The organism is Acinetobacter sp. 8I-beige (genome assembly GCF_902505955.1).
GTDB lineage: Bacteria > Pseudomonadota > Gammaproteobacteria > Pseudomonadales > Moraxellaceae > Acinetobacter > Acinetobacter johnsonii.
In genome coordinates this window covers 576,717-692,059 of sequence record NZ_LR732790.1, presented here as the reverse complement: position 1 = coordinate 692,059, position 115,343 = coordinate 576,717, and the positions used below count along the sequence as shown (strand labels likewise).

The window sequence follows — 115,343 nt, the reverse complement described above, 5'->3', positions numbered from 1 at the left end:
ATGCACATAATCTGCACGTAACCCAAGGGTATGTTTAATGGCACCTGTATTGAATTTAGTTTCAATACCCGTATTACCACTTAGGTTATTTTCTTTAGATGCGACTCGATAGTACTGCGAAGTTGCATCACCTGTACTGTTCTGCAAGATCATACGCGTACCAAAAATATGCCCCGAATAACCTTTTTCAACATAACCCACACCTGCAAAAACTTTGGTATCAGGGGTGAGTTTATATTCACCATTTAAGCCCGCATAACGGCTATAGGTTTCCCCATGAATTTGATCAAAGTAATTATTATCACCCTTTGGTGCAGCAACTACGCCTGTTTTTTGCATAGAGACCATTGCAGGTGAACCATTATCACGGTTTTCACGAATGGCATAAGCATCAAAGTTTAGTTTTAATTTATCGGTCGTATAGTCCGCTGCAATCGAACCCAGTGCTAAACGGTCATCCATACCTTCAATAAGATGCTCACCGTCTCCATATGTGCCGTTTACACGAACGCCAAATTGTTTTTGGTCACCAAAACGACGAGAAACATCTACATTGGTTTTATAATAACTCTCATCTTCTAATGACGTCGAAATACGTGTTAGATCTTGGTCGGCACGTTTAGAATTCGCAATCACTACTCCGCCAACGCTTCCTGCTGGTGCCATACCTGCAACCAAAGCATTCGGTCCTTTCAATACTGTCACCGATTCTAGTAAATCTGTTGGTACACGTCCCATAGGAGCTACAGCGTATAACCCGTTATAAGCCATATCATCATAGCCGACACTAAAACCACGAATTTGGAAGTTTTCGTTTAAATGACCTTGATTGGTCGTCGCACGAATACTGGCATCATTTTCTAAAACCTCCCCCACTGTCGATGCTTGTTGATCACGAATCAGTTGCTCTGTATAAGTAGAAACCGTAAATGGTGTATCAATCGCTGACTTATTCCCTAAAGCACCCAAGTTAGCCGTCTTCGCCAATTTACCATCGGCATAGCCTTGTTGTGATTGCGCTTCTGATTTTAAGGCAGGTAAAACTGAAACCTCCTCTGCAAAAGCAAGCTGTAAACAGCCTCCACCCATCATCAAAAGCCCAACAGAGCTTGCAAGAATTTTCTTAGAGAAGGATTTCATTTTAAACAACACTTATTTTTTAATGAGAATCATTATTATATGTAAAATAATTATCATTATTTATTGTATTTTATCATTTGACTTATCTATCTGATCTAAAATACAAATTTAAGCTTACTGCGAAAAAATACGTTTTACTCGCTCATTTTCAATACAGTGTGGTGCAATATTATAAAATGACGCATAAGTCAGACACCTGTTCACCCCATAAGCAAAGACTTTCATGGCATTCACGTTTACACTAAGCCAATACTTAAAACAACAATGGGTAATCTATGACAAACTTAGCAACACAAGCACCGGTACTGGTTACAGGTGCATCGGGTTATATTGCCAGTTGGGTGATTCAAAAATTATTAACCCAAGGGTATACCGTTCATGCCACTGTACGTGACTTGAACAAAACCCAAAGCTTCGCGCATTTATCTAAAATTGCAGACAGCAGTGCTGGAACACTGAAACTCTTTAAAGCCAATTTGCTCGAGCCCAACTCCTTTAAAGAAGCGATGCAAGGTTGTGAAATTGTCTTTCATATGGCCTCTCCTTTCGTCGTTACTAACTATAAAGATGCGGTGAAAGACATCATTGAACCTGCTGTTTTGGGTACAGAAAATGTCTTAAACACCGTCAATGAAACCGAGTCTGTTAAACGCGTTATTGTCACTTCGAGTATTGCGTCGACCTATGGCGATGCCATTGATATTTTAAAAACGGACCACAATACTTTTGATGAAAGTCACTGGAACACCAGCAGTTCTGAGACCCATCAGCCTTATCCATATTCTAAAGTAATGGCTGAGCGTAAAGCTTGGGAAATGGCTGAGGCACAAGATCGTTGGCAGTTGGTATGCATTAACCCTGCGTTGGTCTTTGGTCGTTCATTGACACCAAATACACAGTCAGGCTCAATTGAGGTCTTACAACAGTTTACCAATGGTTTGACTTTAGCTGGTGTCCCACCTATGTGGAATGGTGTGGTCGATGTTCAAGATGTTGCTGAAGCACACTTACAAGCAGCATTCAACCTAGAAGCAACGGGTCGTTACATCGTAAGTGGTGGAACTTTAAGTCTGCTTGAAATCGGTCAATTGCTTAAAGCACATTTTGGTTGGAAGTTTCCATTTCCACGAAATGAACTGCCCAAAGCAGCCTTTAAGGTGATTGGTCCATTCATTGGTTTTAGCCGCGAGTTTGTTGAGCTGAATATGGGTTATCCAATTTATTTTGATGCGAACAAGAGCCAAAAAGAATTGGGTTTAGAGTACCGAGATGTCAAAGAAAGCCTCGTTGAGCACTTCCAACAATTGCTCGATGACGGTGTCATTAAGCAATATATTCCCTGAAATAAACAACCTAAGTTTGACTTAAATATTCCTCCAGCTCATTGAAAAGCAATGATCTTGGCGGAGTCTTATCAAGTTCTCACCCCATTTCATCATTAGCCTGCAGCTGGCCCTACTTTTGTTTCGGCAAAAGTAGGCAAAACCATTGTCATCTGCAAAACCTGTTCTCTTTTTGATGTATCAGAAATATGTCGCAGAAACATTATCTTACTTACACCACGCAGGTTGCAGATGACGTGCCCAAGTATCATATTTCTGATTTAACCTGAGTCAACAATCTAAACGTCTAATTGACCATAATCTTTCATCAGTTGAATAAACTCAGCTTCATTGATCACAGCAATACCAAGCTTCTCCGCTTTATCCAGCTTTGAGCCTGCTTTTTCACCTGCAACAACACACTTGGTTTTACTCGACACACTACCACTCACACGTGCGCCCAATGCTTGTAGGAGCTGTGTTGCTTCATCACGCCCCATCGTACTGAGTGTGCCAGTCACGACCCAACTTTCGCCATTTAGAGGTTGACGACTTGGTGCCACAGGTGCGTCCCAGTGAATACCTGCCGCCAATAATCGGTCTAAAACTTCAAGATTATGCGGCGCTTGGAAAAAGTCGACAATCCACTCCGCCGTGATATCCCCCACATCTGGAGTTTTCTTTAAAGCTTCAATGTCTGCGACACGTAGCGCATCTAAAGTTTGGAAAGTATTGGCCAACATACGTGCTGTGGTTTCACCCACTCCACGAATCCCCAGTGCATAAATAAATGCAGCCAAAGTGGTTTTCTTACTATTTTCAATCGAATCAATCAAGTTATGAACGGACTTCTCACCCATTTTTTCAATGGTTAATAGCTTTTCTCGGTGCTCATGTAGATGATAAATATCAGCCACATCTTTAAGCAAATCAAGATGTAACAGTGATTCGACCCAACGATCCCCCAAACCTTCAATATCAAGAGCTTTACGTGACACGAAGTGGCGAATTGCTTCAATACGCTGTGCGGCACAATACAAACCACCTGAGCAACGTGCTAAAGCTTCACCTTCGGGCATCACCACTGGCGATTCACACACGGGACATTGGCTCGGGAGTTCAACTTCAGTCGCATCCACAGGACGGAACTCAGGCCATACTTTTTCCACTTTTGGAATTACATCACCACTACGGTAAACACTGACAGTATCGCCAATTCGCACATCTAGGCGGTGAATTTCCCCAATATTATGCAAGGTCACATTTGAAACAGTCACGCCGCCCACAGCAACAGGATTCAAACGCGCCACAGGTGTGAGTGTACCTGTACGCCCCACTTGCCAGTCAATATTTTCAACCGTGGTAAGCGCAGCCACTGCAGGGAATTTATAAGCCGTTGCCCAACGTGGTTCTCGGCTTAAAAAGCCGAGCTGTTGCTGTTGTTTGAGGCTGTTGACCTTAATCACCATGCCGTCAATTTCCACACTCAATTGTGGTCGTTCCGCATTGATTTGCTCATAAACGGCTTGAACTTCTTGAATACTATCGCAGACAAAATGACGCTCTCCAACCGCAAAACCAAACTGTTGCAACCACTCTAGACTTTCCGACATGGTGCTTTGACCATGGTTCGGTTCACACTGTGCAATACCATAAGCATAAAATGCGAGTGGACGCGAAGCCGCAATATTCGGGTCTAACTGACGTAAACTTCCCGCTGCGGCATTACGTGGGTTGGCAAAAGTCTTCTCACCTTTGGCTTCATTTTCTGCATTGAGCTTTTCAAAACCTGCTTTAGGCATCAAAACTTCGCCACGAACTTCCAGTAGCGTAGGTACTTCACCCTGATCTGTACTCAACACCTTCGGCAAGTTCCGAATGGTTTTGACGTTTTGAGTAATGTCTTCCCCTGTCTCACCATCACCACGCGTCACCCCACGCACCAGCACACCTTGTTCATACCACAGTGAGATGGCAAGACCATCAAACTTCAGTTCGACATCATATTGAATCGTTTGATTCGGCAAACGTTCTTCTGCTCGGCGTGCAAAGGCAAACAGTTCGTCTTGATTAAACACATTGCCTAAAGACAGCATCGGTACCACATGGGTCACGCTCGTAAACTTCGCCAAAGGTTTAGCACCGACTTTATTGATCGGGCTATCTGGCTGAATACACTCAGGGTATTGTTCTTCTAAAGCTTTCAACTGATGAAAAAGCTGATCATATTCACTGTCTAAAATGGTCGGCTGATCCATCACATAATAAGCATGATTATGCTGTGCCAAAATTTGGATCAGTTGACGCATTTGCGCAACGACAGTCGAAGGTTGAGTCATAATTTCACCATAAAAAAGGGCGGTCTTTGTTCCGCCCTAAAAATTGTATTTCTACTGTCTATTATAGAAATCGTTACCGCTGCTTTCAATCAGATTAAGCATCGATTGCTTGTCCAGCACGGTAATCAATCGCCAAGTGGCGCCAATGCTCACGCAGTTGTGGCGTGAACTCTTGGTTATTTTGATCATAAACCGTTCCATCGATTTCACGGGCAATTAAACGTGAAATACTGTCCATGGTGTCAAAGGCATTTTGCACGTCACGGTGTGGTAAGGCCAAGAAAAATGCCAAGCCTTTAATTGGATCGGTTGACAGATTTTCCAAGTCAAAACCATCCATACCTGTATCGGTAATTTGCAACACAGAGAACAGTAACTTGGTTCCATCTTCGTTATAGCGATGGAAACAAGACATTTCACCAAAACGTAAACCATACTTCATTAAAACTTTTAAAGTTTTCTCACCAGACAACGCGCGACGCTCAGGATAAACATTCAAGGCAATAAACGACTCTGCTGTGGCTAAGGCACTTTCATCATCGACAATTTTCTGCTCATACAAATGTGCATCTAAAATGCTGCTTTCATCGTCAAACTCTGAAATTTCAGCTTTTTCGACGTTGGCATTTAAACTAAATTCAGCTTTATCCGCTTTTGCTTGGTCATCAACAAGCGAGGAGCTTGCACTTTCAGTCGTTAATTCCGTTGCATCTGCTACAGCATTTTCAGGAGCGACTAAGTCTACTGCTTTATTTTCTACCTCAGCTGACGCATCCAAACTTGGTTCAGTACTGCTGCTTTCGAGCACACTGTCTGCATCCAAAGCTTTCGGTTCGGCTTTTTCAGACAGTGTCTCTTCTACAGAGTTTTCGTTTAAAGTCGGCTCTTTACGTTCAGCCTCTTCAACTGATGCCGTTTGCAGTTGATCACGTACGTGACGCGGGATAATCGGTTTTTGACTGTCCGCATCGATATGCAATGCGGACTCAAGTGAAGGCGCTGCATCTGCCGGCTTTCGAAAAATCATTCGAACCCCAAACAGCATAATGATCACTGCTATGACGATACCAATAATTGTTGTGTATTCCATCTTATTAGGCCTCCGCGACTAAACCGTATTCTTTTGCCTGTTCTAAATTTACAGTCACTAATTTTGATGTTCCCGGTTCAGGCATCGTAACACCTAACAAGTCGGTCGCCATCGTCATTGCGAGTTTATTATGGGTAATGTAAATGAATTGCACCTGTTCAGAAAGCTCTTTTACAAGATTACAAAATCTTCCCACGTTCGCATCATCCAAAGGCGCATCAACTTCATCCAAAACACAAAATGGTGATGGATTGAGACGGAAAATCGCAAACACCAAGGCCAATGCCGTCAGGGCTTTTTCTCCCCCTGAAAGTAGCGCCAATGAACTATTGCGTTTGCCTGGCGGACGGGCCATGAGTTTAACTCCAGATTGCCAGTCATCTTCCAAAGTCAGACTCGCTTCACCGCCATTGAAAACTTTCGGGAACAGATCTTGTAGTTCGGTATTGACCCGATCAAAAGTGCTCATGAACAGTTTACGGGTCTCTTGATCAATACTTTTCATTGCAGCACGCAACTGCTCAACGGTATTTTCCAAATCTTGAATTTGATGACTCAACTCTTCAAAACGTTTTGATACTTCTTCATATTCTTCTGAAGCCGCCAAATTGACGGCGCCCAATTTCTCAAACTGCTGCTGCGCTTTTTCCAGAGTCTGTTGATGACTGCTGATCTCAATGCTCAAACCCTCAACAGGTTCAACATTCATTTCTTTCAGCTGTTCAGAATAATGTTGTAAGTCTGACTTTGCGGCTTGCCACGCCAAACGTTTCTCTTCTAACTGGGTTCTCAGCTTTTCATCTTGTTGTTGCTGTTGATGACGGTGTTCGGTCAAACTTTGCTGACGTTCTTGCACCGCATTCAGCTCAACTTGCCATTCAGACCATGTTTTTTGCAGCTTTTCAGTGATCTGTGCTTGTTCGCTGAACTGGCTTTCTAAGGCAGGCAGCTCAAGTTGTACAGGATCAATAAACTTTTTGGCCTGCTCCATCTGCGACAAAATTTGCTGATACTGCGCTTTTAAGAAAGTACTGTCTTTTTCTAACAGTTCAATCTGCTGTGTGGTTTGCACCGCCTGACGACGCACCATTTCAAGTGCTTGCCAAACCTGCTGCGCCTGCTGCTGGCTATCATCCAGTTGCTCAGTCAAAGACTCCACTTGGAACTGCATGGTTTTGTAGTTCGGTAAGTTTTGCTCTAGCTTAATATTCAATGCATGCAGATCAATCTCCAGATCATCTTTTTGCATGGCATCTTCTTCAAGCTGACTGTCTAGCTGCGCCAGTTGATTGGCCAATTGTTGCTTTTGCACTTCAAAGGCTTGGTTGGTACTTTGCACTTTGGCAATATTCAAATCAATCTGCTGCGTTGCTTGAACTTCTTTTTTCAACAGTTGTTGATCCGCTTTTAACTGCTCATCCACCGCTTGGACTTGAGTACGAAGCTCTGTGGTTTTCGTTTCAAGCTGAGTCAGAAGTCCTATTTTTTCAGCAAGACTCTGCTCAATTTCATCTAAACGAATTCGATGACTTAGCGCACCCTGTCCAGCTTGGCTCGCTTCGTCATAATCCAAACCAATCACCCAGTCCACGCCGACATGGTAACCGTCTAAACTCAGAAGAGACTGACCATCTTTCAATTGCTTTTGCAGCGCTAAGGCTTGTTTTAAGTTGGTGGTCACACCCACCTGCTGCCACAAAGAAGATTGCGGTGATTCAATCCAACTGGCTAGGCTATCGCAACCTGCAATTTCGATCAGTTCAACATGCGGCTGAGGCGTTAACTGACGTGCAACGGCATCGGTGAATGCGTCGCTGTTGTCCAAACAATGCGCTGAAAGCCATTTGGCTAAGAATTTTTCGACCAGCGCGGCATGGGTTTTAGCCGCATCTTTAAGCTTCAGCACATGCATCAACTGTGGATGATCACTATTTTTTAAGGCACTCACTTTGACCAAAAGCTGCTTAAGATGCTTCTGTTCGGCACTTAAGACCTGTATATCTGCTTTGTGCTGATTCAGCTCAGTTTGAGCAGCTTGGTGTTGGATACGCAAATCATCCAGCTGCAACTGCACCTCAATGATACTTTGCTCACGTTGTAACTGCTGTGTCTCGGCGTCTTGCTTGGCATGTAACAGTTGATCTATCATATCCAACTGGCTTTGGTTTTGAATTTGCGCTGCTTGCTGCTCTAAAATCTGCTTTTGTTGTTCAAAGCGTAAAATGTTTTTGGCCAACTGTTCACTTTGTGCCAACATTTGCGTTTTTTGTTGCTGCTGTTTTTCAACCAAACTTTTGACTTGTTCAAACTGTTGAAGCAACTGTTGCTGCTGTGCTTTTAAGTCCGTTAAACCTTGGCTTTGCTGTTGGTTTTGACTTTCTTGCTGTTGTAACTGTTCGGTATGAAGCTCATTTTGTTCGTGCAAACTTTCCAGTTGCAGTTCGATCAGTTGCATACGCTCTTTGGTTTGCGCCTTCTGCTGTTCAAGCTGTACCAAAGTGGTCGTGTTTTGCTGGAACAGTGTCTGCTTTTGTTCCAAAGTCATTTTCAGCTCAGCCAGCTTTTTCTCTGCCTGTTGCCACTCACTCTGTAATGGCGTGGACTGCTGAATCAGGCGTTGAAATAGTTCACTGGTCGAAGTCAAATCATGCTCTAAAGTGGTTAACTCTGAACGCACCAACTTGAACTGATCGCCCAAATCATTCATGTGCAGCGTATATTCTTGCTGTAAACGGCTGCTTTGTTCACATTGAAAAGACAAGACTTCGACTTTAATGGTGCGAATTTGGCTTTCCAGTGTTTTGTATTGAATCGCGGTTTCAGCCTGACGTTTTAAAGTTTTTAACTGTGATCTTAATTCAGAGGCAATATCTTCTAAACGCGATAAATTTTGCGTGGTGTGATCCAAATGCAATAAAGTTTCACGGCGACGTGCTTGATAACGCGAAACCCCTGCGGCTTCCTCAATAAAAACCCGCATTTCTTCAGGTTTTGCATCGACCAAACGGTTGATCATGCCCTGTTCAATAATCGAATAAGAACGAGGACCTAAACCTGTGCCCAAGAATATATCGGTAATGTCCCGACGACGGCATTTGGTGCCATTTAAAAAGTATTCAGACTTACCATCTCGGTTAACCTGACGTTTGACCGCCAGTTCGGTATAGGCATTATAGCTACCGCCTAACTTGCCATAAGTGTTGTCAAAACGCAGTTCTACACTGGCGACACTGACGGGTTTGCGCTTTGCCGTACCTGTAAAAATGACATCCTGCATACTACCACCACGCAGTTGGCGAGCACTGGATTCGCCCATGACCCAGCGAATAGCATCGATCACATTGGATTTACCACAACCGTTCGGCCCAACGACTGCTGTGCGGTTATCTTTAAAGTGTAATGTAGTACTGTCGGCAAAAGATTTGAAGCCGGAAAGTTTTAAACTGCTTAAACGCATAATGTCCTGACTAACGTCGTGAGCGTCTCGCCCACGCAAGTTCAATTTGTTTCATTCGGGTCAGAGATTCCAACACCAAGTTACGTAAGTGTCGACAAAAATCTTCCATAAATAAAGTAGCTTGTTGTGATTTTCTGATTAAAACAGCATCAGTCACCAGTTTAAATAAATCATAAGATTCTTGTAACTCTCTACGCGAAGTATTTAAGGTTAAAAAATAGCTCCGACGTATCGAGGGCAACAGTTCTTGGTAAAACTTCATCAAATAAGCATTGCCCACCATTTCATGCTGACGTGCCAATCCTTCAAAAATCAAATCATAAAATTTTTCGATACTGCCCTGTTTCAGCTGATTCCCCAACTCATCCAATAACAGCTGTAAACGTTCCGCTTCATAGCTACGCCATGTTTCCGCAATGCGTTGCACAATTTGCCCCAACAGCAGACTGCTGGTGTCAAACAAGGCGCGCACTTGTTGAGCCGACATTTCAGAAACGATAGCACCACGGCGCGGGTAGATTTCAATCAGATGTGTGCGTTCAAGAAGTAACAAAGCCTCACGCACCGAGCCGCGACTCACATCCAGTTCAGCGGCAATACGTAATTCTTGTATGCGCTCACCTTCGACCAACTCACCACGAATGATTTGTTCACTGATGTGCTTGGCAATTTGTTCGGACAAACTCTCTGTATCATGTGCTTGCATACTGTTCCTAACTTGTTTTTATAAGATGCAATCCATGGTCTTTAGTGACCTATTTTTAGGTTTTACCCGATCTTAAATGCTAAACACTATGTCATTGTCTAACAATTTTACCGTCTATAATGCCAATCAACAGCAACGCACACAATATTATCAAAGAAATTAAGAACTAAAACCTTGATAAATAAAATATAAACCAACAACCACCAACAAACCTGCAAAACACTTTTTCAACATCGCAGGCGATAAAAGATGCGCCACTTTCGCACCAAACTTCGCGGTAATAAAACTCATGACCGCAATCCCGAAAAAGGCATAGACATGAATATAACCAATGGTATTCGGTACATTTACTTCAGCTTGGTGCCCAAACCACATAAAACCTAAAGCTCCAGCCACTGCAATTGGTAAGCCACAAGCCGCAGACGTCGCTACTGCTTTTTGCATAACCACACCATGACGGTTTAAGTACGGCACCGTCAAACTTCCCCCACCAATACCAAAGATCGTAGAAGCGACACCAATGCCTGCACCGACAAATAACTGTTTGCCTGTAGACGGCAACTGACGCGATGGATCGACCTTAACATGTGCGCCACTAAACATTTTGTACGCCACCCACACCGCAAAAAAACCGATCAGCAGTTGTAAACAATGTCCCGACATATAGTCTGCAATGCACGCACCTAAAAAAGCACCCATAACTAGACCTGGGGCCAAATTGCGAAACACAGACCACAACACGGCTCCACGTTTATGATGCGCACTCACGGAACTCATTGAAGTGACAATAATGGTCGCCAGTGATGTGCCAACCGCCATGTGCATAATGACACTCGGGTCATAGTTCAGGTGAGTAAACACCACATATAAAATCGGGATGATAATGAGTCCACCACCGACCCCAAATAGCCCCGCAGCAAAACCAGCGATTGCGCCAATCAGTAAATATATGATTAACTCCATGATCATTTTTCACTTTTCTCAGATTCATATGGATTTAGAGACACGCCAATTACAACAGCTTCTCGCTGAAGCACAGCAACTTCCTGAAGTTTTATTGCTTAAGCCAGTTACCACATCCACCAATGATGATGTGCGTGAAATTGCGCAAAAAGGGATTCAGAGCGTTTTGGTCTGCAGTACACGACAAACTCAAGGTCGTGGACAGCGTCAACGACAATGGGTTTCTCCTGAAGGAAACATCTATTTAAGCACATTGCTACAAACCAAAACACCTATAGATGGGCGCTTGGCTTTAGAAATTGCATTAAATATCTTGCAAATGCCGAGTTTGCAAGGCCTTGTTCTGCAAGTGAAATGGCCGAATGACCTGTATAGTGTCCAAGGTAAATGGGGCGGAATTTTAGTTGAACCACTGTCAAGCCACCAAGCTATTATTGGGGTGGGCATCAATATCAACCAAGTCGAAGATACCCAACTTGACCAAGCCACCAGCTCACTTGAACAGCTAGGTTTAGCCCAAGCAGATCGAATTCGCTTAATGGCGGAACTGTATCTGGCGATTCAACAGGCAGGCCTATGGTTCACCCATAACAGTGCGAATTTGGCTTCTCGTTTCAATCATTACGCAGCATTTATGCGGCAACAGGTCGAATTTGAACATATGAAAGGCCTGTCTCAAGGCATCTTCTTAGGGATTCAAGATGATGGTGCGGTACAAATTCAGACCGTCAATGGTGTGGAAAGCTTTTATCAAGGCCGTTTACGCCCAATGATTCCTGTTTAAATGATTGAGCATCATCATGAAAAATTTATGGTTAGATATTGGTAATACTCGTCTGAAGTATTGGATTACGCAGGAAGATCAAATTTTGGAACAAGGGGCTGAGTTACATTTACAGTCCCCTGCCGATTTACTTTTAGGTCTAATTCAGCATTTTAAAAACTTAAACATCCAACAGATTGGCGTTTCTTCGGTTCAGGACAAAAAAAATAATGACCGAATCCGTAGACTTTTAAAAAGTTTAAATGTACCGATCACCTTTGCCCAAGTACAGGCCAACTATGCAGGCCTACAGTGTGGTTATGAACAGCCTGAACAACTCGGAATTGACCGTTGGTTGCAAGTGTTGGCTGTCGCACGTAATCCAGAGCAGAACTATTGTGTGATTAGCTGTGGCACGGCGCTGACCATCGACTTGGCAGATGGTTTACAGCATTTGGGCGGCTATATTTTACCAAATCTCTACTTACAACGAGACTCGCTGATCCAAAACACCAAAGGCATTAAAATTCCAGATGCTGCTTTTGATGAACTTGGGCCTGGTCGAAATACCATCGACGCAGTGCATCATGGGATTTTGCTCGGTTTGGTCAGTACCATTGAAAAAGTCTTGCAACAGTCTCCACGCCAACTGATTTTAACTGGCGGTGATGCGCCTGTATTTGCGCGTTATTTGGCAGAGTATGCACCATGCATTGAAAATGATTTATTACTTAAAGGGCTACAATATTATATTCAGCATCAACCCTGAGCCACCGCCTGCTGTTGTAAAAGGGGTTTTAAGGTATTGAGCAGTAGCTCAAATTCAGCATAGCCATTTTCACGCATAAAATGCCCTGCACGTTTCACCTCCAGTACCTCTGCACTCAAGAAGTGCCCAAAGGTAAGGGCCAAAGGCGGTGGAACATAAGGGTCATTATTGGAAAACATCACCACACGTGAAGCGATGTGAGAGTGGAGTATACCGCTGTCCAACTTCGCTTGCGCAATAAAGCCACTTAACTCAGGTAAGCTTTTTAAAGCCGCTTTAAAGCCCGCAATACAAAAGATCGCTTTGATTCGACGTTCACGCAGTTTACTACTGAGATAATGTAAAGTCGCCAGACACCCCAAACTATGCGCAATGATGATGGTATGTTCATCCAAAGCGGTCATTTGCAGGGCTAAAGCCTGCTGCCACTCTTCGAAATGTGGTGCATCGCTGTGCGGGAGCACTAAGCGTTTTACTTCAGCATGCGGATCCATCTGACTGAGTTTTTGACTTAGCCACGGAAACCAATGGTCATTGGGCGATGCTTGATAGCCATGCACAATATAGATATGTTGTTTTGATCCATTCATTTTCAACTTCTTATTATAATGTTTGAAAAGAATAAATTTTACGCAACTTTCAAGCCATAAATAGTGCGTTTTTGTTATTAAGCGACGGTATTGAAAACGCACACAATAATTTCCATGACTCACAAAACAACATAAAAAAAGGCGCTCAACGCGCCTTTTTCTGAAATGGTTAGAAGCAGATTACTTCTTATCGTTCCCACCGAACAATGGTCCCATACCGCCACCACCGCCGAATTGTTTTTGCATACCACTGAGCGATTTCATCATTTTTGCCATACCTGACGGATTGGCAAATTTCTTCATCATTTTCGCCATTTGCGCATGTTGTTTAATCAATTTATTGACTTCAACCACATCCATACCACAGCCTGCTGCAATGCGCTTTTTACGGCTTGGGTTCATCAGGTCCGGATTACGACGCTCTTTGATGGTCATCGATTGAATAATCGCTTCCATCTTTTTCACTTGCTTTTCAGGGTTCGCTTGCGCCAACGCATCTTGAATCCCTGCATTGCTCATGCCAGGCAACTTATCCAAGAAGCCCATCATGCCGCCCATTTTATTCATTTGCTCAAACTGCATTAGCATATCTTCAAAGTTGAAGCTGCCGCCTTTTTGCAGTTTTTTCGCCATTTTTTCGGCTTTTTCTTTGTCGACTTTACGTTCAAGCTCTTCGACCAAAGAAAGTACGTCACCCATACCCAAAATACGTTGTGCAACACGTTCAGGATGGAATGGCTCTAAGGCATCCAGCTTTTCGCCCATACCTAAGAATTTGATTGGCTTACCTGTGATTGCACGTACTGAAAGCGCCGCACCACCACGTGCATCACCATCAGTTTTGGTCAGAATCACACCCGTTAATGGCAGTGCATCATTGAAGGCTTTGGCTGTATTTGCCGCATCCTGTCCGGTCATTGCATCGACCACGAACAAAGTTTCAGTTGGCTTAATGGCCGCATGAAGTTCTTTGATCTCGGCCATCATTTCATCGTCTACGTGTAGACGACCTGCAGTATCGACAATCAAGACATCCGCAAACTGAATTTTGGCTTGTTCAATTGCACGCGTTGCAATAGTAATCGGTTTTTCGTCAGCACTCGATTCAAAGAAAATCGCGCCAACTTCACCTGCAACGGTTTGTAGCTGTTTAATTGCTGCTGGACGGTATACGTCGGCAGATACCATCGCTACTTTTTTCTTTTGGCGTTCTTGTAAGAAGCGAGCAAGTTTTGCAGCCGTTGTTGTTTTACCTGCACCTTGTAAGCCCGCGAGTAGGACTACAACAGGAGGTTTTGCTGCAAGATCAAGGCTTTCATTTGCCTCGCCCATCATTTTTGTTAATTCGTCATGCACGATTTTAACAAATGCTTGGCCCGGCGATAATTGAGTCATGACTTCTTGACCCAACGCCTCTTCCTTAACTTTCGCGATAAATTCACGAGTTACAGGAAGTGCAACATCGGCTTCAAGAAGTGCCATACGTACTTCACGTAGGGTATCTTTAATATTGTCTTCGGTTAGCTGCCCAGAGCCAGTAACATTTCTTAAACTCTGCGTGAGTCGTTCCGTTAAGGTATCAAACATTGCAAAATCCGCTTAAAATTGCTAGTTGCAAAAAAATCTTTCTTAAAATAGAAAATTTATGCATAGAATGCTATAGGATACTGTAGTTCGCACCGAATTTATATAAATGAATATTCATCATCCTGAAAAAGGTTTGACATGATTAGCCTGCCCTTGGTTTACACCATCTTAGCATTAGTCGCTTATACCACTTCTTTTTGGTATTTGTTTCTCAAGTTAATGGCTAAACGTGATCCAAACCATTGGTTTATTGGCATTATTTTAGGCTTAGGCTTATTACTGCATGCAACTGTTTTGTACCATGACATGCTCACGCCAATGGGGGTGAATTATGACGTTTTTGTCTTAATGTCATTTACATCGGGGCTCATGCTATTACTCAGTCTACTCTATAGCACTTATCGTCCAATTCTTGCTTTGAACCTGATTGGCATTCCTGTGGCAGCTACAGGACTCATTTTAGGTTTTGCCTTTAGCCAGTCCACTCAATTTATTGAACAGCGCTCATTGGGCCTAGATATTCATATCATTTTATCACTGTCGGCCTATGCGGTGCTACTCATGGCGACCATACAAGCCGTGATTTTATGGTTCCAAGATCGTGAGTTAAAGAACAAACAGAAGAAACGCTTTTGGGTCAACTTACTGCCTTCTTTTCAAGCCATGGAATCTTTACTGTTTGACTTGATTAAAACGGGTTTTATTTTACTGACCGTGGCGTTGGTGTTTGGTTTCTTTACCATCGATAACTTTTTTGCCCAACATCTGGCACATAAAACCGCTTTTAGTATTATTTCTTGGTTTGTGTATGGGGCTTTACTCATCGGACATTACCGTTTTGGTTGGCGGGGTCAAAAAGCGATTCGTTTTACCTTAATTGGATTCTTCTTGTTGGCGGTCGGTTTTATCGGATCTAAGTTTGTATTGGAAATGATTTTAGGTCGATAAAGTCTTTTGTTTAGTTCGCTTTATTAAAGATACAGAGCTCTACTCACAAAGTAGATGTGCAACTTGATAACCCAATAGAAAAGCCCAGCTTGACCAAGCTGGGCTTTTTAGTAAACCTCAATATTTTGATTTAGAATAAATTATCGAGTGCATTTCGTATTATGTAAATTTTAGAAAAACTTAAATACTTTTTACTGTGTTGAATACGTTGTATGCCGCTTTTATCCGTTCTTCGTTTGGGATTCTTTTATTCATTAACATGACTAGCCCAAAGCCTTTTTCAGGAATAAAAAGAACGTAAGTTCCAAAACCATTAGTAGAACCAGTTTTATGAAAAACTTTGGATTTTGACTGACTAATATCCTTTATAACTGGATTTGATTGCATAACAACGCTTTCAGCATTGCTCTCTTGCAAAATTTCTAAGGTAGTCGGATAAGAGAATGTCTCCCACCCAAGCGCCTGCGTCATATTTCCAAGCTTGAAATAGCCTTTGTGCGTTTCTAAAATGGCTGTCTTTATCTTTGAACTATTTTTTTCTACATTCAAATTTGAGTTTAAAAAATTCAGCATATCTGGAAGTGTAGATTTAACCCCATATGCTTGAGCATCTAATGCACCAGGATTAACTCGAATAAGATTATTCTTTTGATCATGCCCAAAAGCGTAATGTTCTATCTGTTCCTCTGGAACGTTCACATAAGTGTGTTTTAAATGAAGACTTGGAAAAATCACCTGTTCGAGTAATGATGGGAAAGGGACTTTCATTGATCTTGCTGTTAACTCGCCAAACAATCCAATACTTGGGTTTGAATATTGACGATATTTACCAGAAGGTTTTTTTATATGCCAATTTTGAAAATAGTCTAAAATTTGCTCATCTGTTTTGACATAATCAGGAAATTGTAAAGGTAAATTGCCGCTAGTATAGGTAGCTAATTCCAGCAAACTCACCCTATCAATTTCTGAATTCTTTAAAGCTGGCCAATATTGACTTGGATGATCTTTAAAAGATAATTTTCCTTGAGCCTTAGCATAAGCACCCGCGGTTGCAGTAAAAAGCTTGCTGACAGACCCCAACTCAAAGATAGTCCGACTATCTACTTTTTTATTATCGTTATTAGATTGAAGACCATAATAGTGTTCGTAGTTTTCTCCCTTATAAATGACGCCTATCGCCATTCCTGCCACACCATACTGTTCCATAAGTGGTTTAAATGACTGGTTAACAGCAGTTTCAATATCTTTTTGATTTTCCTCGACTTCATATGCATTTGAATGGATACTACATCCCACAGCTAAGGTAAAGAGACTAGTTTTAAATAGTTTTTGGGTTTTAGATAACATTCCTGCTATTAGCCTCAATAATACAAATAACAATGTTCTCACTTATCTAATATATTTTCTGTAATAAATCCTTACCCCTTCTATTTAATGAAGTGGGCATTATGCGAAATAAGTTTAAAACTCATCCACACACTCACAAAAGCCTCACTTAACCAATCATGCGGGTTGTACTTACATCTACAGAAAGCTTCGACTAGTGTATGATAAACTCCCTAACCAATAGCATTGATCGACAAACCTTAAGTACATAAGAAAGACAATGAAATGGATCATTTTTTATCCACCTGTTATACTAGCTAAATATTTACCCCCCTTCTTCCAATTTAGAGTAACGCCAATGAAGTAAGTTTTATTTTCCGTCAAATCTAATTTATGTGTTTTCTGACGTGCAAAATAAACTTATTTACTACTCTATATCTCTATAAAAATTTATTTTGTATGTCCTGTATAAAGGAGTCTTTAATGACCCAACAGGCCTGTACCGTAAAAAATCTCAGTGTTCAACTTACTCATGAACCACTTTTCCAGCATTTAAACTTTGAATTGCCTGCTGCCCAATGTTCAGCTCTGATTGGACGCAATGGTCAAGGCAAATCAATATTAATGTCGCTACTCACTCAGACGCATATGCCCAATTATGCGAGTGGCGAAGTGATTTGGCGTATGCCATTTTCCTACTTAAGCCAGCTTGAGCGTTTAAGCAACTGTACGCTTGCGGAGGCGCTTGGCGTTTCAGACCTCTATGACAGTTTTCAGCGTATTGAACAATCGACTGCGAGCTTTGAAGACTATGACCGCGTCGAACATGCATGGCACCAACCCACTGAATGGTTGAAATTGCTAGATAGTGCAAACTTACCTACAGATCTATCTAGCTCAGTTTCTCAACTGAGTGAAGGTCAGAAAACCAAACTGGCACTGTGTCGCCTTTTTTTACAAACTGAGCATTATTTACTTCTTGATGAGCCCAGTAATCACTTAGACTATGCAAGTCGTACGTGGTTAAGTCAAAAAATCCTTCAGCATCCTGCGGGCTGTTTAGTCATTAGCCACGACCGCACATTGTTAAATCAAATCTCCAATACCTATGTTTTAAATGATTTTGGTTTGCAACACTTCCGTTGCAACTATGCCGAGTATCAGTCACACACAGAGCAACACCAGCAGGCACTACAACACAATATCTCGCAAGAGAAACGCGAACTAAAACAATTACAAGTCCAACAGCATGAGCAGCGCATGAAAGCTCAGAAAAGGCAAAAGTCTGGGCAGAAATTACGAAGCTCTGTTTCTCAAGCCAAAATCCTACTCGACTTTAAAAAAGAACGTGCGAGTCAAACCTTATCGGGAGTCGCGCAGCAACAACTTCGCCAAAAGGAACAAGCGCAAGATGAGCTCAAAAACAAACAGCAGCAACTAGAACAGATTAAGTCACAAAAGTTTGATTTCCATTTTCAACCTAAACAAACTGGTGAAATTCTTCGTTTAAAAGCAGTGGTTTTAGCAGCACTTTCTATCTCGCCTATTTCTTTTGCCTTACATAGCGGAGAAAAAATCCAACTGCGCGGCCAAAATGGTTCAGGTAAGTCGACCTTACTTCGTGCTATTCAAAGCCATACGTATATTCAATCGGGAGACATTTTCAAGCGAGGAGCATCGTTATATTTAGATCAAAAATTTAGCCTACTGAATCTAGAACTGAATGCGGTACACAATTTACAATTATTGAATCCGTCTTTGTCCGATGAGGCGTGTCGAAATCAATTGGGACAACTTCGAATTCGACGAGATAAGGCTTTACTTCCCATCTCACTACTCAGTGGCGGTGAACAACTCAAAGTCGCTTTACTGTGTATCAGTCTCGCAGCACAGCCTGTGGACTTACTGCTACTGGATGAACCCGAAAATCATCTCGACATCGACTCAAGACAACTGTTGGCACAGGCTATTCGCGATTTTACAGGGGCGGTTATTTTAGTTTCACATGATGACGCCTTTGTCGAGGAGACACAGATTCAAAACTATTTCGATTTAACCCAAACGCATTAGACTAGACAGCGTGATCGGATTTGCGTATAACACCGTTTTTCTATTTGACTGGTGACACCGCTGTGAAACTCATTCTTGCACCAATGGAAGGCTTAACCGACCCAATCATGCGTGATGTGCTCACGTCTGTAGGTAGCTTCGACTGGTGTGTGACCGAGTTTATCCGTGTGACCAATTCGGTGTTACCCGATCATATTTACCACCAGTATTGCCCAGAATTACTCAATGGCGGAAAAACGGCGGCAGGAATACCCGTGCATGTGCAGTTTTTGGGCAATGACCCTGAAATGCTGGCTGCCAATGCCATCCGTGCGGTGAAACTCGGTGCACCCGCCATTGATATGAACTTTGGCTGTCCAGCCAAAACCGTGAACCGTCACCGTGGTGGCTCTGTACTCTTAGATGAGCCAGAAGTAGTGCATGAACTGGTCAAAGCTGTGCGTGATGCAGTTCCTGCACATATTCCTGTTTCTGCGAAAATGCGCTTAGGCTATATGGACCGACATTTTATGTTGGACAATGCTCATGCCATCGAAGATGCAGGTGCAGCATGGGTTACCGTGCATGCACGTACCAAAGCCGATGGTTATACCCCACCCGCTTTTTGGGATCAGCTCCGCCCGATTCGTGAAGCATTGAAGATCAATGTGATTGCTAATGGTGAAATTTGGAACAATGCAGACGCGAAACAGTGTCGCTTAGAGTCTGGCTGTGAAGATTTGATGATTGGACGTGGTGCCGTGACCACACCTGATTTGACCCAATGTATTCGTCAAAATATCGACACACCTTTGCTGACATGGAATGAGCTACTGACCTTACAAATCCGTTTCTTAAACAGCGGCTATAAAAAAGAAATGAATATGGTCGGACGTTATAAGCAATGGCTTGGCATGATGTCTAAACACTATCCAGAAGCCAAAGCCCTCTGGGATGAAGTCAAACGTATCAAGCCGCTGGATGACATTATTCTTAAACTAAACGCAAGCGCGACTTAATCCGTTCGCGCAACGATCGCGACATAAGTGGGTAAGTTCCACGCACCACCTGCAAAGCCTTTACATTGCTGCGATTGTGCCTGATAACTGAGGACAAAAGCCTTTCCATTCCAAGCCCACTCGGAACGAATACCACAGTCAGCGATACCCCGCCCTTTTTGTTCTGAGAAAATTTGCGCCTCACTAAAACTTCAGCCTGATGTGGTGACTTGCTGTTGAATCTTTTGCAATGCTTTGTCCATAACCCAGTAGCCTAGACCTTCATTGTACGCTCCACGCCAGCATGATACTTGAACCACCACTTGTTCCGCATTCAGCGGATAGACTGAAACCCGATCTTCCTCAAAAAACCGTGCTTCATATAGATTTGGACAGTCTTGTTCATCTGTTTTCGCTTTTAACTTTTTAAAGAGTTGATGGGCATTTTTACTGTCCACGGCAAAATGACTGGCAACCGCAGGGCGATATCCCGTGATGCCAATTTTGGGGATGGCTTTGGGTTGTAAAACATTTTGCTCAGACTGATTACCTTTTTGATATACCGCGTTCGGTGTATTTACACGCTTTTGTATATCATCCATTTTAAGCAAAACTGCATTTGCCCCAGCAGTTGAAATTTGCCATTGCTGTGCTTGGGTCGTAAGACGAATATCTTCTGCGCCTACCAAGGCCTTTAGCAACTGCGCACTTTGAGCACTGGACAGTTTCGCGGTACTTTTCTTGGCATCGATGGTCAGGCTCCCCAGAGATGTTCCTCCTACATTTAAACTGGCTTCAGTATCCTGCGTAAACTCCTCAGCCACTTGAACTTGGGTGAGCACCGCGCTGCCTGCACCTGCAGGACGAGAAATCAGTAATGAAACTGGATGACCAAACTGAGCATCACTTTGATATCCCACCGCACGGCACATGCCCGTATTATCACAGGCAAGTTCCCAGTCTTTATGCATAAAATAGTTACCCGTTTCAGCATGAGTCAACTGGCTCAATGCACTCATCAGCAACAGACCAATGATGGGACTATTTCGTTTTATGGTCTTATTATTCAACATATGCACTCACTCCACTTCAGAGGAATCTTAATCTTGCACTCAAAAACTTCGGCTCTGCACGATACCTGTATAATTTAAACAATCTTCAACGCGAATCCGTGGTACCTTCGACAGCTGATCTAGATCAAACCAAGCATAGGCCGTATGTTCATCACTGAGCCGGATCTCAGCAGATGCAGTCAAATGGCACCTAAAAATAAAGGCATGCGAGGTCACTGCCGAATGAAAGTACACCCCCGATAAATAATCGATCTGAACCTGACAACCGAGTTCTTCTTGGCACTCACGCAGCAAAGCCTGATGAATGGTTTCTCCCATATCTAAGGCTCCACCGGGTAGCCCCCAAGCCTGATCGGCATAATTGGCTTTCAGTAATAAAACCTGTCCCGTGTCATTGGTCAGCACCGCATGAGAACTCAGTCGGTAAAAGTCTTGAAATGCCATAGATACCTTCTTCTTAAATTGTTCATGTTGTCATTCAAACATAGCCCACTAAAACTGAGGTGGTTCTATCTGTGCCCAAGCTAAAGCTTTAGTCAGATTCAGTCTGGAAAATAAATCGGCTTTGACACTTTAGTTTCAAAGTCCACAGGCACCGAAATATGCTGATGGGCAACCAACCACTCACCTGCCGTTTTTTGAAAACATAGCGTGGTTCTGCACCAAGGAATCTCTGGGGTTGCAACACCACTGGCATGATCCAGTTTAGAATAACAATGTAAAAAAGCTAAACCATCACGACTAAAAATATTGATGTCACGCCTGAACACTTTGATTTCCCCTTGAAAAAATGGGGCATATCGTCTCCACAATTCTTGATAGGCTTGCACGCCTTGTAGCTCAAACCCAATATCAAACAAGCTGACATCACTCTGACAAAGACGAATGATATTTTGTACATCCATTTTACAAATGGCATCATCCCATTGTTTGAGTTTGAAGATAATTTCATGCCCTGCATGCTCATCTCCAACTAATCGAAAATCCACATCACACTCCCACACTACAAATCAAACCGCATAAAAAAACGCGTGCGCCATCCATAGCAAACACGCGGTTTTCTTTAATTCTTAAAACAAGCAAAATATGTAATCTGATCTTAAGTCGTCAAATCCTTAATCGTGGTACTTGAACCATTGTTTTTGACCGATTCAATGCCTTTATCTCGGGATTGCTCACTGGCATAAAACTGACTGGTACCAATAATCTGATGATTGGCAGCCTTTAAGTTAAAATAAGGTTTGCCATTTTTGGCTTCTAAGCGTTCATAACGCGTATCATCGGGGCTATTTTTTTGCACCGACTCAATTCCATTATGTGCTGACGCTTTTGCTTTATACAGTTCACTGGTCAAAATGACCTCGCCATTTCCCGCTTTTAAAACAAAGCGATATTGGCCATCATTTGCCTGACTTACTTCGTACCATCCTGACATAAGCTCACCTATTGTTATTTTAAAGTGATTGTAGATCCACCAAAACTGAATAAAAAAACATCCAATTTCATAAAATATAAATGACTTCTTTTATAAAAAAAAGTGCATTTACTACCAGCCTAAATTTTATTTTTTTAAAATAACAGCGCTATATGAATAACGCATGACAGCCACAAACCGTTTAAATGACACGTGATATTGGCCCAATAAACGGCTTGGCGTTCTTCATAATTTTATGCTTTTAATACCAATTTGCTATAACTGCTTTTTGGCATTTCAATAATTTCTACACAAATTTGTACCGTTAAATCCTGAGGGGCTATAAAGTTTTGCTGCAAGGTTTTAAGTAATTGGCTCGAAATGACACACTTGGTGGCTTCATCTCGTCCGCTTAATAAAGACACTTTAGCATGCAAATAAGCCTGCGCATCACCTTCTACCCCAATCACAAAATCGGACTGTCGAATGGCACGACTTTTGATGTCGTTGCCCGATTGTACAAACTGACCATCCAGCAAAGCTTGGTTTAGAGCCAATAACATCGGCTTAACTTCAAGGGTGTCGATATTGTCTGAATATTCAAGGTGGATATGTGGCATAACGTATTCTTCAACAGTTTTTATCTTTATAGCATGCTGTGCTGGTGTTTCAACGTTTAAATGTCTTTTTAGAATGGCTGAAAAAACAAAAACGGAGTCCAATTGACTCCATTTTAATCTCGAACTGTAAACTCAGCGCATTAGGCTTTTTTCACATACTCAGATTTCAGTTTCATCGCACCGACACCGTCAATTTTACAGTCAATGTCATGACCATCTGCGGCATCTGGCAATAAACGAATATTTTTCACTTTGGTTCCGACTTTCACCACCGATGACGAACCTTTAATTTTTAAATCTTTAATCACCGTTACCGTGTCACCGTCAGCAAGTAAGTTGCCGTTGGCATCTTTAATTGCCACCACTTCTTCAGTTGTCTCTCCCTCTTTCCATTCATTTGAACATTCAGGGCAGATCAGCAAGTCACCATCTTCATAGGTATATTCGGACTGGCATTTTGGGCAGTTGGGTAAAGACATAAAAACCTCAAAAATAAAAAAAATAAGCAATTCACATTGCTCAAAACGCCAATATAGCATTTTTCAGATGAAAACGATGCGAATCACATATTTATTTTAAGGCTTTAACCTTGTCACAAGATGGATCAAATAAGGCTTAGAGCAATATAAATTTTAACTGTAATGGCATCACTACAACGCTTATTTTTGTTCCAAGCACTGCTTCAGAATCACCACATGGTTATGCTGTTCTTCTTTGGCTGCGGTGAGTAACGTGATCTGCTCTTGCACCGCCAATTGGCGCAAATCATTTAACTCGGTGGGATATGCTTCCAGTTCTTTCATATAACGGACTTTAAACTCATCCCAGTGTGCCACCACGTCTTGGTGGTACCATTTCCGCAGTTCATTGGATGGTGTGAGAATTTTTGGCCAAACATCTATTTTAGCGTCAAGTTTTGAGACCCCTCGTGGCCACAACCGATCAACTAAAATCCGTTTGCCATCCTCTGCCTCGACAGGTGCATAAATCCGCTTCATGCGTATTGGCATGCAGAACTCCTTTTATTCTTTTATGCAACTTATTCAATTGTTCAACGATGACGAAGCACTATTCATCGGGAATGTCTGGATTGACTAAAAAAGCCAAGAGTTGCAACGACTCTTGCCAACCCAGATAACAGCCATCGACAGGAATCACATCGGGTAAACCAGACTGCGTAATATGGACCTCAGTACCGACAGATACTTCTTTAAACTCAACACGCACTTCAATTTTTCCTGCTAGTTCAGGTACATCGAACTCATCGGTATAGCGCAATAAACTGTTTTCAACGATTTCATGATAAGTGCCATGAAATGAATGCTGCATGCCTGTACTGAAGTTGGTAAAGAACATGCGATATTGACCACCTTCTCGCAGATCGAACTGATCTACATGTGCGGTAAAGCCATGTGGTGCCATCCATTTCACTAATGCATCTGCGGTGGTAAAAGCACGATAGACGCGCTCGACGGGCGCACTAAATACGCGGTGTAATTGGACGCTATTTGACATGATTTTTCTCGTTCTTTTCAAATATTCAGATTTAGTTTAAAACGCTCAAACCCATATACTGTATTTTTTTTGTGCATATTTTTAGACAAGCCAAACGCGGCCTGCTGCCTTTTTCCACCCACCAACAAAAAAGCATGTTTTTCAACATGCTTTAACTTTGACCATTTCTTAGGCTTGACCTTGCTCATAGTCCTCATCATCTTCGTCGTCATAGACATAGGCCATACAGCCCCAGCCATCATATTCACCACCAAACTGTTCTGCAATTTTAGTAAACCATTGTTCTAAGTCAACAATGTCTGAATACTCAGGTTCCATATACACATAGATGGTAATAATCCACTCAGAGACGTCGCTTTCTTCATCGACAAACAAAGTGATTTTTTGCTCTTCTTGTAATAAATACAACGCACACTTTTCTGCTTGTGACTGCTCTTGAAAGGCAATCGAATATTCTATTTCATGCGGTTCAGACAGGTCGTCGCCATCCTCAGCCATTTGCCAAAGTACATTTCCGTTATCATCATCTGGATATAATTCATAATCACGTGTCATGCGTATGTCCTTGTTATCTTTTTAGCCAATATATCGTTGGCAAGTGACAAAATAGTGACTTCAACATAGCATATTTTGCTCATTTTTATAGCAGTTACATCTGATTTTCCGAAGGTTGTTTAGACTTTATTTCACGCTGGTTTTGCCGTGTTAATGTAAAACCCGATCTTCAACTAAAATGTCCGCTTGAAACTGTAAATCACTGCTTTTTAAGCTTTCTAATAAGGCCGCAAATTTAAGTTCTTCTAAGCGTAAAGCCAAATAACTGTCTTGTATCTGAGTATGACCAAAGGTCGTACCATAGTGATTGATCAGGGTAAAGTCATCCTGCAAAGCTTGAATCAAAAGGCCAATATTGTCTTTGCTCACACGTTGTAAATAAAAGTCTGCTTTCGTATTAAACAACTGTGAAACCAAAACCATCATCGATAATCGCCGATTCTCATCCATAAAGGCGCAGTTCACAACGTCGTTTTGCTCAACCGCACGAATCACCTGTTGCCGAACTTTCAGTAGATGACAGGCCGCATCTGTTTTCCCATAGCCTTCGATGAGTTCATCTAATAACTGCTCCGAAGGCAGTTGATAACTCTGGCTGTAGGTTTAAATTTTATGGTGTAGAGCCTTCGATATTTCAGCCAGATGTTGTCGTTCTTCAGCCATGTGAAAAAAAGCACCCAGTTTTTCTCTGGCGCGCAGCATGCTCATTTCTTTGGCCTTACGCTCATACTCTGTTAAGAAGTGATGTACTTTTTCAATGCGCTGCCGACATTGTTTAAGCATCTGTTCAGCATCAAATTTGACTGTTTCAGCAAACAATTCCACTTGGTTGTGCCGTTCAATGACATAGTGTTCGACATCAATAATTTCTTGGTAAGGACTCAAAGTTTCGTTGCGTTGTCTGAGCGTTCCAAGCTCAATTCTTAAACTGGTCAGCCGGTGTTGTAATTCACTTTGCTGCTGTTCATAAACTTCTAAACTGTTTCGACTGCGCTCTAAATTGATTTCTAAGGATTCAATCTTCTTTTTTTGGGCAAGGCTGTGTATTTTTTGCCCGCATATAACCGCACACAGCAGGACAAGAATGACAGCGAATACATAAAGCATGGCCTATCTCCCTACGGAAAAGTCATTTTTCTTTTAAAGACTCCGCTGCAAGAACACATCAAATTCGAACAGTAAGCCTTGGAACAGACAAACCTATTTTCATTCAATTTCGATCAGTCGTGACCATGGCCAAAAAGCCAAACTCAAATGTTAATTTCAACAAAGATAAGCACACTGGATAAAAGTACACTTACACAACTTACGCTAACGGTTTTTTAAACCGCCCGATATCCCAAATTTTAAGTATTTCTCAAAATAGAAATAAAGTGTGACACAGTTAAAATGGCACTCGTCCATGAATCGCAACCGCTTTTCCACTTAAAGGCTGCTGAAAGGCGAGAAAACTGGCATGTAAAGCCATACGTTTTAATGGACTCCGTGTCGGCTCAGGGTGATACAACTTATCCCCTGTAATTGGATGCCCAATATATTGCATATGCACACGTAGCTGATGTGAACGCCCCGTAATCGGGGTCAGTAAAACTCGCGTAATATCGGTCTCAATGTCATAGCTAAGAGCTTGATAAAGCGTTTTTGCAGGCTTACCCAGTTCAAAGTGCACGATCTGCCGTGGTCGATTTTCCCAGTCAGTAATCAGTGGTACTTCAACACTGCCTTCGGCATCCAACTGTCCTTGAACTAAAGCAATATAGTGTTTGTCCACCGTGCGGGCTTGGAACATTTTGCTGACGGCGACTTCGGCATCGCGGTGCTTGGCAAACATTAAAATCCCTGAGGTCGCCATATCTAAACGATGGGTAATTTTGGCATGTGGGTACTGGGCTAAAACCCTTAAATAGGCACTGTCTTGGTGTTCTGGTAAACGTCCCGGCACCGACAACAAGCCCGCAGGCTTTTCAATCACCACCAAATCATCGTCTTCATAAACGATCACCAAGTCTTCTTGGGGCGGTGAATATATAAAGTTGTCATTTAGAGCCATGGGAATAACAGCCTACAAAAGCGAGCGCGAAAAATAGCAAGCTGTGTTTCTGCTGTCAATCATTCACCAAATATGGAAAACAGCCTTAATCCTAGGCGTCCATCACTCCATATAAAACCAGCTTTTTTAGCAGCGCTGATTAGATTGAAAACTTAAAATTAAATGATGTAAGTGAAACTACAACAGCAGGATTTTTCGGTTTTATCGGGAAATATTAAAATTTATTTTTTTTGATTTATCTTTTATTCGAGTTCAAATTTTTTAGGGTGTCTGGGAAAACATGTTGTTTACTTCAACTATCATAACTTTGTAAGTGATGATCTTATAGCCTATAAACTTTTGATTTATAGCGTCCTAAGCCGAATCAAGACCTTTTGGGTAAGTACTACTCACGCGTTTTGCGCCACTGGTAGCATGCTACTCTTTTCGATCCCGTCACACCCTTGAGATATAATTTAACAATCCAAGGGCGGGATTGTTTCCCGAAGATAAAGTCTTTTTGGCTATTTTTGGAAAAAAATCTTGGCTTTCAGGTTATCTAAAAAATATTTTCCCAAATGCAGCGTATTTATGATTTTTTTCTCACATAAAAGCGCTTTTCTCAGGATTTTATTTCTTTGCTGCATCACAGATGAGAAATTCAACTTCCTGCACAGACCTGCATCAGCTGAATGAGATTCCCGCAGGTATCATCAAAGACTGCAACTTTGACTTTTCCGGCCCGCATCGGTTCACTAGTAAAGCGCACCCCTAAGTTTTTGAGTCGCTCATATTCCGCATCAAGGTCATCTACTTGAAAAGAAGTATAGGGAATTAGATCTGCTTTAATTGCGGCCTTAAACGGCTGTGCCGCGGGATGTGCATCAGGCTCCAGTAGCAGTTCAACACCCTCTGGACTTTCGGGTGAAACCAAGGTCAGCCAACGATACTCCCCCACAGGTACATCATGTTTGATTTTAAAACCGAGTTTTTCTGTATAAAACTGACAGGCTTTTTCTTGGCTATCGACCATGATACTGGTGACATATATTTTCATTGTTGTTCCATATTTTTATCAGACTTTTAATGGTTATAGCAGAACTCAAAGCGTTCCAATGTTATCAAATCGCAATTTTTTAAAGCCGTTTTCGCAAACCAAAGCGCCAATTTGTTTTGGCACAGTTAGAGCAAATATTTGGATAAATTCGGGGCAATATAGACGTTTAAAATGGAAGAAAATATTTGAATGGACGTGTCTTTTATCGTGTTGTTTTTATCATGTGGTTTCTAGGGATCAGGAGATAACTTCAACGGTTAAAACTGGGTAAGTTCTAAACTTTTGCCTATAAATGGATAATCTATAGCGTCCTAAGCTGAATCGAGACCTTGTGGGTAAGTACGACGCTGATCTGATAGATAACGAGTCGCAAACTACTCTTTTCGATTCCTGTGCCCTTAAACGCTATATTAAGCAAATTGGTGCGGGATGAATTTCCGAAGATTAGCTAATTTCAATTAATGATGAAAAATATTTCCATAAATAAAATTAGATTTGATAAAAACATTCATAATGACACTTGAATCATCTATTTCATCGCATAAAAATGAACTTCTATCATTTTTTACACCATCATTTCAGAACGTTTAAGTCCCCCATATAACCTTGCAACCACGTTGCAATAAACCACCATAAACTGATCGCGGACATACCACAGAGTAAATTGGCAAGCACCTTTTGCATATTGCTGAGCTGAGACAGATAGATTTTTCGGTTAATTACATACGCAACCACAGCTAAGGCTCCACCGATTGCACCACCAATCGTCACTAAAAACAAAGGCCAGCCTGCCATCAAATGGGCAGCTGTACTCAGCTTAGGTTTCTCTTCAACACTCAAAGCCAGTTCTTTACTTTCCATCGCTTTCCCCTATACATGATCAAGCAGTCATGTGACTGATGTCTCAGAATCACGTCATTCATAAAAGTGTATTTTTAAAATATGAGTTAGCAAAAACTAAGCCAAAACTATTCAAAACTCAGATAATCGATGTCCTGAATTGTGCTCAAATACATTGGAGCAACATTCACTTTGCTCCATGTTTCTTTAAATTTAGGGTCGCTATCCGGGTCTTTGTTGAGATTTTCTCTGACCAACTTCTTAGCGGTGAGAAAGTTGACACTTGTTTCGCTGTTCACATAAGGGCCAAAATTATCGGAGCTGTCATAGCCAATCAGACGCATATCACGCCTCTCTAAACGGAACTGATAGGCCCAATATCCATAACGACCATGGGCATAATGTAGTTTTAACAGGCCTTTTTCGATAGAGGGCACCAACTCAGGCGCAAAGTACACACCGCCATCTTCATTTTCTGAAGAAAACAGAGACAGGTTCTGAACGGCTTTTCGGTAGTGCCCTTTTGCATTCAACAGCACAATCACACCACGGCGGTTGCGATCTAGTTTCCCACGGTATTCATCGGTGACCCACTGTTTCGGATCCGTACCTTTGACGATTAAAACCACATCTTTTAAGCCATCTTTGTTTAAGTCCCCTTGCACGACCTCAAACACCGTATATTTGGTGGGAAGGTAAGCTTTGTATTGGCTGCTGGCTTTTTGTCGCTGAATGTTCTCAGCACTTAAGTTTTCAGCACACAGATTGGCGGATATACCCAACATTGCAGCGAACATTAGAGAAGTGAGAATGAACTGATTTTTCATAGTTTGCTTAATTTTTTTAAATAAAGTAGGTAAAAGAGCACACTAATGAATGCTTCATTTTGGTATCTGTGCTGAAGCTTAGCATTTATCAGAAGCCTATTTATAGGATGCTCTACAATTAAAACAGATGACCGTATCAGTGTCATATTTTGATTGCTGCCGTTGAAAACTTTCCGCTAAAGTGACGAAAGACAATTCAAATACGTTTCATCATGAAAACCAAAACTACCCTATTGATGCTGTGTCTTGCGCTTTCTCTGAGTGCATGCAAAGTGTTAAAAACACATATTGTCAAAGTCACCAACTCAACTGAAGCACAGCCACATGAAGTGTTGTTAAAAACCACCAAAGGCTATGTATATTTATCGACACAGAACATGACTGATAAGCAGAAGCACATCCTAAAAAATCTGCGTCCTTTTCAGTGCTTAGAAATTAAAACACCTGAACAGTTTGCTATGCAAAACCGAGTGGTTCGATTTTCTGACTTTAAAATTCGTGCTTTAGTCGAAGCTGACCGAGAGTGTCGAAAAATTAAGGTCACGAACCGAATTGAAATTCATTAATGTTGTAATGCTTAAAAAATAGAACCTCCATATCCAACAATGAAAAGCTCTGCATAAATTGCAGAGCTTTTTTGTTTTTGATTATTTGAAACAACACTTGTCACAACCTTCGACTTTTTCTCTGGGCCAGTTCATTCTTGCCCGTTTATAAGCCAGCTCATAATTGGCAAAATAACCAATCAGAATTTGATCCTCCGAGCTGGGTAAGTCTGCACAGCCTAAGGATGCATTATGAATATGATGGATGCCTTTTTCACTAGGCTGTTCATTTACAATAAATTTTATCATTTACAGCTCCCCGAATAATTTTTATAAAGTTCAACCACAAATAAACCCATACAAAAAGTATGCATTTATAAAATTAAACGGATGCCGTATAAAAATCAATCATTATTTTAAAAGTGAAACTGAGCTCTAAGTCATATCAACCTAAAAGGATTGATGTCCACATAACCGAAAAATTAGCCACTCTATTTTTAAAATTTAGAGACCAAGCAACGCCATAAGAAAACTACTGAAACTATAAGGGTGTGCTGATACTTTCTTGTTTTTTACGTCTAAACCAACGCACGGCCCAGATCGCCAAAATAATGCCCATAATCACCACCAAGACTGGAACCAGTAGTGACAGCACGGACAGTAAAACGGCACCTACCCACTCCACTGTAGATACCAGTGGGTTGGCAACCCCACCCGTCGTTGCAGTTGAAACCCCTCGAACGGCAACGGTACTCATTTGCACAGCGCCTGCTGTTCCTCCACCCACAATGATTGCCGCAGCCCAACTGGCAAACTGCGACATTTCCCCACTGCTGACCGCCATAGTGGTGAGTGTTCCTGCGACCATTGCGGCTGGCGTTGCAATGGTGTCTAAAGCATTGTCGACCCATGGTATGTAATAGGCTGCGATTTCACAGACAGTTGCAATAGCTAAGGCGATGCATACCGATGGCATCGTTAACCATTCAAAACCTTGCATGGGTTCGAACCAACCCATAATAGATGCAAGGCTCATAACAAAGAGTGGAACAAAGACACGAAAGCCACAGGCAGCACTTAAGCCAATGCCGATACAAAGTCCTAATATGGTTTCCATGTGCTTTTCCTGTGTGGCCTAAGTTGGATGTTTTTATCTTTATTTATAACTTAGCAAAAAGCCCTATCGGGTGATAGGGCTTTCTTTAAAACAGTGGGTAACTGTTAAATCTTTGGCTTAGGCATTCTTATTGTTAAATTGATTGCCTTGGCATTTGGTACACGGGGGTAAACGATCTGTACCAATTTCTAAGTAGACGCGGTGTCCGCATTGAACACAAAAATAGAAGCCTGTTCCAGGTTTTTCGCCAGCAGTAACCATTTTTGTTCTCCATATGTTTAGAAAATGGTCTTACTAGTATATGCCTTTTATGATGAATGTCTATTGATCATTTCGACAAATGATGATGGCATTTGGGCAAGAAATGATTTCCATAGAAAATCTAAACGTCTTACAAGATGTTAGACACCCAATTTTCGATCTGCAATCCATCGACACGCAAAAATTCTTTTTCATTATTGGTCACCATCACCCAATTATTCGCACGTGCATGCGCGGCAAGCCACAAATCATTCGCACCAATAATCTGTCCCTTGGATGAAAGATCGTGACGTATTTGTGCATAGTGGTCAGCGACATATTCATCTAACTCAACCACTTGAATCATTGAGGTTAATTCATCTATTATCTTTTTGTTATGGGATTGTGGCAGTTGGGGAAAGGTCTTAATTTAGAGTCATCTTTGTTTTGCAAGTGCAATTACCCCAACATAAGATGATTTAGCTTTTTGAAAATCATGTTTTTCATCTAACTTATCGCCACAGTATTTAACACCGATACTTCCAGCTCCAATAACTGAGATCAATTGCCCAAGTAGCGGCATAAAATTAACTGCCAATGTTCCCCCTACAAGCCCTAAAGTTTGTATGTGTTTAGATCTATACTTACTTTTTAATCCTTCTAATTCTTGAATATGCTGTTTAACTTTTCTATCTAAAAATTGAGAAAATTCTCTCGAAACATAGTCGATATCTTCAATTTTGGAAGTTGATATTGAACTTATAAAAGTTCTCATTTCATTTTTAAATAAAATATGTTCATCTGCTTTTCTAAGCATCTTAATTTCTTCATCATTAAAATTAGCTAAATAATCCAATCGTTGATTCGTCAAAACATTTAAAATTGTATCAGTCTGTCTATCAATTGAATTATTCGCTTGGGATGACCAACTCATTCTTGAGATTAAATTATAGTAATGAGCGTGTTCTGGAATACAAATATAAGGATTGCTGCTCATTTCATGAGAATTCTCCAAAAGATGAAACTGTGGTGCTAATCTTTCACTTATCCCATTCAGAACTATCTGAGTATCATTGTCTAAATATTGACGACACCAATCCTCAGACCTATTTTCATTAGCATAATTTTTATAATTATCAATGGAATTTCTTAAATCAGAGAGATCTAATCCATTAGGTGAAATAAATAGGCGCTTACTTTCAACTGTACTTAAAAATTTATCATTATTCTTAAAAGCATAATCAATTAAATCATTTTTGCTTTCAAATGATGTTCCTAGATGGAAGTTTAAAAAATCAACAAATAGATTCGAAATACTTTCCTGAGTATAAGAATCCTTATCTTCAAGTATTTTTTCCCAACTTGGAAAAATAAAAAATGGAGGAACCTCAAAATCTTCTTGTAGAAGCTCTCTCAAATGTAAAATAAAGAATACAGCCTCTATCATTCTTATATTAGTAAATCTTTCTTCTGCTCTTTCTTTTTCAATCCAAGGTAGAATCGGATCAGGAATTAAAACAATATCTGTTAATAGTAAGGACTTACGAACTGCATTTAGTTGTGTCTCTAAAAAACGACTACTCCCTCCCAAGTTAATTTTAAATAAATTTAAATCCTGTGCTGATTTAAAAACTTGAGGTGACTCAGTAGAATATAATTTGGTTAATTTTTCCAAAAATTCTAAACGTATTTGATTCAGCTTTGAAAAGTAAGCCATATTATTTTTATTTCTTTCATACATTTCTTTTAAGTAAAAGCTTAGCTCTTTAAAATCATGAAAACTTCTAGGCTCCTTTCCCACAAATTTTATAAAAAATTCATTAATAATTTCAAAATACGATTTTTGGTAAATTATTATCTTATGTAATAAATCAGTATTCATCAGATGACCCGACAATTAAAAACCCTACTTAACAGTAGGGTCTTTTTACAACAATTTCAATGACTTTAATCTCCCCTACCCCCTCTTTTTAAAGAGGGGAACTCCCTCCTTTTTCAAAGGAGGGTTGGGGAGGATTTAAAGAATTACATCAAGCCACATTCCCTTCCAAGAAATCCTGTGCAAAGCGTTGCAATACACCACCTGCTTCATACACAGACACTTCTTCTTCGGTATCTAAACGGCAAGTTACAGGCACTTCAACAATTTCACTCTTACCCTCATCCGTCGCACGCTCAATCACTAAAGTTAACGTCGAACGCGGCGCAATATTACCAATCACGCTATACAGCTCAGTCCCATCTAAACCTAAAGTTTTACGGTCAGTTCCTGCTTTAAACTCAAGCGGTAACACGCCCATACCGACTAAGTTAGTACGGTGAATACGCTCAAAACCTTCCGCCACAATCGCTTCAACACCAGCAAGACGAACACCCTTAGCAGCCCAGTCACGGCTAGAACCCTGACCATAGTCCTTACCAGCAATGATGATAAGAGGTTGCTTACGATTCATATAGGTTTCAATCGCTTCCCACATACGCATCACTTCGCCTTCAGGCTCAACACGTGCCTTAGAACCTTGCTTAATCGTACCGTCAGAACGAACCACCATTTCATTAAACAGTTTCGGATTGGCAAACGTTGCACGTTGTGCCGTCAAATGATCACCACGGTGCGTTGCATACGAGTTAAAGTCTTCTTCAGGTACGCCCATTTTATGTAGGTATTCGCCTGCTGCCGAATCCATCATGATTGCATTCGATGGCGACAAATGATCCGTGGTGATGTTATCAGGCAAGATGGCAAGCGGACGCATATTTGCCAGTGTACGTGGTGCAGCCAAAGCCCCTTCCCAATACGGTGGACGGCGGATATAGGTACTTTGCGGACGCCAGTCATATAAAGGACTTGCCGCTTTTTCAGTCACACCCAAATCAAACATTGGAATATACACTTTACGGAACTGTTCAGGTTTCACCGCTTCTTTGACCAATGCATCAATTTCTTCATCAGAAGGCCAAATGTCCTTCAGGTAAATTGGATTACCATCTTTGTCATTTCCTAATACATCTTTTTCGATGTCAAAACGAATGGTTCCTGCAATCGCATACGCTACAACCAGCGGAGGAGAAGCCAAGAACGCTTGTTTTGCATAAGGATGGATACGACCATCGAAGTTACGGTTACCTGAAAGTACCGCAGTTGCATACAAGTCACGGTCAATAATTTCTTGTTGCAGTTTAGGATCTAAAGCACCTGACATACCGTTACAGGTGGTACATGCATACGCCACGATACCAAAACCGAGTTTTTCTAAGTCATCCAATACGCCTGCTTCTTCAAGATAAAGCGCAGCAGCTTTAGAACCAGGTGCAAAAGAAGATTTCACCCAAGGTTTACGGGTTAAGCCCAATTCATTGGCTTTACGTGCCAATAAACCTGCTGCAACCGTGTTACGTGGGTTTGATGTATTGGTACACGAAGTAATTGCGGCAATAATCACAGCACCGTCAGGCATTAAACCATCGGTACGATGCTCAACAACACCAGCAATGCCTTTTTCTTTTAAATCAGCCGTAGAAACACGAGCATGTGGGTTTGATGGGCCTGCAATATTACGTGTTACTGTTGAAAGATCGAAGCGAAGGACACGTGGATATTCTGCTTGTTTCATATCCGATGCCCAAAGACCAATTTCTTTGGCATAGTTTTCAACAAGTGCAACTTGCTCAGCTTCACGACCTGTCAGGGTTAAATAATCAATGGTGTTTTGGTCAATATAGAACATGGCTGCAGTTGCGCCATATTCAGGGGTCATATTGGAAATCGTGGCACGATCACCCACTGACATGCTATCTGCACCTTCACCAAAGAACTCAAGGTACGCACCGACAACACGTTCTTTACGTAGGAATTCAGTCAATGCTAAAACGATATCGGTTGCAGTAATCCCCGCTTGACGTTGTCCAACAAATTCAACACCGATAATGTCTGGAAGACGCATCCAAGACGCACGACCGAGCATCACATTTTCAGCTTCTAAACCACCGACACCAATCGAAATTACACCGAGCGCATCGGTATGAGGTGTGTGTGAATCCGTACCGACACAAGTATCTGGGAATGCCAAACCTTCACGACTTTGTACCACAGGAGACATTTTCTCCAAGTTGATTTGGTGCATGATGCCGTTACCCGCAGGAATCACATCAACATTTTCAAATGCTGTCTTAGTCCATTCGATGAAGTGGAAACGGTCTTCATTACGACGGTCTTCAATGGCACGGTTTTTTTCAAACGCCTCTGGATCAAAACCACCGTATTCCACAGCAAGAGAGTGATCGACAATGAGCTGCGTTGGCACAACGGGATTCACTTTCGATGGGTCACCACCTTGGTCTGCAATCGCATCACGTAAACCTGCAAGGTCAACCAATGCCGTTTGTCCAAGAATGTCATGACACACCACACGCGCAGGATACCAAGGGAAATCGTGATCTTGTTTTGAGAAAATCAGTTCTTTTAGTGACTGCTCCAAAATGGCAGGATCACAACGACGCACTAACTGTTCAGCCAATACTTTTGAGGTGTATGGAAGTTTTGCATAAGCGCCTGGCTGAATCTGTTCAACGGCTTCTCGCACATCAAAGTATTCTAGCTGGGTGCCTTGCAGTGGTTTGCGGTGATTATTGTTCATAGCGTTCCTGCCTTTGGTGTTTCATTTTTCTTCACTTTCTTTACTAGACAATTCATCTTTGTCTGCTAGGCATACTACACTGTCGAAAACCCATTTCCCAAATCGTTTATATTTCATAAGCTTAGATATAAAAACAGGGGTTTTGGAAATATTTAGTTACATTAACTTTTAAATATTTACTCTAAATATGATTTTTTCTGAAAAATAGCGGAAAATAGCCCTAATTCTTTAGTATTAGATTTTAAGGTAGGCGAGCAATTCATGAGCGATCTAGCTTTCTCCTCTTTCACTTTAATTGGTGTAGATGCACTCAAATTTTTACAAGGCCAAGTGACGGTCAACGTTGAAGCTTTAGCTGAAAATACAACGCAATACACCGCAATTTGTGACTTGAAAGGCCGTATCCACTTTGGTTTGTGGCTGACAAAACGTAATCCTGAACATTTTGAAATTGTCACTACTCAAGACCAGTCGGAAGAGTTTGCTAAGCACATTAAAAAGTTTGGTGCTTTCTCTAAAATGAAACTTGAACCTATGGGTTCAGTTTTCCCAACCTTTACGCAAGACCGTACCACCTTTTCTGCTGAGCCTACCGATATTGCAGCATGGCAAGTACAAGCCATTACTCATGGTGAAGCGTATATCGACCAAGCCATTGAGCATGTGTTTCAACCTCAAGAGCTACGTTTACACCAACGTGAAGGCGTGCACTATGACAAAGGATGTTACTTGGGCCAGGAAGTAATTGCGCGTTTATGGTTTAAAGCCAAACCAAAAGCGTGGTTGCATTTAATTCAGGGTACAGGCAGTGCGCCTGCGCAAGCTGAACAGTTGAACAAAGGTATTCAAGTGGTGAATAGTGCTGCAATTGATAGCGGTTATGTCGCGTTAGTGGTGGCACGTCCTGAGTCGTTGAGCGAGCTGGATGTGACGGTTTTAGACTTACCAGAACGCTTAAATGGTGATGTGGCAAGACCACAGTAAGCCTTTAAATTTTATGCTGTTATGATACATTAGCCTCCAGATTTGGGGGCTTTTTAATGACTGAAAAATTATACTATTGGGCTGAAAACTTAGAAAACTATAGTGCAGATAACGAAAGTGCTTATAATCAAGTAATCGAAATTAAGCGCCTCAATTTTTTTATTGGGAAAAATAATGCAGGAAAAAGTCGTTTCTTAAGAAACTTATTTTCAAGTTGTGAATCAATATCTACAGTACCATACTTAAAAATAGACACTAATATAATAGAAAATATAACCAATAAAAAAAATAATATTTCCGCAAAAATTTATAAGGGAAATCCTGTTCGTATTAATTCAAAAGAAATTAGCCTTTCTGAACTAAATAAAGAAATTGACATTTTAGCTTATACAATTACTCAATACTTGCATTACAGTAATAAAGTATTTTTAAAGAATCTTTATGACAAATTATTAACGTACTATTTTAAAAACAACTGGGGAGAAACAGGTCTTATTTTTTCGGAATCAATTTTAGGTATTGAAAAAACACAAAGCTATCAGAATGATATCAACATAATTTCAGTTGAAAAAAGTTATATCCCTATTCTTAGAGGTATGCGCCCTGTTACAGAAATAGAAAATAAACAACCTTATATCGAGCGCGCTCAAAAAGATTATTTCAGTGATAAAGAAAAATATAATTCATCCAATATTATTACGGGTGAATCTCTTTACCATGAGCTAAAAGAGCATCTTCTTGGTGAACCTGAACAACGCGAAATCATCAGGAAATACGAGGAAAAACTCAGCCAATATTTCTTTGATAATGAGACTATTACACTCATCCCAAAACATGATCAAGATGTTGTAAACATTAAAATTGGAAGCGACAAACAATTCCCTATTTCAGAACTCGGCGATGGCTTACAACAAGTCATTATTTTAACTTATGAAGCTTTTATCAAAAAAGATGAAACCCATGCTTTCTTTATAGAAGAGCCTGAACTGCATATGCATGCGGGCATGGTTCGTCAGTTGATGAACTTCTATCTAAATGAAACCAAACACTATTATTTTTTCACAACACACTCCAACCATCTTTTAGATATGGCAGATGAATCAGATCAAGTCATCATCCAAAAATTCGTAAAACAACCAAAAAAAAATCCTAAAGATGGCTTTGATTTTAAAATTTATCGTTGTGACCGAGATCGTGACCTGCTTGCTTCACTTGGAGTAAAACCCTCTTCGGTTTATTTAGCTAACTGCACCATTTGGGTCGAAGGCATTACCGATCGCTTGTATATCACTAAATATATGGAAAAATATTTAGCCGAATTAGAAAAATCTGGCTCTGAACAATATAAAAAATACCGTCGTTTTATGCCAAATTATCACTACACATTTGTGGAATATTCAGGAAGTAACCTAACGCACTGGTCATTTAGTGATGATTACGCAGATCATTTAGATGACAAAGGACTTAGCGCCAAAGCTGTAGCAAGTGAAATGCTACTTATTGCAGATGGTGATATTAAAAATAAACCTGAGCGTGTTAAAGCTTTACAAACTGAATTTAAAAAAGAAAATTACTTCATTCTTAAATGTAAAGAAACAGAAAATACTTTACCTAATGATTCAATCATTAATGTGGCTAAATCTAAGTTTTCTCGATTGAGAGCCGAAACCAAAAAGAGCTATGACATATTATTAATTGATGAAATTACTGATGAAAACTATTTTGATCATAGTGAGTTTGGTATCGGAAAACTTCTTGATCAAGCAATCAAGAAGCCTACATCAACCACTACAAAAACGGCTTTTGCTGACGGACAAGGTGTAGGAACTATTAAATATAAATTAGATTTTTGCCGTGAAATCATTAAAGATTTTGATGATCATCCTCATTGGCAACTTACACCAAAAGCGGAAGAACTTTGCGAACGTATTTTCCAGCATATTGAAAAGTGTAATAGGTAGAACGAACTATCAGATATAGCCAAAGCCCAAAATGCTTTGGCTTTTTTTAGAGCTATGAAGGCTCTTTCCGCCTCACATAATAAACCACACCGCCTTTATCATCGGAAAAATAAAATGAATTTGCATCTATACGGTAAATATCCGCAGGTCGACCATTCACCTTATTCCCCACTAAAAAACCATCCATAAATGTCTGTAATTTTTGCCCTTTACGCATTAATCACAATTTTATAGCCATGACCAATTGTGGCATCTGTAGAACCGTGCAGAGCAACTAAAAAAGAATTTTTGATGGTTTCATCCGTATTTGGATCATCAAAATAATCAAAGCCAAGTGCAGATGAATGCGATGGGAAATAAGCATAAGGAGATGGTACATTTTTACATCCTGTTGGACGTTTAAATTTTGGATCTGCAAAAATTTTACCATTCGACGAATAACAAGATGGCCAGCCATAATTCATATCACGCTTGAGTGCATAAAAAGTTTCATCAGGTTTATGTTTACCCAGATGGTCCGCACCTTGATTGGTGGCAAATAAAAATTTACCTACCCATTTCAAACCGACTGCATTGCGTAAACCTGTGGCATAATTTTTTTGTTCAGAACCATCGGGATTCATTTCTAAAACTGTTGCTCGAACTTTTTCTTTCTCGACACAAGCATTGCAACTTGAGCCAACTGAAACATAAATTTTCCCGTTTCCCCCCACGGCAATAGTTCGTGTTAGATGCCAACCCCCATATTTATAACTTAAACCATAATCAGGAAAAGTCGCTAGAACTTCGGCTTTAGCCGTCGGTTTAATTTCACCTTGCGTAATTTTTCGTCGGGTGAGCTGATGAGTTTCAGCCAAATACAACCAATCTTGTCCAGAAGAATCGGTATAAAATTGAACTGAATTTGGATTCTTCAACCCCGTCATATAAGGAATGATTTTACCGAATTTCCCTGTTTCAGCATTCCATTCATCCAAAATATAAACGATGCCTTTTTTATTGTCGGTTAAATCATGCATGTCCGTTACAAACATTCTACCGTCAGGTGCTTTGCTAAAAAAACGAACGCGTTTTAAACCTTCAGCAGCAGGAATGATTTCGTAATTTGCTGGTAGATTTAGAGAAAAGTGCTTCCCATCTTTCAAGTTGATTTGATGAGGAACAAGATTTGGCTGCCCTGCTAAAACTGCCATTGAACTAATTAAGCATATGAATAAGATTGAGAATATTTTTATCATTTTAGAGACGTCTCGATTCATCTTATGAAAATTAACCTTCTTTTTTATATGATATAACTTGAATGATGAGCACATAGTCAAACGCTTTTGCTAGAAAATCGTATAGGCTCTTCATATACAAAATATTATTTTATATTATCTTTTAGCCTAACCACTGCAAGTGTCTTTACAGTGGGTTAAGCCATTCACACTCGTTCTTCGGGTATAAACAAAACATAAAAAATTGTTGCTTTAGAACTCTATAGCAACCATCAGTCCTTGGATAAAAAGCTCACCCAAGGACTTAAATCCTTTTAGAGCCTTAATTTAACAGTTCACTCATGTTCAATGAATATTAAATATCAAAAATCATGAAACAACTTATTCATGTCTTTGCAGAGATAGTCTTTAAATGAAAAGTCTCGTGCATGTTTAGCATCAAATTTTGCGGTCACACCGTCTTTTTCAAAGATATACACGCGGTCATCTTTGCTCACTAAAAACTCACCACCCAATTTCATCAATAAGGCATCAATTTTTTCACCATCTGGAATCGACTCATCGGCCAAAACTTTTAAATAATTTCGCTTAATTGACTTAATAAACATGCTGAACTCACTACTCATTTTCAGCGCTATTTAAACAGAATCTAAGCCAGAATCCTAATAAAACCCGAAGCCATCAGCTACAACTACCAATAACACGTTTCAGACTTTTCCACTGCACAGCACGCGGTTTGTATTGGAAAAATATATACCGATCAACACAATCAACGGAAATTTGTAAGACCAAGACACAATTCAGATATTTACATTCACACAATTCAACTTATGATGTGAAATGACTAAAAACAAATACACACATAGATGGACTTATGTGTATGAAAAAGGTTTATAAAACATGAAGAAACTCGTACTTGCAAGCTTAATAGCACTCTCTAGCCAGCTTGCACTTGCAGCCTCCACTCAAGATACCATCAACCCCGAATTTGCCAAGATTGAAGAAATGGTCAAAGCCAATAATATGACGGGGGCATATCAGGCTTTAGAAAAACTGGCAAAGTCTGGCAATCCACAAGCCATGTACAACTTGGCTTATTTGACTCAGACTGGCCAAGGCACAGCGAAGAATGAGAAGAAAGCCATTCAGCTCTATCAAGATGCTGCAAACAAAGGCTACCCTGTTGCGCATTATGTGCTTGCGAAAAACTATGTCACTGGTACTTTAGGCTTGCCTCAAGACATCAACAAAGCCAAACAACACTTTGAAGCCGCATCTAAATTAGGCTTTGATGATGCAACCGTTGAATATGCCGTGCTGTTATTTTCCGAAAATAAACCAGAGTCTGAAAAGTTAGCCCTTAAGAAACTTGAGCCTTTGGTGAAAAAAGGCAACTATCAAGCCATTCATGCACAAGCTTTATATGACATCAGCACAGGCTTTAAAAACAAACAAGAAGCACCCATTCAAAAAGGCCTCAACAGCATTCAAGACTTAGCCAAAAAAGGCTATATTCCTGCACTGATGGCCGTAGGCAATATGTTTGCTAATGGCAATATCATTCCGCAGAACTTGCCTGAAGCGAAGAAAATTTTCACTGCTTTAGCCAAGGAAAATGTGCCACAAGCCAAAGAATCATTAGCGCAGGTTGAAACCATGATGGCGAATCAAGCTAAGTCCCCTGCAACAGCAGCAGTCAAAAAATAAATCATTTCTTCAAAAAAATACTCTCAATTGAGAGTATTTTTTTCACCACCAAAGACCAATCAAGATACTGACCACCATAAAACTTAATAACGTGCTGATCATCAATGGAGTGAGTGCTTTTTCATTTAAGCCATACACTTGCCCAAAAATTCCAAATAGAGATGGCATCGGTAAAGCCGCAATCAAGGTTCCTGCATAAATCATCTTTGGGTCCAACTCAGTCAAATAGGTCAGCCCTAAATAAACCAATAGTGGCATACAAATATTTTTAGATGCCACCAGATAAACCGTTTGCAGGTTAAAAGACTGAATAGTGAGACCCACCATGCCCCCACCAATAATAAAGAGTGCTAAAGGTGCAGCGGTCTGACCTAGCATCGCAAATACTTGGTCGATTAAATGTGGAATTTGAATTTCGAAAATCGCACAACTCATGCCAATCATTACCGATAAAAACAATGGATTTTTGAGTAACGTAAGAAATGTGGTTTTTAAAATGGAGGCTAAATTGGCTTGTCTTTGTCGCCCTATTTCCGCCAGAGTGAGCATCAGCGGTACAAGAAATACACTTTCAATGATCACCACCAATGAAATATAAATCATCGCTTCGCTTCCCATCAGCAGCGTCAGAATTGCTGCTCCCAATAATCCCGTATTGGACATGGATGCACCCAGTGAAAAAACTGCAGCGTGGGTAAAGTGATTCTTAAACAACTTTTGACCTAAAATAAAAGACGTAATAAATAAGCCAAAGGTCACAGCTGCATAAACATAAAAATATGACGGATACCAAATTTCATGCAAATCTTTTGATGCTAAGGCATGTAACAATAAAGCAGGTAACGCAATTTTGATGACAAAAGCACTGATTGCAGTCATTTGCTCTTTAGCGAGCAACTGGATTTTGACAGAGGCAAAACCGAGAAAGAGCAGGAAAAAAACTGGAAAAATTACCGAAAAAATCATTCAAGTTGTTCCTTTTCCAGATGATGTAAGTAAAGACCTATCCTAGGATACACCTTTACTCAGTTGAAATATTTTTAAAGCCCAATGGCAAAGCAAAATGCTTATGCGATTAGAACGCAGAAAACAAATCTTTGATCCCATGTGGCTGACACCGTAAATACTGCGGTGCGATAGAGACTTTCCCACCCAGTTCTGCGGCTGCATGCCACGGCCATCGTGGGTCATACAACATGGCGCGCGCCAGACCAATTGCATCGGCTTCTTGCGCTTCTAAAATATGTTCAGCCTGTTTGGCTTCTGTAATCAATCCAACCGCAATGACTGGAATTTTCACCGCTTGCTTCACCGCGTGGGCAAAAGGCACTTGATACTTGGCCTTAATCTGAATGTCTTGTTCCACATGCAAGCCACCACTTGAGACATGAATATAAGCCGCCCCGAGTTGCTCCAACGCTTTCGATAGCCCCACTGTTGAATCAATATCCCAACTTTCTGTTGCGGTCGATTCCATCCAATCAGTTGCAGATAAACGTATACCTACGGGATAGTTTTCAGGAACAGCTTGTTTAATGGCTTGGAATACTTCTAAGGTAAATCGAATGCGGTTTTCAAAACTTCCGCCATATTCATCGGTACGTCGGTTCGACAGCGGTGACATGAACTGATGCAACAAATAACCATGGGCTGCATGTAGCTCAATCAGCTCAAAACCTGCATCTACAGCGCGTACTGCAGCACTGGCAAAGTCTTCGATGATGTCTTGCATCTCCGTCACACTCAAAGCATGTGGTGCATGCTCTTCGGGCTTAAAGGGGACGTCACTGGCAGACACCGTTTGCCAACCATGCGGTTCATTCGGTTTAATCTGACCTTTTCCCGACCAAGGACGATCGGTCGATGCTTTACGCCCCGCATGTGCCAGTTGAATGGCAAAAGGCATTGGAGAGAGTGTTTTGACTTTTCTGAGCAAGGCTTTCATTTGTGCACGTTGCAAATCATTCCACAGTCCTAAGTCCGCAAAACTGATCCGTCCTACCGCTTGTACGGCTGTCGCTTCAACAATACATAAGCCCGCACCTGACAAAGCATAATTGGCCCATTGTTGCTCATGCCAATAGCTCAACTCACCCGCATCATTGGCTGAATATTGGCACATCGGCGCAATCACGATTTTATTTGTTAAGTTTAGATCCCCAAATTGAATGGGTTGAAATAATAATGGCATCACAGCTCTCCCTGTACTCACTATGATCTATAACAAATAAAGTGCCTTGCATTCAACGCTAAAAGTGCAAATCTGCTGTCGAACCTTTGCACTTTTATGGCTATCCATTTAGAAAATAATGCGGCTTCCGAGCCCCAAGACCAGTGCATTATCCACCACATGGCTTGAACCTGAGTTGACCACATACTGAATGTTGGGACGTAACATTAACCATGGCGTAGGGTTATAGCTATAGTTCAGTTCAATATTGTATTCCGCGCTCGCATCATACTGTGATTTACCCGCAGCGAATCGATCATTTAGGTGTACTCGATTCACACCCAAACCTAAAATATCCGTCGGATGCTGTTCAAATACCCCAATATATTTCAGCCCCACTTGTTGTGAGTTGTCTACTTTATTGGTGATGCGGTCATGCCATGTAAAGTTGGCAAAACTATGCAAACCTTGGCGCCCTGCACCCGTTGAAGTCAGTTGCTGTTCGATGGCAATCCATCCTGCAAATGTCCGGTCTTCGCCAACCACACCTTTGCCATAAGCCACATCATATTGGTTATTTGGATCATCTGCGGTGTTATATATCCCACCAACCCGATAGCTCCCCGCCAAACCATTGAACAGTGCTTTCGGTGCCCAAATCACTTCTACTGGAATAGTCACACCATCGGCATGTTCTGTGTCTAGGCTCCAACCTTGTCCTTCGGCTTTTCCATTGCCATTATCTGGATTGAATTCATAAACACCCACTTGAGTTGCTACTTCAGGGGTCAGTTGATACTTAATGCGACCACCCCATTGTGAAACCGGCGTATTCATCCAGATATTACCCTGCCATTTCCCCATTTGTGCGGCACAAAAGGCATTACTGACAAAATCACACGCCATCACGTTAAAATCTGACCCCAAACCCAATCGCCCAACTTTGACACTGAGCCCTTGTTCTTTAAAACGCTTTTCAATCGAAAGCTCAGATAAACGGCTGTCTTGATTCCCACGGCCATAGGTGGCTTGCACATTGGCTAATTGCGGTGCAGAAGGATCTTGCAAATCTCGAATTGAGGTACTTTGTCCTTGACGCGCAGTCGCAACAAAACGAATGGTGACCCCTTCCCAGCCGGCTAGCTTTTCTAAATCAAATTGTGTACCTAACCAAAACTGCGAAGCGGTACTTGGGCTTGCACCTGCATTGCGGCCGCCATCCGCCAAATAGTTGGTATCTGTTAAAGCATTGGCTTCAAACTTAATGCCTTTTTGCGCCAATTCAGTTCGTTTTCCCTGCCAGTCACCAAACAAATACTGACCCTGTACATCTAGCATCTGCTCCGCATGACTCACTGTCGCCCAGGCACACATTGCTGTTGCAAATAAAGAGAAAGAAAACTGTCGCATAAAACCTAAGCCCCAAACTAAAATGAAGAACAATTCATTTCATTTAAATGAAAAATTTAATGAAAAGTACATAATTTTTAAACAAAGATCTCAGCAAAATTTTTATCATTAAGTCAAAAAAAAGTTATCAATATCACCCACAGTGATAAATAGAAGATTTGATTTGGGTGATTCATGGCAGTTTTCACACGATTCGAGAACGCAATTTAAAGAGGATAATTCCTGATCACAGCAAGCAATCCCGCAGTTTAGCTTTCTAAAAATGTGCTAAAGCCAAGCCTCTTGCTGAAATCACTTGCAATCTTGCGTGTACACCGCAATATTAGCCTCAAGTTTTATCAGCTCATGTTGCCATGCCAGAATTACCCGAAGTTGAAACCACCAAAGCCAGTTTAGCGCCGTTATTAGATCAACAAGTACTCAGTATTGAAGTTCGCCAGTCGAGCCTGCGCTGGCCGATTCCCGCCGATCTCAGCAAACTGGTGGGACAGCGTTTAATTCAACTCAAACGCCGTTCTAAATACATTTTGGCCGTTTTTGAACAAGACACGATGCTTTGGCATTTGGGCATGTCAGGGAGTTTCCGTATTTGTGAGGTCGGTGAAACCCTGCGTAAACACGATCATTTGATTATTCGTTTTGAAGATGTCGAGCTACGCTACCATGATCCGCGCCGCTTCGGCTGTATTTTATGGCTGGATGAATATTCGCAAACCAAGTTAATCGATACACTTGGGCCTGAACCACTGAGTGCTGATTTTAACGCTGAATATTTAAGTCAAAAGTTGAAAAACAAACAGGTCGGCATAAAAGTTGCAATCATGGATAATCATGTGGTGGTTGGTGTCGGAAATATCTATGCCACAGAGAGTTTGTTTAATTTGGGCATACACCCTGCGCAAGTGGCGTCTAGTTTAACGCACGACCAAATTGAAAAATTGGTGGTCGAGATTAAACGTATCTTGCAGCAGGCCATCGACTTAGGTGGGTCTACCCTGCGGGACTATTCCAATGCGATGGGTGAAAATGGCTACTTTCAACAAACCTTATTGGCTTATGGCCGAGCAGGTGAAATGTGTGTGAACTGCGAAACCACGCTTGAAAACATCAAACTGGGACAGCGTGCTTCTGTATTTTGTCCCGAATGCCAACCGCTGAAAAAAGTGCAACCGAAGCCCAAAGCCACAGCTCGAGGAAAAACCAAATGAAAACTGCCATTGTTCGTCATATTTTGGTCAAAGACAAAGACCTCGCTGAACAACTGAAAAAGAAAATCCACGATGGCGCCGATTTCGCCAAAATTGCCAAGCAATATTCCACCTGTAATTCAGCTAAACGCGGCGGTGAACTGGGTGAAGTCAAAAAAGGCCAACTGGTGCCTGTGATTGATAAATTGGTCTTTAGTGCGGCTGAAAAAGTACTACATGGTCCCATCAAGAGCCAATTTGGTTTTCATTTACTAGAAATTAAATTCCGTATGGATTTTTAAAAGCTGCGCGTTGTGTGATGTGTTTAAGCCTAAACACATCACAAACACTGTATTTGATTAAGCCTCTTTCATCTCATATGTCCAAGCATCAACGTGTTCGCCAGATTCCAACGTCCCTTGTACCCTCACCCGTTGATACTGTATCCCTTCAAACTCATCCAACGCATCCCAATGTTCGGTTAATTTTTCACTGCTAAAAAAATATCCTTCAACTGCTGCTGCTTGCGGATCCAAAACAATGGCGAATAAGCCTTTGTCGGGTCCCCAATCCAAAATATGCACCACGCCATGCACATAGCCTTTTTGCCATGTTCCACCTATACGCTCTAAAAGATGGGCATTTTCATGATTGGGACGAAGTGTCCCGTAGACAAATAATTGGTTCATTCGGCATCCCCATAGCTATTCAATCAGCGCGCATCATAAAACCAAAACTGTACAAAAACCAGTCTTCGGATCAGTCTCAGACATAAAAAAACGGCACTTGATGTGCCGTTTTATTTTAACCGTTCGATTACTGACGTTTTTTCAATTCATCACGAATTTCACGTAGCAACGCGATATCTTCTGGCGTTGCTGCTGGTTCTGGCGCTGCTTCTTCTTGTTTACGGCGCATACGATTAATCATTTTCACCATTAAGAACACCACCCATGCCAAAATGATGAAGTTAATTAAAATTGTAAGGAAGTTACCATAAGTCAGGACGTTTACCCCAGCTTTGGTTAACTCATCTAAAGACTGTAAATTGTTTGGGTTATCCCCTAAAACAAAGAATTTCTGTGTGAAATCTACACCACCACCAGTCACAACCGTGATCAATGGCATGATGATGTCTTTCACCAATGAATCGACAATTTTACCAAATGCACCACCGATGATTACACCGACAGCCAAATCAATCATGTTGCCTTTTACCGCAAATTCGCGGAACTCTTGAACAATACTCATCTAAATCTCCAGTTATTTTTTGACTTTAATTTATGTGACGAAGTATACATTAATTTTATAGCTTCATTTCCACGTAATTTACTCGGAAATCATCTGCTTTTATATATTGGTTTGCTAATTTTAAACAAAAAAATGCCATCAATAAATTGATGGCATTTTTAAATGTTGCGGCCCCGCATGAGGCAACATCATTTTTAAAACTTATTTACCAGAACGGTTACGTTTACGTTCGTTTTCAGTCAAGTAACGCTTACGGATACGGATTGACTTAGGTGTTACTTCAACTAATTCATCATCTTCAATGAATTCAAGCGCTTGTTCAAGCGTATATTCAACAGCAGGAACAAGAGTCAACGCATCATCAGTACCAGAAGCACGTACGTTTGTTAACTGTTTTGCTTTAGTTGGGTTAACTGTCATGTCATCTGAACGAGAGTTAATACCAATGATCATACCTTCGTAAACTTCTAACTGAGGTTTAGCAAATAGACGACCACGGTCTTGCAATGTGAACAATGCATAGCCCAGGCAAGTACCTTGAACCATAGAAATCAACACACCGTTTTGACGTTTCGCAACAGTACCTTGTTTCATTGGACCGTAGTGCGAGAAGCTTGAAGTCATGATTCCTGTACCAGAAGTCATGGTCAAGAATTCTGAACGGAAACCAATTAAGCCACGTGAAGGAACAGTTGCTTCAATACGGATACGGCCTTTACCGTCAACTTCCATATTCGTCATTTCGCCTTTACGATGACCCATTTGTTCCATTACAGAACCTTGGTGCTGTTCTTCAACGTCAAATGTTACGTTTTCGTATGGCTCTTGCTTTTCGCCATCAACTTCTTTCAAGATTACTTGTGGACGAGATACGCCCATCTCGAAGCCTTCACGACGCATGTTTTCAATAAGAACTGAAAGGTGAAGTTCACCACGACCAGATACTTTGAAACGGTCTGGACTGTCAGTATCTTCAACACGTAACGCTACGTTATGAATCAATTCGCGGTCTAAACGCTCACGAATGTTACGTGAAGTTACGAATTTACCTTCTTTACCCGCAAACGGTGAGTTGTTTACTTGGAAAGTCATCGTTACTGTAGGTTCATCTACAGACAATGGTGGTAAAGCTTCAACATTTTTCGGATCACAAATTGTGTCAGAGATATGAAGCTCATCAATACCTGTGATACATACGATATCGCCTGCTTGAGCAGAATCAACATCAACACGTTCTAAACCGTGGTAACCCATGATTTTTAAGATACGACCGTTACGAGTCTTACCTTCTTTATCAATTACAGTAACTTGAGTGTTCAGACCAACTGAACCACGTTGAATACGACCAACACCAATAACACCTACGAAGCTGTTATAGTCAAGTGAAGAAATCTGCATTTGGAATGGACCATCAACATCAACTGCTGGTGGCTCAACAATGTCTACGATGGTTTGGAACAATGGAGTCATATCTTCAGCAAGTTCTTCTGGAGATGGACCAGCAACACCACGAAGACCTGAAGCGTAAACAACTGGGAAGTCTAACTGTTCGTCAGAACCACCAAGGTTATCAAACAAATCAAATACTTGGTCAATAACCCAATCTGGACGCGCGCTTGGCTTGTCGACTTTGTTGATAATTACGATTGGCTTCAAACCACGTGCGAACGCTTTTTGCGTTACGAAACGAGTTTGTGGCATTGGGCCTTCTTGAGAGTCAACAAGAAGAAGTACACAGTCAACCATCGACATTACACGTTCAACTTCACCACCGAAGTCCGCGTGTCCTGGGGTGTCGACGATGTTAATACGGTATTCTGTATTGGTACGTGCATCTAACCATTTGATTGCAGTGTTTTTTGCAAGAATGGTAATACCACGTTCACTTTCAATCGCGCCTGAATCCATGACACGCTCAATCTCGCCTGCACGATCGCCAAGTGCACCTGATTGCTGTAAAAGTTTGTCTACTAGAGTGGTTTTACCGTGGTCAACGTGCGCAATGATGGCAATGTTGCGGAGAGTTTTGATATCTGACATGTAAATTCGATACGCCTAAAGTTTGAGGGCAAATTATACAGAAAAATAATAGAATTTAGTAGTGACAGTTTATTGACAGACTCATTTTTTTTGATAAGTGGTGTGTAATTAATTTTGTAAAGCTGTGTAAAGCGATTAGAATAGCGCCACCTTGCTAACACCCTTTGACATATGTCTGATCAGAAACTCTCTTCCAATCAAACAGATCAACTCGATTTGGTCTATGGTTTAAACGACCGCCCTCGCCCAATCATTGCTTTTCTTGCTGCCTTTCAACATCTCCTTGCAATTATTGTCCCAATTGTTACTCCGGGCTTACTCATCTGTCTAGCGCTTGGTGTATCGAAAGAAGACACCAACATGATTTTATCCATGTCTTTGGTCATTTCAGGGATTGCAACCTTCTTACAATGTAAAAAAGTTGGACCTTTTGGTGCAGGCTTATTAATTGTTCAGGGCACCAGTTTTAACTTTATCGGCCCGATTATTGGAATCGGCTCTGGCATGGTTGCTGCAGGTACTCCAGTAGAATCCGTCATGGCTGCAATTTTTGGTGTGGTAATCGCAGGTTCATTTATTGAAATGGGCGTGTCACGTATTCTGCCTTGGGTGAAAATGCTCATTACCCCATTGGTCACAGGCATTGTGGTGTTATTGATTGGTTTGACCCTCATTAAAGAAGGTCTGATCAGCATGGGTGGTGGCTATCAAGCCATGTCAAACAATACCTTTGCCAATGCAGACAACCTAATCATGTCGTGTACGGTTTTAGGCTTAATTATCTTGCTGAATCGCATCCGTATTACATGGGTAAAAAGTTCTGCTATCTTAATTGCCTTAATTGCAGGGTACACTCTTGCAGGCTTTATGGGGCATCTGGATTTTTCAGGTTTAAAAGATGCGCCTTTAGTACAAGTTCCGACGCCAATGCATTTTGGACTCAGCTTCTCTTGGAGCTTGTTTATTCCAATGGCCTTCATCTATTTAGTGACGTCTTTAGAAGCAATTGGTGATATCACCGCGACTTCAAAACTTTCCAACCAGCCTGTGGATGGTGCCACTTGGATGGAACGTATTAAAGGCGGTGTCTTGGTGAATGGTGCAAACTCTTTCCTTGCTGGTATTTTCAACACCTTTCCTAGTTCAGTCTTTGCGCAAAACAATGGTGTAATTCAACTTACTGGCGTTGCGAGCCGTTATGTCGGCATCTGGATTGCCGCATTATTAGTGATTCTAGGTTTACTCCCTGCTGTTGCAGGTGTGATTCAGGCGGTACCTCAAGCTGTTTTAGGCGGCGCTGTAATGGTGATGTTCGGTGCTGTAGCAGCTTCTGGAATTAACATTCTGTCAGGTATTCATCTTGACCGCCGCGCACTACTGATTATTGCCATTTCATTGGCACTCGGTTTAGGTGTTGCACAAGTTCCACAAATTTTGGAACATTTACCTGAATTATTCCGTAACATCTTCAGTTCAGGTGTTGCGACAGGTGGTATTGCAGCATTGTTATTAAATATTATTCTTCCTGAAACGAAGAAATAATTGTTCATTTCAGTATGCACTTTGCCCAGCACTGTCTGGGCATCGTTTTTACAATGGAGTATATAAAATGGATCCACGAAGTGAAGTTGTTCTTCGCCAGCAAGAATTTCTCTCTGGTTCAGTTTTACTGGTCAATGCACCGTGTGACGAATTAAATACACAGCTGATTGATGCTGTAGAGCCACATTTTTGGACATGGAATTTTAACGAATTACAATATTTCCAAAACCAACAAAGTGATGTGCATTTTGGTACAGATTTGCCTGATGTCGCTTTTGATCAAGCTATCGTGTTTGTTCCAAAGTCAAAAGAACTACTCAATTATGTCCTACACCAACTGGTCAGCCGTTTGGCCGTAGGCGCATCGATATTTTTAGTCGGTGAAAAGAAAGGCGGTGTAGAACGCGCTTCTAAACAGCTGCAACCTTTTGGCAAAACCCTCAAATTAGACAGCGCTCGACATTGTCAAATGTGGCAGTTAGTCACCGAAAAAACCATAACGGCAAAACCTTTGGCTGATTGGGCACAACTCTATACAGTGCCAACCCCGAAAGGTGAATTACAGATTTGCGCATTACCGGGTGTGTTTAGTCAAAATCGTCTAGACGTGGGCACAGCGGTTTTATTGCCTCATCTTTCACAGGTCACTTCTGGAAAAATTGCAGACTTTGGCTGTGGTGCAGGTGTAATCAGTGCTTATTTGGCCAAGTTAAATCCGAAAAATCGCATTTTTGCACTGGATGTCGATGCCTTTGCACTCGCTTCAACAAAAATGACTTTTGAGAAAAATAACCTTTTACCAGAACAACTTGAGATTAAGGCGGTACACGGAATTGAGGATGCTCCTCTGTTTTTACACGCAATCGTCAGTAATCCCCCATTCCATCAAGGCATTCATACAGATTACAATGCCAGCGAAAATTTATGCAAAACATCCCGTCGCCATCTTAAATCGGATGGTGAGTTGTGGATTGTTGCCAACCGCTTTCTGAATTATCCATTACTCATTGAGCAAGGTTTTGGCCAATGTACAACCAAAGCCGATCAACAAGGCTTTAAAGTGCTGTTTGCCAGCACACAAAAGAAATCTTAAGGAACAATGATGAGCGAAACGACTCAACCAGCTCAACTCAAGCGGAAGCTTGGAGCTCGCCATCTGAATATGATCGCCATTGGTGGTTCAATTGGTACAGGTTTATTCCTTGCCTCAGGTGCAACCATTGCAAATGCTGGCCCTGGCGGGGCGTTATTGGCCTACTGCTTAATTGGTGTGATGATTTACTTTCTCATGACCAGTCTGGGTGAGTTGGCAACACACAACCCAACATCGGGTGCATTTTTCACCTATGGCACCAAGTATGTTGAAGGCGGTTTTGGTTTCGCCCTTGGCTGGAACTATTGGTATAACTGGGCCATTACGGTTGCATTTGAATTGGTTGCAGTCCAATTCATCATGAAATTCTGGTTTCCCGACCTGCCCGGTTTCTACTGGAGTGCTCTCTTCTTAGCTGTTGTCTTTGGGATCAATGCACTGACAGTCAAAGGCTTTGGTGAAAGTGAGTTCTTCTTCTCCTTGGTTAAAGTCCTAGCCATCATTGTGTTTATCATCATTGGTATTTTCATGATCGCTAAAATCATGATGACGCCAGATGTCGCAACTTTTGCCAACTGGACCAAAGGTGAAGCACCCTTCGTTGGTGGCTTATCGGCACTCATTGGTGTCGCGATGATTGCAGGATTCTCTTTTCAAGGTACCGAAATGGTCGGTGTTGCTGCAGGTGAGTCAAAAGATCCACAAAAGACGATTCCGATTGCCATCAAACAGATTTTTTGGCGGATTCTACTGTTTTATGTGGTGTGTATTTTCATTATCGGCACACTCATTTCATATGATGATCCCCTTCTGCTACAAGCAGCTTCATCAGAGAATATTGCACTCTCTCCATTTACCTTACTCTATGAAAAAGCTGGGTTTGCCTTTGCTGCCAGCGTGATGAATGCTGTAATTTTAACTGCGATTCTATCGGCAGGTAACTCAGGGATGTATTCATCGACGCGTATGCTGTTCAATATGGCTCAAAATGGCAGTGCACCTAAAGTGTTTGCCAAATTAGACCCCCGCGGCGTACCCATGAATGCGCTTTATGCAACAACAGCAATTGCTGCTCTCTGTTTCTTAACCACCTTCATTGGCGAAGAACAGGTCTTTAATTGGCTGCTCAACATGTCGGGTATGTGTGGCTTTATTGTTTGGTTAGGGATTGCTGTTTCACACTATCGTTTCCGTAAAGGCTATGTTGCCCAAGGTCATAAGGTTGAAGACTTAGCTTATCGTGCGAAATTCTTCCCTTTTGCACCGTGGTTTGCCTTTATTCTGTGTGCAATTGTTGTTTTAGGTCAAAACTACCAAGCGGTGCTTGATGGCGAATGGCTCTCCGTTTTATCGACCTATATCGGTATTTTCTTATTCTTGGCGATTTGGCTAGGCTATAAATGGAAATACAAAACCAAACTGGTTTCTTACCAAGAAATGGATGTCAGTCCAATGAATCCTGATCGCGAATAAAATCCTTTCATAATAAAAGACAGCCTTCGGGCTGTTTTTTTATTATCATTTATTCATTTACTAAAGCCGTAAAGCATAAATTAATAACGCAATTTTCAATAAGACAGTTCAATTATTGAACTTACATAGAATCGATAGTTATGACTCGGATCCATCCTAAACTTAGTGAATATTCTGTAACTAGCATCCGTTCACTTGCGCGATGAACAATTTACATATTTAGGTAGTAAAAATTTAGCCTCTCAATTCGCACCGCCATAACTAAATAAAACGGCTTATTGAGCACTGATCTCTCTCAAATTCCTAGCCCCTAAATATCAAGCCAAAAATATTATCTCGCTGGCAAAATTAATCCCTATAAAGCTAAATAACTAGAAATACCCATTCACTCTTAAGGCAAAATTATTATCGATGTCGTGAAGCATGAGTGACGGAAATCCACTTTTCATTCTTCTTATATTCATCCTCTAAAATTAAATACTTCTAACAGTGTCTTATATCCTATGCGTATAGGACCATAACCACCGTAAGTCTTAAAGGCTCTTGCATTGAGCTCGAGTTTATTTTCAACGATGTGAGTTAACATAAATTTCATTATTTTAGACATAAAAAAACGACTCCGAAGAGTCGTTTTTTAGTTAAAACTCAGATTATTGAGCTTGAACTGTACGGCTGCCAGAAATTGTCGCGAATACACGACGGTTCATAGCACGGCCTTCTTTAGTGTTGTTGTCAGCAATCGGTTGGTCCCAAGCGAAACCTTGAGTAGACAAACGAGCTGGGTCAACGTTGTATTCGTTTACTAGAGACGATTTAACAGAGTTAGCACGAGCTAAAGATAAACGTTCGTTCAATGCACGTGGACCAGTGTTGTCTGTGTGACCTTCGATGCGAGCAGTAGCGTTTGGATATTCAACTAACTTCTCAGCAACTTTAGCGATTTCTGGCTTGTATTGGTCTTTGATGTTTGATTTGTTTGTATCAAAGAACACACGAAGTTCCATGTTAAGGTCTTCAGTTAACTCTTGTGGTTCAACTGGAGCAACTGGCTCAACTGGAGCAACTTCTACTACTGGAGCAGCAGGTTTCAAGTGACCACCAAGAACTACGTTAAGACCAGCAAGTGCTGTGTAGTTCCAGAAATCTTCATCGATGTTGTAAGTAGCACGAGCTTCAGTACGTAGAGACAAAGCATCGTTCAAGCGCCAGAAAGCACCGAAACCAGCATTACCTAAAGTACCTTCTTCTTTAAGGCCACGACCAGCACGACCTAGATCGTTATCAAACTCGTATTTGTAGTGACCAGCACCTAAAAGTACATATGGTTTGATTTTGCTGTCGTAGTTTTTAGTAATCAAGTCAGAAGTAGCATAGAAATTACCGTTGATTTGCGTTTGCTTGTATTCAGCATTCGCTTGGTCAACCATGTCACCTTTAACTTGGTTGTATTCCGCTTCAAAACCTAACCAAGGAGTAAGCTCTACACCAAGTGCAGCACCAACAAATAGGTCATCATCCATTTGAGCTGAATCAGTCAAATGATCACCACCATTATTATGTTGAGTGTCTTGGAAAGTGTAACCAAGCATTAATGGAGTAACAGTTACGCCCGCGTTTGCAGCAGCTAAAGGAGCAGCTACGAGCATTGCTAATGCAATACGACTCATTTTCATGGATTTATCCTCCAGAGATAACAATTGTTTTTCAAGCTTAAGCTTAAAATTATTTAACCATTCTGAGATAGGCTTTTTTATACCCCAGTTTTATTTTTAAGCTATTCGCAATGAATCATACAAACACTTTATTTTTTTTCCAAGTGCTTGATAACTTTAATCAAGTAAATTATTGACAAAATTACTTACAATTTCCGTTGTAATTCGGTAATTTTTTACTCAATTTTTACTTGCGAATAGCTTATTTTCACTTGTCTTACATTTTAACAGCTTTTTAAACAAGTTGAGTACTACTAATTATGTATAAAATTTGTTTGATAAACAAAGCTTTAATAAATAAAAAATAGCTCTATAACAATAAAACTGGATAACCATATGTTTTTTATCAATAAAAAAGGGTTCACCTTATTTGAACTCATGATCACTATTAGCATTATTATGATCATTTGTACAATCGCACTTCCTCACTTTCATCAGTATATGGCCTCACAAGAGCGCAGCAAAACACTGAATACATTACGAAATAGTATTCAGGCAGCCAAAAATATGGCCAACCTGCAACGTCAAAATATCACCATTTGTCCAAGTCAAGACCTCGTTCAATGTCAGAATCATCAATGGAACACAGGCTTTATTGTATTTATCGATAATAATAAAAACCGACGAGTAGATATCAATGAAACGATTATTCGGACAGAACAACAGCAGCTCAAATATGGCAATCTTGATTGGCGTGGCACACTCAATCTTCCATCTTTAAGCTTCAAAGCTGAAAATGGCCTCCCCCTTGGCTCAAATGGAACCTTCTATTACTGCTCTATACAAAGTCAGGATCACTTTAAACTGGTCATGAGCAAAATGGGGCAGATCCGAACTGAACTCATCAATACCTGTAACTAGACCCATGAGTCCATAATCACGTTTTCAGCTTTTCTCGTTAGCAAATTTGCATATACTGCTTAAGTTTCCAACAAAACGTATAAGTGATTCGGAGAAGAAAATGACAGACATCGTAATTGTGAATGGTGCTCGTACAGCAATGGGCGGTTTTCAAGGCAGTTTAGCCAGTGTAACCGCTCCAGAGCTCGGTGCTGTGACTATTAAAGAAGCGATTGCTCGTGCTGGCCTACACGCAAACGATGTAGAAGAAGTAATCATGGGTTGTGTTCTACCTGCGGGATTAAAGCAAGGTCCAGCGCGTCAAGCTATGCGTCAAGCAGGTTTACCTGATTCAACAGGTGCTGTGACCATCAATAAATTATGTGGTTCTGGCATGAAAGCGGTAATGCAAGCTGCAGATATGATCAAAGCAGGTTCAGCAAATATCGTGGTTGCAGGTGGTATGGAGTCGATGACCAATGCACCTTATATTTTAACCAAAGCACGCGCAGGCTACCGTATGGGGCATGGCGATGTCAAAGACCACATGTTCCTTGATGGCTTAGAAGATGCAGAAACAGGTCGATTAATGGGTTCTTTTGCACAAGATATGGCCAATACCCGTGGCTATACGCGTGAGCAAATGGATGCATTCGCGATTCGCTCTTTAGAGCGCGCACAAACAGCAGTCAACGAAGGTTACTTTGCAGATGAAATCGTGCCTGTGACAGTTTCATCTCGCAAAGGTGATGTTGTCGTTGATAAAGATGAGCAACCGTTCAATGCCAATATTGCAAAAATTCCAAGCCTTCGCCCTGCTTTTGCTAAAGATGGCACCATCACTGCAGCAAATGCAAGTTCAATCTCGGATGGTGCATCCGCACTAGTTTTAACTTCAGCAGAAAATGCATCGAACAAAGGTTTAGTACCATTAGCGAAAATTGTGGCTTATGCATCGAATTCACAGCATCCATCAGAGTTCACCATTGCACCAGTCGGTGCAATTGAAAAAGTGCTTAAGAAAACAGGCTGGAATGCGCAGGACGTAGATCTTTGGGAAATCAATGAAGCTTTTGCGATGGTAACTATGTGTCCAATCGATGACTTCAAACTTGATCCTGCAAAAGTGAACATCAATGGTGGGGCTTGCGCACTAGGTCACCCTGTCGGCTCAACAGGTTCGCGTATTATCCTCACTTTAATTCATGCGCTTAAACGCACAGGTGCTAAAAAAGGTATTGCGGCACTATGCATCGGCGGTGGTGAAGCGACCGCTGTAGCGATTGAATTACTTTAAGATGCAAGTAACCCTCTTTTATTGACATATTTTATACAATAAAAGATTGGATGATTAGCTGATATAAAAGCGACATTTATGAAAATCCCTCGACTGTGAGGGATTTTTTATTACAAGATTGTATTAGGGGCGATCTCAACGACTTGTTAAAATAACGACGAAAAAAACAACAAGGATAAGACAATGCAACTGAATCATTACCTCAACTTTGATGGTCAAACTGAAGCCGCTTTTAATTTTTACAAATCTGTCTTTGGTGGAGAGTTTGCAACATTCATGCGTTATGGAGATTTACCTTCAGATGAAAGTTCCGTCACCCTTTCCGACGCTGACCAACAAAAAATCATGCATGTTTCACTCCCCATCAATGCCAGCACGATTCTGATGGCTTCGGATACTAATGATCAGTTTTGTGCTCAAAGCAATACTGTCTTTACTGTAGGCAACAACCACTATATTTCGATTAACTTAGATGCCCATGAACAAGCCGATGCAAAACGCTTATTTGATGCACTTTCAGTCAATGGAAAAATAGAGATGCCTCTAGAGAAAACATTTTGGGGCGCACTCTATGGTGCATTTACCGATCAATTTGGAGTGAAGTGGATGGTGAATTGCCAATTAGAAGAAGGATAAAATGCATCTTCTTTTTAAACATCAATATTTGAGAATTGCGCAATAATGGTGAGCCCCACGGTAATAAAACCGATACCGAGCCATCCAGCCAAATCGATGCTCTGTCCTAAAAATGCTTTAGCAAGAAGTGCTGTGGCGATGACACCAATGCCAGACCACAGCACATATAAAATTCCCGCTTGCATAAATTTCAAGGCATATGCTGCACACGTAAAAGAAATCATATAAAGCACCAGTGCAATGCCTTGATCCAATTTATTGATCAAGCCATTACCTTTTGCGGAATAAAAAGTCGAAAGCACATCTGTAGCAATAGCAATAAGTAGCCAAATGACACCGGGATTAATTTTTGCAAAAAGTGCCATCATATCCAATTTACCTGTTTCTTTTTCTTCAATTTGTTCTTCAAAAATGCTGCGTATAAATACAAAAAAGCTGAACCGAAGTCCAGCTTTTTATTCACTTAAAAATTTAAGCGCCCGTTTGATAACTGGCTTGTGCCACGGCTGTTGATGCTTGATACGGATTTCTAAAATCATTTAAACCCGCAGCAGCTTCAAGAATGTCTTTACCTTCTTTAATAACAAAGGTATCAAAGCCTGAACGTTTCATGTAGTTCAAGACATCTTTAAACACATCACCTGTTGCGCGTAGTTCGCCGTGGAAACCTTGGCGACGTAATAGCGCTGCATATGAATAGCCACGACCATCGTTAAAACCCGCAAAATCAATAAAGATGGCATCTAGCTGATCTAAAGGGAACTCATGCGTTTCAGGAGAGGCATCAACTGTAACAAGGAGTGCTTTTTTACCTGAAACTTGAGCCAATTGATCTAACTGCTCAACCGTTAAAACCACATCACCTTGTGGTAAAACGCCCTCTTCACCAATCACTTGGTAAGTGTTGTTTGCAATCGAGCCATCTTTAGAGAGGACTTGTAGTGCTGTATTAAGCATATGCACGCTCCTTAAAGGGTTGAATGCCCACACGGCGATAAGTGTCGATGAATTCTTCACCCTCATTTCGAAGGTCAAGATAGGTATTTAAAATTTCTTCAACGATGTCTGGCACCACTTCAGCTGCAAATGATGGACCTAAAATGTCGCCAATTGAAGCATCATGATCTGCATTACCACCCAAAGTGATTTGGTAGAATTCAGCGCCTTTTTTGTCTACACCTAAAATACCAATGTTGCCCACATGGTGGTGACCACATGCATTCATACACCCTGAAATATTCAGATCCAGTTTGCCAAGGTTATAAATAGTATCTAAGTCATCAAAACGACGTGAAATCGCTTCTGAAATAGGAATCGATTTCGCGTTTGCCAATGAACAGAAGTCTCCGCCTGGGCAGCAAATAATGTCAGTTAAGAAACCAATGTGTGCACGTGCTAGATTATTTTTCTCAAGAATAGCCCACAGTTCAAATAAATCTTTCTGCGGAACATCCACCAAAGAAATATTTTGCTCATGCGTGGTCCGCAGTTCACCAAAGGTGTATTTGTCTGCAAGGTCTGCAATCAAATTCATCTCTTCCGTGGTGACGTCACCCGGTGCAATACCCGTACGCTTCAACGAAATCGTTACAATACGATAGCCCTTCACTTTGTGAGCATTGGTATTGATATTGAACCACTGTTTAAATTTCGGATGTGCCGCAAACTGTTCGGAAAAATCTTCATCTGCATAATCTTGATAATCAAACGGTATAAATTCTTCGTCTAATTTCTGCAAAATTTCAGGCTGAATTTGTAAAGTCTTAATGGTGTGCGCAAACTCAGCTTCGACTTTTTCAGCAAAGACTTGAGGAGTTAACGCTTTCACCAAAATCTTAATACGTGCTTTGTATTTGTTATCACGACGACCGTGTAAGTTATAAACACGCAGCACTGCTTCTAAATAAGCAATCAGGTCTTCACGTGGCAAGAAGTCACGAATGAAACTACCAATCACAGGGGTACGACCTAAGCCACCACCGACTTTAATTTTATAGCCGATCTCACCTGATGCATTTTTAACGATATACACCCCAATATCATGGAATGAGGTCGCTGCACGATCGGTTTCTTCAAGTGCTGATACAGCAATCTTGAACTTACGTGGCAAGAAAGCAAACTCTGGGTGGAAGGTTGACCATTGACGGATCAATTCACACGTTGGACGTGGGTCAGCCACTTCACCTGCAACCACACCAGCATATTGGTCTGTGGTGGTGTTACGAATACAGTTACCCGAAGTTTGGATTGCATGCATTTGTACAGAAGCTAGCTCTTGAAGCATGTCTGGAACATTTTCTAGCGCAGGCCAGTTAAACTGAATATTCTGACGCGTTGAAACGTGTGCATAACCACGGTCAAACTCAGTTGCAAGTTCCGCAACTTTGCGCAATTGCGTTGAGTTCATTAAGCCATAAGGCACAGCAATACGTAACATTGGCGCATAGCGTTGTACATAGAGACCGTTTTGAAGACGTAATGGGCGGTACTCATCTTCAGTGAGTTTTCCAGCTAAATAACGTTCCGTTTGGTCACGGAACTGTGCAACACGTTCATTGATCAGTTGCTGATCGAAATCAGTATATAAATACATGGCGTACAGCTAGTAGTTTCATTATAACGGCTGACAGCATAACGAGATTTAAACTATCAACAAAATGCGTTTTTTACATATTTCATAGCTGTTTTATTGATAAGGATAAGTAGATGTACTGTTTGTCCCTAATCCTAAAGGTTTTTTCTAATTAAAGTATTTTTTATTAGATACTTATACATTATTCAGCTAACTCCGTTCAGCCTATCACATACACACTAACCAATGCATTGCTACCGCATAAATTTTAAACTCTGCTTACCTGGGCAGATCTCAATTTTTCTATTTCTTCCTCGTTCTCACTTTGCCCTTTTAAACCAACTTCACATAAAAATAGCCTGACGAATCAGGCTATTTGAAAGTTTAAATGACTACAGAAGATTATTTTGCATCGGGTAAGGCATACGCCACCAAAGCATCTCCCATCTTGGTGCCAAATGAACCATGACCACCCGCCATAATGACCACATACTGTTTGCCATTGGCTTCATAGGTCATTGGTGTTGCTTGACCGCCCGCTGGTAGACGACCTTTCCAAAGTTCATCACCATTGGTCACGTTGATGGCACGGATATAATTATCCTGCGTACCACCGACAAACATCACATTACCCGCAGTTGAGATTGAACCACCAAGCATAGGAACCCCCATTTTAAATGGTGGTAATTGAATTCCCGGTAAGCTATCACGGATCGTACCAATACGACGTTTCCATGCAATTTCGTGAGTATTTAAATCTACACCCGCCACAAAGCCCCAAGCTGGCTGTTTACATGGCAAACCAAATGGAGACAAGAACGCACTGATTTCAACACCGTAAGGCACACCATACATCGGTTGTACACCCGCTTCGGTGCCTGCACCTTTGGCTGTTTTCGGACGGTTTGGATCGGCTGGAATAAGCTTAGACACAAACGGTAAACCGATTGGGTTCATCACCGCAATTTGACGATCAGGGTTAACGGACATACCGCCCCATTCAAATACACCCAAGTTGCCTGGGAAAACCAAAGTTCCATTTTCTGAAGGTGGGGTATAAATACCGTCATAATTCAGTTTGTGGAAAGATACACGGCACATCAACTGGTCAAACATGGTTGCGCCCCACATTTGCTTATCTGTCAATTTCTCTTTTGGCGCAAGGTCAAAGTCTGAGAAAGGTTGTGTCGCAGAGTAACGCTCACCTTTGGTTTGCGGCCCACGTTTCACTGTTTGTGGTACAGGTTTTTCCGTAATTGGAACAATGGCTGCACCAGTACGACGGTCTAGAACAAAGGCATTACCAGTTTTCGTTAACACGTAAATGGCAGGAACCATTTTACCCGACTTGTCTTTAATGTCCGTCAATGTCGGTTGTGATGGTACATCCATATCCCACAAATCATGATGCGTGGTTTGGAAGTTCCACACCAACTTACCTGTTGAGGCATTCAGTGCCAGCATTGAGTTGGCATAACGCTCATGCAACTCAGTACGGTTACCGCCCCAAATATCTGGCGTACCCACACCCGTTGGAATGTAAACCATATCCAAGGCTGCATCATAGGCTAATGGTGCCCATGCATTCGGTGAGTTTTGAACATACTTTTGACCCGGAGCTGGAATCGCGTTTGGATCTTCTGCACCTGTGTCAAACACCCACAACAATGCACCCGTATTCACATCATAACCACGGATCACACCTGAAGGTTCTTCAGTTGAATAGTTATCTGTGGTTGAACCTGCAATAATAATAGTCGTGCCTGTGACCACAGGTGGCGACGTTGGGATATAACCGCCCGGATAAGGGAACGGCATATCTTTTTGTAAGTCAACTTCACCATTTTTACCAAAGTCCGTACAACGCTCACCAGTGTCAGCATTGATGGCAACCAAACGGCCATCATTGACAGGTAAAATCACTTTTTTTGGACATTCAGTCGATGTTGATTTTTTTGAAGCCAAACTGGTTTCAAAACCAGCCATATTGTTCGCATCATAATAAGACACGCCACGACAGGTTAAATGCTGAAAAGTATTGTCCGCTTTAAGTTTCGGATCAAAAGTCCATTTCGCCTTACCCGTAGCTGGGTCAAGTGCAACCAATTTTTGGTGCGTGGTACAGATATACATATTGTCCCCAACTTTAATTGGGGTGACCTGATTGGTGGTTTCACCAGAGTCATTTTCTGTTTTAAAGTCGCCTGTGTTATAGGTCCAAGCGACTTTTAAATCTTTAACATTCTCAGAATTAATTTGCGTTAAAGGAGAATAGCGCAAGCCGGATTGAGTACGGCCATAAGCAGGCCAGTCGCCATCAGCAACACCCGGAATGGACTGCGCGGTTGCAGGCTGCTTGCTGCTCAGCTCACCTCGAATTTCTTGAGGGTCATTAAACACAGCAAAAATCATCACGGCAATAGTCACCGCCAATGAACCTGTTAAAACCAGTTTTGCACTTTTTACGTTGTCAAAACCACGCGTTACCGCTGGAATGAGTAGCCATAAGCCAAATAAACCAAGGATATCTAAACGTGGCGCCAAGGCAAAGAAGTCTGAACCCACTTCCCATAAGCCCCAAACCACTGTACCCAAGACCAACAACGCATAAACGATTAATGCCGTACTTTTTAATTTTTGCAGTAGAACTGCAGTCGCGATGAAGAGTAAACCTGCAATGATGTAGTACCAAGACCCACCAAGCACTGCAAGATAAATCCCTCCTATCAGCAGGACTAAACCAAAGATTACAGCAATCACAGCTGTAAAAGTTTTAAGTCCTGAACCTGAAGACGGAGTACTCATATTGACCACCTTTTTCTTAGATTCTGTTAAAAGCTCATATCGTTTTAATATCGATATGAGCACCTAGACAGTTTTTAGATTTTAAGTATCTGTCCAAACGACTTATTTCGAACAGTTTTATGCTTTAAACAACCGTAAAAAGTATTTATCAACCTTGTTGGACAAATACTTATCGATCTAGAAACTAAAATGCGGTCTGGAATTTAATTCCGCCGACCCATGCATTTTCACCATTTTTATATGCGCCTATATGGCGGATATATTGGATATTGGGACGAATGGTTAACCAGTTGGCTGCATGAATACCGTAGTAAATCTCGGCATCATATTCTTCACTTTGTAAGCCACGGGCATCGACGCTGTTATTGGCAATATTCGCGTCATTGACATCATCATTGATATTAATACGGGCTAGGCCAATCGCGATTTCATCTTGAGGGCGAGCATCAAAAGCGCCCTTATAGACCAGACCAATGTTCTGCATGTCGCGAACCGTATTGGTATCTGAATCATGTAGTGTGAAATTCACAAAACCTGTTAAACCACGTGCAGCATCACCGTGATGTGCTGTGAGTTGTTGCTTGGCAACGACCCAGCCGCCTTGTTTATGTGAGGTTTGCTGTGGGTTTTGAATGTCTGTGACATCTGCCGAACTGTAGTAATAACCCGCGCGATATTCACCGGGTAATTTTTCAGCCCCTAACTGAGGAGACCACACCACTTCAGCAGGAATAATGGCCCCCTGCGAACCGTCTGTACTTAAGTTCCAGCCTTTGCCACGTTCTAAGTTTTCAGGGTTATATTCATACACCCCGACTTGTGCATACAGGTCTGGCCGAAGGTTATATTTGACTCGCGCAGCCCATTGGCTGACAGGCCAGTTGTACCACTGGTCACCGACCCAGTTACCAACTTGAGAGCCACAGAGCGCAAGGTTTTGGAAATCACAGTCGAAACTGTTGAAGTCTTCGCCTTCACCAAAGCGACCGACTTTGATGTCTAACTTTTGATCCATGAACTTTTTCTTAATCCACAAATCGGTTAAACGCCACGTCTGTCCACGTCCCCACACTTCTTGAGTGGAACTTAAATGTCCCTCTAAAGCATCGGATGTTTGAGAAAGTGAACGCCCATTGCGTTCGGTAATGGTGATTTGAGCCTCAGTATCCTGCCAGCCCAAAATCTTGTCTAAATCGAAGTGCGTACCGAATGCAAACTGGTCTGCATATTCGGTACCATGACTTGAAGAATGTGAGGCATCGAGCAACGTTGCCATTTCACCCGTATAGCCAAAGCTAAAGTCGTAGCCTTTTTGCTGCAATACGCTGCGCTGACCATTCCAGTCACCCAGCATCCAAGGGCTTTCTGCCTCAAAGGCATTTGCAGCATACACACTTTGAAAGCAGCAACTGAGCGCTAAGAGACTGAGGTTAAAACACCAACTTCTTTTACATTTATTCATAATTGGTGACCTTTCTTACAAAATTACAACTAATCGATATGATACGCTTTATTTGTATAAAAACCCATTTTATGACGTTTTGTTGTTTTAAATCTATCCAAATTATCGTTATATGATATTTATAAAGAATCAAAACCAAGTGGTTTGCCTATAAATTCATATCTTATTTTTGAACGTGAAAACTTAATTGGACAAGCTAATTGTTGTTCGCTTTTTGTACTCCCCTCTTGTAAAGGTACAGAAACCACCCATGCACGATCTTTTGCCAACTGCGAATTGAGTGCTTCATCCAACTTTAATACAGGCTCAACGCAGACATCTTGCTGCTGAAAGATTGCGTTCCACGTGGCAAAATCTTGGGTTTTAATTTTGTCTTTTATTGCTTGTTTCACCACCTGACGGTCTTCGGTTGTCAATGAGGCTCCTTTTTCAGCCACAATCGGCAACTCTAAAATCTGGGCCAACCCATATAAAAACTGTGGCTCCAAACTCCCAATCGATAAATAACGTCCATCTTGGGTTTCATAATAGTCATAAAAAGTCGCACCATTGAGATAGCTTTGCTCAGGCCCTTGTTTTTCCTGTCCTGCTAAGCTCGCAGCTGCGGCCATGCTACTGAGCCCCACCACACAGTCGGTCATAGAAATATCAATATACTGCCCCAAACCACTCCGCTGTCTTTCAATTACTGCGGCTAAAATTCCAACCACACTATGCAAAGAGCCGCCTGCAATATCCGCAATTTGAATCCCCATTGGGGGGGGGCCACTGTGCTGTCGGCCGCTATGTCCTGCAATCCCTGACAAAGCCACATAGTTGATATCGTGTCCTGCTTTATTTTGATACCCTCCTGTTTGCCCATAACCTGTAATGGAACAATAGATCAAGCGCGGATTAATTTCAGATAAGGTCTGATAGTCGAGTCCCAATCTTTGCATCACGCCTGGACGGAATTGTTCAATCACAATGTCATAGTCTGAAATTTTCGATTTGATCAGTTCAATATTGGCAGGATCTTTCAAATCCAGAGCGACAGCATGCTTATTTCGGTTGAGATAACTATGTGCTGTGGCCTGTCCATTGGCATAAGGTGGCATTAAACGGATCAGATCGGGGCGGGTCGGAGACTCGATGTGGATCACTTCTGCACCTAGGTCTGCTAAGTACATTGTTGCAAAAGGTCCGGGCAAAAGTGTAGAAAAATCGAGAACTTTCAATCCTTTCAATGCCATATCCATGTTTATTTTCTCTTTTTATGTTGATTTTTTAGCTATTTTAGAAATATAAAAGCAACAAAACAATGTCATGTTCAGCCATTTACCTTGATCATTTCGGCAATTTAACATGTAAAAAGGCAAAAAACTTTAGTGTAAATTGCCTAAAATACTTTTTTTAGCGTCATTTAGGTCAAACGCAAGTGAATATAAAAGAGACTGAAGGATTAAATATGAGCCGCGATACCATTAGTATCCATTTCGTCAATGCGGCTTTAACTGGCGTAAAACGTCTCGGCATGGATGTCGAAACATTACTTTCTCACGTAGGGATTGAGGCAGAACTGCTGCGTCAGCCTAAAGCCCGTATTTCTCCAGAACAATATACTCGCTTCGTTAAAATGTTATGGATGGTGACCCAAGACGAACATGTTGGCTTCGATAAGCAACCACGTCGTTTAGGTACGTTTGCCATCATGTGTCAGCTGATTATTCATGCCAAAACCTTAGGTGATGCTTTAGAACTGTCTTCACAGTTTTATAAATTGTTTGGTGATGAGTGGTCGGTGACATTAGAGCGCGACAAGCATGAAGCTCGTCTTGTTCCTCAGATTCCGAAATCGATGGACCCAGATCACTTCATTACCGAAAGTATGCTAATGATTTGGCATGGTCTCGCGTCGTGGTTGATTGAACGTCGTTTACCACTGGAACGTGTACACTTTGGTTATGAACGTCCGACTCATGCAGATGAGTACGATGCCCTATTCTTCGCACCTGTGATGCAGTTCGACATGCCGCGTACCGAAATCACTTTTGCGGCAGATTATTTGGACTTACCAATTCGTCAGAATGAAGAAACGTTAGAAGAGTTCTTAAAAGCCGCTCCTGCACAGTTGCTGGTGAAATTTAAAAACACCAACTCACTCACTTCACGTATTCGTGATGTATTGAAGAGTCAAATTGGTGAGGAAATGCCAACTCTGAATGATGTGGCTTCTATGCTGTATTTATCTCCACAAACGTTGCGTCGCCGCTTAGCTGCTGAAGGTAAAAGTTACCAAGGCGTGAAAGATGCATTACGTCGTGATGCTGCAATCCACCTACTGTTAAATCCGGGTTTGACTTTAGAAGATGTAGCACAGCAAGTAGGCTTTAGTGAAACCAGTACCTTCCACCGTGCCTTTAAAAAATGGACTGGGGTCACCCCCGGTTTATATCGCCAACTACACGGTTATCACTAATTTTCTAGTTTAACGACGGTTCGGCACATTGCTAAACCCAAGATTTCGATCTTGGGTTTTTTTATGCCCAAATCTTCAGTTTATTGGCAAAAAGATTCATCTGACCTGACCCGTTCTAGTCATTGCATCACGGCCATTAATTTGTACACTCAAATGCATAACAACTTAAAAGTCATAAAAAGGAACAGCTATGAGCGAGGCTTATATCATTGACGCCATTCGCACACCACGCGGAAAAGGAAAGAAAGATGGTTCACTGCATGAAGTGAAACCGATTACTTTACTTACAACATTATTGAATGAACTCAAAGATCGCCATCACTTAGATACCTCGAAAGTGGATGATATTGTCTTGGGTTGTGTCACGCCTATTGCAGACCAAGGTGGTGATATTGCTAAAACTGCGGCAATTGCTGCGGGTTGGGACAATGATGTTGCAGGTGTGCAAATTAACCGTTTTTGTGCATCAGGTTTAGAAGCTGTCAATATGGCTGCGCAAAAAGTACGTTCAGGTTGGGAAGATGTGGTTGTAGCAGGTGGTGTTGAGTCGATGTCACGTATTGCAATGGGTTCAGATGGTGGGCCATGGGCATTAGACCCTGAAACAAATTTAAAATCACACTTTGTTCCGCAAGGGATTGGTGCAGATTTAATTGCAACATTGGATGGTTATACACGTTCAGATGTCGATGCATTTGCTGCAAATTCGCAACGCAAAGCAGCAGCTGCGCAAGCTACGGGTTATTTCATTCAATCAGTGGTTGCTATTAAAGACAAAGCAGGCGTGACCATTTTAGATCAAGATGAATTTATCAAACCGTCAACAACAGCAGAAGGTTTAGCAAAACTCAATCCAAGTTTTGAAATGATGGGTGCAATGGGTTTTGATGCGATTGCATTACAACAATATCCAGAAGCGCAAAAAATTAACCATGTGCATCATGCAGGAAACTCATCGGGTATTGTCGATGGTGCAGCACTTGTATTACTTGCTTCCGAGAAAGCAGTCAAAGAACAAGGTTTAAAACCACGTGCCAAAGTATTGGCGACTGCATTGGTGGGTTCAGATCCAACCATTATGCTGACAGGGCCTGCGCCTGCTGCGCGTAAAGCATTGGCAAAAGCTGGTTTAACGATTGATGATATTGATCTATTTGAAGTCAATGAAGCATTTGCATCAGTAGTGATGCGTTTTATGACGGAGTTAAAAGTTCCTGCTGAGAAAGTTAATGTGAATGGTGGTGCAATTGCGATGGGACATCCACTGGGTGCGACAGGTGCGATGATTCTTGGAACTTTACTGGATGAGTTAGAGCGTCAAGGTAAAAAGCGTGGCTTGGCAACATTATGTGTAGGTGGTGGCATGGGTATTGCGACCATTATTGAGTTGGTATAAGGAGAATAATAATGAGCGCAATTCAATATTTAAAAAATGACGATGGCATTATTATTCTGACTTTAGATTCTCCGAATCAATCAGCAAATACTATGAATGCAGATTTTCGTGTAGCTTTGGAAAATATTGTTTCTAAACTGAAATCTGAAACTTCTATTACAGGTATTATTTTTCGTTCAGCGAAAAAAACTTTCTTTGCAGGCGGCGATTTGGATGAGTTGATTCAAGCTCGTTTGGAAGATGCCACTCCATTTTTTGAAATGATTCAGAAAATGAAAGCAGAGTTTCGCTATATCGAAACTCTAGGTGTTCCTGTCGTTGCAGCATTGAATGGTACAGCTTTAGGTGGTGGTTGGGAAATCGCTTTAGGGTGTCATGCACGTATTGCATTGAATGATCCTAAAACGAAGTTTGGTTTGCCTGAAGTGACTTTAGGTCTACTGCCAGGTGGTGGTGGTATCGTGCGTATGGTACGCCTTTTAGGTCTACAAAATGCTTTTCCATTCTTAATGGAAGGTAAGCAGTTTGGTGTGGATAAAGCAAAATCTCTCGGTTTAATTCAAGACATTGCAGAAACACCTGAAGAGTTGATGGATAAAGCCATCGCTTGGGTAAAAGAACATCCAAAATCACAACAACCGTTTGATGTAAAAGGTTATAAAATTCCGGGTGGTGATCCAAAAACACCTGCGGTTGCGCAAATGCTGGCGATTGCTCCAGCGATGCTACGTGATAAAACCAAAGGTTGCTATCCTGCACCTGAAGCAATCATGGCGGCTGCGGTTGAAGGTGCGCAAGTCGATGTAGATACAGCGCTGACTATTGAATCACGTTACTTTACTTATCTTGCCACAGGTCAAGTTTCAAAAAACATGATCGGTACTTTTTGGCATGGAATGAATGCAATTAAGGCAGGTGCGAGTCGTCCTAAAGACGTTGCAAAATGGCAAGCAAGCAAAGTTGGTGTACTTGGTGCAGGTATGATGGGGGCAGGTATTGCTTACTCTACAGCAATCAAAGGGGTTCCCGTTGTACTGAAAGATGTTTCTGCAGAAAATGCAGAAAAAGGTAAAGCCTATAGCCAAAAATTACTGGATAAAAAGGTCTCCCAAGGTCGTATGACGGCTGAAAAACGTGATCAGGTTTTAAGTTTAATTACAGCTACAGCATCTGCGGAAGATTTAAAAGGCTGTGATTTAATTATCGAAGCTGTATTTGAAAATCAAGAACTCAAAGCGAAAGTCACTCAAGAAGCCGAAGCATTCCTTGTAGAAGGTGGTGTGATGGCTTCAAATACTTCGACATTACCAATTACTGGTTTGGCAAATGCATCGAAAGATCAAGCAAACTTCATTGGTCTGCATTTCTTTAGCCCAGTCGATAAAATGCAATTGGTTGAAATCATTAAAGGTAAAAATACCTCTGCTGAAACTTTGGCAAAAGCATATGATTATGTACAGCAAATTGGCAAAATTCCGATTGTTGTGAATGATAGCCGTGGCTTCTTCACCAGTCGTGTATTTGGTACTTTTGTTCAAGAAGGTTTACGTTTACTGCATGAAGGTGTACATCCAGCTCGTATTGAAATGGCAGCACTCAAAGCAGGTATGCCAGTTGGCCCATTAGCCATTCAAGATGAAGTTGCATTAACACTTTCTGAACATGTTGCCAATGAAACACGTAAGGCGCTTCAGGCTGAAGGTAAAGATTTACCTCGTTCAGGTGCAGATGATGTGATTCAAACCATGATTCATACTTTTGACCGTAAAGGTAAAGCTGCTGGTGCAGGTTTCTATGATTACCCGGAAGGTGGTAAAAAACATCTTTGGGAGGGTTTGAACCATTGGAAGCAAGATGTAGATATTTCTGAACAAGAAATGATAGACCGCTTCCTGTTTGTACAATCACTAGATACTTTACGTTGTTATGAAGAAAATGTTCTTGAGTCTGTAATTGACGCCAATATCGGTTCGATCTTTGGGATTGGTTTTGCGCCGTGGACAGGTGGAGCGATTCAGTTTTTAAATCAATATGGTTTAGACCAAGCTGTACAACGTGCCAATGAACTTGAAGCGAAATACGGTGAGCGTTTTAAGGCACCACAACGTCTGGTTGAATCAGTGCCATCGGGTCAGATTCGCTAAAACTTCAATCTTAAAAAAAGGGATCAGCAGATCCCTTTTTTGCGCTCGCAGCACACAACAAAATTAACCTGCTGATTCAGCATCTAATTTTGACTTATTTTAGTGCATTCTTTTCAAGCCCGACACCGTTTTTTGTGTTATAAAGTTACATAGTTTTAGATTTATTTTTATTCAATTGGGCTGTTGCACATGACTGACAATACTTCTCCTGAAAAATCACCATGGGGTTGGAAAGCACTGATTATTGCTTTCATTTTAAGTGGAATTTTCTTAGGTATCTTCTACCTTGCGATTACCAATGAGCCTGACTATATGCCAAGTCAGCAAACGCAGCAAAACTCTCAGCAACATGCCTTTAAAAATGCGCCTGCAATGTCTGAAGAAGCGATGGCCAAAGCACAAGCGGATAAAGATGCGCGCGAAGCAAGAGCTCAAGCAGCTTCTGAAGATACCACAGAACATGCAACCGCTGATGAGCACGACATGAGTGCCGATGAACATGCGAAAATGTCATCTGAACATGGTCACTAATATGCTGTGACTAATAAAAAAGCCCTGAAAGATCAGGGCTTTTTTATGGATGATAAACGCATATGGATATGCGTAATACCACAATCCAAATACTCCTCACCCTCTTGCATAAAGCCCAAAGCCTGATAAAACGCTTGTGCATGCACTTGAGAGGATAAGACTAAAAATGGATGCTGTTGCTGTTGAGCATATGCAATCACCGCCTGCATCAGAACTTTGCCTACGCCCAAACCACGATGAGACTTCAAAACTGCAACACGACCAATACTATGATTTTGCAAAAGTCGTGCGGTGGCGATGGCTTGATCTTGTTCAAAGACCACAAAATGAACTGCGATTTCATCTTGCTCATCCCATTCATCTTCAGCAGCAATGTTTTGCTCTTGAATAAAGACCTGCTCACGAATCATTTTCGCAGCCTGTTGCAACTCTTCCCATGTTCCATGCGTAATCTTCAAGCTTGGCATTTTCATTTCCCTATAAATCATCTCTGTATTGGTCATTGCGGTCATTGCACTAAAAAGTGATGTTCAGATCAGCATTTACAGCCTACATCTTGCTGATCCCATTGATTATTTAATAGCAATTCCAGTGAGTGTTTTTGAATACCATACATCTCTTTCAAGGCTTGAATTTGTGCCAAGACTGCAACATCGGGCGCTTGATAATCCTTACGCTTGGTTGCCAAAATCATTTTATTCTTGCTGGTATGCTCAAGTGCTACAAACTCAAACACTTTGGTTTCATAGCCATAGGCTTTGAGTAATAAGGCACGAATAGTATCCGTCAGCATTTCAGCTTGCTGTCCTGCATGAATGCCAAACTGCAACATCGGTTGCAACACGAGTGGAGCTTTCAGCTGTGGACGTAATTCTTTATGACAACACGGCGCACACATGATCATTTCAGCATTTAAACGAATGCCGGTATGAATCGCAAAGTCCGTCGCGACATCACATGCATGCAACGCAATCATCACATCGAGGCGTTCAGGTTGGTACGTCCGAACATCACCCTGAAAAAAATCAAGTTGCTGAAAATCCGACTTGTTCGCAACCTCCTGACAAAATTCCACCATTTTGCTGTTTAGCTCAACCCCAGTCACAAAAGGGTTCAAATCTTGCTTCAGCAAATAATCATATAAAGCAAAAGTTAAATAGCCTTTTCCTGAGCCAAAATCGACCACGCGCAGTTGTTCAGGCAGCTGAATATGACTTAGTGCTCCTGAGAAAATTTCGACAAACTTATTAATCTGCTTCCACTTACGCGCCATACTGGGAATGATGTGCGCTTTTGCATCGGTAATACCAAGCGGCTGTAAGAAATAACTGTCTTGATCAACAAAACGCTGTTTGACACGGTCATGACCTTGCTGCTCAACAGCTTTGGTTACCGTTTTATTTTTACTTTGCGTCAGCATGGCTTTCTTCTTATTCTTCTTCAGTTGCCACTCTTGTTCAGTTGTCAGCAAATTGGCTTGTTTACACTGCGCCAAAAGTGCAGTTACCGTATCAAGTGCTGTGTCTAATGAATAATTTTTGGTGACATCTTGGGTTTTATGGCGATATAAACAGCTCAATACAGGCTGCCCTTGCAACATGACGACTCGAAAAGTCATCTTCTCGAGTTGCTCCAGTTCACCCTGATATTGACTCAGAATCATCCGATCAAAACTTTGAGATTCAAGCGCTTGCTGGAAGGCTTGAAGGAATTGCTGCTCTTGTGCAGAGGACGATACCGAAACGGTCATAATAGAAACCAAAAAAAGAATTGCGATTAAATTTTAAAGCGTCTTACGCTAAATGCAAATTTGAATTACGATACAGTTGTATATTTTATAAAAATGCACATGAATTATGAGCGCTCACCCTGTTGTAAACTACGATCCAGTTGAAGAAAGAATCAATTTTATTAGCCATGCTATTGGAGCAGGTCTTGCACTCATAGCGGGTATTTTATTGATTATCAAAGGATCTTACTTAGAAACAGCGCAGTGGATCGGGCTCTGGGTCTATGCTTTGAGCCTATTTTTATTATTTGCCGCATCAAGCTTGTATCATTTTGCGGAATCTCCAGAGCGTCGCGGCTGGTATAAAAAATTAGATCACACTGCCATTTATTATCTGATTGCGGGCACCTACACTCCATTTTTGTCTATTGCACTGCCCACACAAAAAGCCCATTACCTACTCATTGCACTTTGGGTGATTGCACTCATTGGTACACTATTCAAGTTAGTTTTCATCCATCGCTTTGAAAAAATTTCACTGATTGCTTATCTGCTTATGGGTTGGTTGGCTGTACTGGTAATGGATGATATGCAACGCTTTTTATCTAAACCTGCTTTGACTTTTTTAATCATTGGTGGACTTTCCTATACCATCGGTGCATTGTTTTATGCGCTAAAAAAGGTAAGATATACGCACGCTATCTGGCATATTTTTGTATTGATTGGTGCAGGATCACATTTCCTGTCCATCTATCTTTACGTGATATAACCCGCGCACACTACATTTTTTAGCAACCCTAATTCCGTAGTCTGCCCGAGGAACATTCGTATTTTTTTAAAAAATTACGCCTTTTTTAAAAAGATGACGCTTTTAAAACTCAGTTCGACTATTTTTTAAGTGTAAGGTCTACCATGGCGTCATTAAATACTGCTGTTGCTGAACAGCAGCCTGTAAACTCAAAATTCCGCGTACTTACAGCCAGTCTGGTAGGTACAACTATCGAATTCTTCGATTTTTATATTTATGCCACTGCGGCTGTCATTATTTTTCCGTACCTGTTCTTTCCAGCAAGTACGGATCCAATGACTGCAACCATTCAGTCTTTGGCAACCTTCGCCATTGCCTTTATTGCACGCCCGATTGGCGCTGCACTCTTTGGACATTTAGGTGATCGTATCGGCCGAAAGGCGACCTTGGTTGCAGCTTTGCTGACCATGGGACTTTCAACCGTGTGTATCGGCTTATTACCCACCTATGCACAAATTGGAATTGCCGCACCATTACTGCTTGCGCTGTGTCGTTTAGGTCAAGGACTCGGCTTAGGTGGTGAATGGTCGGGTGCTGTATTGCTTGCCACAGAAAATGCACCTGAAGGTAAGCGTGCTTGGTATGGCATGTTTCCCCAACTGGGCGCGCCGATTGGCTTTATCTTAGCAACGGGTTCATTCTTAACGCTGGGTCATTTTATGACTGAAGAAGCGTTCATGACTTGGGGCTGGCGTATTCCCTTTATCTCAAGTGCTTTACTGGTGATTGTAGGTCTGTGGATTCGTTTACAACTCCATGAAACCCCCGCGTTCCAGAAAGTTTTAGACAAGCAAAAAGAAGTTAACATTCCGTTTAAAGAAGTGATGACCAAGCACTGGGGCATGTTGATTTTAGGTACCATTGCAGCCATCTGCACCTTTGTGGTCTTCTACCTCACGACGGTATTTGCTTTACAATGGGGTACCAAACAGCTGGGTTACACCCGCGAACAGTTCTTACAACTTCAACTGGTCGCAACCCTGTGCTTTGCTGCATTCATCCCCTTGTCTGCAGTTTTTGCGGAAAAATTTGGTCGTAAAACCACGTCTATTGCAGTCTGTATTGCTGCGGCGTTATTTGGTTTAGTATTCTCAAGCATGTTGGAATCAGGCAGTACCCTTATTGTGTTCTTGTTCCTGTGTATTGGTTTATCCATCATGGGTTTAACCTATGGACCAATTGGTACTGTGCTCTCTGAGATTTTTCCAATATCCGTTCGTTATACAGGTTCAGCGCTGACTTTTAACCTTGCGGGGATCTTTGGGGCATCATTTGCACCTCTCATTGCCACCAAGCTTGCAACCACCTATGGTTTACATGCAGTGGGTTATTACCTCACGGCGGCATCACTACTGTCTTTATGTGCGTTCTTAATGATCCGTGAAACCAAAAATGATGATGTAAATAATCAAATTTAAACCTGAATTTGATGTCTAAAAACCAGCACAGTGATGCTGGTTTTTTTATACCAATGCTTTAACAAACGCTACAAAAACCATATTTAAAATCTGTCGTTTTACTTCAAAAATAGAGAGAGATACAGATGAATAGGATCGAAAAATGGATGAAAAAATACAACAACTCACCAATGAACAACTCCTTGATGTCATCGTATTAGTTGAAGAAAATAAAATTATTCAAGCCATTCAATACATCGCCACACATACCGCTTTTCAATACGATGATGCACAAGAGATCGTGACTGAACTCACGAAGCGGCATGATGCTGCACTAAAAAGCATGTATCGCCATAAACGACATCAACAACAACGCATATCAACCGCTGAATTAAGACACCACAGCTCCCTTGTGTCTGAAGGACGGAGCTTTACACAACAACAGCCACAAAGCCCGCATAGCCCAGCAGTGAATAACCTCGATGCAATACAAGACCTACAAGAGCTTCATACAAAAAACCACAACCTTTGGATCGTCTTGGCTGTGGTCATTTTGGTTTTAAGTTTTATTTTTTATTGGTTCTAAACCCAACTTAAATCAGTTCAATAATATCGATCGTCGGTGGTACGCGAAAACGAAAAGGCACACCCACCATGCCTGTTCCAACCGTAACAAACACATCCGCATGTTCATGTCGGTACAAGCCTTTTTTGTGTCCTAATATAGACACTTTTTTCATTACATAGTCTGTGAGCCATGGCAGCTCAACTTGACCACCATGCGTATGACCTGAAAGCATTAAAGGACGGCTGAGTAAAGCGGGTACCATATCGATCGTGTCTGGATTGTGCGATAGGATGACCCATGGTTTGTCCTGCGGTAAATGCGGCATAAAACGCATATCCGCCTTGCCTGCCCACAAATCCCCGACTCCAATCAGACGAAACTCTTCAAATTCAACAATCTGACCTTCAATATCAATCACATTATTCACCTTCAAAGCATGTCTTAACAAATTTTGAATCGGCGGGCCTGGATATTGTTCATCATGATTGCCATTGACCGAATAGACTGGGGCATTAATTTCTTGCAACACCTCTAATTCTTCTGCCAGTGTATTTTCAGGTTCATATGTCCAATCCCCTGCAACTACCACCAAATCAGGTTTTTGTTCATTCAGTCGTTTGACGATGGTTTTCAGTTGTCGCTCATGCCCTGAAAATAGACCAATATGTAGATCGGCAATTAACGCAATACGAACGGGTTTGAGTAATTTATAATCTTCTTGGATTTGATATTGAGTGGTTTTGACATGTACAAAATGCGGTTCAATGAAACGTGCATAACACAGCACACCACTGACCAAAAACACAAAAATAGCTTCATGCCATGAATAATAACCCTGAAAACCTGCATATAAGCTAAAGAAAAACAAAGGAATGAGTAAATAGGAGAGATAAAAAGCCAACAAATGCACAAAGGCCTTAAACGGATGAATAGTCTCCGTATTGGTTTGACTGATCCATGCCTGATACACCGCCCACCCTGCAAGCAAGGCCATCGCAATATAAAAATAGAACACGACGGAGTGTATATTCATCATAGACTTTTACTCACAAATTGTTCATCAAGAACACATAATCTTCTGTTTATCTTTTCACAGCTCAGAATTATACTCAAACCAAATTTATAGACTTTATGACGATGGAAAAACCTCACGGCTTAGCGAAACAAACTTTATTCCGCTCATCTTCGACTCAGCAAGGTGCCAAACTGTTGTTGCTGAGCTGTATGGTTTTGACTGTCCCAGCGTGTAATACCTTACCCAAACAGATCCCACAGACGCCCGTCTATGCCTTTGATTTGCCAACCGATCAAACCAGTTTAGGCAAAATCGTACTGCCTTTACGTGAACAAAATCCAGACCTTACAGGTTTCCATATTCTCTATAATCCACTCGAAGCATTGGCCGCGCGTATCCATCTTATTGATAAGGCAGAAAAGACCTTAGATCTACAATACTATATTTGGGACAACGATCGTATTGGTTCTTTAGCGCTTTATTCTATTTTGAAAGCCGCTGATCGCGGGGTGAAGGTTCGATTACTAATCGATGATAACAATGCCAAGAAAATGGAAGGCATTTATTTGGCGCTCGATCAACACGCTAATATCGACATCAAACTGTATAACCCTTACCGCTTCCGTCACTATCGTGCGATGGATATGGTCTTAAATCTAAAACGCATCAACCGTCGTATGCACAACAAAAGCTTCATTGCCGATAATCAAATTTCGTTGATTGGTGGGCGTAACATGAGCAATCAATATTATAACGTCAGCGACAGTTATCAATTTTCTGATGTTGATGTGATGTTGGTCGGCTCTGCCTCAGATGAAATTGTGCATTCCTTCGATGAATACTGGAATGACGACTATGCCTTTCCAGTGCGTCAAATTGTCAACGCTAACCATTACAGCTTGCGTTATGAAGGTTTAAAAACCCAGTTAGAGCAGCACTATCAGGAAGTGACCGTACAAAATTATTTGGATCTGGCCAATCGTTCGCAGGCCTTTGAACACTGGCTAAATGATAGTATCCAGTTCGATTGGGTCAAAGCCGAAGTGGTGAAAGACTCGCCAAGCAAAACCAAGTCTCGTGCGAAAAAAGAAGAACATTTAAACTTCCAGTTGCAAACCCATTTAGAAAAGCCAATGGAAAGCATCGACATTATTTCGGCCTATTTTGTGCCTGAACGTAAAGGCAAAAAACATCTGGCAAACCTCGCTCAAAGTGACATTCAAGTTCGCGTACTGACCAACTCATTTAAAGCCAATGATGTGCCGTTGGTCCATGCCTTCTATGGAAAATATCGTGAAGACTTGCTGGAAAGTGGTGTTCAACTCTATGAGTTTTTAGCCACGCCTGCGGCCGAAGCCCTAAACGAAAACAATGAAGAAATTTCGAAAAAAGCCAAAGTCAGCATCAAAGGATTAAGCCGCTCGAGTCTGCATGCCAAACTCATGGCCATTGATGAGAAACAGGTTTTTATTGGTTCATTTAATTTTGATCCCCGCTCTGCCAACTTAAATACAGAAATTGGAGTTTTACTGAACAGTCCACCGCTGGCCAAAGCGGTACACTACACCATGGACCAAAACCTCAGTAAATATGCCTATAAGCTGGTTCTAGATGCAAACAAAAACATTAACTGGCAAATCAAACAAGCAGATGGCTCTACCAAAACTTATACCACTGAACCAAAAATGAATTGGTTTAAACGCGCTGGTCTCAAAGTCGTTTCTTGGCTACCGATTGAAGGCTTTATGTAAGCCTTCAATCTTGCTGCATGTTGGGTTGGGACTTCAAAACTTTATGATGTAAATCAGCCAAACCTTGCACCATTTTTTGTTGGACGAGTGCAGTTAAACTATCAACCGTATGTCCTGTGGTACAAATGGCTGGAAGCGCAACTAAATGTGCTGTCACTTGTGGCATCTCTAGTACTTTTTTAACATGCTCGGCAAAACTAATGTTACCGATAAACGGAGAGACTTGATCAAGTCCGCCCTGTTGATTTACATAGCAAATCAAACAAATTTGCACATCACGTTTGGCCTCAATTGCTGCGCCTAATATACGTCCATGAACCTTTTTCACTTTAGAACCATCGGTCGTGGTCGCTTCCGGGAAAAACAACACAGGAATATCTTGTTTTAAAAACGCTGTAATTTGCTCTCGAATTTTGATGGAATCGCCTGAACCACGTTGAATAAACAAGGTTCCACCACTTTTTGCCAATTTGCCAAACACAGGCCATTTTTCAATTTCAGCCTTGGCCAAAAAGAAAACTCGTGCGCCTGAGCCTAATACAGCGACATCTAACCATGAAATATGATTGCTGACCCAAAGTGCAGGCTTACGTGGAATATCACCGTGGACATGCACATCAATGTTAAAAACTTTGCACAGTCGACGACAGAAATACTGCACGTAACGGGTATTTTGTGGATTGTTAATGTCTTTATACAAGCCATGTCGATAGACCAAATAAAACCCTTCGGACACGGCGCCAAGTCCCGAAGCCAGCTTTTTGCCATACAGAAAAAGCTTAGAGACACCTTTTATTGATGTTGTTTTTATTTCAGTATTCGATTGCATAGACGGTTCACTTGGCACAGCTTCATTCAACATTTAATCATTGATTTCGGCTCATTCTATACTGATCTTGAGTAACTTGCATTGATCATAAAAACCGAAGGACCAGATGATTATTTTCAATTTTAATCGTTTAAACAAATTAATTAAAATAAATCAATCGAAATACCAAAACATGGTGTGTACATGAACGATCAAATAAACCCTCCAGCTCCGCCGTTAAATCCTGTTCAGGCACTGAAATTTATTATAGGGCTCAGTATTTTATACTTTGGTACCTTACTGCTTTTGGTTCACTTATTTCGCTCAATGTAAGGCAACGGCATAACTATTTCGCTCAATCTCAGCAAATTCATCTACACTAGAGTTTTCAATGTGAGATCGAATTTAGTGGAATATTTTGAGCAGAAGCAAGGTGGCGAAAAAACCATTTTAGTCAGTGTTGCCATCCATATTCTGGAAGACCTTGATGCAGAAGAATTTCGTTTGCTTGCTAAGTCGGCAGGTGCACAAATTCTGGAGCATGTTCACGCTCAAAGATTCAAACCCGATGCTAAATATTTCATTGGTTCAGGCAAAGCAGAAGAAATTGCTGCTCGTGTTGAGGAACTTGAAGCCACGCTGGTGATTATTGACCATGCCCTAACCCCTAGTCAGGAACGTAATCTGAGTCGTATTATCAAGTGCCGCGTCATTGACCGTACACGCCTTATTCTAGATATCTTTGCACAACGTGCCCGTACCCATGAAGGGAAACTTCAAGTCGAATTGGCTCAATTGGATCACTTATCTTCTCGACTGGTCGGTACAGGTATTAGTCTCGATAGCCAAAAAGGTGGGATTGGACTCCGTGGTCCAGGTGAAACGCAACTCGAAACTGACCGTCGTTTACTTCGTGTCCGTGTTGGACAACTTAAAGATAAATTAGAAAAAGTCCGTCAGACCCGTATCCAAGGACGTGCTGCACGTCAAAAAGCTGCAATTCCAACCGTTTCTTTGGTTGGTTATACCAATGCGGGCAAATCAACCCTGTTTAACACTCTTGCCAAATCTGATGTTTATGCCGCAGATCAGTTATTTGCAACCTTAGATCCAACCTTAAGACGTTTGGAATGGGATGGTATTGGCCCACTGGTCCTAGCCGATACGGTTGGTTTTGTGCGTAATCTCGCGCATGCTTTAGTGGAATCGTTTAAAGCGACGCTAGAGGAAACATTAGAAGCCAGTTTGCTGTTGCATGTGATTGACTCGAGCAGTCCAGACCATATGGAACAAATTGAAGCTGTTGAAAAAGTGCTCAAAGAAATTGGCGCAGATATTCCAATTCTACGGGTGTATAACAAGATCGATCAAAGTGGCGAACAAGCCAAAATCATTTACGCTGAACCCAATGTACCTGAGCGTGTCTATGTCTCAGCACATACAGGCGAAGGATTTGATCTACTACGCCAAGCGGTCCAAGAGTGCTTGATGGGTCAAATTCAAAACTTTGACGTCCTACTCAAACCAGCCTATGGCAAATTGCGTAATCAACTGTACGCCCTAAATGTGATTCAATCTGAAAATTATGATGATGAGGGCAACCTACACCTACAAGTGTATATTGCGCCGCATAAACTTGAACAACTGATTAAACAAGCACATTTACCGATTGATGAAATTTTAGGTTTGAAAGCAAAACAATTTCATCGTGAACTCGAAGAATTTGAAATCAAAAACTAAATCGGTTAAAACGTGATAAGTAAAATGTTAATGACAGAACAAAATGGAATGGATAAAAACTGTTGATTGGAAAGCATGGATCGGCACGGTTGCCCTAATCATCGTCTTTCGTGAAGCGGCTGTGTGGATCACTGGACGTTTTGGACATCCTGAACTGGGCAATTTAATTGGACTGATTAGTTTATTAATCGTCCTTTTGGGTTGGAGAAAATTTCATAAAATTCCAGCACGTTTGGTCGATACCAACAATAAAATCATGAAAGAAAGTGCCTTTGCTTTTCTACCTATCAGTGCAGGCTCCCTGCTGATGATGACGCATTTAGGCAGTGAAATCCCAATGTTTTTGGTGGTGCTATTTGTCAGCACACTAATTCCACTGTGGGTTTACGCAAAAATGTCTAAGAAATGGCTTTAGGAGTGTGCACATGATTCCCATTATTTTCGGTTTTTTCCTAACTCTCGTTGCCTATTTACTGGCAAAGCCACTCAACAAAAAACTGCCACAAATTCCCGTGATTGTTTTTGGCATGTGCTTTGTGATTGCCCTGCTCTTATTGTTAAACATTCCGTATGAGCAATATATGGCACAGGTCAATCCAGTGTTTAACCATCTGCTCGGTTATGTCACGGTCGCATTAGCAATTCCATTGGCTGCCATGCGCTATGACGACCTCCCTCTCAAAGCCGTGGTGGGCATCTTGGTCTTTGCCAGTATCAGTGCGGTCGGACTGCCGATGGGACTGGCTTATCTACTACATTTGTCTGACCCTACCATTATGGCATTTGCCACACGAGCAGTCACAACGCCTATCGCAATTAACATTGCAACACTGCTGCAAGCCCCTGTGAGTCTGGCTATTTTAATCGTGATTTTATCCGGTGTAATTGGTGCTGCATTTTCGCCACTGATCCTCAAACACATTAATGACGAACGAGCATCGGGCTTAGCGCTAGGTCTTGCAGCTCATGCCATCGGTACAGCTCAAGCATGGCAACGGGGAAGTATTGCTGGACGTTACGCAGCCTTTGGAATGGCTGTCAATGCGGTATTTACAGCAATCTGGTTACCGTTGTTTATTCTATACTTGCAAAAAATGTGATATGTTCCTCACATAAACAATTGTATTGTTTAAAAAATCAACTTAAGATGAGTTTGTCGTTGATTAAATGATAAAAGGATTTTGTTCATGAGCAAATTGACACTTGCAATCGCATTCGCTACAACCGTTATGGGTAGTACAGCTTTCGCTGAAGATATTAGCGGCACTTGGAAAAATATTGATGACAAAACTGGGTCGTCAAAAGCCATCCTTGATATTCGCCAAGAATCAAATGGGACATATACCGCTAAGATCGTTAAAGTAACGCCTCGTCCGGGTTATACACCAAAAGAAACTTGTATTAATTGCCCTGCGCCGTATACCAATAAGCCTATTTTAGGCATGGATGTGATGAAAGGTTTGAAACACAGCGGTGATACCAATTACACGGGTGGAAAAATCATTGATCCACTGTCTGGTAATATTTATAGCTGTAAAGCAAAACTCAGTTCGAATGGCAAACGCTTAACCTTGCGAGGATACGTGGGCATATCTGCTCTAGGTCGTAGTCAAACGTGGATTCGAGAATAATCTAAGTTCTATTACTGAACAGGCTTGGTCTACGTAATCACTTAATAGATTCATTTTAGATTTTGTAGACCACCACTGAGTCACTCATACATTGCATCAAACTTAGTCTGATTGTTTCAAATTCAATGAATAAAAGAGTTTCAGCTAAGCATGTATGATTTTTCAATTTTTAAAGGCAACTGCCTAACTCATATCTAAACACAAAACAGTTTGCCTTGTGCAAACTGTTTATTTTTCTGTGTCTTGGATATCTTTTTGTGAAACTATAGAGAACCTTATATGAAAAGTAAGTTTTTTATCGCGGGATTAACATTGTCCATGCTTTGCGGGGGAGCATTTGCACAGGACTTAACAGGGACATGGCAACAAATTGATGATAAGTCAGGCTCACCCAAAGCCATTATCGAAATTCGTAAAGAATCGAATAATACTTACACTGGGAAAATTGTAAAAATTACACCACGCCCAGGCTATACCCCAAAAGAAACTTGTGTGAATTGCCCTACGCCATATACCAATAAACCAATTTTGGGTATGGACATTATTAAAGGCTTAAAGCATGTCGACGGCACCAATAACTATGAAAAAGGTCGTGTGATTGATCCTTTGTCTGGCAAACTTTATGATGCGAAAATGAAACTGAATGCCACAGGAAAGCGTCTTTCTCTACGTGCTTACATCGGTGTTTCTGCTTTAGGTCGTAACCAAACATGGTTAAGAATCGACTAAGAATAAAAAAGCCACGAAGTTCGTGGCTTTTTTAATGCATGTGCTATTGAACTGGATTATCAACGGCAAATAAGGTCTCATCTTCTAGACGATAAGCCATTAATTGATGTCCCCAAACACAACCGCCATCTACATTTTGAATCGAGTCCGAAATGGTTTTACCTTGTAAAGCTGCCCAGTGACCAAACACAACTTTATGGGTTTGTGCCGCTTGCGAAGCAAATTCAAACCATGGTTTGAAGCCTTCAGGCATTGGGTCACTGAGTGAGTCTTTAAAACTAAACTCCAAACGCCCTGCACTATCGGTTAAACGCATACGGGTCAAATAATTTACGATACAACGTAAACGTGCGTGTCCCATTAGTTCACCCGACCACAAGGTGGGCTCTTTGCCATACATTTCTTTTAAAAAGGCATCGACAACATCAAAATCATCCGCTGCAATGACCGCCTCAACTTCTGCGGCTAATGCAGCAGTTTGTTCTGCTGTCCAATTGGTTGGAATGCCTGCATGCGTCAGAACCGTGGTTGCATTTGGAAACACACACAGGGGTTGTTTCCGTAGCCAATCAATCAAATCATCACTATCAATCGCATCAATCACATCGCGAATGTTATCTTTGTCTTTGATTGCTTTAATGCCACGTGCAGCCGCCAGCAAATTTAAATCATGATTGCCTAAAACTGTTGCAGCCGCATTACGCTCTACTAATTTTTTAATAAAACGTAAGGCTCCTAATGAATTTTCACCACGGGCAACCAAATCTCCAGCAAACCAAATAAAATCTTGGTCAGGATCAAACTGAATAGTCTTTAGCAAGGCTTTTAGTGCTTCAAAACAACCCTGCACATCACCAATGACATAATTGTATCGAATCTCTGCACCTGTCACCTTAAGCCACCATTTGATCTGCTAATGCCACAAATTGAGCCAGTGTTAAAGTCTCTGGACGTGCCATCGGATCAACACCCGCTTGTTCAAAACCATCTTCAACCAACATGCCTTTTAAGCTATTACGCAAAGTTTTACGACGCTGAGTAAAGACGTGCGAGACCAAACGTGCCAAGGCTTTTTCATTTTTTGCCACAATCGGCTTAACCGCATACGGCTCTAAACGGAACACCGCAGAAGTCACTTTGGGTGGCGGGTTAAATGAACCCGGTGGTACTTCAAACAAGAACGTAGGTTTACAGAAATACTGAATCATCACCGACAAACGACCATACTCTTTGCTATTTGGAGAAGCCGTAATACGGTCAACCACTTCTTTTTGTAGCATAAAGTGCATGTCTTTAACTTTGTCACCAAACTCCAAGAGATGAAACAAAAGTGGCGTTGAGATGTTATACGGCAAATTACCCACAACACGTAAAGGACGACCATCTTCAAATAAATTGGTGAAGTCGTACTTCAGTGCATCGGTTTCAATAATGGTTAAACGTTCAGGATGTGGCACACGCCCTGGCAAACCGGCCGCCAAATCACGGTCTAATTCGACAACCGTAAGTGCATCACATTCACCAATCAACGGAGAGGTCAAGGCTGCCAAACCGGGGCCAATTTCCACAATGTTATCCCCTGAACGAGGTGCAACTGAACGTACAATCTTGGCAATCACACGTTGGTCATGTAAGAAGTTTTGTCCAAAACGCTTACGCGTATGGTGCCCTTCATCTTTAGGGTTTAAGGCATTAATTTGATACATAAAATTTTCCAACGTGAGTTAATCACTGAACATTAGTGACGAGCTAATTCTAACGCTAAATCAACAGCGACCTGTAAGCTTGAGCTTTTCGCAAGACCTGTGCCTGCGAGGGAGAGAGCTGTGCCATGATCGACTGAGGTACGAATAAACGGTAAGCCCAAAGTAATATTAATGGCTTCACCAAACCCTTGCGATTTTAACACAGGTAAGCCCTGATCGTGATACATCGCCAAAACAGCATCGGCATCTTTTAAGTTGTCTGGGGTAAATAAGGTGTCGGCAGGCAGGCTCAGGCTCATATTTATGCCTTGAGCACGGTAGCTTTCCAGCACAGGGTTAATCACCTCAATTTCTTCCATGCCCAAATAGCCATCTTCCCCTGCATGTGGGTTTAAGCCACATACTAAAATATGGGGGTGCTCTTTTTTAAATTTGCTTTTTAAGTCCTGAATTAAAATATCAATCACTTGATGCAGCCGTTCTTTGGTAATCGCATCGGGTACAGCTCTCAAAGGTAAATGTGTAGTAGCCAGCGCAACACGCAACGTCTTGGTTGCGAGCATCATCACCACACGTTCAACCCCAGCAAACTCTTGGTAGTATTCGGTATGTCCACTAAAGTGAATCCCAGCATCGTTGATGACTGATTTTTGTACAGGTGCAGTTGCAACACCTACGCTTTTACTGGACATGGCATAATCGGCCGAACGTCGTAGCTGCTCTAAGACATAAGGCGCATTTTCAGGATTGAGCTCACCCATTACAACAGCTTCGCTTAAAGGCACATGCTCAACATAAAGTTGACCCTGAGTTGATGATGCTTCTTGCCCTGAATATTCAATCATTTCAATGTCCAATCCCAAACATGCTGCACGTGTACGTAGCAAGTTCATATCACCAAGGACCACGATCGGACGCTCATCTATACGAGCAGCAAGGCTTAAACAAATATCTGGACCAATCCCAGCAGGTTCACCACTGGTGACATATAAAGGCAGCATGATCAACTCAAGTAAAATGCGTTTTGACTATTATACAACGTCTCACCCAGTATCTCCGCATTCACCGTACTCAACTTGAACCTATTCTTTTATATTTAAATCCTCACTTATCCTGTTTTCACATTCCATCGAATTTCAAAGAAAAAATAAAGCCTCAAACAAATCAAATATGAGCAAAGAAATTGCGAGTCGTAACTCCTGTACTATCCGTTATTTTAAAATGGTTCTATGGTGATGATCCCGCATTTCATTCAGTGAAGTCATAAAGTTCAATATCACGGTTCCCCATTTTTTAAAGTTTGAATTCTTTTGTGGTTTTTTAAAAAGAATAAACTTTGATCTCTTCCTTTATACTGGGAAATACCTTAAAATACGGCTCTTGAAATTTTATATTTTCATTTGTGATTCTGAGCAACTTCGTTTAGAATCGCGTCTCCTTTTGTTTGGACAGATTCCATAGTCCAAACCAACTATAATAGGTAGTGGTTTAATGAAAACTCTCAGCGCTAAGCCTGCTGAAGTTCAACACGACTGGTACGTTGTTGATGCTTCTGGCAAAACTTTAGGTCGCCTTGCGACTGAAATCGCTCGTCGTCTACGTGGTAAGCACAAGACTTCTTATACTCCTCACGTTGACACTGGCGATTATATCGTTGTAATCAATGCTGAAGAAATTCAAGTGACTGGTAAAAAAGCGCTTGATAAAAAATACTATCGCCACACTGGCTTCCCTGGTGGTATCCGTGAGACTAACTTTGAAAAGTTAATCGCTCACAAACCTGAAGCAGTTTTAGAAAAAGCTGTTAAAGGTATGTTACCAAAAGGTCCTCTTGGTTATGCAATGATCAAGAAAATGAAAGTGTATGCAGGTACAGAGCATCCACACGCTGCTCAACAGCCACAAGTTTTGGACATCTAAGGGATACAGCACATGGCTACTAATTATGGTACAGGTCGCCGTAAGACCGCAACTGCACGTGTTTTCTTGTCAGCTGGTACAGGCAAGCTCGTAATTAACAACCGTACTCTTGAGCAATACTTCGGTCGTGAAACTGCTCGTATGGTTGTTCGTCAACCTTTAGAGCTTCTCGAAGTTACTGAAAAGTATGACCTTTACATCACTGTTGCTGGTGGTGGTATCGGTGGTCAAGCTGGCGCTATCCGTCACGGTATTACTCGTGCGTTGATCGCTTCTGACGAAACACTTAAACCTGCTCTTCGTCAAGCTGGTTTCGTTACTCGTGATGCTCGTGAAGTTGAACGTAAGAAACTTGGTTTACGTAAAGCTCGTAAACGTCCTCAATTCTCTAAACGTTAATTCGTTTACCGAATCGGACAAAAAAGCCTTGGTTTATCCAAGGCTTTTTTTATGCGTGATTTTCAAGTTTTAAGTCCATGCTTCCTGCTTTATTCGTACTACATGCCTGTAGTTGTATATTCCAGCTTATTTTGAAAATTGATGATCTTTGGGAAGTGGTGCATTACACGGCTCGTCGGTTTTCTCATCGACCATTTTCACAGGTCCATCATTATAAACAGTGACCTTACAGCCTTTTACTATATATACTTGCTGAATGCCGCCATACATCTCATCCTCAGATACAGAAGTAGCGACATCACAAGCTTCATCGGCAATACAAGCTGCATCTTCAGCAGTTTGCTGCGCTACATCTACCTGTTCAGCTACATCTTGATTTTGAGCATAACTACTTGAGATGGAAGTCATTAATATAATAACTGCGATCGATTGGGTGATTCTGAGCCTAAGCTGCATGGTTCTATCCTTATTTTTCATTTATTCCAAGTTGTTCGATTGTATAAGCATATTAAAGTTAAGATGATTTTATTGGCTATTTTTAGTATTCTAACCGATTCACTTCACCTAGTTTCTTGAAATATGTCTGTCGAAACTACTCCGCTTCAAGGAATTACGCTGTATAGCCATGCAGATGATTTTCGCTCCCATTGGATTCGTTATGTACTTGCAGAAAAGCAAATCAAATACCATTTGGTTTTAAGTGATGCCGATGATGAAGATCTCGCCAGCTTAAACCCTTATAATCAGCTGCCTATGTTGATTGAAAATGATTTAAAACTATTTAATGCCAATATCATCTCCGAGTATTTAGACGATCGTTATCGACAAAATAAGCTCTATGCCGACGCGCCCATGCCTCGTGCGGAACAGCGTCAGTATATTTGGCGCTTTGAACAAGATTGGCTAAAGCTTGCTGATATGATGCTGCGCCATCCAGATACACTCGATGAACAAGCAAAACTGCAAGCACAAAAAAAACTGAAAGACACACTTATTTCCCTAACACCATTGTTTCAGCATTTCCCCTATTTCATGTCAGAAAGCTTTAGTATTTTAGATTGCATGCTCGCACCCATCTTTCTACGCTTAAACAGCATGGGCGTGCATTTACCCAAACAGCAATGCCGTCCAATCTATTTATATTGCCAACGTATTTTTAGCCGCCCTGCATTTTTAAAGTCTTTAACTTTGCAGGAGAAAAACCACTATCAATCTGAATTTAAACAGCTGTAGAGAACATTATGTCTGATCAAGAATTAAACCTTACGCCGACTCGCCCATATTTAGCTCGCGCCATTTATGAATGGATTTGTGATAACCAACTGACACCGCATTTATTGGTCGATGCAACCCAACCAAATACCCTCGTTCCTGAACAGTTTATTCAAGATGGACAAATTGTCTTAAACATCGTCCCTCATGCAGTGCATGCGCTACATATGAGCAACGATGCGATTACCTTCTCTGCTCGTTTTGGTGGGGTATCTCGTGATATTTATGTCCCACTTAATGCTGTGATTGGCATTTATGCCCGTGAAAATGGACAAGGCTTGTTCTTCGATCCAAGTGAGTATGACAATCATACCCAAAGTGAGCAAAATGCTTTAAAATCAGACAATGAAGAAAAAACTGAACCCGCTAAGAAAAAACCAAGTTTAAGGTTATTAGATTAATAAAATGGAGTAATTATATGGCTTTTGATTTAGTACAATATTTTGCAGAGCAGATTAAAATTCAAAAGCCTGAGCTTCTGAGTCAATATTCAGATGAGGAGCGACTTCAATATCTTTCTGAGGCCAACACTCTCTCGCTTGGAAAACTCATCACTTTGATGCGTCAAGATGGCACCAAGCTCTATCAAGAAATTCAAACTCAAGATCATCTTTATATTCAAGAGCTTGCAAGGCATCTCACCACGTTTTCGCAAAATGAATCACAGTTAGCGAAGGCAGACTTAGAACATAGCCTGACCACCATGTTAGGTCTTCAGTTTGCTGAACTCAAACAACTTGATGTCACTGGGAACTTTGGCGAACATGGAATACGTGAGCTGCTTGTCGGTCAAATCGAACACCTTTCAGGTCTGGCAGATGACTGGGTTTGGACAACAAATGAGCTAACAGAGCTGATTGGCTCTAAACCCAAGCCTGAAGAAGAGCTATCATTAGAAGAGACGATGAAGGAGTTTAATCAAATGGTAAATCAACACGCAACAGACCACTCAGATCAGCTACACACACAGGTAGTAGAGCAAAATCCAACGCCAACATGGGCAAAACTGATTGAGCCTGCTGTGGCTATTGTTATTTTATGGGGACTTTATTGCACAGCAAGTGAAATGTTTGTCTGATTCCCAAGGGATGCACTTATTTTGCGCATCCCTTTATTTTTTAATGAAAAATAATTATATATTTCATCGTTAAAAATCAAAAAAAACGATTTATTTTTTACTTTTATTTGTCCAAATGTTGAAAGTTATATTTTGTTACAATAGCAAATAAATTAAACACTTTTTCAAATAACAATAAACTTTCTCACACTCCTTTTTAAAATACGCAAACTTAATCACAGAATCTGTAGCAAAAACTGACTAAAAGCCTCGGGTTTAATCGTACATTTATTCATCTTTTTTTTGTTACATTTATTTATATTGATAATTTTTTCACGCCGTCCATATAATTAAATCGACTTGTGAAACAACAAGTTAAAAGGATTTCAAAACTCATAAAATTAAAGAGAAAAACTATGGCTAAAGTGTCATTGGAAGCATTAGCAAATATCGATGGATTCTATGCAGCAGCATTGGTCGATGGGGAAAGCGGTTTAGCCCTAGCAACTCAAGGCGGTGGAAGCATCGATTTAGAACTCGCGGCTGCAGGTAATACTGAAGTCGTTCGCTCAAAACGACGTGTTGCACAAGCATTGAACTTGAATGACACCATCGAAGATATTTTAATTACGCTGGGTAAGCAGTATCACCTTATTCGTCCTTTAGAAGGCAATGACAAAATTTTCTTATATCTTGTCCTTGAACGCTCTAAAGCAAATCTTGCCATGGCTCGCCATGAACTCAAAGGATATGAAAAAGGCCTAGATTTTTCTTAATTTGAATTGCCCCTTTCTCATCCTTTTGGGAAAGGGGTTGTATGCGTTGTCCTCTTCAACCTCATTAAATTAAAGAAACACTATGAATAAGCAATATATTAATATTGCGATTACCGGCCTGAGTTCAAACCATTCTGACGAACTTAAAACACAGCTACGTAATCTCATTCCTCAAGAGTATCAAATTAACTGGAGCTCGGCTGCTGACCCCACTATTGATTGTTTATTTATCCATGAAAGTTTTTATGAAACCGAAGGGATCCAAAAGATCATTCGAAGTCGTCAGTTCCCATGGCTAAAAATTTCTAAGCAAACCCATAACGAAAACCGACTCCACGAAAACACACTTTCTTTACCAATTACACACCTTGAAAGCTTCTCGAATTGGATTATTCAACATCTACTACATCCCTCTTTTGAGAATCAACAAATCCTTCCTATCGAAACTCAGAATAAAAAAACACCCTACAAATTAGAGTATTTCAGCAAAATGCTGGATAGCGAACGCAACTCAAAGCTACATCTTTTTGATACTTTGGGCACCATTGCCATTATTGATATTCAGAAAAATATCGCTTGGCTCAATACAGAGCGTGAACAAGCCTTTACAGATTCTGGTTTTGATTATGACATTGCCAGCACCAGTAACTTCATGAAAGTCTCACGTAAGCACCCTCATATACTTAGCGACTGGTTATGGCAGTTTTTTTGGGATTCACCCATATTTTTGAAAGAAATTGCGCCTGAAGATGGACATTTTAAGATCCATATGTGGCCTAAGCCAGTAAGCAATGTGGACAGGAAAACCATTTTTCAACTTTCCAGCTGCTTTATTCAAGGTGGTAAAATTTCAAAAATTGCAACGCAATTAAACCTCCCCATTGAAACTGTGCAGCGCTTTATTGCAGCCAATATCGCGACCCATAACCTCTCAAAAATCAATATTTGGGATAAACACTTTAACCCACCAGAAATGCCTCAAGTTGCAGAAGAAGCAGGATTAATTAAAAGTTTCTTTGGAAAATTAAGAAAAAAACTAGGCATATAGGATACTAATATGATTTTACAACGCTTTAAAATTGTTTTTGCTGGTGGTATGGGTGCGGGTAAAACGGAGGCGATTCGATCACTTTCAGAGATTCCCGTATTGCAAACGGAGGCTTTCAATACAGATGCTCAGCGCCATACCAAATTGGAAACCACCGTTGGTATTGATTATGGTGAAATCACGCTTGATGAAAACCTGACCATTGGGCTATATGGTACACCTGGGCAAAGTCGCTTCGACTTTATTTGGTCTGCAATTACTAAAGGCGCTATTGGTGCAGTGATTTTGATTGACCATCATTCAGACAACCCTATTCAAGAATTAGAAAGCTATCTGGAAACCTTTCAAAACTTTACCGACAATATTGCGATCGGCATTACACATACCGATCTTCTTTCTGAGTCAACCAAATCAACCACTATCTATAAAGACTGGTTATTACAAAATGATCTCTTTTCTCCACTCTTCTTTATCGATGCAAGAAAGAAAGATGACGTTTTGTTATTATTAGAAGCGCTCATTACATCCATTGAGATCAACTCAAATATTGCCAATTAACCCATAACGAGGTTCTATATGTTTACTTTAGCGCAAAGCCGCTCAGCACCAAAAGAGTTAATTGATTTTGCAAAGAGTGAGATTCAAGATGTTCTCATGAATGTCCGCAGTGTCAATTATGTCATGCTGTGTAGCACAGATGGCTTCGAGTTAGCCCATGTCTATAAAAGAGATGGTTATAACAGTACTAAACTTGCAGCAGTTAGCAGCTCAATTTTAGCTATGGTTGCAGCCTTTATGAATGAAATTCATCTCGAAGGTTGTCAATCCATTACTTTGGATGCGGACAATGGTAAAGCCATTTTAACCTCGATTCCTTCTCCAAATCATCCAATGATTATTGTGACATTAACTGAAAAAGATGTACTCTTAGGACAGCTACTGTATACCCTAAAAAATGCAAGCAACAAAATTATCCAATACTAATATCCTTGATAAAAATATAAACAAATTTTGTTTTTATTAGCGACTAAGCCTATTAAATTTTAGATGCTATCTTTAGCTGCATCTTCTTATTCTTACCTAGTATTTCAGCATAAAAAAATCCCCCTAACCGTTAAGTTAGGGGGATTTAGAATTAATGAGCTGGCGATGACTTACTCTCACATGGATAACTCCACACTACCATCAGCGCTAAGAGGTTTCACTTCTGAGTNTTGCATGTGTTAAGCCTGCCGCCAGCGTTCAATCTGAGCCATGATCAAACTCTTCAGTTAAAAATCATTAGTAGCTTATGGCTACAAATCTTGGCTCATCAATTTTCTGACAAATATTTCTCAAATAAACTTCGAGTAATTTTTACCATTCAATCAATGAAATATTTTCGATCGATCAATCAGTAAAAATCCACACAAGTTGTTCTTCATAATCTCTTAATGATCTTCTTACTGATTCGTCATCAGCAAGCTAGGTCGGCTATACTACTCTCTTTCAAGAAGAAGTCAACTGGTTTTGTTAATTATTTTTAAACTTATTCAAGACTTTCAGATTCTACCGCTTGGGCTAAATCCTTGTTTCTCAACAAGTTTTAATCAACATCACCGCCGATGGATGTGCATTCTACAGCATTTCTAATCCAACACAACCCCCTTTATTCAATTATTTATAAAAAAACTTCCAACTGTTTACTTATTCAGCAAAATAACACTTTTTTACTAACATTTCTTAAAATTTGATTTAACAATGATCAATAAAGAGCTGTTAATATAGTTAAAAGATTATTTTTTTAATTCACCTGCTGATTATAAAGTTCCGGAACTCTTTTATATGCAACACATTCGCCACTTATGCGCTGGTCTACTCTTTGTAGGCTTTACAACATTTGCATTTGCTGAAGATGTAGCGCCTACAGCTGCCAGCGAAATAGATACCAGTGCTGATCCGCAAACAGCCCAATCTTCTTCTTCGCTTAAAGAATTAAAGAATATTAAAGCAAAAGATTTAAAAGTAGATGCCAATGCGGCACAACCTGATAATGTAAAAGATCCACTTCAACCTTTAAATAGACAAATTTTTGCCGTCAATGATGCTTTAGACCGTGCGATCGTTCGCCCAATTGCGGTGGAATATAAAGAAAAGATCCCTTCACCGATTCGTGACTCTTATAGTGGCTTCCGTAAAAACCTCGGTGAACCTTGGAATGCGGTAAACCAACTTATACAAGGTCGTCCTGGCCGCGCCGCAAAAACTTTAGGTCGATTTACCATTAATACGGTAACTACTTTAGGTTTTGCAGATCCTGCTTCGCGTTTGGGTTTAGAAACTGAAGATGAAAACTTTGGTACGACTCTCGGCTATTGGGGGGTTCCATCTGGCCCATACCTAGTACTTCCTGTTTTTGGGCCAAGTACTTTCCGTGATGGCTTTGGCTTGGTTATTGACGGCTATGCACGCCCACAAAGATACATATTAGAAGATGAAGAAGGCCTGTATTGGGCGGAACAGACTTTACGTGGTATTGATGTGCGATCACAACTGATTGATATTGAGGGTGCGATTCAAGGCGACAAATATTCCTCAATTCGTGATATTTATTTACAACGTAAAAACTTCATTATTGCTGAGAAAAAAGGCCAAGAAGCTGAAGGAATGTTCATTGATGAGGTCGGTGATGATGATTCTTCTAGCTCTCCATCAACCAATGAATCGCATCAAATGTTAGATACGGAATAACAATGTATTGTAGCTAGAGTTGAATTTTTTTTCTCTAGCTGTAATTTGCTTGTTATAGTAAAGCAATAGCTTAATGCTAAGGATAAGCCATTTTTTTTATGTATTTCATTCAACCCTCTCGCCATATTCCATATTTAGAACAGGTGCTAGACACACTACCAAGTGTGCAAATGATTCGCATAGAAGACATTGATCTTTATGACCCGACTATTATTGCTATTGCCGATATCCAAGATTATTTAGATTATAAATGGACACTGCCCACGATTGTCCTTGCCTTTGAAAATGAAGGTAGTGCTTTAGCTCAAGCGTGGGAACTCGGTGCTTTAGCAGGCTGGATGTGGAATAAACTCCCCAGTAATCCCCAACAATCCTTACTTAAAATTGATGCTCAATATAAACGTAATCAAGACAGTCGCGATCTGCCTTCCGCAGCAGAGTTACAAAAGCGACTTTTACCAAACCCTATAGAACTCCAAAACTACACCGTTGAAACGTTTTTTCAGCCTTCTGCTTATTTGTCTGGAGACTGGTTTGATTATTGGAAAATTAGCGATAAAGAAGTGATGTTCTATTTGGCTGATGTATCCGGTCATGGGGTCACCAGCAGCTTACTAACCTCTTGGATGGCGGCTTTTCATGGTCGTGCCAAAACACCGCGTGAGCTCATTAAGAAACTCAATGGCATGTTGGTTCAAGAGAATATTGAAAAGCACATCACCATGATTGCAGGGATTTTAAACCTCGAAACACATCAACTTCGTTGGTCAAGTGCAGGACACTATCCCCCCGCAATTGTCTTTGAGCCAAATCAAGCTCCTAAAATATTACATACCAGTAGTTTTCCTTTGGGCCTTACTGAAGAACTGGAAGTTGAAGAGCATGAATGTGTACTCAACCGTCATGCCCGCTTCATTATTTGTTCCGATGGCGCACTCGAACCCTTCAATGGTGGACTGAATGATCAGTTCACACAATTGGTCTATCATTTGCAAAATCAATCTTTTGAAGCACCAGAACATGTTGCAGATGATATTGCCATTTTAAGTTTACGTCGAATGAATTAATCAAATTATCAATAACTTATTACAATATCCTATCTTCTAAGACTGTTAGATACTTGAGTAAGTATTTGCCCTATGGGATAATTTCCTATCCTTCTCTGCAAATGGCATTTATATGTCAACAGGTCATGTTGAATATGCAAGCTTGAATGGAACGCATATTTTTAAGCTTATTGGCGAAGTGCGTGCCCAATCTTGTATCAGTCTAGACAAACTTTTAAACCGTATTGAACAACAGTCAAATGTTGTTGGTGCAATCGTAGATTTAACCCAAACTACATTCATCGACAGCACTGTGTTAGGCATTTTGGCAAAGTTAGGCTTAAAGCTTAAACAGATCCATAATATCCAAGCTGTTATGTTGTCCACCAATTCTGATATCACTACCTTAGCCAACAGTATGGGGCTAGGGCAGGTTTTTGTGATTTTAAACTACTGTGGCGATCCAAATGTTTGTACCCTCGAACTGATGGAAGAGCACATTACGCATCGTAATATGTTAAACACCGTACTAGATGCACATAAGACTTTGATGGAGCTGAATCAAAGTAATCAAAATATGTTTGAACCTTTGGTCAAACAGTTGCAAAAAGAACAAGACAGCCTCGATCAAGTGTCACAGCAACAAAACGCATAACAACAAATTTTGTAGGCCCATTTATGACTTTACTTTCTGTTGTACAGATGAACTCTCAAAATGACATCGAAGCAAACTTCCTTGTCATTGAGTCTCTCATTCAACAAAGTAAAGCAAATGGTGCTGAACTTATTGTGTTCCCCGAAAACTTCGTTTGTTTTGCCGCAGGCAAACAACGTGAGACCGCAGCACAGTTTGAAGATATTCAAAAGCGTTTAGAAAATCTTGCTCATCAATATCAGATCTGGATCGTCGCGGGTACTCTCCCATGCCCGTTCCGTCCAGATGGTTCTGTTATTGAAGATGGTCGTGTTCGTACAGTCAGTCTTTGTATCAGCCCTGAACGGACCGAAGCACGTTATGACAAAATTCATTTGTTTGACGTACAAGTTGGCGATGCTGTGGGTGGCTACCAAGAATCTAAGTTTTTTGAACCTGGTACAGATGTCGTTGTGGCAAAAACACCTTTTGGTAATATTGGCTTAATGGTTTGCTATGACTTACGCTTTCCTGAATTGGCTTTAACTTTACGCGCGCGTGGCGCAAATATTTTGACTGCTCCTGCTGCATTTACCTACACCACAGGGCAAATGCACTGGCAGTTATTATTACAAGCCCGTGCGATGGACAGTCAATGTCAGGTTTTAGGCGCCGCACAACAAGGCTGGCATGGTGAAAAGAGACAAACTTGGGGACATGCAGCGGCAACCAATAGCCGTGGTCAAGTTTTGGATTTGATTCTTAACCCGGGCGCACAGTTGATTACGGTTCCTTTTGACTTGGCAGAACAAGCTCAAATTCGTGAAAGTATGCCGTTGATGCAACATCGGAAATTAGTACAGTTTTAATCAAGCCGTGATCTTTTAAGACAACTTCATTCTCAGCACAAAACCTCATGATGATTCGCTGCTGCTCTTTCATTGAGTAGCTTTAGCACACTAAATGCATGAATCTATCCCCCTTTTTAAATTGATAAAGTTTCCGTGCTTTCAGTTCTTGTTCACATCAACAAGCCCGATTGAGAATTTTTAAAAAAAACAATAATAGGCATTCACATCATTGATTTTTAATAAAATAAACTTTCCACTTAATCGCAAGCATTCTCTGTAGAAATTTACAAAAACACTGCTTATTCTTTCTGCAATTTAGGACAGGATAAGGACTCAAATATAATATTCAGGGAATCACAATGTCTTTAGAAAAAGTAGTTTATACCGCACATGCTAAAGCGACAGGTGGCCGTGACGGCCGCGCAACCTCTTCTGATGGAATTTTAGATGTAAAACTTACCGTTCCTAAAGAAATGGGCGGCGCAGGTGGTGGAACGAACCCTGAACAGCTTTTTGCCGCAGGTTATTCTGCATGTTTCCTAGGTGCAATGAAGTTTGTTGCTAACCGTGACCAATTAAAAATTACACCTGATGTTTATATCGAAGGTGATGTAGGTATTGGCCCTATTCCAACAGGTTTTGGTATTCAAGTGACCTTGAACATTCACTTAGAAGGTTTAGAGCAAGCCGAAGCGCAAAAATTAGTGGATGCAGCCCATATCGTTTGCCCTTATTCAAATGCAACGCGTGGAAATATTGATGTGACATTGAATGTGATTGTTTAAGTCATCTTTTCTATCCCGAAGTCATTGCTTTGGGATAGAGAGTTCATAACTTACAAGGGTTTGGAAATATCTTTTTAAATTTCTTTTGATCATCGATTTCATCTGCCAGCAAAATCAAATTTCCTTTTTGATCAAAATAAGAAGTGCCTTGGAACACCGTATATTGGGCAATATCAAAAATAGGGACATTTTTAAAAATAGGGTGCTGAGTACTGATCAAAGTATGTCTTTTTTTCGAATTTAATTGGCGAGCTGTGATTTTATTGTATTCAGAATCAGTTTCAATTAAACAATTATTCTTCGTATCAATAGCGATAAATTCTTGAGTCGCATCATCTTCTTGTTTATTTCTCGATAGAAAACTATGAGCCTGACATGGGCTACCACATGACATTTGAACATGATAATAATTTTGATTTAAACGCTCAATATTTGGTGATTTCATACCGCCATAAACTTTTTCTTTCTTGCCATTGGTGCTTCTAATGACATCACAAGACCACTCCATTTCATCATTGCATTGTTTATAAACATTAAAAGTTTCATCTTTTGCAAAACTGAGTGGAGTAAAAAATACCATACCACTCAACACACCAAACAAGGCTAAGGATTTATTCATCATTATAAAGTTCTTTATTTTCATTCTAAAAGTAAAACGAAATCTGTTATGAAACACATCAGGTAATTTCAGGATAATACAACTACACACATAATCCGTATCCACTACTCGATATTCTATTATTCAGCAGCGTCATTGGTCACACGCAATACTTCTTCCAGTGTGGTTTTCCCCGCCAATACTTTACGCAAACCATCATCACGAATAGAACCTGAGTGTTGTCTTGCATAACTTTCTAGCTCAAACTCAGCTGCATTGCCATGAACTAAACGGCGCATCTGATCGTCCACAGCGACAATTTCATAAATTGCCGTCCGCCCCGTAAAACCCGTATGTGAACAACGTTCACAGCCATTCGGTTGAGGTAACTGAAGTTCTGATTTTGGGTTCAAATGCTGAAACAGTTGTGTTTCAAAAGTATCGGCATCATGCCAAATGGAACAATGGCTACATAAGGTTCGCACTAAACGCTGTGCAATCACACCAATCAAAGAACTCGACAGTAAAAATGGCTCAATGCCCATGTCTTTTAAACGAGTGACCGCACCAATGGCCGTATTGGTATGCAGTGTAGATAAAACCAAATGCCCTGTGAGCGATGCTTGTACCGCAATTTCAGCCGTTTCCAAGTCACGTATTTCACCCACCATTACTACATCAGGGTCTTGACGTAGCATGGCCTTTAAGGCTCTCGCAAAAGTCATATCGACTTTGGTGTTGACTTGCGTCTGTCCAATCCCTTCCAGTTGATATTCAATCGGGTCTTCGGCGGTCAAAATATTTTTCGAACCATCATTAAGGTCTGAAAGCGCCGCATAAAGCGTTGTGGTTTTACCCGAACCTGTCGGCCCTGTGACCAAAATAATTCCGTGTGGTCGATGCACCAATTGGGTTAAACGCTCATAATCAGGTTTCAATAAGCCCAAATGGGTCATGTTCAAACGACCAGCTTGTTTATCTAATAAACGCATCACCACACGCTCGCCATGTGATGATGGCAACGTCGATACACGCACATCCACTTCACGCCCGGCTAAACGCAGCGAAATACGCCCGTCTTGCGGAATTCGTTTTTCTGCAATATCCAATTTGGCCATGACTTTAATACGAGACACTAACAGCGGTGCTAGTTCACGGCGTGGCTGCACAATTTCACGTAATTGCCCATCGACACGTAAACGCACCGATAGTTTCTTTTCAAAGGCTTCAATATGAATATCGGATGCACCAACACGAATGGCTTCAGACAATAATGCATTAATCAAACGAACAATTGGAGCATCATCTTCTTGATCCATCAGATCTTCAGCTTCAGGCACTTGGTCAGCTAAACTGAGTAAATCGGGATGATCTTCTAAACCTGCGGCCACTTGTTGTGATTCGCCACTATCCCCGGCATAACTACTGCTTAAAAGCTGGTGAAATTCTTCATCACTACACAGTTGATGTTGTGCTGCCACACCTAAAAAACGGCGTGCCTCTTGCAAAGCCAACAACGGCGTACTTTCACGGCGCACAATAAAGGCTTGATTGCCTTCGTAACGCAACAGCACGCCATGACGCTTCGCAAAACTATAGGGAATTTGTAATTGTTTAAGCACTTGCATCTTAAAATTATAATAATGATGAAAAATATTATTTTGAGTGTACTCTAAGCATATGACAGCGTGAAGTCTGTTTTTCACTGATTTGCAATATAAGGAAATGTGCTGTTGCCTAATATGAATGAACTGTTTGAATCGGATAGCCCCAATTTAAAATGGTGGGGGGAATACAACTTTGAGTTGAATCAAGCCCGTGCGTGGCAGTTCGGCTCATTACTTTTTCGCCTCACCCGCGGTCTACAAGAATGGCGTTTAGAGTTCCATCGTCCTCAAGTTCAGTATGACTATGAGCAAAAATGGCATGCGATAGAAGACCCACATTTCGCCTTTCCACAACCCGTTGAAATTAAACGCTACATGTTTAAAAACACTCACCATACGATTCAACTGATGCCACGTTTGGCCGATCGTTCAGTCGTGATTAAACCTGTCGATCCGATTTATATTCCAGCTGGTCAGCGCGGAACGCTGTATATCAGCACTCCGTTATGGATTTCGGGTTTTATTGAAGGTCAGCGAGACCCCCTATTTGATATTCCTGTGATTTTACCCAAAGAAACTTGGTTTGGGCCAAACCATCGTACAGGTGAAATTGCCTACGCTACAGCTGTCGATGGTCGAACTGAATTGCATCAACTCAAACCACGTGCATTTCGTGCAGTGACGCCTATTGAGTTCCACAATACCAGCCATTTACAACTGCGTTTTGACCGCATGAACGTGCCTGTTTCAGCCCTGCCTTTATTTTATAGTGAAAGTACGGATCGACTTTGGACATCGCAAATTAAAGTCTTGCATGAAGGTGCCGATCGGCCACCGAGAATCCGTATCGAGAACCGTACGCCTCCGCATGCAGGCAAAGTGATTTATGTGCATCCACCGCGCTCTTCGGCGAGTGCATTATTTAATATGTTTGATTCATTCTTCTAAGGGGGACAGATGCCAAACTCAAATATTCCCCAAGAAATTACCAGTAGCCTAAAAGGCATTTTTACCAACATCAACACAGAACGATTAACAGAAATCTTAATTGCCTTAGTGCTGTGTTTTGTTGGGTTTCTATTGGCACGTCTGGTTTCAAATACCTTTATCCGAACCATTGGCACCAAGTTTAACGCCCACCAACGGCTGGTCTGGCGTCGTGGTATTTTTTATTTTATTTTCCTAATTTTTGTGATGGCCAGCCTCAAAGAAGCTGGTTTTAAACTCAGTGTGTTCTTAGGCGCAGCAGGTATTTTGACGGTTGCTTTGGGTTTTGCCTCGCAAACCTCTGCATCCAACTTAATCAGTGGTTTGTTCCTAATTGGTGAAGGTTCTTTTGAAATTGGTGACACCATTTCAATCACCCTTATTCGCGGCAATACCATTGAAGGTGAAGTCATTTCAATTGACCTCCTCTCGGTTAAGTTACTCACTCAGGACAACATTTATGTACGACTGCCGAATGAACAACTGATTCGAGCCCCAGTTCATAACCTCTCTAAGTTTCCAATACGGCGTATTCCCATCACCCTAGCAATTAACTTTCATGAGAACATCATTAAAGTACGCGAGGTGCTGATTGATGTGGCTAATAAATATCCTTTGGTGCTTGCAGACCCTAAACCTGCCGTCACCGTCACCGCCTTTCGTGAGTCTTCGATTGAGTTACTGTTTGCCGTGTGGTGTCAGCAAGAACACTTTTTGCAAGTGCGTGATGAAATGCAGGAACGTATTCGTAATGGTTTCTTAGATAACCAAATCGAAATTCCTGTGCCGAAAATGGGCTTTGTCGATCATCCGCTTTCGCGTCCTTTATCCAATGAAGAAATTGATCAATATGCCAATGCACAAGCCTTAAAACGAGAACCGAACATCAAATAAATCTCTTCAGCTCCTTATAATCCAGGCAGACATAAGGAGCTGAACTTGTTTAATTGATCTTTTCCTCAAGTTCCGGCATCGGCGCAATATACGCAATTACCAACATTACCAAACCTGCACCTAAAAATGAAATCACGCGGGTGAGTGTCCCTATATGAGATAAGTCAAACAAGACCAATTTCAGCGTCACCAAGACCAAAATACACCCACCAAAAATCCACAATGAACGCAAGTTGCGTTTGGTTGCTATCAGCATGCAAATGAAAGCCAAACTAACCCAAAGCAAAGTAAAGCTCAGTTGCACTAAAGCGTTTTGCCACATTTCCCAGTCATTATAGGGTGTTAGGAAGTAGACATGCAGCGCACGTAGCACCACATAACTACTGAGCCAAAGTAGACTCGACATCATCAAAATGGCACCCAGACTTTTTTCCAAACCCGATTTCATTTGTAAATTCAGCATCCAAATGACACCAATCAGCATTGCAATACTGACCAAGTCAAATGGGTTGAAAATGGGTAACCAGTACCCTGCAAAAGCTTGTTGGCTAAAGATCTGAGAACACACGATCCAAAACAACATGAGCGCTAAGGTATTGCGTGCTTGCCAAAACTGTCTCCATCGTGTTTGAGTCGATTGTGTGTAGCACCATGCAGCAAAGGCCAGCGGTAAAATGACCATGCTCAAATACGGCATACTTGGAATGAAAGTTAAGCTGGTCAGCGCCAAACTCAGTAAAGCACCCAAACTCACCCACTCCTGCTCATCCTCCACACTCTGTAACGGGCGAAGCCACAGCAACGTGAGCAATCCACTCGTTAAAGCAAACAATAGACGGTCTAAACCAGACTGCCACATAATGATGCCATCATGGCTCAGGTCAACCAAGAAAATGAAGGCAATTGCATACAGCGGAATCAGGCCAATCCATTTGGGTAATAGCCATGACCAACTGGCTTTGCGGTAGAGCAACCATTCATTCAGCACTGTATATAAAAGCACGATGATCAGTAGCGCCATCGTCACCTGACTTTTACTGTCGATTTTATCCAAAAGTAGGATAAACAACATGCTGGTTGCTGAAAGCAGTTGTAAGCAAAAAAAGGCAATGGTGGCAAAAGACAACTGTTGTCTAAAGCGCTCTACACTGTTGGCAACGGCAACCACAGCAAAATAACTCAGACACAGCGCCCAATAGACTTCCGTTGGAAAACGATTGAGCTCCGCCACATAGTACAGACTTGAGAGCCCTGCCACGGCCAATAAGCCCATCGCCAAATAACGACTCAGGGCGGAATTTCGATATAAGGCATACATAAAGATCAGTGCACCCTCAACACTCCACCCCACCACACCCCACTGATCAGGCAGCAAAATAGGGGGAATCAGCGCCAAGAAAACCAAGGTCAAACTGAGATAACTTTGTGCAATCAACTCAACACTGTGGGATCTTTTTAGCAGTTGATAAAGCATGGCATAGAGCGCTGCAAAGCCTAGACTAAAGTCTGCCTGCCAAATTGTTTCCTCAAAATACATCACATACAAAAAAGCAAAAGCAACAATGGGGGCAGCAAAAATCAAAGCCACATCCAAGATCGGTTTTAACTTAAACTGAGTTAAATCCTCACGCGCCAACAGTTGACTATAACGAAAACTCAACCAAATAAAGACCGCACTATGTGCCAAAACCAACACGGCTAGCATGCCTCGCTCAGGCGCTTTACCCTGGTAAAAGGCATAAGCGCCACCTACGACCACAGTCATTATAAAAGCAATTTGATTGAGGACTTTCCATGGTCTTAACGTGCTTAAAACCGCGACCGCAATATTGATAACCAAATAGTAGGCCACCAGCTCTATCGCAGTGGCATTCCGTACAGGTAAAGTAAAAGGCGCCAAATAAGCAATGATCATCGCCATCAACGCCAGCTCAATCGACTGCTGTTTTAAACTGAGCCAAAGTGTAATCGCCATCACCACCACAAAGCACAGGCTCGCAGTCGCTAAACTTGCAATCACACCGTTGTAGTAAGCAAAAAACAAAGTCAAAAATAAGCCTGACAGTCCAAGTGCTTCCAAAGCCAAAGCAAAACTGCGGTTCTTTTGTAGGAGTGCGCAACCAAAGACTACAACACCTACACTTAAAGCAGCAACGAGGCTAAGCTTTACCGCGAGACTCAACTGCCAATGTTCGGTAGCAAAGCGTAATAATAAAATAAGCCCAATCAGCAGTATCACAATCGCAACTTTTAAGACAGGATTGCCCTGCCAAAACCAGCGTTTCACTTGCTCACTGAGACTTAAATCATCTGTGTTGTTTAGAGTAGTGGGTAAAGAGGGAGAATTTTCAGATTCTGTGAATCGGTCAGATATCACCTGATGTGGCTGTGCTTGCACGGATAACAATAGATATTCTAGGCGACGTAACCAACGAAAGAAAAAGAACAACCAACCACTGATCCCCAATCCAATGAGTCCGCCCCATTGCCCCACCATGCCAATTAAAATAACGAAAGCAGCAAGGTAAAGCGGCACTTTTGACGTTGGCTGGAAAGCAATGCCCCGTTGTTCCGCTAACCTCGCACTGGGGTGTTCAATGCTATCGATATAGTGCATAACACTCATGATCAAAGCGATTCCACACAATGCACTCAACAGCGGCACGGCCAAAAACCATGCTGCAATCGCAACAATCGTCAGCCCCATTAACCACATCATGCGAATTTCACGCTGTCCAGTTTGCATCCGTTCTCAATCTCTTTTTCTCATCTTCAAATAATACATCAGCTTGTAGTACATCTTTAAGCGCATAACCGTAACCATCTATGCCAATCAGTACATCAATACACTTTGTTCTGCGTCAAAATCACGTACAATAAACGGGTTATTTGGATAAGGAATCTTGCAATGCCACCATTTGTCTTGGTCGATGGCTCATACTTTTTATTTCGTGCTTTTCATGCTTTGCCACCGCTCACCACGTCAACTGGCTTACATACCAATGCAATTCGTGGGGCAATTTCTGCCATCCAAAAACTGATGCGTCGTACCCAGCCAACACATATGGCAGTCATTTTTGATACACCTGAACCAACTTTCCGTCATGTGCTATCACCCATTTATAAAGGTGACCGACCAAGTATGCCTGATGAATTATCGGAACAAATTCCATACTTGCATGCCTTAATTCGTGCTTTGGGTATCCCCTTATACATGCTCCCAGGTGCAGAAGCAGATGACATCATTGGGACTTTAGCCAAACGTGCGGAAGCCGCGGGACAGCAAGTGCTGATTTCCACAGGTGATAAAGACATGGCTCAACTGGTGACCGATAAAGTCACCTTAGAAGACAGCTTTAAAGACAAGCCGATGGATGTGAATGGCGTGTTTGAAAAGTTTGGGGTGTGGCCAAACCAAATTATTGACTATCTGACTTTAATGGGCGATGCCTCTGACGGCATTATGGGTGTTCCGGGTGTCGGGGCTAAAACCGCAGCAAAACTGTTAACAGAATATGGCTCGATTGGTGGCATTTTAGAAAATGTCGATAAAATTAAAGGCAAAGTCGGTCAAAACATCAAAGAACATGCCGATGGAATTGCTCTTGATCACCAACTGGCAAGTATTGTCTGTGACTTAGAGACAGGTCTGACCTTTGACGATCTCAAACTCCAAGATCCGAATACCGAAGCCTTGCGTTCACTGTATACCGAGCTTGAATTCCGCCAGCAGTTACAATCGCTCGATCATCCAAACAATCCCAATAGCGCAACCTACAAACAAGCGACGCAACACATTGCCAAATCAGCGCAGTCTGAAACCGTTATCAATACAGAAGATCAGGCCGTTCAAAGCAGTGTCGATGACCAACTGGGTCAAGCGAACTACCATACTGTGCTCAGTGCAGAACAGTGGACACAATTATTCAAGCGTTTAAGTACAGAAAAACGTTTTGCCTTTGATACTGAAACCACCAGTTTAGACTATCGCGTAGCGCAAATTGTTGGTTTTTCGGTCGCTTTCGATGCGCAAGATGCATATTACGTTCCACTTGCGCATGATTATGAAAATGCCCCTGCGCAGTTAGATTGTGAACAGATCTTGGCGCAAATTAAACCTATTTTAGAAGATGAATCGGTTCAGAAAATCGGGCATCATTTGAAATACGATGCACATGTTTTAGAAAATCATGGCATTGAACTGAAAGGTTGGTATTTCGATACCATGTTGGCATCTTATGTACTCAATGCTGTGGCGACTCGTCACGGGATGGATGATGTTTCACGACTCTACCTCAGCCACTTAACCACCACTTTTGAACAGGTGGCGGGTAAAGGCGCAAAACAGAAAACATTTAACCAAATTGAGATCGAAACTGCCGCGCACTATGCCGCTGAAGATGCCCATGTAACCTATCGCCTGTTTGAAGTGCTCGATGCCAAACTGCAAAAGCATCCCGAATTGGTCAATATTTTACACAATGTCGAAATGCCAGTTGCCCGCGTCCTGACCATCATGGAAGAAAACGGCATTGAGCTCGACTTAGGCTTCCTTGACCAACTCGGTGTTGAGTTTGCCAAAACTATGGCCAATCTTGAAAACCAGATTACCGAACTGGCAGGACAAAGTTTCAATGTTAGCTCGCCGAAACAAGTCGGTGAAATTTTGTTTGATAAACTCGGACTCAAGGGTGGTAAAAAAACCGCAACAGGTCAGTACAGTACCTCTGAAAGTGTTTTAGAAAAAATTGACCACCCGATTACCGAGCTGATTTTAGACTATCGCGGTTTATCCAAACTAAAAAGCACCTATACCGATGGCTTATTAAAACAAGCCAACAGCGATACCCATCGTGTGCATACCAGTTATCACCAAGCACTGACCGCAACTGGTCGTCTGTCTTCGACCGATCCCAACTTACAGAACATTCCTGTGCGTGAGGAAATTGGACGTCAAATTCGTAAAGCCTTTATTGCACCACAAGGTCGCGTGCTCTTGGCAGCCGATTATTCACAAATTGAACTGCGTTTAATGGCGCATTTCTCACAAGATGAAGCCTTGGTCGATGCCTTTAATCATGGGCAAGATGTACACCGTCGTACAGCGGCTGAAGTCTTAGGTGTCGCACTTGAAGATGTCACGTCAGACCAACGTCGTCAGGCCAAAGCCGTCAATTTCGGTCTACTCTACGGCATGTCTGAGTTTGGCTTAACCCGTCAACTCGGTTTTAGCCGTGAAGAATCGCGTGGCTATATTGCGAAATACTTCCAACGTTATCCGGGCGTGCTCGACTATATGGAACGTACCCGTCAAATTGCACGTGAACAAGGTTTTGTCGAAACCATTTTAGGCCGTCGCTTGTATACGCCCGATATTATGGCAAGCAATAAAATGATCAAACAAGCGGCTGAACGTGCCGCAATTAATGCACCGCTGCAAGGTTCTGCTGCGGACATTATTAAAATGGCGATGATTGCTGTTGATCAAATGCTGCCTAAAGATCAAGCCAAAATGCTACTACAAGTACACGATGAATTGGTTTTTGAAGTCGATGAAAGTATTGCAGATGAACTAGCTTCGAAACTGGCAGACGTGATGCAATCCGTCTTGCAAATTTCTGTGCCATTGTTGGTTGAAGTCGGCAAAGGTCGAAACTGGGATGAAGCCCACTAAAACATTTGCACCGTCCCCCTCCTAGGAGGAAGGCTGGTATGGAGGCCATTTGCCTCCTAGAAGAAATATCAACGTCTTCACCTAAAAATTTCAACCACAAAAAAGGACTCGCAATCGAGTCCTTTCTTTATTCGCTACAATCTTATAAACCAGTGAGCAGGACAATCGCCACTTCATTCATAATCATTTCAGCAATATACAACGCCAAGAACGCTACGATTGGAGAAAGATCAATCATGCCCATATTGGGCAATAAACGGCGAAACGGGGCCAATAATGGTTCGGCAAGCTCTTGAATCACTTCGATATAAGGTGAGCGTGACTGCGTAAACATCACCACCCAACTTAAAATAATCGTTGCAAAAATCAGGTAACGACAGAAACGAATCAAGTCCTGAATCATGGTCACAAAAGTTAAAATGACCAAATGCACAGGACTATTCGGCATCGCTCCAGAGAGATACATGACGCCAAAAATTTTCAGTAAGTACAATAAAACCAAAAGCACTAAAGCCGCTAAGTTAACGCGGCCTTTCGCTACATTTGGAAAAATACGACCAAACATATCCACAATTTTTGTGGCTTTTACGGTCGACATCACCACTGGGTTATAAAAGTTAACCGCTGCCAACTGCATGAGAAAGCGGAAGAACACCAGTAAAATTGCAACGTTAATAATGATGCCAAAAATTAGCGCAGAGTTTGCACCCATACTTGAACTTTCCTAAATAAAACGATTATTTGCTACTTTCACTCAGCTCTTGAGCAAGTTCCTGACTGCGCTTTTGAGCAGCAGCCAATGCAGCTTGGATATTTTGTGAAATTTGTGCACGATCAAACACTTCAAGTGCCGCTTGGGTTGTACCATTCGGTGAAGTGACATTTTTACGCAATTCAGCTGGTGTATTTGAGCTCGTGATTGCCATTTGTGCCGCACCCAATGCAGTTTGCAACGTCAACGCCGTTGCTACTTTTTCATCTAGACCGAGGTTTTTACCTGCACGGATCATGCTTTCCATCATATAGAAAAAATACGCAGGACCTGAACCAGACACCGCAGTCACAGCATCAATTTGCGCTTCCTCGCCTACCCATAAAGTCAAACCTGTCGCAGCAAGTACTTGGCTCGCCAAATCACGGTCTTCTTTATCTACAGCATCAGTGGCATATAAACCATGCGCACCTGTTTGTACTAAAGCAGGTGTATTTGGCATCACACGAACAATACGATTACTGCCAGCTAATGCAGCAATCGTTGCAATTTCAGCACCCGCAACAATCGAAATAATCAACTTACCGTCAAACAAACCACTTAATGGCTTTAAAACATTGGCTAAAACTTGAGGTTTAACCGCTAAGACCACGACATCAGCTTCACGAATAGCAGATGCGTTGTCCTCAGTCACCACCAAGTCTTTTTCAGCCAATAAATGACGAACTTGTTCAACAGGATCAGAAACCGTAATGCGAGTTGAAGGTAAACCACGTGAAATCAAGCCACCAATGAGGGCTTGAGCCATGTTACCACCGCCGATAAAACAAATATTACGATTCAACACTGCGCTCATGATTATTTCTCTATCCTGAATTTTTTAACTAAGCGATTAAATTTGGTTGCCATCCACCCGCTTCACAATAAGCCGACTCGACCAACCAAAATCCTTTAGGCGTAAAAACACCAAGCATAACATTATCTATGCTTAATATTTGTATTGTATGACGTTGCCACGGAAAAATTTGTGCACTCTGAATGGCTTTTTTCAACGGCCAAGCCCCAACACGTCCATACAAATGCAGTTTTTCCCCACCTAAGCGCGGTTTTATCTGTAAAGGCTGCTCTAATAATGCAGAAGACAGTCCATATTTTTGTGTTTCTATGCGATATTGCCCTGAAGCCAATCCATAAGCTTGATCTAAACTAAACCGTTGCTCAATTGACTCAATCGTCTGAAATTGTTCCGCCAAATACTCGGCTTTACTGACACGAAAGAGCTGTTGTTGATAGCGTACATAATAATATTGGTTCCAATGCAATGCGGCTTGAGCATCCACTTTGGATTCAATCACTTCATCAAATAGGCGTTGCACCATATCAAAAGCAGGACGATATAAGTCCTCACCTTTCATCCAAGCAGACAACAGCTGTCGCTGTCTCGGTGCTGATAACTGACGAAATGAAGTTAAATTTAAAACCGAAGCATCCCCACAACTGGCCCAGTCTTGCGCCAACACATCGGCTAAAATCGTTTCGGCATCCTGCATCAAATAACTGGTGCGTGCCAAAGCTTGCTGCATTTTCGGAAAGCGTTTTTCTAAGATTGGCCACAATTCGGCTCGGCACCATGCACGATCATAACTGGTATCAAAATTGGTTTGGTCTTGAATATTTCTCAACTGCATCTCAGCAGCCCACAGCTCAATTTGCTGTCTGGACAAAGCCAATAGCGGGCGCCAAATTGTAAATTGCTCTCGTATGTCGATGCTCTGCATGGCGGCAAGTCCATGAATCCCCGCACCAGAGAGTAATCGGAGTAAAACGGTTTCGGCTTGATCTTGTTGATGATGGGCGAGAACTAAAATTTCATTGGCAAGAAGATGCTTCTGAAAGGCCGCATAACGTGCACTACGCGCTTGGCTTTCTACATTGCCTGTATCAACATCCACTGCTTGAATCACACATGGGACATCCAAGACATAGCATTGTTCTTGAACAAAGCTACCCCACTGCGGACTGACATCCTGCAATTGATGATCAATATAGATGGCGCGAATGCGCTTGGGAAATAAATGAGACATCAAATGGAGTAGCAGCATGGAATCCATGCCACCACTACATCCGATTAAAAAATGAGGCTGTTCAGGCGTATCCTGAAACTCAGTTAAGACACTAGCCCTAAATTGTCGCTGCCAAACTTCATTAAACGTTGGTAACGTGCTTCGCATCGTTCATTCGCATCCATTGGTTGCAACTCAGCCAATGCATCTTTTAAAACGGTTTTTAAAGCATGCATGACTTGTTCTGGGTTGAGATGAGCGCCTTCACCTTCATCGACCACATATTCAACAATACCAATTTTCTGTAGTTTTTCAGCAGTCAATGCCAAAGCTTCGCTGGCTTGCTCTGCTTTTTCAGCTGTTTTCCATAAAATAGACGCACAGCCTTCAGGTGAAATGACTGAATAAATACTATGGGATAACATCACCACACGGTCAGCCACACCAATACCCAGTGCACCACCTGAACCGCCTTCACCAAGTACGGTTGCAATTACAGGCACTTTCAAGCTTGAAAGTTGTGCCAAAGATGTAGCAATTGCTTCAGCCTGACCACGTTCTTCTGCACCAACACCTGGATATGCACCCATGGTATCAATAAAAGTAAAGACGGGTAGATTAAAACGTTCAGCCATATCGAGTAAACGTTGTGATTTACGGTAACCTTCAGGGTTACTCATACCAAAGTTATGTTGTAACTTTTCACGCGTACTGCGACCACGGTGTTGACCCACAATCATGACTGGCTGACCATCAAAGCGAGCTAATCCACCGATCATTGCACCATCATCACCAAATAAGCGATCACCATGCAAAGCATCAAATTCGGTAAAAATTTCACTCACATAATCTAAAAATTGCGGACGCTCAGGATGACGTGCAATTTGAACCGTCGTCCATGCTTTGGATTGCGCAGCTTTATTCTTCATAGCTCAACCATAAATCCCTAATTGACCAATTTATTCATCGACAAATTGTTCTGATTGGATATCCAGCTCAACATCCCAATGCTTAAATTGCGCTTGCTCATCATGCAAGTCTGCAACCAGCAAAGGCCATTGCGCGGCATTACCAGAAACACTCAGTTGCCATTGTTGCGCATTGCCTACTGTTAATTCAATGGCAGGAAGCATCTGATCGCTACGACTATGATTCAGTAAAACTGCGAGGCGAAGTAACAAACACAGATAGACTAATTTGTTGCCGCCAACCTTCATCACATCGACACGCGCGTCACTGCGCAGCTTACGACGGTGATGGGCCACCAAATGCGACAGATGGTTTTGATCAATTTGTGAGAAGCCTGCAATGTCAGAATGTTGCAATAAATATGCACCATGACGATGGTAGCCCGCATGACTAATCGCTAAACCAATTTCGTGCAGATAAGCTGCACGACGCAGTAAATCACTGTCTTCTGTGGTTAATTTTAGTGAATCCGCCACACCATCAAACAAATGCTGAGCCATGTTCACGACCCGTTCAGCTTGTTTTGGATCGGCGTTATAACGGCCCATTAACGCTTGTACAGAACGATCTCGAATATCTTCATGTTGAAAACGTCCCAGCAAGTCATACATCACCCCTTCGCGTAGGGCACCATCTGAATACACCAGTTTATCCAGTTCGAGTACATCAAAAATGGCATACAAAATAGCGATTCCGGCTGGCAAAACTGCTCGACGGTCTTCTTTTAGACCATCAAACTCCATCTCAGCGACATGTTTGTATTTGAGCAATTTTTCTTTAAGCTTATCTAAACCGTCACGGGTGAGCTCTTCTTTTTCATTACTCCAGCCCATATTCACGGTAATTTGACGACACGCTTTGATGGTTCCGCTCGAACCGACCACTGTATCCCAACCCGCTTCTTTATAGGTATTGGCAATACCAGACAGCTCCTTACGTGCTGCCACCACGGCTTTATCAAAACTTTTTTGGTTAATTTCACCATCGACAAAGAAGGCTTTGGTAAATGCTACACAGCCCATTTGTAAAGATTCGGTATGAATGGGCTCAAATTCCTCACCAATAATCAGCTCTGTTGAACCCCCACCGATATCAATCACAAGGCGGCGCCCACTGTTTACCATGGTATGAGATACACCCAAATAAATCAGACGAGCCTCTTCACGACCTGCAATAATTTCGATGTGCTTTGGCAAAATTTCTGCCGCTTTTTGAATAAATTCATGTCCATTTTTGGCTTGGCGTAGCGCATTGGTCGCCACAATTCTTAAACGATTCGGCTGAACCGAACCTAAGCGTCCGACAAAGCGAGATAAACAGGCTAAACCACGCTGCTGTGCGGCTTCTGTTAAGTTTTTATTTTCATCTAAACCCGCTGCTAACTGCACTTTTTCTGACATTGACGCAACTTTTTTCACTTCGCCATGATCCACTCGCGCAATCGCTAAGTGGAAGCTGTTCGACCCCATATCGATGGCAGCAAGTAACTCTTCATCAATCAAAAAATCAGACATGATTTAATATAAACCTATACAGAATTGTGCTTAGATTAATTCACCTCCATGCAATTTAAAAGCCATTTATGGTCAGAAATTGACGAGCTTTTAAAATTTCGGCATATATGACAATTGTGTTACACGATCAGTAACATCGTGAGCTTCAATTAGACAAATTCAAACTAAAGGTTGAAAATTTAGTAATCCATCTACTCAGTGATAGCAGGCTATGACATACTATTAGCCATAAAACTATCCAAAAATTGAAACTGGAGCTATCCATGTCTGGCAATATCGTAAATACAACTGATACAAACTTCGACGCTGATGTACTTCAATCAGACGTTCCTGTGCTTGTTGACTTCTGGGCAGGCTGGTGTGCGCCATGTAAAGCAATTGCACCTGTATTAGAAGTATTGGCGAACGAATACGAAGGTAAAGTGAAGATTGTTAAAGTTGACGTGACTTCTTGCGAAGCAACGGCTGTGAACTATAACATCCGTAATATCCCTGCATTACTTATGTTCAAAAATGGTGAAGTTGTTGCTCAACAAGTGGGCGCTGCACCAAAATCGAAATTGACTGCTTTCATTGAAGAAAACATTTAAGCATCCATTTAGATTGAAAATGAAATACGCTGTCTAAACAACAGCGTATTTTTTTCGGCTATAAATTGACAAGTCTGTCTTTCTCTCTTATATTGCATGATCAAGAGATAAAGGATTATTCAATCCTGTCATTTTCTTAAAAGACACAACACATAAGATCGCCGCTCGGCAATACAAATTGTTTTGACACGTTTCTCTTCAAACAATGAATCAGTCCTCTGAATTGTTATAGTTCAAATACAATTGCGTTACTTCATTGCATGTCTGCGGCTAAATGTTGCTTCCTTTTCATCCTGTAATTTAGAATTTTTGATTCTTATCTGACCTCCTATGAATTTAACCGAACTCAAGAAAAAACCGATTGGCGAACTCATCAAAATTGCTGAATTTATGGGCCTCGAAGGAATGGCTCGTAACCGTAAGCAAGACATTATTTTTGCCATCTTAAAGCGCCATGCGATGAATGGCGAAGAGATCTTTGGGGATGGCGTTTTGGAAATTCTGTCAGATGGCTTCGGCTTCTTACGCTCTGCAGCGGGTTCTTACCTTGCAGGCCCAGATGACATTTATGTTAGCCCATCTCAAATTCGTCGTTTCAATCTACGTACTGGTGACACCATTACGGGAACCATTCGCCCACCCAAAGAAGGCGAACGTTATTTTGCACTGTTAAAAGTGAACCAAATTAACTACGACACGCCAGAAAACTCACGTAACAAAATCTTGTTTGAAAACTTAACACCACTTTTCCCAACCGAGCAATTGGTGATGGAACTTGGTAACGGGACGACAGAAGATTTAACCGCACGTGTAGTTGACTTGGTTGCACCTATCGGTAAAGGCCAACGTTCAATTATCGTAGCACCGCCAAAAGCGGGTAAAACCATGTTGTTACAAAACATCGCTCAGTCGATCGTGCGTAACAACCCTG

Annotated in this window: 108 protein-coding genes and 3 pseudogenes (2 of these 111 cut by a window edge); 50 read left to right on the top strand and 61 right to left on the bottom strand. The window is 41.5% G+C overall.

Annotated features, from left to right (window positions below):
* Nucleotides 1–1,140, bottom strand: partial view of a TonB-dependent siderophore receptor gene (locus tag GVX98_RS03325; RefSeq protein WP_159127253.1) — the 5' portion only. It extends 1,002 nt beyond the left edge of the window; 1,140 of the gene's 2,142 nt are visible here — the first part of the coding sequence; it begins with the start codon at nt 1,138–1,140; its stop codon lies beyond the left edge, outside the window.
* Nucleotides 1,141–1,415: 275 nt separating this feature from the next.
* Between GVX98_RS03325 and GVX98_RS03320 the strand changes: the two genes are divergently transcribed.
* Nucleotides 1,416–2,483, top strand: a complete 1,068-nt coding sequence (locus GVX98_RS03320) for an aldehyde reductase (RefSeq protein WP_004983016.1) — start codon at nt 1,416–1,418, stop codon at nt 2,481–2,483.
* A gap of 278 nt (nt 2,484–2,761) precedes the next feature.
* Here the strand turns inward: GVX98_RS03320 and ligA are convergent, their stop codons facing one another.
* The 5 genes from ligA to GVX98_RS03295 all read right to left on the bottom strand — a co-directional run bounded on the left by ligA (nt 2,762) and on the right by GVX98_RS03295 (nt 11,017).
* A complete protein-coding gene (gene ligA / locus GVX98_RS03315) occupies nt 2,762–4,801 on the bottom strand; it encodes an NAD-dependent DNA ligase LigA (RefSeq protein ID WP_159127252.1) in 2,040 nt (679 codons plus the stop codon).
* Between the two features lie 94 nt (nt 4,802–4,895).
* Entirely contained in the window at nt 4,896–5,891 is a 996-nt protein-coding gene (locus GVX98_RS03310) for a cell division protein ZipA C-terminal FtsZ-binding domain-containing protein (RefSeq protein WP_078426127.1), read from the bottom strand.
* 4 nt (nt 5,892–5,895) lie between these two features.
* The gene (smc, locus tag GVX98_RS03305) at nt 5,896–9,348 is read right to left on the bottom strand and encodes a chromosome segregation protein SMC (RefSeq protein ID WP_159127948.1); all 3,453 of its coding nucleotides are present in this window, start codon (nt 9,346–9,348) and stop codon (nt 5,896–5,898) included.
* Between the two features lie 10 nt (nt 9,349–9,358).
* The gene (locus GVX98_RS03300; protein WP_004983028.1) at nt 9,359–10,054 is read right to left on the bottom strand and encodes a GntR family transcriptional regulator; all 696 of its coding nucleotides are present in this window, start codon (nt 10,052–10,054) and stop codon (nt 9,359–9,361) included.
* Nucleotides 10,055–10,213: 159 nt separating this feature from the next.
* Nucleotides 10,214–11,017 carry a sulfite exporter TauE/SafE family protein gene (locus tag GVX98_RS03295; RefSeq protein WP_159127251.1) on the bottom strand — a complete coding sequence of 268 codons (804 nt, stop codon included), beginning with the start codon at nt 11,015–11,017 and terminating at the stop codon, nt 10,214–10,216.
* Nucleotides 11,018–11,045: 28 nt separating this feature from the next.
* Here GVX98_RS03295 and GVX98_RS03290 point away from each other — a divergent pair, with 28 nt between their 5' ends.
* Both GVX98_RS03290 and GVX98_RS03285 read left to right on the top strand, forming a co-directional pair.
* Nucleotides 11,046–11,801, top strand: a complete 756-nt coding sequence (locus GVX98_RS03290) for a biotin--[acetyl-CoA-carboxylase] ligase (RefSeq protein ID WP_159127947.1) — start codon at nt 11,046–11,048, stop codon at nt 11,799–11,801.
* A 16-nt stretch (nt 11,802–11,817) separates the two neighbouring features.
* Nucleotides 11,818–12,549 (top strand): type III pantothenate kinase, encoded by a 732-nt coding sequence (locus tag GVX98_RS03285; RefSeq protein WP_151835768.1) that lies wholly within the window; start codon nt 11,818–11,820, stop codon nt 12,547–12,549.
* Here the strand turns inward: GVX98_RS03285 and GVX98_RS03280 are convergent.
* Entirely contained in the window at nt 12,540–13,139 is a 600-nt protein-coding gene (locus GVX98_RS03280; RefSeq protein ID WP_159127250.1) for an alpha/beta hydrolase, read from the bottom strand. The two genes, GVX98_RS03285 and GVX98_RS03280, sit on opposite strands and share 10 nt — an antisense overlap.
* A gap of 180 nt (nt 13,140–13,319) precedes the next feature.
* A complete protein-coding gene (ffh, locus tag GVX98_RS03275) occupies nt 13,320–14,726 on the bottom strand; it encodes a signal recognition particle protein (protein WP_004983043.1) in 1,407 nt (468 codons plus the stop codon).
* 138 nt (nt 14,727–14,864) lie between these two features.
* Between ffh and GVX98_RS03270 the strand changes: the two genes are divergently transcribed.
* Entirely contained in the window at nt 14,865–15,674 is an 810-nt protein-coding gene (locus GVX98_RS03270) for an inner membrane protein YpjD (protein WP_087528146.1), read from the top strand.
* 180 nt (nt 15,675–15,854) lie between these two features.
* Here the strand turns inward: GVX98_RS03270 and ampC are convergent, their stop codons facing one another.
* Nucleotides 15,855–17,021, bottom strand: a complete 1,167-nt coding sequence (ampC, locus tag GVX98_RS03265; protein ID WP_159127249.1) for a class C beta-lactamase — start codon at nt 17,019–17,021, stop codon at nt 15,855–15,857.
* Nucleotides 17,022–17,483: 462 nt separating this feature from the next.
* Between ampC and GVX98_RS03260 the strand changes: the two genes are divergently transcribed.
* Complete coding sequence (locus GVX98_RS03260) at nt 17,484–19,070, top strand: ATP-binding cassette domain-containing protein (RefSeq protein WP_159127248.1); 1,587 nt, start codon at nt 17,484–17,486, stop codon at nt 19,068–19,070.
* A 62-nt stretch (nt 19,071–19,132) separates the two neighbouring features.
* The gene (locus GVX98_RS03255; protein WP_216070677.1) at nt 19,133–20,068 is read left to right on the top strand and encodes a tRNA-dihydrouridine synthase; all 936 of its coding nucleotides are present in this window, start codon (nt 19,133–19,135) and stop codon (nt 20,066–20,068) included.
* Here GVX98_RS03255 and GVX98_RS03250 read toward each other — a convergent pair.
* The 15 genes and pseudogenes from GVX98_RS03250 to GVX98_RS03185 all read right to left on the bottom strand — a co-directional run bounded on the left by GVX98_RS03250 (nt 20,065) and on the right by GVX98_RS03185 (nt 29,935).
* Nucleotides 20,065–21,018: pseudogene (locus GVX98_RS03250) on the bottom strand (DUF1176 domain-containing protein). The gene GVX98_RS03255 and the pseudogene GVX98_RS03250 overlap by 4 nt on opposite strands.
* Nucleotides 21,019–21,159: 141 nt before the next feature.
* Nucleotides 21,160–21,564, bottom strand: a complete 405-nt coding sequence (locus GVX98_RS03245) for an NUDIX hydrolase (protein WP_159127247.1) — start codon at nt 21,562–21,564, stop codon at nt 21,160–21,162.
* A gap of 98 nt (nt 21,565–21,662) precedes the next feature.
* A complete protein-coding gene (locus tag GVX98_RS03240) occupies nt 21,663–22,109 on the bottom strand; it encodes a nuclear transport factor 2 family protein (protein ID WP_004983058.1) in 447 nt (148 codons plus the stop codon).
* A gap of 110 nt (nt 22,110–22,219) precedes the next feature.
* On the bottom strand, nt 22,220–22,555 hold the full coding sequence (locus tag GVX98_RS03235) for a YegP family protein (RefSeq protein ID WP_004695228.1): 336 nt from the start codon (nt 22,553–22,555) through the stop codon (nt 22,220–22,222).
* Nucleotides 22,556–22,788: 233 nt separating this feature from the next.
* Nucleotides 22,789–23,154 (bottom strand): 5-carboxymethyl-2-hydroxymuconate Delta-isomerase, encoded by a 366-nt coding sequence (locus GVX98_RS03230; protein ID WP_159127246.1) that lies wholly within the window; start codon nt 23,152–23,154, stop codon nt 22,789–22,791.
* A 140-nt stretch (nt 23,155–23,294) separates the two neighbouring features.
* The gene (locus GVX98_RS03225; RefSeq protein WP_062034085.1) at nt 23,295–23,633 is read right to left on the bottom strand and encodes a zinc ribbon domain-containing protein YjdM; all 339 of its coding nucleotides are present in this window, start codon (nt 23,631–23,633) and stop codon (nt 23,295–23,297) included.
* A 180-nt stretch (nt 23,634–23,813) separates the two neighbouring features.
* Nucleotides 23,814–24,164, bottom strand: coding sequence for a DUF488 domain-containing protein (locus GVX98_RS03220; protein ID WP_159127245.1), 351 nt, complete (start codon nt 24,162–24,164; stop codon nt 23,814–23,816).
* A gap of 58 nt (nt 24,165–24,222) precedes the next feature.
* A complete protein-coding gene (locus tag GVX98_RS03215; RefSeq protein WP_010327413.1) occupies nt 24,223–24,669 on the bottom strand; it encodes an SRPBCC family protein in 447 nt (148 codons plus the stop codon).
* 168 nt (nt 24,670–24,837) lie between these two features.
* Complete coding sequence (locus tag GVX98_RS03210) at nt 24,838–25,224, bottom strand: ribonuclease E inhibitor RraB (RefSeq protein ID WP_004695219.1); 387 nt, start codon at nt 25,222–25,224, stop codon at nt 24,838–24,840.
* A gap of 150 nt (nt 25,225–25,374) precedes the next feature.
* Nucleotides 25,375–25,719, bottom strand: a complete 345-nt coding sequence (locus GVX98_RS16845; RefSeq protein ID WP_228716256.1) for a DUF4041 domain-containing protein — start codon at nt 25,717–25,719, stop codon at nt 25,375–25,377.
* 108 nt (nt 25,720–25,827) lie between these two features.
* Nucleotides 25,828–26,331 carry a DUF5660 family protein gene (locus tag GVX98_RS16840; RefSeq protein WP_228716254.1) on the bottom strand — a complete coding sequence of 168 codons (504 nt, stop codon included), beginning with the start codon at nt 26,329–26,331 and terminating at the stop codon, nt 25,828–25,830.
* Between the two features lie 277 nt (nt 26,332–26,608).
* Entirely contained in the window at nt 26,609–27,274 is a 666-nt protein-coding gene (locus GVX98_RS03200; protein ID WP_159127244.1) for an RluA family pseudouridine synthase, read from the bottom strand.
* Between the two features lie 640 nt (nt 27,275–27,914).
* On the bottom strand, nt 27,915–28,310 hold the full coding sequence (locus GVX98_RS03195) for a VOC family protein (RefSeq protein WP_004695213.1): 396 nt from the start codon (nt 28,308–28,310) through the stop codon (nt 27,915–27,917).
* 573 nt (nt 28,311–28,883) lie between these two features.
* Nucleotides 28,884–29,171, bottom strand: a complete 288-nt coding sequence (locus GVX98_RS03190) for a hypothetical protein (RefSeq protein ID WP_159127243.1) — start codon at nt 29,169–29,171, stop codon at nt 28,884–28,886.
* A 107-nt stretch (nt 29,172–29,278) separates the two neighbouring features.
* Nucleotides 29,279–29,935 (bottom strand): hypothetical protein, encoded by a 657-nt coding sequence (locus GVX98_RS03185; protein ID WP_159127242.1) that lies wholly within the window; start codon nt 29,933–29,935, stop codon nt 29,279–29,281.
* 254 nt (nt 29,936–30,189) lie between these two features.
* Between GVX98_RS03185 and GVX98_RS03180 the strand changes: the two genes are divergently transcribed.
* On the top strand, nt 30,190–30,543 hold the full coding sequence (locus tag GVX98_RS03180) for a hypothetical protein (protein WP_159127241.1): 354 nt from the start codon (nt 30,190–30,192) through the stop codon (nt 30,541–30,543).
* Nucleotides 30,544–30,624: 81 nt separating this feature from the next.
* On the opposite strand, the gene GVX98_RS03175 is transcribed toward GVX98_RS03180, so the two are convergent.
* From GVX98_RS03175 to acnD, 6 genes and pseudogenes are all read right to left on the bottom strand, one after another.
* Nucleotides 30,625–30,831, bottom strand: coding sequence for a hypothetical protein (locus GVX98_RS03175; protein WP_004695205.1), 207 nt, complete (start codon nt 30,829–30,831; stop codon nt 30,625–30,627).
* 232 nt (nt 30,832–31,063) lie between these two features.
* Complete coding sequence (locus tag GVX98_RS03170) at nt 31,064–31,639, bottom strand: DUF4126 domain-containing protein (RefSeq protein WP_159127240.1); 576 nt, start codon at nt 31,637–31,639, stop codon at nt 31,064–31,066.
* A gap of 117 nt (nt 31,640–31,756) precedes the next feature.
* Nucleotides 31,757–31,900 carry a zinc ribbon-containing protein gene (locus GVX98_RS03165; protein WP_004695201.1) on the bottom strand — a complete coding sequence of 48 codons (144 nt, stop codon included), beginning with the start codon at nt 31,898–31,900 and terminating at the stop codon, nt 31,757–31,759.
* 130 nt (nt 31,901–32,030) lie between these two features.
* A pseudogene (locus tag GVX98_RS03160) lies at nt 32,031–32,270 on the bottom strand (PIN domain-containing protein); the annotation flags it as partial.
* A 45-nt stretch (nt 32,271–32,315) separates the two neighbouring features.
* Entirely contained in the window at nt 32,316–33,761 is a 1,446-nt protein-coding gene (locus GVX98_RS03155; RefSeq protein ID WP_159127239.1) for a hypothetical protein, read from the bottom strand.
* Between the two features lie 148 nt (nt 33,762–33,909).
* Nucleotides 33,910–36,516, bottom strand: a complete 2,607-nt coding sequence (acnD, locus tag GVX98_RS03150) for a Fe/S-dependent 2-methylisocitrate dehydratase AcnD (protein WP_159127238.1) — start codon at nt 36,514–36,516, stop codon at nt 33,910–33,912.
* Between the two features lie 261 nt (nt 36,517–36,777).
* On the opposite strand from acnD, the gene GVX98_RS03145 reads away from it, so the two are divergent.
* Complete coding sequence (locus GVX98_RS03145; protein WP_159127237.1) at nt 36,778–37,500, top strand: folate-binding protein YgfZ; 723 nt, start codon at nt 36,778–36,780, stop codon at nt 37,498–37,500.
* Nucleotides 37,501–37,556: 56 nt separating this feature from the next.
* A complete protein-coding gene (locus GVX98_RS03140) occupies nt 37,557–39,461 on the top strand; it encodes an AAA family ATPase (protein ID WP_159127236.1) in 1,905 nt (634 codons plus the stop codon).
* Nucleotides 39,462–39,513: 52 nt separating this feature from the next.
* On the opposite strand, the pseudogene GVX98_RS03135 reads toward GVX98_RS03140, so the two are convergent.
* Nucleotides 39,514–40,699: pseudogene (locus tag GVX98_RS03135) on the bottom strand (sorbosone dehydrogenase family protein).
* 341 nt (nt 40,700–41,040) lie between these two features.
* On the bottom strand, nt 41,041–41,286 hold the full coding sequence (locus GVX98_RS03130) for a hypothetical protein (protein WP_004695190.1): 246 nt from the start codon (nt 41,284–41,286) through the stop codon (nt 41,041–41,043).
* Nucleotides 41,287–41,578: 292 nt separating this feature from the next.
* Between GVX98_RS03130 and GVX98_RS03125 the strand changes: the two genes are divergently transcribed.
* The gene (locus GVX98_RS03125; RefSeq protein WP_159127235.1) at nt 41,579–42,385 is read left to right on the top strand and encodes a tetratricopeptide repeat protein; all 807 of its coding nucleotides are present in this window, start codon (nt 41,579–41,581) and stop codon (nt 42,383–42,385) included.
* A gap of 42 nt (nt 42,386–42,427) precedes the next feature.
* On the opposite strand, the gene GVX98_RS03120 is transcribed toward GVX98_RS03125, so the two are convergent.
* The 3 genes from GVX98_RS03120 to GVX98_RS03110 form a co-directional block, all read right to left on the bottom strand.
* On the bottom strand, nt 42,428–43,351 hold the full coding sequence (locus GVX98_RS03120) for an AEC family transporter (protein WP_159127234.1): 924 nt from the start codon (nt 43,349–43,351) through the stop codon (nt 42,428–42,430).
* A 109-nt stretch (nt 43,352–43,460) separates the two neighbouring features.
* On the bottom strand, nt 43,461–44,576 hold the full coding sequence (locus GVX98_RS03115) for an NADH:flavin oxidoreductase/NADH oxidase (RefSeq protein ID WP_159127233.1): 1,116 nt from the start codon (nt 44,574–44,576) through the stop codon (nt 43,461–43,463).
* Nucleotides 44,577–44,684: 108 nt separating this feature from the next.
* Nucleotides 44,685–45,965, bottom strand: coding sequence for a carbohydrate porin (locus GVX98_RS03110; protein WP_159127232.1), 1,281 nt, complete (start codon nt 45,963–45,965; stop codon nt 44,685–44,687).
* Between the two features lie 353 nt (nt 45,966–46,318).
* Between GVX98_RS03110 and mutM the strand changes: the two genes are divergently transcribed.
* The gene (gene mutM, locus GVX98_RS03105) at nt 46,319–47,173 is read left to right on the top strand and encodes a bifunctional DNA-formamidopyrimidine glycosylase/DNA-(apurinic or apyrimidinic site) lyase (RefSeq protein ID WP_004983112.1); all 855 of its coding nucleotides are present in this window, start codon (nt 46,319–46,321) and stop codon (nt 47,171–47,173) included.
* Entirely contained in the window at nt 47,170–47,454 is a 285-nt protein-coding gene (locus GVX98_RS03100; protein ID WP_004695176.1) for a peptidylprolyl isomerase, read from the top strand. The genes mutM and GVX98_RS03100 overlap by 4 nt, the downstream gene beginning before the upstream one ends.
* A gap of 57 nt (nt 47,455–47,511) precedes the next feature.
* On the opposite strand, the gene GVX98_RS03095 is transcribed toward GVX98_RS03100, so the two are convergent.
* The 3 genes from GVX98_RS03095 to typA form a co-directional block, all read right to left on the bottom strand.
* Nucleotides 47,512–47,841: a gamma-glutamylcyclotransferase family protein gene (locus GVX98_RS03095; RefSeq protein WP_004983113.1), complete on the bottom strand. Its 330-nt coding sequence runs from the start codon at nt 47,839–47,841 to the stop codon at nt 47,512–47,514.
* Between the two features lie 127 nt (nt 47,842–47,968).
* The gene (gene mscL, locus GVX98_RS03090) at nt 47,969–48,403 is read right to left on the bottom strand and encodes a large conductance mechanosensitive channel protein MscL (protein WP_004983115.1); all 435 of its coding nucleotides are present in this window, start codon (nt 48,401–48,403) and stop codon (nt 47,969–47,971) included.
* A gap of 201 nt (nt 48,404–48,604) precedes the next feature.
* Nucleotides 48,605–50,443, bottom strand: coding sequence for a translational GTPase TypA (gene typA / locus GVX98_RS03085; RefSeq protein WP_004695169.1), 1,839 nt, complete (start codon nt 50,441–50,443; stop codon nt 48,605–48,607).
* 171 nt (nt 50,444–50,614) lie between these two features.
* On the opposite strand from typA, the gene GVX98_RS03080 reads away from it, so the two are divergent.
* The 3 genes from GVX98_RS03080 to GVX98_RS03070 all read left to right on the top strand — a co-directional run bounded on the left by GVX98_RS03080 (nt 50,615) and on the right by GVX98_RS03070 (nt 54,551).
* Nucleotides 50,615–51,985 (top strand): uracil-xanthine permease family protein, encoded by a 1,371-nt coding sequence (locus tag GVX98_RS03080; protein ID WP_159127231.1) that lies wholly within the window; start codon nt 50,615–50,617, stop codon nt 51,983–51,985.
* A gap of 67 nt (nt 51,986–52,052) precedes the next feature.
* Nucleotides 52,053–53,078 carry a class I SAM-dependent methyltransferase gene (locus GVX98_RS03075; protein WP_159127230.1) on the top strand — a complete coding sequence of 342 codons (1,026 nt, stop codon included), beginning with the start codon at nt 52,053–52,055 and terminating at the stop codon, nt 53,076–53,078.
* A gap of 9 nt (nt 53,079–53,087) precedes the next feature.
* The gene (locus tag GVX98_RS03070) at nt 53,088–54,551 is read left to right on the top strand and encodes an amino acid permease (RefSeq protein WP_159127229.1); all 1,464 of its coding nucleotides are present in this window, start codon (nt 53,088–53,090) and stop codon (nt 54,549–54,551) included.
* A 650-nt stretch (nt 54,552–55,201) separates the two neighbouring features.
* Here the strand turns inward: GVX98_RS03070 and omp38 are convergent.
* Nucleotides 55,202–56,224 (bottom strand): outer membrane protein Omp38, encoded by a 1,023-nt coding sequence (omp38, locus tag GVX98_RS03065; RefSeq protein ID WP_010327439.1) that lies wholly within the window; start codon nt 56,222–56,224, stop codon nt 55,202–55,204.
* A gap of 375 nt (nt 56,225–56,599) precedes the next feature.
* On the opposite strand from omp38, the gene GVX98_RS03060 reads away from it, so the two are divergent.
* The 3 genes from GVX98_RS03060 (at nt 56,600) to GVX98_RS03050 (ending at nt 59,036) form a co-directional block, all read left to right on the top strand.
* On the top strand, nt 56,600–57,124 hold the full coding sequence (locus GVX98_RS03060) for a GspH/FimT family protein (RefSeq protein ID WP_159127228.1): 525 nt from the start codon (nt 56,600–56,602) through the stop codon (nt 57,122–57,124).
* Nucleotides 57,125–57,224: 100 nt separating this feature from the next.
* Nucleotides 57,225–58,400, top strand: a complete 1,176-nt coding sequence (locus tag GVX98_RS03055) for an acetyl-CoA C-acyltransferase (protein ID WP_159127227.1) — start codon at nt 57,225–57,227, stop codon at nt 58,398–58,400.
* Nucleotides 58,401–58,583: 183 nt separating this feature from the next.
* Nucleotides 58,584–59,036 (top strand): VOC family protein, encoded by a 453-nt coding sequence (locus GVX98_RS03050; RefSeq protein ID WP_159127226.1) that lies wholly within the window; start codon nt 58,584–58,586, stop codon nt 59,034–59,036.
* Nucleotides 59,037–59,050: 14 nt separating this feature from the next.
* Here the strand turns inward: GVX98_RS03050 and GVX98_RS03045 are convergent, their stop codons facing one another.
* The 6 genes from GVX98_RS03045 to GVX98_RS03020 all read right to left on the bottom strand — a co-directional run bounded on the left by GVX98_RS03045 (nt 59,051) and on the right by GVX98_RS03020 (nt 67,113).
* Nucleotides 59,051–59,404 carry a multidrug efflux SMR transporter gene (locus GVX98_RS03045; RefSeq protein ID WP_159127225.1) on the bottom strand — a complete coding sequence of 118 codons (354 nt, stop codon included), beginning with the start codon at nt 59,402–59,404 and terminating at the stop codon, nt 59,051–59,053.
* A gap of 103 nt (nt 59,405–59,507) precedes the next feature.
* Nucleotides 59,508–59,993: a DUF934 domain-containing protein gene (locus GVX98_RS03040; protein WP_159127224.1), complete on the bottom strand. Its 486-nt coding sequence runs from the start codon at nt 59,991–59,993 to the stop codon at nt 59,508–59,510.
* On the bottom strand, nt 59,986–61,629 hold the full coding sequence (locus tag GVX98_RS03035) for a nitrite/sulfite reductase (protein ID WP_159127223.1): 1,644 nt from the start codon (nt 61,627–61,629) through the stop codon (nt 59,986–59,988). The genes GVX98_RS03040 and GVX98_RS03035 overlap by 8 nt, the downstream gene beginning before the upstream one ends.
* A 381-nt stretch (nt 61,630–62,010) precedes the next feature.
* A complete protein-coding gene (locus tag GVX98_RS03030; RefSeq protein ID WP_159127222.1) occupies nt 62,011–64,413 on the bottom strand; it encodes a glucose/quinate/shikimate family membrane-bound PQQ-dependent dehydrogenase in 2,403 nt (800 codons plus the stop codon).
* A gap of 184 nt (nt 64,414–64,597) precedes the next feature.
* Entirely contained in the window at nt 64,598–65,875 is a 1,278-nt protein-coding gene (locus GVX98_RS03025) for a carbohydrate porin (protein WP_159127221.1), read from the bottom strand.
* 119 nt (nt 65,876–65,994) lie between these two features.
* Nucleotides 65,995–67,113, bottom strand: a complete 1,119-nt coding sequence (locus GVX98_RS03020; protein ID WP_004983135.1) for a CaiB/BaiF CoA-transferase family protein — start codon at nt 67,111–67,113, stop codon at nt 65,995–65,997.
* Nucleotides 67,114–67,322: 209 nt separating this feature from the next.
* Between GVX98_RS03020 and GVX98_RS03015 the strand changes: the two genes are divergently transcribed.
* The 4 genes from GVX98_RS03015 (at nt 67,323) to GVX98_RS03000 (ending at nt 72,404) form a co-directional block, all read left to right on the top strand.
* Complete coding sequence (locus GVX98_RS03015; protein ID WP_004695134.1) at nt 67,323–68,333, top strand: AraC family transcriptional regulator; 1,011 nt, start codon at nt 67,323–67,325, stop codon at nt 68,331–68,333.
* A 190-nt stretch (nt 68,334–68,523) separates the two neighbouring features.
* Nucleotides 68,524–69,729 (top strand): acetyl-CoA C-acetyltransferase, encoded by a 1,206-nt coding sequence (locus GVX98_RS03010; RefSeq protein ID WP_004983139.1) that lies wholly within the window; start codon nt 68,524–68,526, stop codon nt 69,727–69,729.
* A gap of 11 nt (nt 69,730–69,740) precedes the next feature.
* Entirely contained in the window at nt 69,741–71,873 is a 2,133-nt protein-coding gene (locus tag GVX98_RS03005) for a 3-hydroxyacyl-CoA dehydrogenase NAD-binding domain-containing protein (protein WP_159127220.1), read from the top strand.
* Nucleotides 71,874–72,062: 189 nt separating this feature from the next.
* Nucleotides 72,063–72,404, top strand: coding sequence for a hypothetical protein (locus GVX98_RS03000; protein WP_094148221.1), 342 nt, complete (start codon nt 72,063–72,065; stop codon nt 72,402–72,404).
* Between the two features lie 32 nt (nt 72,405–72,436).
* Here GVX98_RS03000 and GVX98_RS02995 read toward each other — a convergent pair whose 3' ends face one another.
* On the bottom strand, nt 72,437–72,871 hold the full coding sequence (locus tag GVX98_RS02995; RefSeq protein WP_159127219.1) for a GNAT family N-acetyltransferase: 435 nt from the start codon (nt 72,869–72,871) through the stop codon (nt 72,437–72,439).
* A 68-nt stretch (nt 72,872–72,939) separates the two neighbouring features.
* Nucleotides 72,940–74,154 (bottom strand): SAM-dependent methyltransferase, encoded by a 1,215-nt coding sequence (locus GVX98_RS02990; protein ID WP_159127218.1) that lies wholly within the window; start codon nt 74,152–74,154, stop codon nt 72,940–72,942.
* A 106-nt stretch (nt 74,155–74,260) separates the two neighbouring features.
* On the opposite strand from GVX98_RS02990, the gene GVX98_RS02985 reads away from it, so the two are divergent.
* The 3 genes from GVX98_RS02985 to GVX98_RS02975 all read left to right on the top strand — a co-directional run bounded on the left by GVX98_RS02985 (nt 74,261) and on the right by GVX98_RS02975 (nt 76,924).
* Nucleotides 74,261–74,902 (top strand): hemolysin III family protein, encoded by a 642-nt coding sequence (locus tag GVX98_RS02985; protein ID WP_087012470.1) that lies wholly within the window; start codon nt 74,261–74,263, stop codon nt 74,900–74,902.
* Between the two features lie 143 nt (nt 74,903–75,045).
* Complete coding sequence (locus tag GVX98_RS02980; protein ID WP_078426767.1) at nt 75,046–76,359, top strand: MFS transporter; 1,314 nt, start codon at nt 75,046–75,048, stop codon at nt 76,357–76,359.
* A 142-nt stretch (nt 76,360–76,501) separates the two neighbouring features.
* The gene (locus tag GVX98_RS02975; protein ID WP_159127217.1) at nt 76,502–76,924 is read left to right on the top strand and encodes a hypothetical protein; all 423 of its coding nucleotides are present in this window, start codon (nt 76,502–76,504) and stop codon (nt 76,922–76,924) included.
* A gap of 7 nt (nt 76,925–76,931) precedes the next feature.
* Here GVX98_RS02975 and GVX98_RS02970 read toward each other — a convergent pair whose 3' ends face one another.
* The gene (locus GVX98_RS02970) at nt 76,932–77,942 is read right to left on the bottom strand and encodes a metallophosphoesterase (RefSeq protein WP_159127216.1); all 1,011 of its coding nucleotides are present in this window, start codon (nt 77,940–77,942) and stop codon (nt 76,932–76,934) included.
* Nucleotides 77,943–78,043: 101 nt separating this feature from the next.
* Between GVX98_RS02970 and GVX98_RS02965 the strand changes: the two genes are divergently transcribed.
* The gene (locus GVX98_RS02965; protein ID WP_159127215.1) at nt 78,044–79,672 is read left to right on the top strand and encodes a phospholipase D family protein; all 1,629 of its coding nucleotides are present in this window, start codon (nt 78,044–78,046) and stop codon (nt 79,670–79,672) included.
* Between the two features lie 4 nt (nt 79,673–79,676).
* Here GVX98_RS02965 and GVX98_RS02960 read toward each other — a convergent pair whose 3' ends face one another.
* Nucleotides 79,677–80,501, bottom strand: coding sequence for a 1-acyl-sn-glycerol-3-phosphate acyltransferase (locus tag GVX98_RS02960; protein WP_171503322.1), 825 nt, complete (start codon nt 80,499–80,501; stop codon nt 79,677–79,679).
* Between the two features lie 387 nt (nt 80,502–80,888).
* Here GVX98_RS02960 and hflX point away from each other — a divergent pair, with 387 nt between their 5' ends.
* The 5 genes from hflX (at nt 80,889) to GVX98_RS02935 (ending at nt 84,580) form a co-directional block, all read left to right on the top strand.
* Entirely contained in the window at nt 80,889–82,220 is a 1,332-nt protein-coding gene (hflX, locus tag GVX98_RS02955; protein ID WP_159127945.1) for a ribosome rescue GTPase HflX, read from the top strand.
* A 43-nt stretch (nt 82,221–82,263) separates the two neighbouring features.
* Nucleotides 82,264–82,635: a hypothetical protein gene (locus tag GVX98_RS02950; RefSeq protein ID WP_087012462.1), complete on the top strand. Its 372-nt coding sequence runs from the start codon at nt 82,264–82,266 to the stop codon at nt 82,633–82,635.
* Between the two features lie 10 nt (nt 82,636–82,645).
* Nucleotides 82,646–83,320: an LrgB family protein gene (locus GVX98_RS02945; RefSeq protein ID WP_004695104.1), complete on the top strand. Its 675-nt coding sequence runs from the start codon at nt 82,646–82,648 to the stop codon at nt 83,318–83,320.
* Between the two features lie 87 nt (nt 83,321–83,407).
* Nucleotides 83,408–83,851 (top strand): DUF2147 domain-containing protein, encoded by a 444-nt coding sequence (locus GVX98_RS02940; protein ID WP_010327459.1) that lies wholly within the window; start codon nt 83,408–83,410, stop codon nt 83,849–83,851.
* Nucleotides 83,852–84,130: 279 nt separating this feature from the next.
* Complete coding sequence (locus tag GVX98_RS02935; protein ID WP_004695101.1) at nt 84,131–84,580, top strand: DUF2147 domain-containing protein; 450 nt, start codon at nt 84,131–84,133, stop codon at nt 84,578–84,580.
* 43 nt (nt 84,581–84,623) lie between these two features.
* Here GVX98_RS02935 and GVX98_RS02930 read toward each other — a convergent pair whose 3' ends face one another.
* Genes GVX98_RS02930 through pdxA form a run of 3 tightly spaced genes read right to left on the bottom strand, consistent with a single transcriptional unit; the run spans nt 84,624 to nt 87,287 of the window.
* A complete protein-coding gene (locus GVX98_RS02930) occupies nt 84,624–85,472 on the bottom strand; it encodes a symmetrical bis(5'-nucleosyl)-tetraphosphatase (protein ID WP_159127213.1) in 849 nt (282 codons plus the stop codon).
* 1 nt (nt 85,473) lies between these two features.
* The gene (gene rsmA / locus GVX98_RS02925; RefSeq protein ID WP_004695098.1) at nt 85,474–86,286 is read right to left on the bottom strand and encodes a 16S rRNA (adenine(1518)-N(6)/adenine(1519)-N(6))-dimethyltransferase RsmA; all 813 of its coding nucleotides are present in this window, start codon (nt 86,284–86,286) and stop codon (nt 85,474–85,476) included.
* 32 nt (nt 86,287–86,318) lie between these two features.
* Nucleotides 86,319–87,287 carry a 4-hydroxythreonine-4-phosphate dehydrogenase PdxA gene (pdxA, locus tag GVX98_RS02920; protein WP_159127212.1) on the bottom strand — a complete coding sequence of 323 codons (969 nt, stop codon included), beginning with the start codon at nt 87,285–87,287 and terminating at the stop codon, nt 86,319–86,321.
* Between the two features lie 490 nt (nt 87,288–87,777).
* Here pdxA and rplM point away from each other — a divergent pair, with 490 nt between their 5' ends.
* Both rplM and rpsI read left to right on the top strand, forming a co-directional pair.
* On the top strand, nt 87,778–88,206 hold the full coding sequence (gene rplM / locus GVX98_RS02915; protein ID WP_004695096.1) for a 50S ribosomal protein L13: 429 nt from the start codon (nt 87,778–87,780) through the stop codon (nt 88,204–88,206).
* Nucleotides 88,207–88,218: 12 nt separating this feature from the next.
* Nucleotides 88,219–88,605 carry a 30S ribosomal protein S9 gene (gene rpsI / locus GVX98_RS02910; protein ID WP_004695095.1) on the top strand — a complete coding sequence of 129 codons (387 nt, stop codon included), beginning with the start codon at nt 88,219–88,221 and terminating at the stop codon, nt 88,603–88,605.
* A gap of 126 nt (nt 88,606–88,731) precedes the next feature.
* Here the strand turns inward: rpsI and GVX98_RS02905 are convergent, their stop codons facing one another.
* Nucleotides 88,732–89,061, bottom strand: coding sequence for a hypothetical protein (locus GVX98_RS02905; RefSeq protein ID WP_159127211.1), 330 nt, complete (start codon nt 89,059–89,061; stop codon nt 88,732–88,734).
* A gap of 123 nt (nt 89,062–89,184) precedes the next feature.
* On the opposite strand from GVX98_RS02905, the gene GVX98_RS02900 reads away from it, so the two are divergent.
* From GVX98_RS02900 to GVX98_RS02845, 12 genes are all read left to right on the top strand, one after another.
* A complete protein-coding gene (locus GVX98_RS02900; RefSeq protein WP_159127210.1) occupies nt 89,185–89,838 on the top strand; it encodes a glutathione S-transferase N-terminal domain-containing protein in 654 nt (217 codons plus the stop codon).
* A gap of 8 nt (nt 89,839–89,846) precedes the next feature.
* Nucleotides 89,847–90,278 (top strand): ClpXP protease specificity-enhancing factor, encoded by a 432-nt coding sequence (locus GVX98_RS02895; RefSeq protein ID WP_005400226.1) that lies wholly within the window; start codon nt 89,847–89,849, stop codon nt 90,276–90,278.
* Between the two features lie 17 nt (nt 90,279–90,295).
* Nucleotides 90,296–90,955, top strand: a complete 660-nt coding sequence (locus GVX98_RS02890) for a hypothetical protein (protein ID WP_159127209.1) — start codon at nt 90,296–90,298, stop codon at nt 90,953–90,955.
* A 395-nt stretch (nt 90,956–91,350) separates the two neighbouring features.
* On the top strand, nt 91,351–91,710 hold the full coding sequence (locus GVX98_RS02885; protein WP_004983207.1) for a hypothetical protein: 360 nt from the start codon (nt 91,351–91,353) through the stop codon (nt 91,708–91,710).
* 82 nt (nt 91,711–91,792) lie between these two features.
* On the top strand, nt 91,793–92,758 hold the full coding sequence (locus GVX98_RS02880; RefSeq protein WP_159127208.1) for a hypothetical protein: 966 nt from the start codon (nt 91,793–91,795) through the stop codon (nt 92,756–92,758).
* 9 nt (nt 92,759–92,767) lie between these two features.
* On the top strand, nt 92,768–93,316 hold the full coding sequence (locus tag GVX98_RS02875) for an ATP/GTP-binding protein (RefSeq protein WP_004695077.1): 549 nt from the start codon (nt 92,768–92,770) through the stop codon (nt 93,314–93,316).
* A gap of 18 nt (nt 93,317–93,334) precedes the next feature.
* Nucleotides 93,335–93,742, top strand: coding sequence for a roadblock/LC7 domain-containing protein (locus tag GVX98_RS02870; protein WP_159127207.1), 408 nt, complete (start codon nt 93,335–93,337; stop codon nt 93,740–93,742).
* Between the two features lie 840 nt (nt 93,743–94,582).
* Nucleotides 94,583–95,488 carry a VacJ family lipoprotein gene (locus GVX98_RS02865; RefSeq protein WP_078426682.1) on the top strand — a complete coding sequence of 302 codons (906 nt, stop codon included), beginning with the start codon at nt 94,583–94,585 and terminating at the stop codon, nt 95,486–95,488.
* A 98-nt stretch (nt 95,489–95,586) separates the two neighbouring features.
* Nucleotides 95,587–96,555: an RsbU family protein phosphatase GigA gene (gigA, locus tag GVX98_RS02860; RefSeq protein ID WP_159127206.1), complete on the top strand. Its 969-nt coding sequence runs from the start codon at nt 95,587–95,589 to the stop codon at nt 96,553–96,555.
* Nucleotides 96,556–96,667: 112 nt separating this feature from the next.
* A complete protein-coding gene (gene gigB, locus GVX98_RS02855) occupies nt 96,668–97,189 on the top strand; it encodes an anti-anti-sigma factor GigB (RefSeq protein WP_004692241.1) in 522 nt (173 codons plus the stop codon).
* A 23-nt stretch (nt 97,190–97,212) separates the two neighbouring features.
* Nucleotides 97,213–98,037 (top strand): carbon-nitrogen hydrolase family protein, encoded by an 825-nt coding sequence (locus GVX98_RS02850; protein ID WP_159127205.1) that lies wholly within the window; start codon nt 97,213–97,215, stop codon nt 98,035–98,037.
* 341 nt (nt 98,038–98,378) lie between these two features.
* Entirely contained in the window at nt 98,379–98,804 is a 426-nt protein-coding gene (locus GVX98_RS02845) for an organic hydroperoxide resistance protein (RefSeq protein ID WP_005400731.1), read from the top strand.
* 43 nt (nt 98,805–98,847) lie between these two features.
* Here GVX98_RS02845 and GVX98_RS02840 read toward each other — a convergent pair whose 3' ends face one another.
* Nucleotides 98,848–99,426, bottom strand: coding sequence for a hypothetical protein (locus GVX98_RS02840; RefSeq protein ID WP_159127204.1), 579 nt, complete (start codon nt 99,424–99,426; stop codon nt 98,848–98,850).
* Nucleotides 99,427–99,542: 116 nt separating this feature from the next.
* On the bottom strand, nt 99,543–101,030 hold the full coding sequence (gene gspE / locus GVX98_RS02835) for a type II secretion system ATPase GspE (RefSeq protein WP_159127203.1): 1,488 nt from the start codon (nt 101,028–101,030) through the stop codon (nt 99,543–99,545).
* A 105-nt stretch (nt 101,031–101,135) separates the two neighbouring features.
* On the opposite strand from gspE, the gene GVX98_RS02830 reads away from it, so the two are divergent.
* The gene (locus GVX98_RS02830; protein ID WP_004692248.1) at nt 101,136–101,957 is read left to right on the top strand and encodes a hypothetical protein; all 822 of its coding nucleotides are present in this window, start codon (nt 101,136–101,138) and stop codon (nt 101,955–101,957) included.
* A gap of 9 nt (nt 101,958–101,966) precedes the next feature.
* Entirely contained in the window at nt 101,967–102,890 is a 924-nt protein-coding gene (locus tag GVX98_RS02825) for a mechanosensitive ion channel family protein (protein WP_004692251.1), read from the top strand.
* 49 nt (nt 102,891–102,939) lie between these two features.
* Here the strand turns inward: GVX98_RS02825 and GVX98_RS02820 are convergent, their stop codons facing one another.
* On the bottom strand, nt 102,940–105,636 hold the full coding sequence (locus tag GVX98_RS02820; protein ID WP_159127202.1) for a DUF2339 domain-containing protein: 2,697 nt from the start codon (nt 105,634–105,636) through the stop codon (nt 102,940–102,942).
* 162 nt (nt 105,637–105,798) lie between these two features.
* Here GVX98_RS02820 and polA point away from each other — a divergent pair, with 162 nt between their 5' ends.
* Nucleotides 105,799–108,564 carry a DNA polymerase I gene (gene polA, locus GVX98_RS02815; RefSeq protein ID WP_159127201.1) on the top strand — a complete coding sequence of 922 codons (2,766 nt, stop codon included), beginning with the start codon at nt 105,799–105,801 and terminating at the stop codon, nt 108,562–108,564.
* Between the two features lie 142 nt (nt 108,565–108,706).
* Here polA and GVX98_RS02810 read toward each other — a convergent pair whose 3' ends face one another.
* From GVX98_RS02810 to ppx, 5 genes are read right to left on the bottom strand one after another with little or no spacing between them, the layout of a single operon-like run.
* On the bottom strand, nt 108,707–109,276 hold the full coding sequence (locus GVX98_RS02810; RefSeq protein ID WP_004979206.1) for a YggT family protein: 570 nt from the start codon (nt 109,274–109,276) through the stop codon (nt 108,707–108,709).
* A gap of 25 nt (nt 109,277–109,301) precedes the next feature.
* Entirely contained in the window at nt 109,302–110,138 is an 837-nt protein-coding gene (gene proC, locus GVX98_RS02805; RefSeq protein ID WP_171355055.1) for a pyrroline-5-carboxylate reductase, read from the bottom strand.
* A 22-nt stretch (nt 110,139–110,160) separates the two neighbouring features.
* Nucleotides 110,161–111,507 carry a tRNA lysidine(34) synthetase TilS gene (gene tilS / locus GVX98_RS02800; protein WP_159127200.1) on the bottom strand — a complete coding sequence of 449 codons (1,347 nt, stop codon included), beginning with the start codon at nt 111,505–111,507 and terminating at the stop codon, nt 110,161–110,163.
* The gene (locus tag GVX98_RS02795; protein ID WP_078388708.1) at nt 111,444–112,268 is read right to left on the bottom strand and encodes an acetyl-CoA carboxylase carboxyltransferase subunit alpha; all 825 of its coding nucleotides are present in this window, start codon (nt 112,266–112,268) and stop codon (nt 111,444–111,446) included. The genes tilS and GVX98_RS02795 overlap by 64 nt, the downstream gene beginning before the upstream one ends.
* 30 nt (nt 112,269–112,298) lie before the next feature.
* Nucleotides 112,299–113,822, bottom strand: a complete 1,524-nt coding sequence (gene ppx, locus GVX98_RS02790) for an exopolyphosphatase (protein WP_004692262.1) — start codon at nt 113,820–113,822, stop codon at nt 112,299–112,301.
* Between the two features lie 263 nt (nt 113,823–114,085).
* On the opposite strand from ppx, the gene trxA reads away from it, so the two are divergent.
* The gene (gene trxA, locus GVX98_RS02785) at nt 114,086–114,412 is read left to right on the top strand and encodes a thioredoxin (RefSeq protein WP_004692264.1); all 327 of its coding nucleotides are present in this window, start codon (nt 114,086–114,088) and stop codon (nt 114,410–114,412) included.
* Between the two features lie 330 nt (nt 114,413–114,742).
* Nucleotides 114,743–115,343, top strand: the beginning of a protein-coding gene (gene rho / locus GVX98_RS02780) for a transcription termination factor Rho (RefSeq protein WP_004692266.1). 668 nt of this gene lie beyond the right edge of the window; the window shows 601 of its 1,269 coding nt (coding positions 1–601); it begins with the start codon at nt 114,743–114,745; its stop codon lies off the right edge, out of view.

Bases quoted from the DNA above. Each gene is read 5' to 3' on its own strand.
- GVX98_RS03320 (WP_004983016.1), top strand. From the start codon at position 1,416: ATGACAAACTTAGCAACACAAGCACCGGTACTGGTTACAGGTGCATCG.
- ligA (WP_159127252.1), bottom strand. From the start codon at position 4,801: ATGACTCAACCTTCGACTGTCGTTGCGCAAATGCGTCAACTGATCCAA.
- GVX98_RS03310 (WP_078426127.1), bottom strand. From the start codon at position 5,891: ATGGAATACACAACAATTATTGGTATCGTCATAGCAGTGATCATTATG.
- smc (WP_159127948.1), bottom strand. From the start codon at position 9,348: ATGCGTTTAAGCAGTTTAAAACTTTCCGGCTTCAAATCTTTTGCCGAC.
- GVX98_RS03300 (WP_004983028.1), bottom strand. From the start codon at position 10,054: ATGCAAGCACATGATACAGAGAGTTTGTCCGAACAAATTGCCAAGCAC.
- GVX98_RS03295 (WP_159127251.1), bottom strand. From the start codon at position 11,017: ATGGAGTTAATCATATATTTACTGATTGGCGCAATCGCTGGTTTTGCT.
- GVX98_RS03290 (WP_159127947.1), top strand. From the start codon at position 11,046: ATGGATTTAGAGACACGCCAATTACAACAGCTTCTCGCTGAAGCACAG.
- GVX98_RS03285 (WP_151835768.1), top strand. From the start codon at position 11,818: ATGAAAAATTTATGGTTAGATATTGGTAATACTCGTCTGAAGTATTGG.
- GVX98_RS03280 (WP_159127250.1), bottom strand. From the start codon at position 13,139: ATGAATGGATCAAAACAACATATCTATATTGTGCATGGCTATCAAGCA.
- ffh (WP_004983043.1), bottom strand. From the start codon at position 14,726: ATGTTTGATACCTTAACGGAACGACTCACGCAGAGTTTAAGAAATGTT.
- GVX98_RS03270 (WP_087528146.1), top strand. From the start codon at position 14,865: ATGATTAGCCTGCCCTTGGTTTACACCATCTTAGCATTAGTCGCTTAT.
- ampC (WP_159127249.1), bottom strand. From the start codon at position 17,021: ATGTTATCTAAAACCCAAAAACTATTTAAAACTAGTCTCTTTACCTTA.
- GVX98_RS03260 (WP_159127248.1), top strand. From the start codon at position 17,484: ATGACCCAACAGGCCTGTACCGTAAAAAATCTCAGTGTTCAACTTACT.
- GVX98_RS03245 (WP_159127247.1), bottom strand. From the start codon at position 21,564: ATGGCATTTCAAGACTTTTACCGACTGAGTTCTCATGCGGTGCTGACC.
- GVX98_RS03235 (WP_004695228.1), bottom strand. From the start codon at position 22,555: ATGTCAGGATGGTACGAAGTAAGTCAGGCAAATGATGGCCAATATCGC.
- GVX98_RS03230 (WP_159127246.1), bottom strand. From the start codon at position 23,154: ATGCCACATATCCACCTTGAATATTCAGACAATATCGACACCCTTGAA.
- GVX98_RS03225 (WP_062034085.1), bottom strand. From the start codon at position 23,633: ATGTCTTTACCCAACTGCCCAAAATGCCAGTCCGAATATACCTATGAA.
- GVX98_RS03220 (WP_159127245.1), bottom strand. From the start codon at position 24,164: ATGCCAATACGCATGAAGCGGATTTATGCACCTGTCGAGGCAGAGGAT.
- GVX98_RS03215 (WP_010327413.1), bottom strand. From the start codon at position 24,669: ATGTCAAATAGCGTCCAATTACACCGCGTATTTAGTGCGCCCGTCGAG.
- GVX98_RS03210 (WP_004695219.1), bottom strand. From the start codon at position 25,224: ATGACACGTGATTATGAATTATATCCAGATGATGATAACGGAAATGTA.
- GVX98_RS16840 (WP_228716254.1), bottom strand. From the start codon at position 26,331: ATGCTTTATGTATTCGCTGTCATTCTTGTCCTGCTGTGTGCGGTTATA.
- GVX98_RS03200 (WP_159127244.1), bottom strand. From the start codon at position 27,274: ATGGCTCTAAATGACAACTTTATATATTCACCGCCCCAAGAAGACTTG.
- GVX98_RS03195 (WP_004695213.1), bottom strand. From the start codon at position 28,310: ATGAAAATATATGTCACCAGTATCATGGTCGATAGCCAAGAAAAAGCC.
- GVX98_RS03190 (WP_159127243.1), bottom strand. From the start codon at position 29,171: ATGGAAAGTAAAGAACTGGCTTTGAGTGTTGAAGAGAAACCTAAGCTG.
- GVX98_RS03185 (WP_159127242.1), bottom strand. From the start codon at position 29,935: ATGTTGGGTATATCCGCCAATCTGTGTGCTGAAAACTTAAGTGCTGAG.
- GVX98_RS03180 (WP_159127241.1), top strand. From the start codon at position 30,190: ATGAAAACCAAAACTACCCTATTGATGCTGTGTCTTGCGCTTTCTCTG.
- GVX98_RS03175 (WP_004695205.1), bottom strand. From the start codon at position 30,831: ATGATAAAATTTATTGTAAATGAACAGCCTAGTGAAAAAGGCATCCAT.
- GVX98_RS03170 (WP_159127240.1), bottom strand. From the start codon at position 31,639: ATGGAAACCATATTAGGACTTTGTATCGGCATTGGCTTAAGTGCTGCC.
- GVX98_RS03165 (WP_004695201.1), bottom strand. From the start codon at position 31,900: ATGGTTACTGCTGGCGAAAAACCTGGAACAGGCTTCTATTTTTGTGTT.
- GVX98_RS03155 (WP_159127239.1), bottom strand. From the start codon at position 33,761: ATGAATACTGATTTATTACATAAGATAATAATTTACCAAAAATCGTAT.
- acnD (WP_159127238.1), bottom strand. From the start codon at position 36,516: ATGAACAATAATCACCGCAAACCACTGCAAGGCACCCAGCTAGAATAC.
- GVX98_RS03145 (WP_159127237.1), top strand. From the start codon at position 36,778: ATGAGCGATCTAGCTTTCTCCTCTTTCACTTTAATTGGTGTAGATGCA.
- GVX98_RS03140 (WP_159127236.1), top strand. From the start codon at position 37,557: ATGACTGAAAAATTATACTATTGGGCTGAAAACTTAGAAAACTATAGT.
- GVX98_RS03130 (WP_004695190.1), bottom strand. From the start codon at position 41,286: ATGTTTATTAAGTCAATTAAGCGAAATTATTTAAAAGTTTTGGCCGAT.
- GVX98_RS03125 (WP_159127235.1), top strand. From the start codon at position 41,579: ATGAAGAAACTCGTACTTGCAAGCTTAATAGCACTCTCTAGCCAGCTT.
- GVX98_RS03120 (WP_159127234.1), bottom strand. From the start codon at position 43,351: ATGATTTTTTCGGTAATTTTTCCAGTTTTTTTCCTGCTCTTTCTCGGT.
- GVX98_RS03115 (WP_159127233.1), bottom strand. From the start codon at position 44,576: ATGCCATTATTATTTCAACCCATTCAATTTGGGGATCTAAACTTAACA.
- GVX98_RS03110 (WP_159127232.1), bottom strand. From the start codon at position 45,965: ATGCGACAGTTTTCTTTCTCTTTATTTGCAACAGCAATGTGTGCCTGG.
- mutM (WP_004983112.1), top strand. From the start codon at position 46,319: ATGCCAGAATTACCCGAAGTTGAAACCACCAAAGCCAGTTTAGCGCCG.
- GVX98_RS03100 (WP_004695176.1), top strand. From the start codon at position 47,170: ATGAAAACTGCCATTGTTCGTCATATTTTGGTCAAAGACAAAGACCTC.
- GVX98_RS03095 (WP_004983113.1), bottom strand. From the start codon at position 47,841: ATGAACCAATTATTTGTCTACGGGACACTTCGTCCCAATCATGAAAAT.
- mscL (WP_004983115.1), bottom strand. From the start codon at position 48,403: ATGAGTATTGTTCAAGAGTTCCGCGAATTTGCGGTAAAAGGCAACATG.
- typA (WP_004695169.1), bottom strand. From the start codon at position 50,443: ATGTCAGATATCAAAACTCTCCGCAACATTGCCATCATTGCGCACGTT.
- GVX98_RS03080 (WP_159127231.1), top strand. From the start codon at position 50,615: ATGTCTGATCAGAAACTCTCTTCCAATCAAACAGATCAACTCGATTTG.
- GVX98_RS03075 (WP_159127230.1), top strand. From the start codon at position 52,053: ATGGATCCACGAAGTGAAGTTGTTCTTCGCCAGCAAGAATTTCTCTCT.
- GVX98_RS03070 (WP_159127229.1), top strand. From the start codon at position 53,088: ATGAGCGAAACGACTCAACCAGCTCAACTCAAGCGGAAGCTTGGAGCT.
- omp38 (WP_010327439.1), bottom strand. From the start codon at position 56,224: ATGAAAATGAGTCGTATTGCATTAGCAATGCTCGTAGCTGCTCCTTTA.
- GVX98_RS03060 (WP_159127228.1), top strand. From the start codon at position 56,600: ATGTTTTTTATCAATAAAAAAGGGTTCACCTTATTTGAACTCATGATC.
- GVX98_RS03055 (WP_159127227.1), top strand. From the start codon at position 57,225: ATGACAGACATCGTAATTGTGAATGGTGCTCGTACAGCAATGGGCGGT.
- GVX98_RS03050 (WP_159127226.1), top strand. From the start codon at position 58,584: ATGCAACTGAATCATTACCTCAACTTTGATGGTCAAACTGAAGCCGCT.
- GVX98_RS03045 (WP_159127225.1), bottom strand. From the start codon at position 59,404: ATGATGGCACTTTTTGCAAAAATTAATCCCGGTGTCATTTGGCTACTT.
- GVX98_RS03040 (WP_159127224.1), bottom strand. From the start codon at position 59,993: ATGCTTAATACAGCACTACAAGTCCTCTCTAAAGATGGCTCGATTGCA.
- GVX98_RS03035 (WP_159127223.1), bottom strand. From the start codon at position 61,629: ATGTATTTATATACTGATTTCGATCAGCAACTGATCAATGAACGTGTT.
- GVX98_RS03030 (WP_159127222.1), bottom strand. From the start codon at position 64,413: ATGAGTACTCCGTCTTCAGGTTCAGGACTTAAAACTTTTACAGCTGTG.
- GVX98_RS03025 (WP_159127221.1), bottom strand. From the start codon at position 65,875: ATGAATAAATGTAAAAGAAGTTGGTGTTTTAACCTCAGTCTCTTAGCG.
- GVX98_RS03020 (WP_004983135.1), bottom strand. From the start codon at position 67,113: ATGGATATGGCATTGAAAGGATTGAAAGTTCTCGATTTTTCTACACTT.
- GVX98_RS03015 (WP_004695134.1), top strand. From the start codon at position 67,323: ATGAGCCGCGATACCATTAGTATCCATTTCGTCAATGCGGCTTTAACT.
- GVX98_RS03010 (WP_004983139.1), top strand. From the start codon at position 68,524: ATGAGCGAGGCTTATATCATTGACGCCATTCGCACACCACGCGGAAAA.
- GVX98_RS03005 (WP_159127220.1), top strand. From the start codon at position 69,741: ATGAGCGCAATTCAATATTTAAAAAATGACGATGGCATTATTATTCTG.
- GVX98_RS03000 (WP_094148221.1), top strand. From the start codon at position 72,063: ATGACTGACAATACTTCTCCTGAAAAATCACCATGGGGTTGGAAAGCA.
- GVX98_RS02995 (WP_159127219.1), bottom strand. From the start codon at position 72,871: ATGCCAAGCTTGAAGATTACGCATGGAACATGGGAAGAGTTGCAACAG.
- GVX98_RS02990 (WP_159127218.1), bottom strand. From the start codon at position 74,154: ATGACCGTTTCGGTATCGTCCTCTGCACAAGAGCAGCAATTCCTTCAA.
- GVX98_RS02985 (WP_087012470.1), top strand. From the start codon at position 74,261: ATGAGCGCTCACCCTGTTGTAAACTACGATCCAGTTGAAGAAAGAATC.
- GVX98_RS02980 (WP_078426767.1), top strand. From the start codon at position 75,046: ATGGCGTCATTAAATACTGCTGTTGCTGAACAGCAGCCTGTAAACTCA.
- GVX98_RS02975 (WP_159127217.1), top strand. From the start codon at position 76,502: ATGGATGAAAAAATACAACAACTCACCAATGAACAACTCCTTGATGTC.
- GVX98_RS02970 (WP_159127216.1), bottom strand. From the start codon at position 77,942: ATGATGAATATACACTCCGTCGTGTTCTATTTTTATATTGCGATGGCC.
- GVX98_RS02965 (WP_159127215.1), top strand. From the start codon at position 78,044: ATGGAAAAACCTCACGGCTTAGCGAAACAAACTTTATTCCGCTCATCT.
- GVX98_RS02960 (WP_171503322.1), bottom strand. From the start codon at position 80,501: ATGCAATCGAATACTGAAATAAAAACAACATCAATAAAAGGTGTCTCT.
- GVX98_RS02950 (WP_087012462.1), top strand. From the start codon at position 82,264: ATGGAATGGATAAAAACTGTTGATTGGAAAGCATGGATCGGCACGGTT.
- GVX98_RS02945 (WP_004695104.1), top strand. From the start codon at position 82,646: ATGATTCCCATTATTTTCGGTTTTTTCCTAACTCTCGTTGCCTATTTA.
- GVX98_RS02940 (WP_010327459.1), top strand. From the start codon at position 83,408: ATGAGCAAATTGACACTTGCAATCGCATTCGCTACAACCGTTATGGGT.
- GVX98_RS02935 (WP_004695101.1), top strand. From the start codon at position 84,131: ATGAAAAGTAAGTTTTTTATCGCGGGATTAACATTGTCCATGCTTTGC.
- rsmA (WP_004695098.1), bottom strand. From the start codon at position 86,286: ATGTATCAAATTAATGCCTTAAACCCTAAAGATGAAGGGCACCATACG.
- pdxA (WP_159127212.1), bottom strand. From the start codon at position 87,287: ATGCTGCCTTTATATGTCACCAGTGGTGAACCTGCTGGGATTGGTCCA.
- rplM (WP_004695096.1), top strand. From the start codon at position 87,778: ATGAAAACTCTCAGCGCTAAGCCTGCTGAAGTTCAACACGACTGGTAC.
- rpsI (WP_004695095.1), top strand. From the start codon at position 88,219: ATGGCTACTAATTATGGTACAGGTCGCCGTAAGACCGCAACTGCACGT.
- GVX98_RS02905 (WP_159127211.1), bottom strand. From the start codon at position 89,061: ATGCAGCTTAGGCTCAGAATCACCCAATCGATCGCAGTTATTATATTA.
- GVX98_RS02900 (WP_159127210.1), top strand. From the start codon at position 89,185: ATGTCTGTCGAAACTACTCCGCTTCAAGGAATTACGCTGTATAGCCAT.
- GVX98_RS02895 (WP_005400226.1), top strand. From the start codon at position 89,847: ATGTCTGATCAAGAATTAAACCTTACGCCGACTCGCCCATATTTAGCT.
- GVX98_RS02890 (WP_159127209.1), top strand. From the start codon at position 90,296: ATGGCTTTTGATTTAGTACAATATTTTGCAGAGCAGATTAAAATTCAA.
- GVX98_RS02885 (WP_004983207.1), top strand. From the start codon at position 91,351: ATGGCTAAAGTGTCATTGGAAGCATTAGCAAATATCGATGGATTCTAT.
- GVX98_RS02880 (WP_159127208.1), top strand. From the start codon at position 91,793: ATGAATAAGCAATATATTAATATTGCGATTACCGGCCTGAGTTCAAAC.
- GVX98_RS02875 (WP_004695077.1), top strand. From the start codon at position 92,768: ATGATTTTACAACGCTTTAAAATTGTTTTTGCTGGTGGTATGGGTGCG.
- GVX98_RS02870 (WP_159127207.1), top strand. From the start codon at position 93,335: ATGTTTACTTTAGCGCAAAGCCGCTCAGCACCAAAAGAGTTAATTGAT.
- GVX98_RS02865 (WP_078426682.1), top strand. From the start codon at position 94,583: ATGCAACACATTCGCCACTTATGCGCTGGTCTACTCTTTGTAGGCTTT.
- gigA (WP_159127206.1), top strand. From the start codon at position 95,587: ATGTATTTCATTCAACCCTCTCGCCATATTCCATATTTAGAACAGGTG.
- gigB (WP_004692241.1), top strand. From the start codon at position 96,668: ATGTCAACAGGTCATGTTGAATATGCAAGCTTGAATGGAACGCATATT.
- GVX98_RS02850 (WP_159127205.1), top strand. From the start codon at position 97,213: ATGACTTTACTTTCTGTTGTACAGATGAACTCTCAAAATGACATCGAA.
- GVX98_RS02845 (WP_005400731.1), top strand. From the start codon at position 98,379: ATGTCTTTAGAAAAAGTAGTTTATACCGCACATGCTAAAGCGACAGGT.
- GVX98_RS02840 (WP_159127204.1), bottom strand. From the start codon at position 99,426: ATGATGAATAAATCCTTAGCCTTGTTTGGTGTGTTGAGTGGTATGGTA.
- gspE (WP_159127203.1), bottom strand. From the start codon at position 101,030: ATGCAAGTGCTTAAACAATTACAAATTCCCTATAGTTTTGCGAAGCGT.
- GVX98_RS02825 (WP_004692251.1), top strand. From the start codon at position 101,967: ATGCCAAACTCAAATATTCCCCAAGAAATTACCAGTAGCCTAAAAGGC.
- GVX98_RS02820 (WP_159127202.1), bottom strand. From the start codon at position 105,636: ATGCAAACTGGACAGCGTGAAATTCGCATGATGTGGTTAATGGGGCTG.
- polA (WP_159127201.1), top strand. From the start codon at position 105,799: ATGCCACCATTTGTCTTGGTCGATGGCTCATACTTTTTATTTCGTGCT.
- GVX98_RS02810 (WP_004979206.1), bottom strand. From the start codon at position 109,276: ATGGGTGCAAACTCTGCGCTAATTTTTGGCATCATTATTAACGTTGCA.
- tilS (WP_159127200.1), bottom strand. From the start codon at position 111,507: ATGCGAAGCACGTTACCAACGTTTAATGAAGTTTGGCAGCGACAATTT.
- GVX98_RS02795 (WP_078388708.1), bottom strand. From the start codon at position 112,268: ATGAAGAATAAAGCTGCGCAATCCAAAGCATGGACGACGGTTCAAATT.
- ppx (WP_004692262.1), bottom strand. From the start codon at position 113,822: ATGTCTGATTTTTTGATTGATGAAGAGTTACTTGCTGCCATCGATATG.
- trxA (WP_004692264.1), top strand. From the start codon at position 114,086: ATGTCTGGCAATATCGTAAATACAACTGATACAAACTTCGACGCTGAT.